Origin of the sequence: Neptunitalea chrysea (assembly GCF_027924145.1) — a bacterium.
In the GTDB taxonomy this organism is placed as follows: domain Bacteria; phylum Bacteroidota; class Bacteroidia; order Flavobacteriales; family Flavobacteriaceae; genus Neptunitalea; species Neptunitalea chrysea.
The window spans coordinates 57,672-173,014 of sequence record NZ_BRVP01000002.1 but is presented as its reverse complement, the minus strand read 5'-3'; the positions used below and the strand labels follow the sequence as shown (position 1 = coordinate 173,014).

General features: G+C 34.1%; 74 protein-coding genes (2 of these 74 cut by a window edge). 43 read left to right on the top strand and 31 right to left on the bottom strand.

Features of this window, described 5'->3' with window-relative positions; genetic code table 11:
* The 6 genes in view from NBRC110019_RS01765 to NBRC110019_RS01740 are tightly spaced (at most 16 nt apart) and all read right to left on the bottom strand, a layout consistent with a single transcriptional unit that may run on beyond the window.
* Positions 1–646: the start of a purple acid phosphatase family protein gene (locus NBRC110019_RS01765; RefSeq protein WP_281751721.1), read on the bottom strand. It extends 920 nt beyond the left edge of the window; only the first 646 of its 1,566 coding nucleotides appear in the window; it begins with the start codon at positions 644–646; its stop codon lies off the left edge, out of view.
* Positions 643–1,995, bottom strand: a complete 1,353-nt coding sequence (pbfA, locus tag NBRC110019_RS01760; RefSeq protein ID WP_281751719.1) for a (R)-1-hydroxy-2-aminoethylphosphonate ammonia-lyase — start codon at positions 1,993–1,995, stop codon at positions 643–645. Before pbfA ends, NBRC110019_RS01765 begins: the two co-directional genes overlap by 4 nt.
* A complete protein-coding gene (locus NBRC110019_RS01755) occupies positions 1,982–3,241 on the bottom strand; it encodes a ComEC/Rec2 family competence protein (protein WP_281751717.1) in 1,260 nt (419 codons plus the stop codon). Before NBRC110019_RS01755 ends, pbfA begins: the two co-directional genes overlap by 14 nt.
* A gap of 2 nt (positions 3,242–3,243) precedes the next feature.
* Positions 3,244–4,896 carry an alkaline phosphatase family protein gene (locus tag NBRC110019_RS01750; RefSeq protein WP_281751714.1) on the bottom strand — a complete coding sequence of 551 codons (1,653 nt, stop codon included), beginning with the start codon at positions 4,894–4,896 and terminating at the stop codon, positions 3,244–3,246.
* Between the two features lie 16 nt (positions 4,897–4,912).
* Positions 4,913–6,475 carry a SusD/RagB family nutrient-binding outer membrane lipoprotein gene (locus NBRC110019_RS01745; RefSeq protein WP_281751712.1) on the bottom strand — a complete coding sequence of 521 codons (1,563 nt, stop codon included), beginning with the start codon at positions 6,473–6,475 and terminating at the stop codon, positions 4,913–4,915.
* Between the two features lie 12 nt (positions 6,476–6,487).
* The gene (locus tag NBRC110019_RS01740; RefSeq protein ID WP_281751710.1) at positions 6,488–9,646 is read right to left on the bottom strand and encodes a SusC/RagA family TonB-linked outer membrane protein; all 3,159 of its coding nucleotides are present in this window, start codon (positions 9,644–9,646) and stop codon (positions 6,488–6,490) included.
* Between the two features lie 190 nt (positions 9,647–9,836).
* On the opposite strand from NBRC110019_RS01740, the gene NBRC110019_RS01735 reads away from it, so the two are divergent.
* The gene (locus NBRC110019_RS01735; protein WP_281751708.1) at positions 9,837–10,403 is read left to right on the top strand and encodes a helix-turn-helix domain-containing protein; all 567 of its coding nucleotides are present in this window, start codon (positions 9,837–9,839) and stop codon (positions 10,401–10,403) included.
* A gap of 80 nt (positions 10,404–10,483) precedes the next feature.
* Here the strand turns inward: NBRC110019_RS01735 and NBRC110019_RS01730 are convergent, their stop codons facing one another.
* The 4 genes from NBRC110019_RS01730 to NBRC110019_RS01715 all read right to left on the bottom strand — a co-directional run bounded on the left by NBRC110019_RS01730 (position 10,484) and on the right by NBRC110019_RS01715 (position 15,217).
* Positions 10,484–11,152, bottom strand: coding sequence for a phosphonatase-like hydrolase (locus NBRC110019_RS01730; protein WP_281751705.1), 669 nt, complete (start codon positions 11,150–11,152; stop codon positions 10,484–10,486).
* Positions 11,153–11,162: 10 nt separating this feature from the next.
* The gene (locus NBRC110019_RS01725; RefSeq protein WP_281751703.1) at positions 11,163–12,308 is read right to left on the bottom strand and encodes a TIGR03364 family FAD-dependent oxidoreductase; all 1,146 of its coding nucleotides are present in this window, start codon (positions 12,306–12,308) and stop codon (positions 11,163–11,165) included.
* A gap of 34 nt (positions 12,309–12,342) precedes the next feature.
* Positions 12,343–13,599 carry a DUF5690 family protein gene (locus NBRC110019_RS01720; RefSeq protein WP_281751701.1) on the bottom strand — a complete coding sequence of 419 codons (1,257 nt, stop codon included), beginning with the start codon at positions 13,597–13,599 and terminating at the stop codon, positions 12,343–12,345.
* Positions 13,600–13,876: 277 nt separating this feature from the next.
* Positions 13,877–15,217, bottom strand: a complete 1,341-nt coding sequence (locus tag NBRC110019_RS01715) for an AGE family epimerase/isomerase (protein ID WP_281751698.1) — start codon at positions 15,215–15,217, stop codon at positions 13,877–13,879.
* A gap of 169 nt (positions 15,218–15,386) precedes the next feature.
* On the opposite strand from NBRC110019_RS01715, the gene NBRC110019_RS01710 reads away from it, so the two are divergent.
* Together NBRC110019_RS01710 and NBRC110019_RS01705 are read left to right on the top strand one after the other, a co-directional pair.
* Positions 15,387–17,849: a glycoside hydrolase family 9 protein gene (locus NBRC110019_RS01710; protein ID WP_281751696.1), complete on the top strand. Its 2,463-nt coding sequence runs from the start codon at positions 15,387–15,389 to the stop codon at positions 17,847–17,849.
* A 20-nt stretch (positions 17,850–17,869) separates the two neighbouring features.
* A complete protein-coding gene (locus NBRC110019_RS01705; protein WP_281751694.1) occupies positions 17,870–18,856 on the top strand; it encodes a glycosyl hydrolase in 987 nt (328 codons plus the stop codon).
* Between the two features lie 81 nt (positions 18,857–18,937).
* On the opposite strand, the gene NBRC110019_RS01700 is transcribed toward NBRC110019_RS01705, so the two are convergent.
* The gene (locus tag NBRC110019_RS01700; RefSeq protein WP_281751692.1) at positions 18,938–19,783 is read right to left on the bottom strand and encodes a sialate O-acetylesterase; all 846 of its coding nucleotides are present in this window, start codon (positions 19,781–19,783) and stop codon (positions 18,938–18,940) included.
* A 146-nt stretch (positions 19,784–19,929) separates the two neighbouring features.
* On the bottom strand, positions 19,930–20,808 hold the full coding sequence (locus tag NBRC110019_RS01695) for an AraC family transcriptional regulator (protein WP_281751690.1): 879 nt from the start codon (positions 20,806–20,808) through the stop codon (positions 19,930–19,932).
* Between the two features lie 293 nt (positions 20,809–21,101).
* Here NBRC110019_RS01695 and NBRC110019_RS01690 point away from each other — a divergent pair, with 293 nt between their 5' ends.
* The 5 genes from NBRC110019_RS01690 to NBRC110019_RS01670 all read left to right on the top strand — a co-directional run bounded on the left by NBRC110019_RS01690 (position 21,102) and on the right by NBRC110019_RS01670 (position 27,735).
* Positions 21,102–22,106, top strand: a complete 1,005-nt coding sequence (locus tag NBRC110019_RS01690) for a glycoside hydrolase family 26 protein (RefSeq protein WP_281751689.1) — start codon at positions 21,102–21,104, stop codon at positions 22,104–22,106.
* Positions 22,107–22,112: 6 nt separating this feature from the next.
* The gene (locus NBRC110019_RS01685; RefSeq protein WP_281751687.1) at positions 22,113–23,936 is read left to right on the top strand and encodes a sodium:solute symporter family protein; all 1,824 of its coding nucleotides are present in this window, start codon (positions 22,113–22,115) and stop codon (positions 23,934–23,936) included.
* A gap of 42 nt (positions 23,937–23,978) precedes the next feature.
* Positions 23,979–25,151: a glycoside hydrolase family 130 protein gene (locus NBRC110019_RS01680; RefSeq protein WP_281751685.1), complete on the top strand. Its 1,173-nt coding sequence runs from the start codon at positions 23,979–23,981 to the stop codon at positions 25,149–25,151.
* 3 nt (positions 25,152–25,154) lie between these two features.
* On the top strand, positions 25,155–26,327 hold the full coding sequence (locus NBRC110019_RS01675; RefSeq protein ID WP_281751682.1) for an AGE family epimerase/isomerase: 1,173 nt from the start codon (positions 25,155–25,157) through the stop codon (positions 26,325–26,327).
* Between the two features lie 97 nt (positions 26,328–26,424).
* Entirely contained in the window at positions 26,425–27,735 is a 1,311-nt protein-coding gene (locus NBRC110019_RS01670; RefSeq protein ID WP_281751680.1) for a glycoside hydrolase 5 family protein, read from the top strand.
* A gap of 253 nt (positions 27,736–27,988) precedes the next feature.
* Here NBRC110019_RS01670 and NBRC110019_RS01665 read toward each other — a convergent pair whose 3' ends face one another.
* The 5 genes from NBRC110019_RS01665 to NBRC110019_RS01645 all read right to left on the bottom strand — a co-directional run bounded on the left by NBRC110019_RS01665 (position 27,989) and on the right by NBRC110019_RS01645 (position 36,030).
* Entirely contained in the window at positions 27,989–28,984 is a 996-nt protein-coding gene (locus tag NBRC110019_RS01665; RefSeq protein WP_281751677.1) for a glycoside hydrolase family 5 protein, read from the bottom strand.
* A 15-nt stretch (positions 28,985–28,999) separates the two neighbouring features.
* The gene (locus tag NBRC110019_RS01660; RefSeq protein ID WP_281751675.1) at positions 29,000–30,211 is read right to left on the bottom strand and encodes a glycoside hydrolase family 27 protein; all 1,212 of its coding nucleotides are present in this window, start codon (positions 30,209–30,211) and stop codon (positions 29,000–29,002) included.
* A 78-nt stretch (positions 30,212–30,289) separates the two neighbouring features.
* A complete protein-coding gene (locus tag NBRC110019_RS01655; RefSeq protein ID WP_281751673.1) occupies positions 30,290–31,324 on the bottom strand; it encodes an IPT/TIG domain-containing protein in 1,035 nt (344 codons plus the stop codon).
* A 36-nt stretch (positions 31,325–31,360) separates the two neighbouring features.
* Positions 31,361–32,893 carry a RagB/SusD family nutrient uptake outer membrane protein gene (locus NBRC110019_RS01650; protein WP_281751671.1) on the bottom strand — a complete coding sequence of 511 codons (1,533 nt, stop codon included), beginning with the start codon at positions 32,891–32,893 and terminating at the stop codon, positions 31,361–31,363.
* Positions 32,894–32,904: 11 nt separating this feature from the next.
* On the bottom strand, positions 32,905–36,030 hold the full coding sequence (locus NBRC110019_RS01645; protein ID WP_281751669.1) for a SusC/RagA family TonB-linked outer membrane protein: 3,126 nt from the start codon (positions 36,028–36,030) through the stop codon (positions 32,905–32,907).
* 391 nt (positions 36,031–36,421) lie between these two features.
* Here NBRC110019_RS01645 and NBRC110019_RS01640 point away from each other — a divergent pair, with 391 nt between their 5' ends.
* Genes NBRC110019_RS01640 through bglX form a run of 3 tightly spaced genes read left to right on the top strand, consistent with a single transcriptional unit; the run spans position 36,422 to position 41,211 of the window.
* Entirely contained in the window at positions 36,422–37,525 is a 1,104-nt protein-coding gene (locus tag NBRC110019_RS01640) for an SGNH/GDSL hydrolase family protein (protein ID WP_281751667.1), read from the top strand.
* A gap of 13 nt (positions 37,526–37,538) precedes the next feature.
* Entirely contained in the window at positions 37,539–38,915 is a 1,377-nt protein-coding gene (locus NBRC110019_RS01635) for a sialate O-acetylesterase (protein ID WP_281751664.1), read from the top strand.
* A 7-nt stretch (positions 38,916–38,922) separates the two neighbouring features.
* The gene (bglX, locus tag NBRC110019_RS01630; RefSeq protein WP_281751662.1) at positions 38,923–41,211 is read left to right on the top strand and encodes a beta-glucosidase BglX; all 2,289 of its coding nucleotides are present in this window, start codon (positions 38,923–38,925) and stop codon (positions 41,209–41,211) included.
* A gap of 23 nt (positions 41,212–41,234) precedes the next feature.
* Here bglX and hemG read toward each other — a convergent pair whose 3' ends face one another.
* Complete coding sequence (gene hemG, locus NBRC110019_RS01625; protein ID WP_281751660.1) at positions 41,235–41,795, bottom strand: menaquinone-dependent protoporphyrinogen IX dehydrogenase; 561 nt, start codon at positions 41,793–41,795, stop codon at positions 41,235–41,237.
* 254 nt (positions 41,796–42,049) lie between these two features.
* Between hemG and NBRC110019_RS01620 the strand changes: the two genes are divergently transcribed.
* Positions 42,050–43,924: a BamA/TamA family outer membrane protein gene (locus NBRC110019_RS01620; RefSeq protein ID WP_281751658.1), complete on the top strand. Its 1,875-nt coding sequence runs from the start codon at positions 42,050–42,052 to the stop codon at positions 43,922–43,924.
* A gap of 2 nt (positions 43,925–43,926) precedes the next feature.
* Here the strand turns inward: NBRC110019_RS01620 and NBRC110019_RS01615 are convergent, their stop codons facing one another.
* Together NBRC110019_RS01615 and meaB are read right to left on the bottom strand one after the other, a co-directional pair.
* Positions 43,927–45,054 (bottom strand): formylglycine-generating enzyme family protein, encoded by a 1,128-nt coding sequence (locus NBRC110019_RS01615; protein ID WP_281751656.1) that lies wholly within the window; start codon positions 45,052–45,054, stop codon positions 43,927–43,929.
* 11 nt (positions 45,055–45,065) lie between these two features.
* Positions 45,066–46,079 (bottom strand): methylmalonyl Co-A mutase-associated GTPase MeaB, encoded by a 1,014-nt coding sequence (gene meaB, locus NBRC110019_RS01610; protein WP_281751654.1) that lies wholly within the window; start codon positions 46,077–46,079, stop codon positions 45,066–45,068.
* 158 nt (positions 46,080–46,237) lie between these two features.
* On the opposite strand from meaB, the gene mce reads away from it, so the two are divergent.
* The 10 genes from mce to NBRC110019_RS01560 all read left to right on the top strand — a co-directional run bounded on the left by mce (position 46,238) and on the right by NBRC110019_RS01560 (position 58,677).
* Positions 46,238–46,645, top strand: coding sequence for a methylmalonyl-CoA epimerase (gene mce / locus NBRC110019_RS01605; protein ID WP_281751652.1), 408 nt, complete (start codon positions 46,238–46,240; stop codon positions 46,643–46,645).
* 44 nt (positions 46,646–46,689) lie between these two features.
* Positions 46,690–48,252: an acyl-CoA carboxylase subunit beta gene (locus tag NBRC110019_RS01600; RefSeq protein ID WP_281751649.1), complete on the top strand. Its 1,563-nt coding sequence runs from the start codon at positions 46,690–46,692 to the stop codon at positions 48,250–48,252.
* 11 nt (positions 48,253–48,263) lie between these two features.
* On the top strand, positions 48,264–48,620 hold the full coding sequence (locus NBRC110019_RS01595) for an OadG family transporter subunit (protein WP_281751647.1): 357 nt from the start codon (positions 48,264–48,266) through the stop codon (positions 48,618–48,620).
* Position 48,621: 1 nt separating this feature from the next.
* Positions 48,622–49,041, top strand: a complete 420-nt coding sequence (locus tag NBRC110019_RS01590; RefSeq protein WP_281751646.1) for a biotin/lipoyl-containing protein — start codon at positions 48,622–48,624, stop codon at positions 49,039–49,041.
* Between the two features lie 45 nt (positions 49,042–49,086).
* Positions 49,087–50,373: a sodium ion-translocating decarboxylase subunit beta gene (locus tag NBRC110019_RS01585; RefSeq protein WP_281751644.1), complete on the top strand. Its 1,287-nt coding sequence runs from the start codon at positions 49,087–49,089 to the stop codon at positions 50,371–50,373.
* Positions 50,374–50,389: 16 nt separating this feature from the next.
* Positions 50,390–51,700 (top strand): acetyl-CoA hydrolase/transferase family protein, encoded by a 1,311-nt coding sequence (locus NBRC110019_RS01580; RefSeq protein ID WP_281751642.1) that lies wholly within the window; start codon positions 50,390–50,392, stop codon positions 51,698–51,700.
* A gap of 35 nt (positions 51,701–51,735) precedes the next feature.
* Complete coding sequence (locus NBRC110019_RS01575) at positions 51,736–53,544, top strand: methylmalonyl-CoA mutase family protein (protein ID WP_281751640.1); 1,809 nt, start codon at positions 51,736–51,738, stop codon at positions 53,542–53,544.
* 20 nt (positions 53,545–53,564) lie between these two features.
* Positions 53,565–55,715 carry a methylmalonyl-CoA mutase gene (scpA, locus tag NBRC110019_RS01570; RefSeq protein ID WP_281751888.1) on the top strand — a complete coding sequence of 717 codons (2,151 nt, stop codon included), beginning with the start codon at positions 53,565–53,567 and terminating at the stop codon, positions 55,713–55,715.
* 221 nt (positions 55,716–55,936) lie between these two features.
* Positions 55,937–57,574: an FAD-dependent oxidoreductase gene (locus NBRC110019_RS01565; RefSeq protein ID WP_281751638.1), complete on the top strand. Its 1,638-nt coding sequence runs from the start codon at positions 55,937–55,939 to the stop codon at positions 57,572–57,574.
* A 317-nt stretch (positions 57,575–57,891) separates the two neighbouring features.
* On the top strand, positions 57,892–58,677 hold the full coding sequence (locus NBRC110019_RS01560) for a gluconate 5-dehydrogenase (RefSeq protein WP_281751637.1): 786 nt from the start codon (positions 57,892–57,894) through the stop codon (positions 58,675–58,677).
* Positions 58,678–59,214: 537 nt separating this feature from the next.
* Here NBRC110019_RS01560 and NBRC110019_RS01555 read toward each other — a convergent pair.
* The 4 genes from NBRC110019_RS01555 to NBRC110019_RS01540 form a co-directional block, all read right to left on the bottom strand.
* A complete protein-coding gene (locus NBRC110019_RS01555; protein WP_281751635.1) occupies positions 59,215–60,429 on the bottom strand; it encodes an AGE family epimerase/isomerase in 1,215 nt (404 codons plus the stop codon).
* A 27-nt stretch (positions 60,430–60,456) separates the two neighbouring features.
* Positions 60,457–61,704: a DUF2264 domain-containing protein gene (locus NBRC110019_RS01550; RefSeq protein ID WP_281751633.1), complete on the bottom strand. Its 1,248-nt coding sequence runs from the start codon at positions 61,702–61,704 to the stop codon at positions 60,457–60,459.
* A 230-nt stretch (positions 61,705–61,934) separates the two neighbouring features.
* Complete coding sequence (locus NBRC110019_RS01545) at positions 61,935–63,254, bottom strand: rhamnogalacturonidase (protein ID WP_281751630.1); 1,320 nt, start codon at positions 63,252–63,254, stop codon at positions 61,935–61,937.
* A 348-nt stretch (positions 63,255–63,602) separates the two neighbouring features.
* A complete protein-coding gene (locus NBRC110019_RS01540) occupies positions 63,603–66,422 on the bottom strand; it encodes a glycosyl hydrolase 115 family protein (protein WP_281751628.1) in 2,820 nt (939 codons plus the stop codon).
* A gap of 405 nt (positions 66,423–66,827) precedes the next feature.
* On the opposite strand from NBRC110019_RS01540, the gene NBRC110019_RS01535 reads away from it, so the two are divergent.
* From NBRC110019_RS01535 to NBRC110019_RS01525, 3 genes are all read left to right on the top strand, one after another.
* On the top strand, positions 66,828–69,911 hold the full coding sequence (locus NBRC110019_RS01535; RefSeq protein WP_281751626.1) for a SusC/RagA family TonB-linked outer membrane protein: 3,084 nt from the start codon (positions 66,828–66,830) through the stop codon (positions 69,909–69,911).
* Between the two features lie 20 nt (positions 69,912–69,931).
* Entirely contained in the window at positions 69,932–71,890 is a 1,959-nt protein-coding gene (locus NBRC110019_RS01530) for a RagB/SusD family nutrient uptake outer membrane protein (protein WP_281751624.1), read from the top strand.
* Between the two features lie 138 nt (positions 71,891–72,028).
* Positions 72,029–73,399: a glycoside hydrolase family 28 protein gene (locus tag NBRC110019_RS01525; RefSeq protein WP_281751622.1), complete on the top strand. Its 1,371-nt coding sequence runs from the start codon at positions 72,029–72,031 to the stop codon at positions 73,397–73,399.
* Positions 73,400–73,449: 50 nt separating this feature from the next.
* Here NBRC110019_RS01525 and NBRC110019_RS01520 read toward each other — a convergent pair whose 3' ends face one another.
* Complete coding sequence (locus tag NBRC110019_RS01520) at positions 73,450–74,499, bottom strand: GntR family transcriptional regulator (protein ID WP_281751620.1); 1,050 nt, start codon at positions 74,497–74,499, stop codon at positions 73,450–73,452.
* Positions 74,500–74,746: 247 nt separating this feature from the next.
* Between NBRC110019_RS01520 and NBRC110019_RS01515 the strand changes: the two genes are divergently transcribed.
* The 6 genes from NBRC110019_RS01515 (at position 74,747) to NBRC110019_RS01490 (ending at position 82,401) form a co-directional block, all read left to right on the top strand.
* On the top strand, positions 74,747–76,843 hold the full coding sequence (locus NBRC110019_RS01515) for a bifunctional aldolase/short-chain dehydrogenase (protein WP_281751601.1): 2,097 nt from the start codon (positions 74,747–74,749) through the stop codon (positions 76,841–76,843).
* A 172-nt stretch (positions 76,844–77,015) separates the two neighbouring features.
* The gene (locus NBRC110019_RS01510; RefSeq protein WP_281751617.1) at positions 77,016–78,296 is read left to right on the top strand and encodes a sugar isomerase; all 1,281 of its coding nucleotides are present in this window, start codon (positions 77,016–77,018) and stop codon (positions 78,294–78,296) included.
* Positions 78,297–78,306: 10 nt separating this feature from the next.
* Positions 78,307–79,713, top strand: a complete 1,407-nt coding sequence (locus NBRC110019_RS01505; protein ID WP_281751615.1) for an FGGY-family carbohydrate kinase — start codon at positions 78,307–78,309, stop codon at positions 79,711–79,713.
* Between the two features lie 3 nt (positions 79,714–79,716).
* Positions 79,717–80,463, top strand: a complete 747-nt coding sequence (locus NBRC110019_RS01500) for a (Fe-S)-binding protein (protein ID WP_281751612.1) — start codon at positions 79,717–79,719, stop codon at positions 80,461–80,463.
* Positions 80,460–81,827, top strand: coding sequence for a lactate utilization protein B (locus tag NBRC110019_RS01495; protein ID WP_281751610.1), 1,368 nt, complete (start codon positions 80,460–80,462; stop codon positions 81,825–81,827). Before NBRC110019_RS01500 ends, NBRC110019_RS01495 begins: the two co-directional genes overlap by 4 nt.
* Entirely contained in the window at positions 81,820–82,401 is a 582-nt protein-coding gene (locus tag NBRC110019_RS01490; RefSeq protein ID WP_281751607.1) for a LutC/YkgG family protein, read from the top strand. The genes NBRC110019_RS01495 and NBRC110019_RS01490 overlap by 8 nt, the downstream gene beginning before the upstream one ends.
* 98 nt (positions 82,402–82,499) lie before the next feature.
* Here the strand turns inward: NBRC110019_RS01490 and NBRC110019_RS01485 are convergent, their stop codons facing one another.
* Together NBRC110019_RS01485 and NBRC110019_RS01480 are read right to left on the bottom strand one after the other, a co-directional pair.
* Positions 82,500–83,624: a glycoside hydrolase family 88/105 protein gene (locus NBRC110019_RS01485; protein WP_281751605.1), complete on the bottom strand. Its 1,125-nt coding sequence runs from the start codon at positions 83,622–83,624 to the stop codon at positions 82,500–82,502.
* A 24-nt stretch (positions 83,625–83,648) separates the two neighbouring features.
* Positions 83,649–86,369 carry a glycosyl hydrolase gene (locus tag NBRC110019_RS01480; RefSeq protein ID WP_281751603.1) on the bottom strand — a complete coding sequence of 907 codons (2,721 nt, stop codon included), beginning with the start codon at positions 86,367–86,369 and terminating at the stop codon, positions 83,649–83,651.
* Between the two features lie 293 nt (positions 86,370–86,662).
* Between NBRC110019_RS01480 and NBRC110019_RS01475 the strand changes: the two genes are divergently transcribed.
* The 11 genes from NBRC110019_RS01475 to NBRC110019_RS01425 all read left to right on the top strand — a co-directional run bounded on the left by NBRC110019_RS01475 (position 86,663) and on the right by NBRC110019_RS01425 (position 107,613).
* Entirely contained in the window at positions 86,663–88,759 is a 2,097-nt protein-coding gene (locus NBRC110019_RS01475; protein ID WP_281751601.1) for a bifunctional aldolase/short-chain dehydrogenase, read from the top strand.
* Between the two features lie 150 nt (positions 88,760–88,909).
* Positions 88,910–90,337 (top strand): purine-cytosine permease family protein, encoded by a 1,428-nt coding sequence (locus NBRC110019_RS01470; protein ID WP_281751598.1) that lies wholly within the window; start codon positions 88,910–88,912, stop codon positions 90,335–90,337.
* A 28-nt stretch (positions 90,338–90,365) separates the two neighbouring features.
* A complete protein-coding gene (locus NBRC110019_RS01465) occupies positions 90,366–93,995 on the top strand; it encodes a DUF4450 domain-containing protein (RefSeq protein ID WP_281751596.1) in 3,630 nt (1,209 codons plus the stop codon).
* On the top strand, positions 93,995–96,121 hold the full coding sequence (locus NBRC110019_RS01460; protein WP_281751594.1) for a hypothetical protein: 2,127 nt from the start codon (positions 93,995–93,997) through the stop codon (positions 96,119–96,121). Before NBRC110019_RS01465 ends, NBRC110019_RS01460 begins: the two co-directional genes overlap by 1 nt.
* A gap of 18 nt (positions 96,122–96,139) precedes the next feature.
* Positions 96,140–96,454 carry an L-rhamnose mutarotase gene (rhaM, locus tag NBRC110019_RS01455; RefSeq protein ID WP_281751592.1) on the top strand — a complete coding sequence of 105 codons (315 nt, stop codon included), beginning with the start codon at positions 96,140–96,142 and terminating at the stop codon, positions 96,452–96,454.
* Positions 96,455–96,577: 123 nt separating this feature from the next.
* Positions 96,578–97,861: a rhamnogalacturonan acetylesterase gene (locus NBRC110019_RS01450; protein ID WP_281751590.1), complete on the top strand. Its 1,284-nt coding sequence runs from the start codon at positions 96,578–96,580 to the stop codon at positions 97,859–97,861.
* A gap of 6 nt (positions 97,862–97,867) precedes the next feature.
* The gene (locus NBRC110019_RS01445; RefSeq protein WP_281751588.1) at positions 97,868–100,717 is read left to right on the top strand and encodes a glycoside hydrolase family 2 protein; all 2,850 of its coding nucleotides are present in this window, start codon (positions 97,868–97,870) and stop codon (positions 100,715–100,717) included.
* A gap of 16 nt (positions 100,718–100,733) precedes the next feature.
* A complete protein-coding gene (locus NBRC110019_RS01440) occupies positions 100,734–102,578 on the top strand; it encodes a rhamnogalacturonan lyase (protein ID WP_281751586.1) in 1,845 nt (614 codons plus the stop codon).
* 44 nt (positions 102,579–102,622) lie between these two features.
* Positions 102,623–103,969: a glycoside hydrolase family 88/105 protein gene (locus NBRC110019_RS01435; RefSeq protein WP_281751584.1), complete on the top strand. Its 1,347-nt coding sequence runs from the start codon at positions 102,623–102,625 to the stop codon at positions 103,967–103,969.
* 14 nt (positions 103,970–103,983) lie between these two features.
* Complete coding sequence (locus NBRC110019_RS01430; RefSeq protein ID WP_281751582.1) at positions 103,984–105,528, top strand: rhamnogalacturonidase; 1,545 nt, start codon at positions 103,984–103,986, stop codon at positions 105,526–105,528.
* A gap of 6 nt (positions 105,529–105,534) precedes the next feature.
* Positions 105,535–107,613 (top strand): beta-galactosidase, encoded by a 2,079-nt coding sequence (locus tag NBRC110019_RS01425; RefSeq protein ID WP_281751580.1) that lies wholly within the window; start codon positions 105,535–105,537, stop codon positions 107,611–107,613.
* 22 nt (positions 107,614–107,635) lie between these two features.
* Here the strand turns inward: NBRC110019_RS01425 and NBRC110019_RS01420 are convergent, their stop codons facing one another.
* From NBRC110019_RS01420 to NBRC110019_RS01410, 3 genes are all read right to left on the bottom strand, one after another.
* The gene (locus tag NBRC110019_RS01420) at positions 107,636–109,033 is read right to left on the bottom strand and encodes a tetratricopeptide repeat protein (RefSeq protein ID WP_281751578.1); all 1,398 of its coding nucleotides are present in this window, start codon (positions 109,031–109,033) and stop codon (positions 107,636–107,638) included.
* A gap of 32 nt (positions 109,034–109,065) precedes the next feature.
* Entirely contained in the window at positions 109,066–110,637 is a 1,572-nt protein-coding gene (locus NBRC110019_RS01415; RefSeq protein WP_281751576.1) for a glycoside hydrolase, read from the bottom strand.
* Between the two features lie 84 nt (positions 110,638–110,721).
* Positions 110,722–112,233: a rhamnogalacturonan acetylesterase gene (locus NBRC110019_RS01410; protein ID WP_281751573.1), complete on the bottom strand. Its 1,512-nt coding sequence runs from the start codon at positions 112,231–112,233 to the stop codon at positions 110,722–110,724.
* Between the two features lie 389 nt (positions 112,234–112,622).
* Here NBRC110019_RS01410 and NBRC110019_RS01405 point away from each other — a divergent pair, with 389 nt between their 5' ends.
* Positions 112,623–114,113, top strand: coding sequence for an acyl-CoA dehydrogenase family protein (locus tag NBRC110019_RS01405; protein ID WP_281751571.1), 1,491 nt, complete (start codon positions 112,623–112,625; stop codon positions 114,111–114,113).
* Between the two features lie 53 nt (positions 114,114–114,166).
* Here NBRC110019_RS01405 and NBRC110019_RS01400 read toward each other — a convergent pair whose 3' ends face one another.
* Positions 114,167–115,343 carry the 3' portion of a PepSY domain-containing protein gene (locus NBRC110019_RS01400; protein ID WP_281751569.1) on the bottom strand. 1,022 nt of this gene lie beyond the right edge of the window, so the window shows 1,177 of its 2,199 coding nt (coding positions 1,023–2,199); its start codon lies off the right edge, out of view; its stop codon occupies positions 114,167–114,169.

Below are 115,343 nucleotides of genomic sequence, written 5' to 3'. Positions count from 1 at the left end.
CTGGTAAACTGAAGTATTTAAAATAAAATACTGAATTACGCTCATGATTTCCTAATACCGGATATACCGGAACCTGAGAACCTAAAGGTTGTATCGGTCTGAAAAAATCATGTTGCCATTGGTCATATTCACTTCCAGAGCTTACCAAATCACCGGGAATCATTACTAAGGCTAAATTATCAGGAACTCCACCTTCAAACTCATCTGAAAGATACGACAGAACCCCATCCTGAATGATCTCAGTAAATTTATTAGGATTACGTCTATCTATCTGCATATCGCTCATGGCTACAATGTTAAAAGCCTTATCATCAGATGCAAATGGAGGTGTTTTAAACGTATAAATATCTGAGACTAACGTACCTGTTTTAACCCTATAATAATAAGTTGTAAACTTCTGTAGCCCTTCTATAAGTACTTCATGTACACGTGCTTCGGTAAAATTGATATCGAATGCTTTACCCGATACTTTTTTACCCAATTTTTTGGTTACACCCCACTCTACAAAGCTCTCTTCTCCAAAATTAGTTTCCCACATAATTTTAATAGAATTAGGTGTAGCATCCTGTAAATAGGGCTTTACATAAAACTCCTGAGAATACCCGAATATACAGGTAAACAGTGCTAGAATAATTATTTTTTTCATACTAAATATATTTCGTTGATACTTTGTTCTACTATATTTATGGCTTTTACTAAATCTTCTCTTGAAATAGTTAAAGGAGGTGACAATTGTAGCACATTGCCAGAGGACACTTTAAAGCTAAGTCCTTTGCGTAAACAATTATACATTACTTTTTCAGCCTCATTAACTGCTTTTTCCTTGGTGATTCTGTCGGTAACTAACTCAATTCCCCATAGCAAACCCATACCACGGATATCTCCAATTAATTCATATTGTGTTTGTAATTGACGCAATCTTTCCTTTAAAAATAGTTCATCCTGTTGTACTTTCTCAAGTAAGTTCTCGCTTTCAATAATTTCGATAGTCGTTAATCCCGCAACCGACCCCAACGGACTCTTTTCATGAGTATAGTGCCCTAGTGAAATATCTCCGAAACGATTGTAATCATCTCTGGTTATAATAGCCGCCTGAGGAAATATGCCTCCTCCAAGTCCTTTTCCTAAACATAAAACATCCGGCTCAATACCATAATACTCAAAAGCAAACATTTTCCCTGTACGCCCTAAGCCTATCGGAATTTCATCCAAAATTAATACTACTCCATAAGCATCACATAATCTTCTAGCTTCCTTCCAAAATTCTTTAGACGGAATCTGAACATCTGTATTCCTGATAGTTTCAGCTATAAAGGCTCCTATTCCATTTTCTTTACTTAAAACATATTCTAAATGTTCTAGACATTTCTGCTCATTGTTCTCATAAATACCCCGATACGTAATCGGTGGTGGTATGCGTTCTACACCAGGCATCAACGGCCCCATATAATCTCTAAAAACAGATTCTCCTCCTACGCTAACCGCATCTAAATTGGCTCCATGAAATGAATCCCAAAATGATATTACTTTGAATTTTCCGGTAACTGCTCTTGCTAGCTTAACAGCCATACCAACAGCCGAACTCCCATTAGGAGTAAGTAGTACTCTATTTAAATCGGACGGTAATAAAGACGCCAACTTTTCGGCAAAATCAATAGCCTTCTCATTGGTATATCGTCTAGTAGAAAAGGTTAAATCATCTAACTGTCCTTTCAATCTTTCTACCAATAACGGATGGGCAAACCCTAATTGATGTACATTGTTTCCATGAAAATCTAAATACGATTTTCCTCTAGTATTTATAATAGATGATCCTTTTGCATTGCTTAACACATCCAAACAAGGAGTAGACATTGACTGATGTAAAAAATAACGTGCATCTTTATCTAACAATTCTTGTGTATTGGTATCTATCTCTGTTTGTTGCCAAGCTTTACGCGCTTCTGTAAAATTTACATCTCCCTCTGTTCGTTTGTGTATATTATCTGCACTCATACGGACCAAATTTTGCTTTTACTGTTCTTTTATTAGTGGTATCATCTAATACATAAATTTCATAAAAATTTCCGTTATCATAAACACGCACTACTATATGTCCTTCCTGACTCTTATAGTTATTCAATTTTTCTCCTATCACATCTTTGTTTGGTTGTAACATAACTGTTGCAAACATATCTCTATCTCCCGGATACAACTTTTTAGAACTAATTCTTCTAAAAACCTCTTCTCCCGGATGATCTGATGACCAGTTCTGTTGTATCCAAACTCTTGGTCTAACCGTTCTTACGTAATAGATATTTTGTGAATTTCTATTACCATGATGGTTTAAGGTAATCACATCTACAGGACCGATAACCGGAGCCATGAGCGATTCCATTGATGAAAAATCACTTTGCCCGTAAGCATCTACTCCACTAATATCTCCTCCTGTGAAGTAATCAAAATTACCATAAGTGATTTTAATACAGGTGCTTAAATCATTTTCACCGTGATATTCTCCCTGCTTATAGGTATCAAAATAATACTCTTTTTCACCTGTCCAAATAGCTCCATTTACAGCTATATTTCTAACATGAAAATTTGTATACTTTTTAGGTGATTTTACTAATTGTATCTGATCTAATTTACCTGGAATCAGCGTCTCATTTTTCAATCCATTTTTATCAGATTGATAATCAATAAACTTCCAATAATTGGTGAGTGTTTGCACCATATGATAGGTATCCTTCCTATACTTTCTTTGAACTATTGTATCCTTTAAATCAATCGGAAAGCTACTTCCCCTATCTATTAAAGTATGAATAGGTACTAAAGTACCAACCTCAGTAATCCCTGTTAACTGATAATCGCCCTTGTCTGATATTTTCCTTATACTATCTACCTCACCAAAATGATCATCATGATAATGTGTAATGATAGCATAGTCTATTTCTTTATTCACTTTCGGACTAAATTGCTTAATATAATCCACTATCCATTGAGGAGCCGTTTTTGACCTATTAGGTGTTAACGGTGCATTTCTGACGGAAAGCGTTCTAGGATGTGTTTCAGAAGTATCTCCAGCATCCACTAACATAGTTGTTCCATCGGGCAATATAAAATAGGCAGCATCTCCTCTACCTGTATTTATATGGTGTATTTCCAGTATTCCTTCTTCCCATTTAGGATATGTGTTTACCTGAGCCACAAGCAAATTCAGTCCAATTAGAGAAGTCAGAATCGTAATACATAATTTCTTCATAATTACAGTGCTAACATGGAAGTTGGTAATATTTGTCTAGTAAACTGACTATTTGCATAATACACATCCAACCAGCCATCTCCGCCTCCATTAAACCAATGCACATTTATGTTGTATGTACCCGGTTTTAAGTGAATTTTACCGCTTTTTTCTTTTATACCATGATCACCGTCGTTATTCACCACTTCTTTACCATCAATAAATAATTTACTCCCATCATCCGAACGTGTAGAAAAACGATAGTCATCTTCGTTATCAATTATTAGTTTAGAAGAAAATACTACAACAGTATTGCTTTTTATAGGCTCTGCTACCTCATCCGAGGTAAATTCAAAACAAGTACCAATTGCATCAGGTTCTAACCCCAAAACCGACGGTAGCTCTTTCAAATCTTTTAAATAAAATAACTTATAGCCAACAGGCTTCTTCTTCTTTTCTTCTCTAATTCTAAAATAAGCATCTGAAATAGAGCTAATTAATACTCCGTTCTTGAATATTCCTGCTTTAATTACCGTATTAGAAGAAACTTTAAATGGTTCAGTATAGATCCCTGATGTACTTTTAGGCATACTACCATCAATAGTAAAACGAATGATTCCTTCACTTGCTATACTTTCTATAGAAACAGTAGCTTCATTTACAAACAACCCTCCTGCTACTTTGCTTAAGACAGCTTCCGGCTTAATAATAGGTGCTGGTTGACGCTCTATAATAGCATAATCATCTGAAATCTCATTACCTTCAAAAGCCTCTAAAACAGGCTTACCTATGCAAGCTATAGGCAATTTCAATCCAAAACCATACGCCACTGTGGCTGCGTTATCATATTGATATACCGGATATTTAATATGGTATCCTTTTTTAACATGAGGTCCCCATAAAATAAAAGGAATTTCAATTTCAGCTAAAGAAGCTCCTCCATGACCTTTACCAATACCTCCATGATCTGAACTTACAATAACCAAAGTTTCTTTAGCCAGCTGAGAAGACTCTATAGTACTTATTAGCTTTCCTAACAATTCATCAGCCTTGGCTACAGATTCGTAATATTCTTTTGTTCCATGGCCAAATTCGTGTCCGGCATGGTCTACATGATCAAAATGTATAAATGTAAAATCTGGATTTTTATCTTTAATGTAAGCAGAAGCTAATGCTTCTGTTTCATCTTCAGAATCTCCGTTAATATCATAACTAACCGCGCTTTTCTCAAACAAACGTCCAAAACCATCCCAATGATAAATAGTTCCTATTTCAGCATTTGGGTTTGCTTTTCTGATATGACTAAAAATAGTTGGGAAAAGATACGGCTCATTCTGAACTACCGTAGGTAATACAAAATTATCTCGCTCCCAAGAATTTGATAGTATTCCGTGTTGCTCTGGGCCTGCTCCCATAATCATAGAAGCCCAGTTGGTACTAGAACTAGTTGGCAAAACTGCACGTGCCTGCATGGTAGAAGCACCTTCAGTTATAAGACGATCAAAGTTTGGAGTTTCTGCATGCTTTAATCCATCAGGACTCAATCCATCGAAACCTATAACCACAATATGTTTATAGGTAAATGAATTACTAGCTACCTCTTTTTGTAATTTATCTGAATGGCAAGACCATAGGAAAAATATTCCTATGGCCATTGCAAATTTTATATATTTCATTTCTTACTGTATACTCTTAGTTATTAGAAGAAACATCCCACCAAAGTCTGGTGTTAATATCATCGGCTCCCTGATTTTGAACAGCAGATTGATAGTTAGCATTGTTTGTAGATTTTACACTAGAAGGATATAAAAATCTAACAGGTACCTGACTGTTGTTACTAGCCGCAGGACCAGGAACTACTTCTGGTTGTCCTGTACGTCTCCAATCAGACCACGCTTCAAACCCTGTGTTATATAACGAAATCCATTTTTGAAGATAAATTTTGTTTAAAATCTCATCACTGGTTCCTGTTAAAGCTACACCGCCTTGAGTTAAATAGGTATCCATATCGGAAAGTGTTCCGTCTAAAAGATCTGATATTTGAGACCAGCCACCTACTTCAATTCTACTTTTGTAATATTCGAAAGATGCTTTAATACCAGTTTCATAATAAGTTTCTACATCGCCTGTAGAAATAAAATCACGTTGTCTAGCTTCTGCTAAGATAAACTGAACTTCAGAATAACTCATGATAATAGTTTGTGCTGCAGTTGCAGAAGCATCATCATCACAAGCGTCACAAGCAAATAAAATTCCAATTCTCGAGATATTGTTAGAACCACCGTTATAAGCAAGTGCATCTTCATCACTTAAACCATTAGGCTCTCCTACGTAGTAATCCCAATTATCTGAATACCAACCCTCATTAGCGTTAGATATTGGTTGTGCAAATACTACTAATCTTGTATCGTTTAAAGCTTTTAATCTTGTTTCTAAAGTTTGACTTAAGCGTAATTCATCAAAACTACCAGAACGAGTTTCGTATTTTGGTTGTGGATTTCCTGTATTCCATGTTACAGCAGCCATATCTTCATTACTTTCAAAAATAGGGTATTGAGTTGGATTACTCACAATGGTTTGAATAGCAGCAATAGAAGAAGAGTTACTAACATCTGTTAATCTCATTAATAAACGTAAACGTAATGAGTTAGCAAACTTTCTCCAAAGACTTACATCACCTCCATAAAGAATATCACCGTCAATATTACTAGCATTGGCTAAAATATCATTAGCATTCTCTAAATCGGCTAAGATTCCGGTATAGATATCACTCTGACTATCAAAAACAGGAGTAAAATTACCAGTAATTTGACCTAGAGTAGCCTCACTGTATGGAGCATCTCCATATGCATCTGTAATAATAGACATAATCCAAGACTTTAAAATAAGACCAACCCCATAGTACCCGGCCATTAATTCAGAATCTTGAGAAGCTTCTAAAATGTTATTAACATCTCTAAGAGCATCATATCCGGTTGAATATGGATCTCCTGATGGATCCCAAATATAACGGTCATCATCGGTAAACTGGTATCTTGCAGAATGTTGCATTACTAAGGCTCCGGTTCCCCAACCGTAATCTGCCCAATCGTTAGCAATAGAACGAATTACACCAGGTACTAATAATTCGGGTGTAGCACTCGTAGGATCATTAGGGTTTGTGTTAATTTCGGTAAAATCATCTTTACAACCTGCAATAGAAACCACCATTACAAGACTAAGTAGATTTCTTAAAAATTTATATGAATGTTTCATTTCGAAATTAGTTTAGAAATTAAAGTTTAAGTTGAAAGTAAATGAACGAACCCCTGGTAACGCCATGTTTTCAATACCTGGTTGTAATGTATTACCAGAAACAGAAAGGGTTTCAGGGTCAAAGTGTGGATTTTCTGTCCAAATGAATAAATTTCTACCAGTTACAGAAAATCTTACATTCTCTAAGAATATTTTTTCAGCAAATTTAGCTGGCAGTGTATATCCAATAGTTATTTCTCTTAATTTAGTATAAGAAGCATCATACTTAGCTGCTTCTACGTTATCTCTGTCGTAGTAACTATAGTTCCAGCTACGAGCACCAATGTTTACAGTGTTTTCTTGGTAAGAACCATTAGATTCTACAACACCATCACCAACAATACCAGTTTCTCTACCTACAAGAGTCTCTTTTAACTGACCAGATGTACTAGCAATGGTTTTTGTTCTAGACACAACAATACCACCTTCGCGAATATCAAATAAAACACTTAAGTCAAAGTTTTTGTACTTAAACTTATTTTGAATACCTAACATAAAATCTGGTGCATAATCACCTTGATATACTAGATCATCTGTCATTTCAGGTAAACCATCAGAATTATAAATGATTCTTCCGTAGTAAGGACTGCTCTTATCTTCTACTCTCTTAAATCCGTAACCATAGATAGCACTAACAGAACCACCTTCTCTAGCTTGGATATATGCTCCGTTTCTAGAAGTTAATGTATAATTAACTCCGTCAAGATCTTTTACTTCACTTTCGTTAGTTGAGAAATTAAAATTAGCATCCCAAGTAAACTTCTCTGTTTTAATTGGTTGAACTCCTAACATTAATTCAAAACCATGGTTTTTAACTTCACCTAAGTTAATGTAACGCTTGCTATAACCACTTGCTATATCAGCATCTACACTCATAATCTGATTTTCAGATAAGTTTTGATAGTAAGTAGCATCTACATATAATCTGTTATTAAAGAATCTAAGTTCTGTTCCAACCTCATAAGAAGTAGTCATTTCAGGTTTTAAATCTTGATTTAATAATACACTGTCCTGACTTAAAACGGTATATTCTCCAAAGGCAGTTTCCTTGTTATACGTAGTTAAACCACTATTATAAGCTCCCGTGTCGTTACCTACTTGTGCAGCTGCAAGTCTTAATTTTGCAAAAGAGAAAGCTTCTGGTAAATCAACCATTTGACTTACTACTAAACCTAAGTTAGCAGAAGGATAGAAATAAGAATCTGGTACTGTACTAGACCAGTCTTTTCTTCCTGTTAACTCTAAATAAATTTTGTTGTCATAAGAAAAACGACCAAATGCATATGCACTATTAATTCTTTTCTGAGTATCATCTTGAACTACAAATAAGTTACCTGCCTGTGCATTGTTGAATGAATATAATTCTGGTACAACAAGTTTATTTGCATACGTATAGCTATTATCTACTTTCTGATCCATACGGTTAGCACCAACAGATAAACTAACACCCCATTTTTCATTAAAAGTATTATCATACGTTAACAAGAAATCGGTATTTGCTTCCTGAAAATAAACATTAAGTTCTCCATAAAAACCTTCAGGGAAACGTTGTGTACTAAATGCTCTTTTCTTGGTACGTACATCTCTGTAAAAGTCTCTACCAGTTCTAAACATAAAACTTAAATGATCCGTGATATCATAATTCAAACTAATATTACCAAATACACGGTCTTTGTTCTGTGCATTCGTATTTTCGTATACATTAAAATATGGGTTATCATGGTAGTTATAGTTATAATTAAACTGTTGCGTACCCTCTAAACCTGGCTGCCAGTAATCTCTTAAACTTGCTGTATTAATCTGGCGACCATACCATGCCCATAAATACATAACGTTTTCTGTACCGTAACTTAAAGAAGGGCGGTTACCACTATCTTGTTTTATGTAGTTAATGTTAGAACTTAATTTAAGTTTATCTGTTAAATTAAGTCTACTTGTAATATTAACGTTGTTACGTTTTAAATCGGTATTGGGTACAATACCTGTTTGATTTAAATTACTATAAGACGCTCTAAAGCTTCCTAACTCACTAGACTTAGCAAATGAAATACTATTTATAGTAGTAACACCAGTCTCAAAGAAATCTTTGATGTTATCAGGATGTGATACCCATGGAGTTGGTGTAATATCAGCAGAACTAACATCTACGTCACCTCCTCTTGTGCCATCAGCTCTTGGAGAATCAAACTGAGCAATTGTATAACCAGCATCTAACTTAGGCCCCCAGCTTTCATCAACACCATCATTAGTTCCACCGTTACTACCATCAAGGAAAGAGAATTCCATGTTATTCCCTTGTCCGTATTCATTTTGCCATTCAGGCATGGTAGAAATAGTTTCTAACTGTACACTAGAACTAACACTAATTTTTAATTTTCCTTTTTTACCAGCACCACTCTTGGTAGTAATTACAATAGCACCGTTAGCTGCACGAGAACCATATAAAGCAGCAGCAGCAGGTCCTTTTAAGATATTGATGGACTCAATATTTTCAGGATTAATTTCCGCAGCACCATTACCGTAGTCAGTATCTTGAGTGCTAGAAGTATTCATCCCTCCTACATTATTACTAATAGGAGTACCATCAATAACAAATAAAGGAGAGTTGTTATTAATGTTTAACGAAGAGTTACCACGAATGGTAATACGTGAAGACCCCCCTAAACCACTTGGGCTATTAGTAATATTAACCCCGGCAACTTTACCAGATAAGCTATTTAAGAAGTTTGTTTCATGAGCTTCCTTCAAGCTCTCAGATTTTACCTCTTGAGAAGCATATCCTAATGCTTTTCTATCCTGCTTAAGACCCAAAGCAGTTACCACAACTTCGTCTAATTGAGCTGCATCCGGAACTAAAATAATCGTTGCTTTTTCCTTTCCTGTGATATCAAACTCATAAGTTTTATACCCAATATAGGTTACAACTAATATTTTATTATCTTCGGGCACTTGTATGGAGAAGTTACCATCAAAATCTGTAGTAACTCCAACAGAAGTACCTTTTACTACTACCGAAGCACCCGGTAATGGTATTTGGTTGTCATCATAGACAACACCAGTAAAAGTTGTTTGAGCAAAGCTGAAAACCGAAATAAATAAGGTGAAAATCAGCCAAAGTTTAATTTTGTTCATCGTATTAAAAGTTTACTTGTTGTTTACAAATATTAAATTTTGAGATAAACTAAACATATGGTAAAAATTAAGTTATCATATAAGAAACATTAAGATTATTAACTAAACGTTAACAAGTATCTTTTTTACAAATAGTAAAATTATAATTTTATAACATGACACATTTGAAAGTTACTTTTAGTAGAATATTATGAATAATTACCTGATTGGAATAGGAAAAAGAATAAAGGAAATCCGTAAAGAAAAAAGCAAGAATATTAGTGATATTGCAACGCTTGCAGAGGTGAGTAACGGATTGATTTCAAGAATAGAAAATGGTAGAACCATACCTTCTTTACCCGTTTTATTAAATATTATTAAAGCACTTGAAGTTGAAGTTACCGATTTTTTTAGTGGCATGCCCGAAACCAATGGTGATACTTTTATAGTATCTAGAGCTGGTGATAATAATGTTATTGAAAAAGAAGATGATGCTGTTGGCTTTAGTTACAAATATATTTTTGGTAAACAACTTTCCTCAATGGGATTTGAATCTGTGTTATTAGAAGTAGCACCCGGCTCTAAAAGAGACACCGTTGTAACCGATGCTTTTGAATATAAGTATATACTATCTGGTACTTGTTCCTATATTATAGGAGATTCTGAAGTAGAATTACAAGAAGGTGATGCCATATTTTTTGATGGACGTATACCTCATGTTCCTGTAAACAGAGGTGATACCCCTTCTAAAATGTTAGTGATGTATTTCTTTATATAAACACCTATACAAAAAAAAGGTTTTGCGGTTGCAAAACCTTTAGCTTAATTAACAAAAAACAACATTGAAAGTAAATAATTTTAAATAATTTCAAGTAATTCTTTTAAATCATTTATAATATAATTAGGGTTTGCTATGGCCAATTGTTCTTTAGTTTGTGCACCTGTAGTAATTCCAACTGTTGCCCCACAATTAGCATTTTTTCCTTCTTCTATGTCAATAGCAGAATCCCCTATTTTAATAACAGCTTCAGCATTTTCAATAGCTAATTTTTCCATCGCTAAAAAAATCATATCCCCGTGAGGTCTGCTTCTTTCTACATCACTAGCGGTTACTAATAAATCTATATCATTTCCAATCGCCCAGTTTAAACGGTCTAATAACAAGGTAGCCGTTTTCACATCGTACCCTGTATTAAGTACCACTTTTATATTTTTTCCTCTTAGTTTCTCAAAAATCTCTTTAGCACTATCAAACGCAAATACATCCATAGTCTTATAAGATGTTTCTAAGGTTTCTTTAAAATCCTTAAAAATTTCTGATGCTTTCGTGGTTTCTTCCCCTAAAAACACCAAAATATCTTTAATAGCTTGTAATTTTTCTTTTCCTGCTCCGTGTATCAACACTGTCTCTAATGCTACCGTATACCCATATTTAGTAATACTGTTAGCCAACGTTTTATAAACAATATTATCTTCATTAACTGTAGTCCCTGCCATATCAAAAACTACCATTTGAACTCCTTGCATTCTATATATTTTAATTTAATACTTCCTCTATTTGTTCTTTTGAATACCCTGCACTGCCTGTCATCCCCTTACCTCCTATAGCTGTAATTACCCTAATATCTTTAGAAACATCTTTATTAAAAATATCTTGAGTTTTACATTGAGAATACATTCCGTACCATCTGTAGGCTATATCGTAGTTTGGCAAATCGATAATTTTCTTAGCCTCTTCAATCATATATTCATTAATCTCTTCACTATTATCAAAACCAAGTTTAGCCTTATCTTTTATTCCACTATACATATGAGAATCTCCTAAAATTACAGATCCATCAGTAGCTTGTTTGAATAATATATGAACACCCCATTTTTTGTAAAGTGCATCAGCTGACTCTTTTGCTTTTATCTCTTTATAGGAAGGACATTCTGTAAACGACTCATATCGTTTGATTGTTAATCCGGTTAATATTGATCCTGGTAACACATACCCTTGTTGCGGTTTGGTTTGCATCATTTGTAATTTAGTTATTTCTATATCACTTACTGCAAACTGCTCTGGGTACAACAACTGAAACTCATCACCATTACAGATAAAAACCTTTTTAGCTTTTATCTTTTTACCACCAGCAACAAGCACTTCTACACCATCTGACAACTGTTCGCAATTTATAACAGTAGTATTAAAATGAATATCTACATTATACTCCGCAGTTAAATATTGATGTAACCTGTTTATCATTACCCTAGGTTCTACCGTAACTTCCTGAGGAAAAAACAAGCCTCCAACTGCATACTCCTGTTTTAAACCCGAATATTTCTCTAAACATTCATTTTTAGAAAGTTTAACAGAAGTATAGTCATTTGCTTTGTTTATTTCTGATAGCTCCTCTAGTAATTGCATTTCGTCTTCATTAGAAGCAATATATACGGTTCCATTATTACGAATAGAGATATTAAACAATTTTTGAATTTCTGCATAAATAGCCAAACTCTCTCTGCCGTATTGTTGCCATTTAATATTCATACCCGATGGCACCACCTGACCAAAATTGCGAACGGTTGCCCCATCTGGTCTACTATTTTTTTCTAAAATAGCAACATTATATCTTTTTTTTGCTGCGTGGTAAGCATGAAACGTTCCTAACGCTCCGGCTCCAACACATATAACATCAAACATTTTTTTGTTGATTAAGTTAGTTTCTAAAATCAGTTTATTCAGATAGTTCTCTGCTCGTTTTTCTATTAAAATAGATATAGGATATTATAATAACCACTAATCCCACCAACGACAACACATAACTTGAATTCACCACGAACTTAAACCATGATATTTCACTCTGAAAGAAGTTTTTATAAAATAACACCAATACACTTCCTAAATACCCAAAACTATCTGCTATATAAATTAAATACCCCGAATTTCCTTTTACAGAAAACGTAGCTATCATTCGATCAAAAAATATTCCGTTAAAAGGCACATAACATAAATACAACCCTAGTCCAAGTAAGGTCATCCATGTCCATGGGGCAATAGCATTCATCATATATAATATAGTGGAACCTCCTGTAGCAACCACCCCTACAAAAAGTAGAACATGATACCACATAAATGCCTTTCTATTTTCCTTTATAAATCCTAATAAACTTAAACTTCCCAACACTATCAAGGCAATTACAATTTCGGTAGTAGCATATACCGAAACATCTCCTTTATACCCAACTGCATCCCAAATTTCTCTAGAGAAATTATCTCTAAAATCTCTAAAAGCCGTTAACAGCGTATAGAAAAATACTAACACCACTAAGGGTAAAGCAAATAATTTAAACACCTTTTTACGATCTGCTTTGGTTATAGGTTCTCTTTTATGCCTAAGCCTTAAATCTTCTTCGGTAGGTTCCGGTAATTTTTGAAGTAAATATGCAAAAAGTACTAACGGAGGAAGAAAAAATAATCCGGTTACAAACGGCATCCAAAACTCAGAGACATCTAAATACTTCATTACAGCCATTCCTGCCGATTTTACAACTCCACTAGAAACAATAAAACTAGTACACAGCATTAAACCAAGAAATTCAGTAACCTTACGCCCTTCTAAATAAGAAAATACAATACCCCAAACGAGTCCTAATGGTAATCCATTAAGAAACATAAAAACAATATTGTACGGAGGTTTTATAAGTCCAAAAAATAGAAGGGCTATTTCTGCAAGGGCTATTAAACCTACCAAATAGAAAGCTCGTTTCTCCTTATTTAATTCCGCAATAAACTTAATACCTATAAATTTCGAGGTAACATAACCAATTACCTGTGCTATAATTAAAAGTATTTTGTAATCAATACTCCAAAAACTATAATCAGCAAAAGTTGCTACACTAAATGGCTTTCTAAAAGCGTACATACAAAAATAAGCTCCAAAAGAAGCTATAACTGCATGAAGTAAAAAAGTGATCTGACGTTTCTTATTCATTTTACAAATAGTAAAATTAAGCAGCAAATAAAGTGAAATATTTTACTATTTGTAAAAAATAGTACGTTATTTTAATATTAAATCGTAAAAAATCACACATTAAAGCCCCTCATAACATCGGAAATTATTATTGGGTAAACTATAAGATATGGTTTTTAAATATATAACGTAAAACACTATGAAACAATACTTTTCACCGAAAAATTAAAAAGTCATATGTAATTAAACATATGACTTTTTAATACTCTAAAATTATAGTTAACAATAACTACGTCAACTATTCATTTTTTAACAACATCTCTAACTGATGTTTACAGTTTATTAATGCTCTAAAATTATGATATGTGGTTTTCCATACGTGTCCTTTTAGCTCCTTTTTAACTTCCGGACGCACATCTGCCCCCCAAGAATACCAGCCTCCATATTTGGCATCCATCATATATTTTTGAGTATATTTCCATAAATTTTCAAATTTACTATAATAATTCATCGAATCATCCGGATACATTCTTGTCAATATTAATAAGGTATTTAATCCTTCTGCCTGTGCCCACCAGTTCTTTTCAAAATTGGTAATGGTTAGCTCTTTATCTCCTTTAAAATAGTATCCCCCTTCATAAAAACCTCCTTTATCAGTATCTAATCCGGTTTTTAATGAGTGATCCACCATTCTTTTTCCAATTTCCAACGTCTTTTCTGTATCTTCTCTACCAATAGCTTCAGAAGCCTCTAACATTAAGTAGGCTGTTTCTACATCGTGCCCAAAAGAAACATGATCTAAATAAAAATGCTTGTTTATCACTTCTTTACTCTCGTTTCTAAAACTCACTGGTTTCCAATCAGGAGTAAAAAATAGATCCATTGAATAATGGTCATTTATAATCGTATCTCTTATTATAAGTAGTAATTCATTTAATCTTTCTTTTACCAAATCATCTTTCCATACATTATAAAGCTCTGTAAAAGCTTCCATTAAATGTATAGAGCTATTCTGGTCTTTATAACCTGCATCTGATGTAGATGGAATATCCTCAGTTCTTACAATTGGGGTACCGTCAATTTGCATATGCTGAAAATATCCTTTATAGGTTTTGTCATGACTGTGTTCTTCAAGCCACATAAAAGTTTTTTTTGCCAATTCTAACACCTCTTCATCGTGAGATACCTCATAATAAGCTGCTAAAGCATAAATAGCAAATGCATTTCCATAGGCAGTTTTAGCTTCATAACTTTTTTTTATAGGTTTTCCTTGTTTGTTTACCCAAGTATGAAAACCACCATGTTTCTTATCCCACATTACATCTTTCAAAAATTCATATCCATGAGCCGCACAGGCTAAGTATTTTTCATCTCCATATTCTTTGTAAGCTTTAGAAGTAACCCAAACTTGTCTTGCTTGCGTCACAATCATTTTTTCTTTCGTATCTCCTAACTTAAAATCATAAGTGATATCTGTATAATAGCCTCCGTCTTCTTTATCCAATGCCAAAGGATACCATTTGTCAATAAGCCCTTCTTTTGCATCGTTATCAAACTGATCTATCAGCTTTTTAGAAACTTTTTGTGCCTGAACACTCACGGTGATAAGCACAGCAATTAGTAATGTATTGATCTTCATAATATTAATATTGTTTACTCAAAAACAGCTTGTATTTATTGAATAAATATAAAATATAACCCCTTAATTTTAATTATATATGAATAATACTTTGTTATATTGATCAAATAGTATTAACGTATATTTACGTCATACCCTAGTTTTATATCATAAATGAATAAATAGTATCATGAAAAACCTACTTTATATAGTTTTTTTGCTAGGTGCCATATGTAGTGCACAAAATGAGAATAAAAATTTTAAAATAAATAAACAGGAATACCTTGAAAATGAGGGTGTAAATGTAATGCTTGCCCATGACTTCTATCCAGAAGGTCACCAAGGTGGTGTGGGGATTATCCAAAATGGAATTCGTGTTGCAACCAACGGAGATTTACGGTTAGAACCTACTCCGGGGCAATGGCAACCAGTACCTAAAGTTGGAGAGCGTAGTGTAGATGCAACCAACCAAACTATTAATTTAAGAATGCAGTTTCCTGATTCTTCAAAAAACCGCACCGGTTTTAATCCGGTAGAATATCCTGATTTATTTTTGGCGTATACTTTAAAGATAAAACCAGAAGGCGAATCTTTTAAAATCATTGTAGATTTAGACAAACCGTTACCTAGCGAATGGGTTGGTAAAGTTGGTTTTAATTTAGAATTTTTCCCTGGTATATTATTCGGTAAGAGTTATTATATGGATAATGAGTTTGGCATATTCAACAGACAAGCCAATGGACCAGGATATTATAATGAGGATGGTGAATACAGAATGGAACCTATAGCTAGTGGTAAAAAATTAAGCATTGCACCTGAAATGCCTGCACAAAGTATTACCATTGAAAATTTAGGCAACGATCAACTTGAATTGTTAGATGGTAGAGCACAACACAATAATGGATGGTTTATTGTTCGTTCCTTAATTCCGGCAAATGCTACTAAAAATGCTATTGAATGGGTAGTAACACCTAATATGATTGAAGATTACATCTACAATCCGGTAGTTCAAATATCCCAAGTAGGTTATCACACAAAACAAGATAAAGTGGCTGTGATTGAAACGGATCCTAAAGATACTGAAGCTAAGGTTACTTTGCATAAAATAATGCCTGACGGAAGCACTAAAACAGTAGAAACTAAAACTCCAAAAACATGGGGTAGTTTTTTAAGATATGAGTATTATCAATATGATTTTTCACATATCACAGAGCCAGGAGTTTACTTTATTACCTACAAAAATTATAAAACATCTCCTTTTCAAATAAGTGAAAGCATCTACGACAGAAATGTATGGCAACCTACCTTAGAATATTTCTTGCCTGTACAAATGTGTCATATGAGAGTTAATAACCGATACAAAGTATGGCATGGTAGAGCACACCTTGATGATGCGCTTATGGCTCCTATCAATTACAATCATTTTGATGGATATATACAAGGAGATTCTACACTTACCTCTTTTAAACCAGGAGAACATGTACCGGGATTAGATGCCGGTGGTTGGCATGATGCTGGAGATTTTGACCTTCGTATAGAATCACAGGCAGAAACCGTTCAAGGGCTTGCCAGAATTTACGAATTATTTCAGGTTAACTATGATAACACTGCTATCGATCAAAACTCTAAAACAGTAGAAATGCTTACTCCTGATGGAAAAGCAGATATTTTACAACAGATTGAACATGGACTATTATCTATTGTTGGGGGATATGAATCTTTAGATAGGTTCTATCGTGGTATTATTGTACCAACTCAAAGACAATATGTATTATTAGGAGATCCTGCAAATCATAGTGATAATGAAACCTATGATGCTGCAACAGGTAAAAATATCTCTATGGGAGAAGATGGTGCTCCTGATGATCGCTGGGTATTTACAGAAGATAATCCAGAACGTGCAATGGAAGCTGCTGCTGCCTTAGCCACTGCATCCAGGGTTTTAAAAGGATATAATGATTCCTTAGCAGAAAAATGTTTAACAATTGCTACAAAAGAATGGGATCGTTATTCATTTGACCCTAACACGGCTCGTATAGAACTGGCTACAGAACTGTACCATACTACAAAAGATGAAAAATATTTAGACTACTTATTGGATCATAAAAAATACATCACACAAAATTTTACAAATATAGGATGGATTGTTGCTACTATTTATAATGACGTAGAAAATAGAAAATTTAAAAAATTCTTGTTAGAACCTGCTAAAGCATACGCTGACCAAGTTAAAGCTCAGGCAGAACAAACCCCTTATGGCGTACCATACGAACCAAATATTTGGGGTGCAGGTTGGGATATTCAAAATTTTGGAATGAAGCAATATTTTTACCATACTGCCTTCCCTGAGTATTTCCCTAAATCATATATGCTAAACGCTTTAAACTTTGTATTAGGTACGCACCCAGGGGTTAATACTGCTTCCTTTGTATCTGGTGTTGGTGCTCATTCATTAACGCAAGCGTACGGCATAAACCGTGGAGAACGTTCTTACATTCCTGGTGGTATAGGATCGGGAACAGCCCTTATACGCCCTAACCTACCTGAACTTCTTGAATGGCCGTATTTATGGCAACAAACTGAATATGTTTTAGGAGGTGGTACTACAGACTACTTATTTTTAGCAATAGCTGCAGGTCATTTATTAAACTAAAAAACTGACAGGAATACACCATGAGAATATTCACCTTTATATTGCTATTTGTAAGCATCAGTATACATGCTCAGTCTCCTGTGAACCCCGATGCGAGTGATGAAGCCAAGGCATTATTACACTATATTTCTAATTTAAACGGGCATATTTTATCTGGGCAACATAGCTATAATCATGATCCTGCCCAATATTATGATGTGGTTACCAACATAACAGGTAAAAAGCCTGCTATTTGGGGAGCCGATTTGTATTGGAGTGGTAATGAGAATCCGGGAGATAAAGTGGTTGAAGAAGCTATTAAAAAGCATAATGAGGGTGCTATTATAACCATTATGTGGCATGTTGGACGCCCTATGGACAACGCTCCTTTTGGCTGGAAGTCCAGTGTTCAAAACACCATTAATGATAAAGACTGGAAGGCTCTTACAACCCCAGGAACAGTACTCAACAAACGTTGGGAAGTTCAAGTAGACACTATTGCAAAATCTCTCAAAAAATTACAGAATAAGAAAATTGCTGTATTATGGAGACCGTATCATGAAATGAATGGTGTTTGGTTTTGGTGGGGTAATAAATCAGGAAAAGATGGATATGTTAAATTATGGAAAATGCTATACCATAGACTTACTGATGTTCATAAATTAAATAATCTCATTTGGGTTTGGAATGCTAATAGCCCAAGAGATATCCCTTATGATGAGGCATTTGCATACAACGATTATTACCCAGGTAAAAAGTATGTAGATATTTTAGCAACAGACGTTTATCACTTTGATTACGAACAAAAGGATTATGAGAGCTTGTTAAAATTAGCAGATGGTAAACCTATTGCCTTAGGAGAAGTAGGTCAATTACCTAAAGCTAATATTCTTGAAAAACAACCTAAATGGTCATGGTTTATGGTTTGGGCCAACTGGATTGAAACCGCAAATAACAAAGAAGGTATTTTAGAAGTTTATAATAGACCAAATACGTTGACAAAAGACAATATAAGCTTAAAAAAATAGACATTTACACCCATAATTATGTATAAAAAAACACCTGCTTAAACAGGTGTTTTTTTATATATTTTGTAAAAGGATTAGTAACTATGGTACCTGATAACCTAATATCTCAAGCATCTTGTACGCATACCTACTACCTAATAACCTATATCCTTCAGAATCGAAATGCGCATTATCCTGTGCTGTACAACCTTTAGAAGATATAATATAAGCATTCGGAATCACTTCCGGTAGGATATTTACAATAGGAATCATTGCATCGCAACAATTTACCTCAGTTTGCAACATTTCTCCAGCTAATATTGGTACAGAATCTGCTTCTAAAGACAAATCTTCTAGCATATCGTTGTATATTTTCTGCACATAAAAAGGCCATTGTATTTGTCCTGTATTCGTTTCTCCCTGATGCAATAAAATCCCTTTAACAACACCTTTCTTTTGAGCTAATTTAGCCATATCTATAAGACGTTTATAAGGATTCCATCCATAACCGGCAACCTTACTTTTAAACCAATCCTCTTTATAAGTTAAAGCATAGTGTTTATAAACATCCTTATCAAACAAACGAATATCGCATCCTCCAATAGCCACATTAATAATACCCACAGAAATACTATCAGGTAAATTTTCTATCATGGTTTTTCCAAAATAATCTGCTGGAGAAAGCTTGGTATCACATTGGCATGTTGGCGGTGTAGCATTATACCATTTACCCATCTCTCTGTTCAGATTAGGACAATCCATTGCTTCTAATAATTTAAATCTACTATTAGCAATGGTATCTACAGGTTCTATTGCTCCCTGCCCTTCCATATTAGACTGACCAAAACAAAGGAATATGTAAAAATTTGAATCTTGTGCATGTAGCTTAATTGTTACTAAGATAAATCCTATTAAAAGGATAAACTTTGTAGTTCTAAAAATTTTCATTGTTTAATTACTAGTTTTATTAATATTTCTGGATATAAATTTAGTAATCTATAAACCATTTCAATTGAATAAAATGCTCATTTCATTAACCAAATTTATCAACTTTTATGAGGTAATTTATACCTCATAAGCACCTTACAAAACCTTTAAAGTACTCTCTTAATACCTTCAAAAACGGCTTTATATTCCGTTGGTGTACAGTTCTTAAACTTCTTAAATACTCTATTGAAATTAGCAATATTATTAAAACCGCATTTATAAGCAATTTCTGAGATACTCTGATCTTTTTCTAACAACCACATAGCTGCATTGCTTATACGTACATCATTTAGGTAGTTTATAAACGTTTTTCCAGTTCTCTTTTTAATAAATCTGTTAAACGAGACACTACTCATATTTACAATTTCAGATACCTCTGCTAAAGTAATTTTCTTGTGAAAGTTTTTTTGGATATAATCATACACCTTTTTTATATTATCGCTGTTATCAAATTCATTTCTATTAACAGTATAGGTAGATAACAAACGTTGATTTCTAGAATTAGCCAAATCTTGTAATACAGAAACCATTTCTATAAAATAATCCATACCATCAAGTCTAGATACTTGAGATATTCTGGGATACAACTCGTTAGATATTTTTTTTGAAAACAAAATCCCATGAATAGAACGATCAAACATTTCTTTAATGGGCTTCATAATTCTACGATTCAATAATTCTTCGTTGAATAAATTATTATGAAACTGAATTGTAATCTCATGAATCTCTTTTTCTTTACACTCATGAGTTATCCAACCGTGATGTAAATTAGGACCAATAAGTACAAGTTCTACATCATCAATTTCTTCTAGAGAATCTCCTACTACCCTTCTAACACCTTTCCCATTTTTAACGAAATTAAGCTCGTATTCAGGATGAAAATGGATAGGAAAATCGAACTCCTTTTTTTTTCTATCAAAAACTAAAAAGCTATCTTCAACCGAAAGTGGAGTAATTTCTCTATGTACTTTTTTTAGTATATCCATTAGTATTTAAAGTTGTTATTTTATTTTAAATGTTTGACAAAATAATACAATCAAATTTTTCATGTGATAGGTATTTTTGTTTTTGTAAATAATAGAGACAACAAATTAGTATTTCAACAATATTTATAATGCAAAAATATAAACTTAATAAATTAATAAAAATAATATCGCAAAAAACAATTTTAGGTGTTTTTATCTTAGTCACATTTCTTACATCTTGTAAATCAATTTACACTGCGAACTATAAAAAACCCCAACTTGTTGACAAAAAGGTATCAACCCCTGTAAAATATTTGCATAAAGATCTTTTTCTTATTTCAGAAAAGGGTTTTGCTATTAGTCAACAAGATGCTACATCTTATGGAATCGGTTGGAAGTTTAAGGAAGATCCATCGCAAACGTTGTTAAAAAGTGATGTGCACGATGTAGTAAATGATTATCCAGCCGGATTCGGATTTGATATAGGTGGAATTGAATATGGTCATGATCAAAATCTAGATAGCGTACCATTTAGTGATATGAGAAAACTAATGGTAGAAGCCTACAAAGAAGGAGGTTTTGTAACTGTAAGTTGGCACTTAGGAAATCCTGTTACCGGAGGAAATTCATGGGACACCACACCTGCTATACCTCAGATATTAGAAGGAGGTGAATATCATGAAACTTACAAATTATGGGTAAAGCGAGTTGCAGATTTTTTTAAATCTGTTAACTACAACGATAAACCTATACCAATCATTTTTAGACCTTTTCATGAAATGAATGGTTCATGGTTTTGGTGGGGAGGTAATAACACTACGGCAATTGACTATATAAAGCTATGGAGAGAAACTGTAGAAATGCTAAGAGATGAATATGGTGTGCATAACCTTTTATATGTGTACTCTCCTAACAAATTAGCACCTGATGACGATTATTTAAAATATTACCCTGCAGATGCATATGTAGATATCCTTGGTATTGATATTTATGATTTTTACAATACTGAAGATTACGTTGAGGCTTTGAAACACGATCTTAAAATTGTAAAAGAAATTGCTGAACAGAAAAACAAACTGTATGCCTTTACCGAAACAGGTTTAGAAAAAGTAAACACAGAAGGTTGGTTTACAGAAGTACTATATCCCAATATAAAATACTCAGGAATTGCTTGGGTGTTATTCTGGAGAAATTATACCGTTAATCATTTTTATATGCCTTATAAAAAACAAAAACTAGAAAACGACTTAATAAAGTTTTCGAAGTTTCCGGAAACCTTATTCTTAAAAGACATTCAACAAATTAAAACAAAAAAATAAACAACAATGCTTAAAATATATGACATATTAATAATTCTTTTATACTTGGTTTCTACCCTAGCTATAGGACTGATTCTAAGAAAAAAAGCACAACAAAGTAAAGATGACTATTTACTAGGGGGTAAATCTATACCGTGGTACCTATTGGGACTTTCAAATGCCTCGGGGATGTTCGATATCTCTGGTACAATTTGGTTGGTAACCTTAATGTTTGTATACGGTATTAAAAGTGCCTGGATTCCTTGGTTATGGCCAGTTTTCAACCAAATATTCTTAATGGTTTATCTGTCTAAATGGTTAAGACGCTCAAATGTTACAACAGGTGCAGAATGGATTGGTACTCGCTTTGGTTTTGGTAAAGGAGCTAAACTATCTCACATCATCGTTGTAATCTTTGCGTTAGTAGTATGTTTAGCATATTTAGCTTATGGATTTATTGGACTTGGAAAATTTGTTGAAATTTTCATTCCATGGGAATCTGTGAGTCCTTACATTCCATTTACTGTGAGTCCTGAGCATGTACCTCATTTCTACGGTATTATATTTACTCTATTTGCAGTATTCTACTCTTTATTAGGGGGTATGTCTGGTATTGTATGGGCTGATGTTATTCAGTTTACCATTATGACAATTTCTGCATTAGTTATTGGATATTTAGGTTTTCAAGCGGTTGGAGCAAATAATTTAAATGTTCCTGATGGTTGGATGAGTCCTTTATTCGAATGGAAATTAGATTTGGATTGGTCTACAATCATTCCAGAAGTAAATCAAAAAATTAGAGAAGACGGATTTAGCCTATTTACGGTATTCTTTATGATGATGGTACTTAAGGGTATTTTAGTAAGTATTGCAGGTCCTGCTCCTACGTATGATATGCAAAAAATATTATCGACAAAATCACCGGCAGAAGCTTCTAAAATGAGCGGTTTTGTATCCGTTATTTTAATGCCTATTCGTTACTTAATGATTGCTGGGTTCGCTGCTTTAGCATTAATTTACTATGAAAAACTTGACTTATTAACACAAGCTGGTGAAGTAGACTTTGAATTAATACTTCCCGCTGCAATTAAACAATTTGTTCCTGTTGGACTACTTGGCTTATTATTAGCAGGGCTATTAGCTGCTTTTATGTCAACATTTGCAGGTACATTAAACGCTGCTCAGGCATACTTGGTGAACGATATTTATTTACGTTACAAAAAAGATGCTCCACACAAAGAAGTGAATTTAATGAATTATATATCAGGAATTTCTGTTGTTATAATTAGCATCATATTGGGGTTATATGTAGAGAATGTAAACTCTATCCTTCAATGGTTAGTATCTTCATTATACGGTAGTTATGTTGTTGCTAATATTTTAAAATGGCACTGGTGGAGATTTAACGGTGAAGGATTCTTTTGGGGTATGGTTACTGGTATCGTTTGTGCCATGGTAGTTCCTGAAATCTTCCCAGATGTTTTAGACCTATACTTATTCCCAATTATATTAGTAATCTCTGGTATCGGATGTATTGTTGGAACCTATTCTGCTCCTCCTACCGATACAGACGTTTTAAAATCATTCTATACAACAATCAAACCTTGGGGCTTCTGGAAGCCAATAGACAAATTGGTTAAAAATGAAAATTCTGAATTTAAAGGAAACGATGATTTCGGTTTAGATATGTTTAATGTATTTATTGGTATTGTAGCCCAAACGGCTTTGGTACTTATTCCTATGTACATCATTTTTAGACAATCAGCACCACTTTACATACTAGTTCCTATACTAATTGTTTGTTCTGTACTACTTAAAAAATTCTGGTGGAACAAACTAGAAACTAAATAATATAATTAATAATCAAACTATTAAATATAACATATTAAGGTTATGAATCAGAAACTTGAAAAACTATTTACCGCACATAATAACTTCATTACGGAGAAAAATGTGGCAATTGAAGAGAATAACGGTGTATATACCAGATATAAAAATCCTGCTGTAACTGCAAAACACATCCCTCTTGAATGGAGATATGATTTCAATGATGAAACAAATCCGTTAATGATGGAACGCATTGGTTTTAATGCTGCATTTAATGCCGGAGCCATAAAATGGAACGACAAATACGTTGTATGTGTAAGAGTTGAAGGAAATGATAGAAAGTCATTTTTTGCTATGGCAGAAAGTCCAAATGGAGTTGACAATTTCAAATTTTGGGAGAAACCATGTGTAATACCTCAAATAGAAGGTCAACCAGACACCAATGTATATGACATGCGTTTAATTAAACACGAAGACGGGTATATTTACGGAGTTTTTTGTACTGAAAGAAAAGATCCTAATGCTCCTGCTGGTGATACTAGTGCTGCTGTTGCTAACGCTGGTATTGTAAGAACTAAAGATTTAGTAAACTTTGAAAGGTTACCAGATTTAATTTCAAATGCAGGACAACAACGTAATGTTGTTTTACACCCTGAATTTGTTGATGGTAAATATGCATTATATACAAGACCACAAGACGGATTTATTGAAGTTGGTGGCGGAGGTGGTATTGGTTTAGGTTTTGTAAAAGACATGACCAATCCAATAGTTGAAGACGAAAGAATTATACAAAACAAAGTATACCATACCATTTACGAACTTAAAAATGGTCTAGGTCCTGCTCCTATTAAAACAGAAAAAGGATGGTTACAACTAGCTCATGGTGTTAGAAATACTGCGGCTGGTTTACGATATACTTTGTACATGTTTATGACCGATTTAAATGATATTAGTAAAGTAACCCACTTACCTGCAGGATACTTTATGGCTCCTGAGAACGAAGAAAGAGTTGGTGATGTATCTAACGTATTATTTGTAAACGGATGGATTGCAGATGAAGATGGTACTGTTTACATCTACTATGCTTCTTCTGATACTAGAACCCATGTAGCTACAACTACTATAGATAAATTAGTAGATTACGTTACTAATTCACCACAAGATACATTTATATCAGCAGGATCTGTACAAACTATTATTTCCTTGATCGATAAAAACAAATCGTACTTAGCACAATAAATTATGGGACCACTTAAAAATGATATGATTGAAGAGCTTCAGAATATATTAGACTACTGGAGCAAAAACATGATTGATGATACACATGGTGGTTTTATTGGGACTATTGATTTCAACGAAGAAAAAGATACCGAAGCTATTAAAGGTGCTGTCTTAAACGCCCGTATTTTATGGACGTTTTCGGCAGCATACCAAAGCACCAAAAACGAAGAGCATTATAAAATAGCACGTAGGGCATTTAACTATATTTATAATTACTTCTACGATGAAGAACGCGGAGGAATCTATTGGAGTGTAAACGCAGATGGATCACCAAATGATACTAAAAATCAAATATACGCGCTAGGATTTACTATATACGGATTAACAGAGTACTATAAAATTTCTAAAAAAGAAAGAGCATTAGTAATGGCTATTAATCTTTACAATAGTATCCAAAAACATAGTTTCGACAAAGAAAAGGGTGGTTATTTTGAAGCATACACTCAAGATTGGGAAGAAATTTCAGATATGCGTCTAAGTGAAAAAGACGCCAATGAAAAGAAAACCATGAATACACACCTACATATTGTTGAAGGTTTTGCAAACTTGTATAGTGTTTGGAAAAATGAAGAGTTGAAACATGTGATCGTAAATCTTTTACAAACGATTGATGATAAATTCATTGATAAGAAATCTTGGCATTTAAAGCTCTTCTTTGATGAAAACTGGGTTGAGAAACCAGATGTTATATCGTATGGTCACGATATTGAAGCAGCATGGCTATTACAATGGTGTGCTGAAGTTACTGAAGACGAAACATTAATTAATAACTTTAGAAAGTACGCCGTTGAAATTACCAAGGTTACTTATGAAGGTATTGATGAAGACGGAGGTTTATGGTACGAATATGATCCTCAGGAGAACCATCTTATAGCTGAAAAACACTGGTGGCCACAGGCAGAATTATGGATTGGTTTTATAAATACCTGGCAACTTACTAAAGACGATAAATATCTGACCGTAGTAAATAAAAACTGGGAATTTGTAAAACGATACCTCCTAGATAAAGAGCATGGAGAATGGTTTTGGGGAATTGATAAGAATTACAACAAAATACCCAAGGACAAAGCTGGGTTTTGGAAATGCCCTTACCACAATGCCAGAGCATGTATGGAACTAATTAACAGATTATAAAAAATAAGGGGAACAAATATATATTTGTCCTCTTATTTCTTTTTTAACCTAATGCGAAAACGTCTATTTATAAATCACTATATCTCAATCTATAATAATGCATTATTTCAAAAATATAATTTTAGCATTACTAAGCTTCTATTTAGTAAGCTGTGGATCAACAAAATCAATATCAAAAACTTCCGAAAATAACTCTTTTGTCACAGTTAAAGACGGTATTTTCTATAAAAACGGGAGTCCTTATCACTACATAGGCACCAACTATTGGTATGGAGCAATCTTGGCATCCGAAAAATATGGAAACCGCGAGCGTTTATCTAAAGAGCTAGATGAATTAAAAGAAAATGGGATGGTTAACCTACGTATTTTGTTTGGTGCAGAAGGCGGTGACCAAGACTATACAGTACGCCCTGCTTTACAATACGAACAAGGAAAGTACGATGATGCACTTTTTGAAGGACTCGATTATTTACTAGCTGAACTTGCAAAACGTGATATGACTGCCGTATTGTACCTTACAAACAACTGGGAATGGTCTGGTGGAATAGCTAAATACTTACAATGGAATGGCTACGGTGATGTTCCTAATCCTAACATTCCTCCTCATGATTGGCCGGAATTCATGGAGTTTACACCGCAATTCTATACATGTAAACCATGTCAAGAAGCATTTAGAAATCATATTAAATATTCATTAAAAAGAACCAACAGATATACACATACAAAGTATATCGAGGATCCAGCTATTATGGCGTGGCAAGTAGCTAATGAACCTCGCATCTTTACTGTTGAAAATGAAGCTAACTTTACCAAATGGATTAATGAGACTGTTGATTTAATTGATAGTTTAGATGCAAATCATTTAATATCTACAGGTTCTGAAGGAAAAGCAAGTTCTAACGATGATATTCTTGCCTACAAACGTTCACACAGTAACCCTAATATAGATTATCTAACCATGCATACATGGCCTAAAAATTGGGGCTGGTACCAGTTAGATAATGAAGAGAATGCAACGTTTTATGCTATTGATCAAGCTATAAAATATATTGATGAACATACCCAAATAGCACGAGAATTACATAAACCTATTGTACTTGAAGAATTTGGATTTCCTAGAGAGCAAGAGAGTTTAGATAAAAATGCATGCTTAGAATACAGAAATGTATTTTACACTGCTATCTTTAATAAACTGGAAAAAAGTATTAAAAACAATGAGCCATTTGTAGCACTTAATTTTTGGGGATATGGAGGTATTGGAGAAAATAATCCTGAAAATGGTAAGTGGAATCCTGGTGATGACTTTACAACAGACCCACCAATGGAACCACAAGGATTAAATTCTATCTTCTCAACCGATAAATCTACACTCTATCTTATTAAAATGTTTAATGGTAATATAGAATAATCACCAACTATTTAGCTTATATATTTACTGTATTATTTTTTGTTTGAAAAGGGGTTTTAAAACCCCTTTTTATTTATATATCTACTCCTGAAATAAATAGTTGTAAGCCCTATAATCATCTTTATAGTACAACCCCATACAAATACTTTATCCCAAATAAAAGAAAGCCTGTGAGTTTCCACACAGGCTTCTATTTAATACAGGTTCCTTAAAATTAAATGTTTAAAATTATAATAAACAACAAACAACTAACTTAGTTTTTATAACTTTTCATCTTCTTTTTAAAGTATTTACCCTGTCTACTAGGCGTGTATTTATCGTCTACATACATCTGTGGAGACCATTTTTTATCGAAAACCCAAATGAAATACGAGATATTTTTTTCGTCACAATAATCGGTAATTGCATCTCCATAGGTTTCATCTCCAATTACTGGAACATGAGCACCAGGTGCTGTTTCATCACAAAAACCAATTTCTGTAAGTACCACAGGATACCTTTCTTTCACATACCCCCAGTCTTCTGTCCATTTTGGTTCCCAAGGTTGTTCCCTTTTCATAGGGTACGGATGTGATACATAACCAATCCCCTCAGCTTCAATAGGATTGTATTTAACAGGTGTTAAATCATATGCCCAATTAAATCCTGCTACTAACGGAATACCCTCTCCTCCATTAGCTCTAACTATAGTTATAATCTCTTCGTTAATGGCTTTCCATTCTTCCCAAGTTATAGTACCAAATTTATGCGTATACATAGTAGGCTCGTTAAACAACTCATAGAATGCTACAGTTGTATTTTTACCATACCTTTCAGCCATTAATTTCCAAAATGCATACGTTTCTGGTAATGTAGTATAATACATTTCGTGAAGGTATAGTTGGTTTTTTAAATTACCAATACTATGCCAGTCTATAATAACGTACATATTGTATTTAGCAGCCCATGCTATTCCTTGATCTAATAATTTAAGGTATTCTTCTTTCCCTCTTCTTCTCCAAGCTTGAGGATGTACAGGAAAACGAACAGCTGTTGCTCCCCAATTACTTATTTCTTTAAAATAGTCTTCACCCCAAACACCATCAGTTTTCAATTTATCAGGATCACTGGTGTTAAGCCCTCTAAAAACAACAACTTTGCCCGATTCATTTACAAACTCGTTTCCTTTAACTTTAATACGATCTATTTTGGTTTGAGCCAACACAGTAAGGCTAAAGAAAACGGTAAGTACATTTATCACTAATTTCATTTTATTCATTGCTAATTATTCTTTAGTTAACGTAACCATTAATACATCATGAACACCAATAGTTGCTTTCATATTCTTTTTAGTTGTACCCAAATTTTTATGAGCAAATAAATCTCTAATTTTAAAAGTATTTTTAGAGACTTCCATAAAGTGCTGGCTTACATCGTCACCAATAGGATGTTTATTCCAATCAAAATCTATTTCTACAGGAGTATCGTTCTTATTTACATATGCAATAGCCCAACCATTATTCGCTAACGGTTTTGCCCAAATTTCTATATTGTTTTCATTAGTAAAACGAAATGCAGGAATTCCTAACGCATCTTTGTTTACAGCAATTACTTCTTTATTAGTAAGCGTTTTTAAGGTTTCCTTAGACATCGTTCTTACATCATTACCCATCATTAACGGAGATGTTAACATACTCCACATAGCAAAATGACTTCTATCTTCTGCATCTGTCATTCCATTACCTACCTCCATCATATCATAATCGTTCCAATGACCAGGCCCGGCTACTTCACGAATTTTCTCATTCTTACGCATTTCAATAATTTTCCAAATACCAGAAGAAGACCAAGAACCATGTCCCACTTCACAATCCCAACAATTAATGATATCTCCGGTAATTCTCCACATATGTCCAACATCTTTAGCCCATTTCCAAGGATCATTATCACCCCATTCACATATACTGAATAATACAGGTCTACCTGCTGTATAAAGGGCATCACGCATGGTTAAATACGACTCATTAGCATTTAATTCGTCAGTATCACACCAGTCATATTTTAAAAAGTCTACCCCCCAAGAAGCATACAAACGAGCATCTTGATATTGGTGTCCTCTACTTCCCGGATAACCAGCACAAGTTTTACCACCAGCACAATTATACAAACCAAACTTTAATCCTTTAGAGTGCACATAATCTACCAATGCTTTCATTCCACTAGGAAACTTTTCAGGATCAGCTACTAAATCTCCATTCTCATCTCGCTCCTTAGTCATCCATCCATCATCAAGAACGATATATTCATAACCAGCATCTTTAAGGCCTAATTCTACAAATTTATCCGCAACACCTTTAACTAATTCTTCATTTATATCAGTTTCAAAGGTGTTCCAGCTATTCCAACCCATAGGAGGGGTTAATGCCAAATTATCAAATTTCTGAGCCTGCATTATTACAGACATACATAAAAAAACGAGTACTAATACTTTTTTCATTGTTAAATTTTAAGCAAAAAACATCTATTACTTAAATAGATGTTTTTACGTGTATATAAATTAATTTTGTGTACAATTTTATAGGAAACCTAAATTATCTATATATAATGTGTTTCCACTACCACTGAATTCCTGTATAGCAAATGCCTGAATATCAGATACATTAAAATCAGCTAAACTAAATGTCAAAGTATACCATTGCCCAGCTGTTAACGACATCACTTGAACATTTGTTGAATAATCATAATTCATTGAAACTAATATATTTCCGTCAGATTCTGCATATACATCAAATTGTAATACCGAATAATCAGAAGCGTCAATTGAAGCTCCTCCATTTCCTACTTGAAATGCGCTCCAACCATTAATTTGAGTTTTAAGAGCATATGAACCTCCATTTACATGTTCAGTATTAGCGAAATCATTTGTTTCGCCCCAGCCACCGCTCCACCAGTCGCTATTTAATGCATCATCATAAATATAATATGAAAGTCCCCCAAAGAAATCTTCAGAAACGACAGATCCTGCAGATGTTGTTACTGTAATTTGTACTGGATCAACAATATCTGGCGCATTTACTACAATTTCCGTATCACTAAAGGAAACAATGGTAGCTTCTGCATCTCCAAAATAGACACTCTCTAAATTATTAAAAACTTCCCCAAAAATAGTAACCTCTACACCAGCAGACCCTACGTTAGGTGTAAATGATGTAATAGTTGGAGAAGGCTGTAAAACATCAAAACTATATTCAGCTTCTCCTCCATTGGTTATAATACGTATTGATTCTGGAGAATAATCGTATGGTGTACTTTCATCTATAGTTACAAAAATAACTTCATCAGTTACATAAGTAGGATTAAAATAAGTATCTACATCATTAAAATAAATATTCTGTACTCCAGAAAATCCTTTACCTCGTACAATGTACATATTTTGTTTGTATCCACTAACTACTGCAGAATCATTGGAAGCTAAACTAATACTATTAATCTCAGGATTAGTAAAATCATCATCGTCATTATTACATGAAGTAATAATAGTAGCCATACATGCAATAATGCATACAAGACTAAACTTTATTAGAATATTAAAAGATTTCATTTTTTTCATTTCTATTTGATTTTAAATCTACAAAACAAGATTAGATTAATTTGTAAAATCATAAGCTACCGCATCTTCTAATAATAAAGGATTAGATGCTGATTCATTAGCTGGTATTGGATACACCAAATCTTCAGCAGATGCAGTATAATATTGCGGATAATTCATATCTCCTCTGTTCTGATTACTTAATAATGTTAACAAATCACTTTCTGATAACAATCTCTGTAAATCAAACCAATATTCTCCTTCAAAAGCAAATTCTCTCCTTCTCTCTTGAAGAAGTATTTCATTTGTTAAATTTGGAAGATCTACAAGACCAGCACGTTCCCTAACCTGATTAAAATATGACAATGCAATAGCATCTGTAGTACTACCAGAACCAGCCATTGAAGCCTCTGAATAAATCAACAACAAATCTGCGTATCGCATAATATATGTGTTATTAGAAGTCATACCCCAGTTATCATATTCATCTTGACCACCTACAACATATTTTTTAATAGCAGAACCAGAAGTTGCCGCAGAAATATCATCTGGAACAGTAAATTGATCTCCATCAGATGTATATAAATTTTCATAAGTATATCCTGGAATCATCATATTTTCTATTTCTCTTTCATCTCCTGTAGGATAGATATCTAAGATATCCTGTGAAGGGCCAAAAACATTCCAATCTCCAATATTGCTTAAGCCATAGCCAGCAGCAGAATTAACAATGTTACTTTGGTTACCACTACCATAATCTGTAGATATACACCATTGTAATGAAAAAATAGATTCTTGATTATTGTCATTACTAGTCAAAAACAAATCTGCATAATTATCTAATAATTTAAATTCACCAGAACTAATTACTTCTCCTGCTAACGTTTTTGCTTCAGTATATTTCTCTTCTGTTAAATAAACTTTAGCCAACATAGCTTTAGCGCTTCCTACAGAAACTCTTGCATTATTGTCAAAATCAGCACCTCTAGTTTTTTCAGGCAAAAGACTTATAGCCATTTCTAAATCAGACTCAATAAACGTATAAATGTCTTCTTCAAAATTTTTATGAACCTGTGGAGCATAAATATAATCATATGCATTTTCGATAATAGGAACTTCTTTCCAAAATCTTACTAAATAAAAATAAGCAACAGCTCTTAGAAAATAGGCTTCCCCTTTCACACTGTTAATAACATCTTGACTAACACCTGCATCAACTTTTGAATCCAGATTATTGATAATTTCATTTGACTGAGCAACTACAGAATATAAACTTCCCCAAGTAGCCTCTAAATTTGAATTGGATGAAGTAACTGTGAATTGAACAAATGAAGTATGAGTATAATTGAACATATCACCCGATGCAATTTCCGTCATAACCCAATAAGGAGTATTAAACATTCCCCACCAAGGTTTAAAATACAACGGTGTAATTCTCGATTCAACCTGCTCATCTGTATAATAGAAATCGTCATCTGAGTAACTATCTTCTGGTGGACGCTCTAAAAAATCTTCACTACAAGAAGATACAAATAGTAAGAGCAAAAATGCTAAACTAAATTTATTGATTGTATAATTGAATAATTTCATCTTTTAATTTATTAAAATTCTATATTTAATCCCATAGTATACGTTCTAGGTGAAGGATAACGTCCGTTATCTATTCCCATTAACAACGCGTTCTGATTAATAGATCCTACCTCAGGGTCATATCCTTTATAATCCGTAAACGTATATAAATTCTGCACCCCACCGTATATTCTCAATCTTGTCATTTTGAATTTTGAGATTAAATCTGATGGGAAATTATATCCTAAGGTTACATTCTGTATTCTTAAATAAGAACCATCCTCAACAAATCTAGAAGATATTCTATTGTTATTATGATCTTCTAATTGTGGTCTTGGTAATGAAGCATCTGTATTATCTTCAGACCAAAAATCCTGTGCTTCAGAAAGCTGATTAATATAAAGATTTGAATTTCGTGTACCATACTTTCTTGTTAAGTTAAGTATATCATTCCCATAAGATCCTTGAAGAAATACTGATAACGTAAAACCTTTATAAGAAAAATTGTTAGTAAAACCATACGTAAACTTAGGGTGCGGATTTCCAATGTACGTGTAATCTTCTTCATTAACAATACCATCACCATTAACATCTTCATATTTAACATCTCCGATTTCTGGCGTTTCCCCGAAATAAGTACCTGCATTTGTAACTTCTTCCTGGCTTCTTAAAAGGCCATCCGCTTTTAATCCGTAAAACTGACCAATTGCTTGGCCTACTACTGAATTTGTAACCGTAATATCATTATAATTGATATCTCCAACAGTTTGAATTAAATTCAAATCTTCATTCATTTCGGTCAATTCATTTTTATACGTAGAAAATATCAATGTAGAATTCCACGAAAAATCTTCTGTCGATGCACCATAGTTTAAAGATAAATCCCATCCTGTATTTTTCATTTCTCCAACATTTACAGTAGGGTTACCCAAACCTCCTTCCCAGTTGTTATTACCAGTCAAATATTCAGGTAATGGAATTGTATACAAGAAATCTTTTGATACTTTGTTATACCATTCAACAGTTAGTTTTAATTTATTATTCAAAAATGCCATATCCAAGCCTATATTAGTTTGGTTCATTGACTCCCATTTTAGATCAGCATTCCCTAAATTAGAAACTAAAAATCCTACACCTGTATCAGTGGTAAAAGAATACAATGAAGAACCATATGCATACCCACCAATATTCTGATTCCCTGTTTGCCCATACCCTACTCTTAACTTAAGGTCACTAACCAATTTAACATCACTCATAAAAGATTCATTGGAAATTCTCCAAGAACCTGAAATACCAGGAAAGTACCCCCATCTATTTTCTTTTGAAAATTTTGAAGAACCATCAGCTCTATAAGTTGCAGTAAGGCTGTACTTGTTATTGAAATCATAAATTAAACGCCCAAAAAATGATACTAACGAAGAACTCCCCTTATAATCATTAGCTGTAGTTTCATCAGCTACATCTAATGCATGTATTTGATCGCTTACAAAACCATTCCCTTGAGAAATTACTCCTTGCCATGCAGATTCTGACGCTTCATGTCCTAATAATAAAGTAAAACTATGCTTATCAATTTTTTTATCAAAGGTGATCAAATTCTTTAAATTCCAGCTATACCAGCTTTGTCTTCTAACATTATATACCGCTTCTTCTGTACTTAAATACTCAGCTTCTGGTGTATATTTATCAAACTCACTAAATTCAGTATTACCTCCAAATTCAAATCTATATTTTAGACCTTTAATAATGTCAGCTTCTAAGTATGTATTACCAAAAAAGTTCTTTCTTACTAACTCAGTATCTACCGCCAACGCCATCGCTAACGGATTATTAAAGTTAATTCCTAAATTATTTTCTTCTTGAGCCTGGAAATCACCATCACCAGCATAAGCTGCTAAATCTGGTGCAGATAATATGGAATAATTAATAATTCCATTACTACTAGATCCAAAAACTAAATCTTCATTTGTAATAGCAACAGATAAATTAGTCCCTATTCTAAGCCAATCTTTTACTCTACTATCTAGGTTCGTTTTAAAAGTATAGCGTTTTAATCCAGAACCAATTAAAGTTCCCTCTTGTTTTAAATAACTCCCTGAAAGATAATACGAAAACATTTCTTTTCTTCCTGACAAAGAAATTTGGTGATTTTGAGTAACCCCTGTTCTAAAAAGCTCCTCTTGCCAATTTGTTCCCGCTCCTAAAAGTTCAGGATAAGTAAATTCAACTCTAGGCTCTAGCCCATATATTTCTGCTAAAGCATTCTGTTGAGACGCATACTGGCTTAAATTCATTACATCTAACAGTTTACTTTGTGTTTGAAAAGTTAAATAAGAATCATAAGTAATTTTACCAGACCCTTTTTTACCAGATTTTGTTGTTACAATAACAACACCATTTGCTCCACGAGAACCATAAATTGCGGTTGCAGAAGCGTCTTTCAAAACTACAACGCTTTCGATATCATTCGGATTTAAAGCCGCCAAAGGGTTTACAGTAGTATTTCCCTCACTAGTAAAATCAGAGCCAGCAATGGGACGCCCACTTGTTGCCGAATTACGAGCATCTCCAGAAATTGGGATACCATCTATAACATATAAAGGTTCATTACTACCTGTTAAGGAAGTTGCTCCACGTATTCTAACAGATACTGCGGCACCAGGTTTCCCTGAATCAGATGTTACAGACACCCCAGCAGCCTGTCCTTGAAGCATTTGATCTACAGTAACTTTTGGTTGCTCTTTAGTATTTTCTAAATCTACCACCGCAACAGCACTATTAACTTGTTCTCGTTTCTGAGAACCATACCCAATAACAACTACTTCATCAAGATTTTCAACATTTGGCTTTAATGTTACATCTATCTTTGTTTGCTCTCCAACCACTACTTCTTGAGAAGTAAAACCTATAAAACTAAAAACTAAGGTGGCTCCCTTTTTTACAGTAATAGAATAATTTCCATCAAAATCAGTAGTAATTCCATTATTTGTACCTTTTTCTAACACTGTCACACCCGGTAGGGTAACATTTGCTTCATCTTTTACCACACCTTCTACTGTTGTTTGTGAAAATGCGGTTGTACTAGAAAGAATAAAAAAAGAATATAATAAAAGGTATTTCCAACTTATATTCTTCCTTTCTAAAATAATCTTCATCATTATACTATACGGTTTACATAATTGTTTGTTAATAACTTAATTTTCAACATAAAAAAATAGATTATTGAAATATATCATGTTGTTTTTTGTCAATATCAAAATTATTGTTAATCCCTCCTAATGAGTAGTATTATTTTGTCATTTATTAATTCTATTTTCTCTTCATTTCACTTTTTCCTTATTTTTTTCCACATTTTATTCGTTTAAAATCAATTCAAAAAGTTAATAAAACGTGAAATAACCTAAAATTAACACTAGTAAAAATAAAAGTGTTAATCTCAGAATTAATGTTTTATTTTTGACATTTTCATATTATTAAATGGCATTTTAAATCAACAATATAAATTAGCATATAAGTAAATTTGTAGATATTATATAATTTAAACATAAAATGAAACCATTAAAGGGACTTATATACTTAATACTTGTGACTTTATTTCATGTAAACATACTTACAGCACAGACCAAAATTCATAAACCAACCAATGATACTTTTTTTACTTATAACGGTCGTATCAACTTAGAAAATGATGCTGTAGCCCTTATAGGATCTGCTTCTTCTACAACGTTTAAAGTGAAAGATAACTCTATCACTTTACATCTTACTACAGATGGTACTACTCCTTATAACTTTGTTGTGATTACAGTTAATGAAGAAAATCCTAAACGTTATAAAATACTAGCTGAACAAGACAATGAAATAGCTTTAAAGTTAAAGCGTAAGAAATCTAAAATTACTATCTATAAAGCTACTGAAGCTTCTATAGGTGATGTCTATTTTACAGGTGTAGATGCTAAAAAATTACTACCTGTAAAATCTAAAAAATATGATTACAAAATAGAATTTATTGGAAACTCCATAACCTGCGGAATGGATGCTGATACTAGAGAAATTCCTTGTGATACTGAAAATTGGTATGACCAGCATAACGCTTATTTCGCCTATGGTTCTACCCTTTCTAGAGCACTTAATGCCAAATATCTATTAAGTTCTGTTTCTGGTATTGGTATCTACAGAAACTGGAATGATGAGAATATTGAAGAGCCCATTATGCTTCAAGTGTATGATAACTTATACCTTAACTTGGAAAAGAAAAAACCATATGATTACAGTTTCAACCCAGACTTGATAAGTATTTGTCTCGGAACAAATGACTTATCCGATGGAGATGGAATAAAAGAAAGACTTCCGTTTAATGAGAAAAAATACATTGCCAATTACATTACATTGGTTACTAAGTTATATGAGCACAATCCTACCAGCAAAATTGTACTATTAAATAGTCCAATGGTATCTGGAGAAAAAAATGATGTATTAGTATCCTGCTTAACAGAAGTGAAAAATCACTTTGAAAAGGAAGATAGAAAAATTTATATAGTACTTATGCATGGTATTACCCCAAAAGGATGTTCTTTTCACCCAGCCATAGAGGAACATCAACAAATGGCTAATCAATTACTTCCTTCGTTTAAGAAAATCTTATCCGAAAAATAAAAATACCAGAAAAATGTTCAAAAAATTATCTGTTCTACTGCTTATAGTAGCCCCTTTATTATCTGTAAAGGCTAGTGTTACACTTCCTTCTGTTTTTTCAGATCATATGGTTTTACAACAAAAAACGGAAACCACATTTTGGGGGTGGTCAGAGCCTAGTGAAGAAATAACTATAGCTCCATCATGGACTACTGAAACTTTTAAAGTTACTGGTAGCAATTTAGCTACATGGAAAATTAACATTCCTACCCCTAAAGCAGGTGGTCCCTATACTATTACCTTTAAAGGATACAATGAAGTTACTATAACCGATGTATATATAGGAGAAGTATGGTTTTGTTCGGGTCAATCTAATATGGATATGTCGGCTGCATGGGGAATAGAAAATGGAGATAGTGAAGTAGCAAAAGCAAATTTCCCTGAAATTAGGTTCTTTAAAGTTCCAAAAATTACAGCAGATACACCACAAAATATCGTTCCAGCAAAATGGAATGCTTGTACCCCTGATGTAATGAAAAATAACAGTGCAGTTGCTTATTATTTTGCACGAAAATTACAAGAGAAACTAAATGTTCCAGTAGGGGTTATTGTTTCTGCCTGGGGAGGTACACCAGCCGAAATATGGATGCCATCAAAGGTTATAGAGCAGGATACGTTACTAACTTCTGAGGCCAATCGTTTAGAACCTACTCAATGGGGCCCTATAAAGCCTGGGAAATCATTTAATGCAATGGTAGCTCCATTAACAAATTATAATGTAGCTGGTTTTCTATGGTATCAAGGAGAAGCCAATGTTGGTTCTAACCATTATGACCATATCTTAACATCACTTATTAATTCTTGGAGAGCTTTGTGGAAATCAGAAACCTTACCCTTTTACTTTGTTCAAATTGCTCCCTATAATTATGAAGGGAGTACCGATGCAAGTGCTAAAATAAGAGATGCGCAACGCAAAGTAGCAAACACAGTGACAAATACGGCTATGGTAGTTATAAGTGATATCTCCTCAACCGATGATATTCATCCTAAAAACAAAAAATCAGTTGGAAATCGTTTAGCAAATATTGCGCTTAAAGACACCTATAAAACGTATAATGGTATCATATCTGGACCTGTATTTAAAGATTTCGAGGTAGAAAAAAACAAATTATTAGTTCACTTTTCAAATAATGATGGACTTTATTTTTCTAACAAAGAGAACTTATTTGAAATAGCAGGAAAAGATGGAATTTTTTATACTGCAAAAGCAACCATAAAGAATAATACTATTTACGTAAAATCAAAACAAGTAAAACATCCGGTAAACGTTAGATTTGCATGGGGAAATACCATACAATCTAATTTATTTAATAGCGCTAAATTACCGGCTTCATCTTTTTTAGCACAATAAAATAAATATGAGCAAATTTTTCTCTTTTTTTATAACCATTTTTATATTAACTACAATAAATTGTAAGGCACAACAGAAACAAAAAATGAATAAAGGCATTAAAAAATCAATAGCAGGAAAAGTAGATTCGCTACTAAATATTATGACCCTAGAAGAAAAAATTGGTCAGATGAATCAATATAATGGTTTCTGGGATGTTACAGGACCCTCTCCTAAAGGTGGTAACGCTGAAAAGAAATACGAAGATATTAAAAAAGGATTGGTTGGTTCTATGCTAACCGTTCGTGGTGTAGATCAGGTTCGTAGTGTACAAAAAATTGCCGTTGAAGATACACGTCTTGGTATTCCCTTAATTATTGGTTTTGATGTAATTCACGGTTATAAAACACTTAGTCCTATTCCTCTTGCAGAAGCTGCTAGTTGGGATTTAGACGCTATTGAAAAATCAGCTAGTGTTGCCGCTTCTGAGGCAGCTGCTTCTGGTATTAACTGGACCTTTGGTCCTAATGTAGATGTATCACGTGACCCAAGATGGGGACGTGTAATGGAAGGTGCTGGTGAAGATGCCTATTTAGGTAGTAAAATTGCCACTGCTAGAGTAAATGGTTTTCAAGGTGACGATTTATCAAAAGTGAATACCATAGCGGCTTGTGCTAAACACTTTGCCGGATACGGTTTTTCAGAATCTGGTAAAGAGTATAATACCGTATCTATAGATCGTAGTACACTTTACAATGTAGTACTTCCTCCTTTTAAAGCTGCGGTAGATGCCGATGTTAAAACTTTAATGAATTCATTTAATGAGTTAGATGGTATACCTGCTACAGGTAATAAATTTTTACAACGAGACATTTTAAAAGAAAAATGGGGATTTAATGGATTTGTCATTTCTGACTGGGCTTCCATTAAAGAAATGATTAGTTGGGGACATGCAAAAGATTTGAATCAAGCTGCGGAACTAGCGGTAGAAGCTGGTTGCGATATGGACATGGAATCATATGCCTATGTAGATGAATTGGTTAAACTTGTAAAAGAAGGGAAAGTAGATGAGAGGTTAATTGACGATGCAGTGAGAAGAATTCTAACTGTAAAGTACGAACTCGGATTATTTGACGATCCTTATAAATATTGTAATGAAGAGTTAGAAAAAACAGTTATTGGTAGCGATGAAAACAGAGCAGCTGTTTTAGACATGGCTAAAAAATCAATTGTATTACTGAAGAACGAAAACCAGCTTTTACCACTTCCTAAAGAAGGAAAAAAAATAGCTGTTATTGGTGGTTTAGCAGATGACAACAATAGTATTCTAGGTAGCTGGAGAATTGCATCTGACGATCATTCAGGAGTTTCTATTTTAGAAGGATTACAAAAATACACAGGTAACCAACTGCTCTATAAAAAAGGTGCCGATGTAACGATAGGGGAAACTGCTTTTACAGAAGAACTAACAATTAACACTACTGATACATCTGATTTTAAAGAAGCTATTTTGACTGCTAAAGATGCCGATATAGTTATTATGGTTTTAGGGGAGCACGGTTTCCAAACTGGAGAAGCTAGAAGTAGAACAGAACTTGGCTTACCAGGGGTACAACAAGAGCTTTTAGAAGCCGTTTATGGAGTGAATAAAAATATAGTTTTGGTACTTACCAACGGAAGACCATTAACCATTAATTGGGCTAGTGAACATATACCAACTATAGTAGAAGCTTGGCAATTAGGTACAGAGACTGGTAATGCTGTGGCTCAGGTATTATATGGAGATTACAATCCAAGCGGAAAGTTACCTATGACCTTCCCTAGAAATGTTGGTCAAATTCCTATTTACTATAACCAAAAACAAACAGGACGTCCTTTAAATTCTGAAAATAACGTATTCTGGTCACATTATAGTGACGTAGCCAATACCCCATTATATCCTTTTGGACATGGTTTAAGCTACACCAATTTTAAGTATAGTAATCTAAAAGTTAGTAAAACCAATTTTAAAACAGATGACATCATCGAAGTAACGTTTGATCTAACTAATACAGGCAAATTTTATGGAAAAGAGGTAGTACAATTATATATTAGAGACCTATTTGCTTCTGTTACACGTCCAATAAAAGAATTAAAAGGATTTGAACTAGTTGCACTTAATGCAGGTGAAACTAAAAAAATTACTTTAAAACTAACCAAAGCAGAGCTTGGATTTTATAATAACAATGGTGATTTTGTTATAGAGCCAGGAGATTTTAAAGTATTTGTAGGAGGAAGTTCCGAAACCACTCTAGAAACAGAAATTACACTTCATTAATTAAAAAAATTACCTTTACTCCCCTATAGATAAGATAGAATTGAAGTTCTAGAATCAACCAATAGAACTTCCAAGCGTTTTATAAAATCATCTACTCTGTTCCAATCAGTATACTCAAGGGGTCCATTCGTTTTAGTTGGACCCTTTGTTATTTTCATAATAATTTTAATCAACATTTTATCATAAAAGGGATACGAATCATAATCTAGTTTACCGGCAAAAACATCAATAATAGTAGGTTTCCAACCTATATTCTGTATAAACTTTTGAACATAAGGATTGCTATCAAATGTATTCTTATTTGATTTCCTAGCCACTAAATTAACTGAGAAAAAAGCCGTTTTTATTGTTTTTAAAAAAGATTGATTTTCAATAATAAAGCGATTCACTTTTTTAGCATGCTTACCATATCGTATACTAGCACCAATAACAACTAATTCATAATCGCTTAATCTATAGTTGCAATTGGTAATTTCAGTCATATCCACTACATAATCCTTACTTCTTAATTGTGCAGAAATTCTTTTACTAATTTTCAAGGTCTGACCATCTACAGAGGCATAAATTATAGCTATCTTTTTCATTCTTCAATCTTTAGATAATACTCTTCTAAAATTAACTTCCCATTAATATATATTTATTGAAGAAACCATTAAGTTGCAACGACAAATAGTATATAAAATGACATTTTTTATTAATACTAAATGTAGAAAAAGACTTCAGCTTAAAATATGATTTCTATCAAAAATTCGTTTATTAAACCATAGCTTTATCTATAAATTTATTTATACGTATCATTATTGATACAATTTGTAATCCTGAGAAAATTTTATAAATATTGAAAAATTTCATTGTTATAGGAATCCTTTTGTTTAGTTTATCTCTTTTTGCACAAAAAAAAGATTCACTAAAAACAAAACTACCTATACATGACAGTATTATAAAGTCAAAAAACACCCAACTCTATAAAAAACTTCAAGAAGAGTCAGGTAAAAGTAAATTCACGAATCTACTTCACAATGCTATTTTTCAACCTGTAAACCCAGCGTACAAAAACACTACTAATAAAATTATAGAACAACAATTAAATAGAAATTTTAAAGATTTTCAAGGCAAACAAATTCGAAATATAATTATTACATCCTTAGACCCATTTGGCTATAGCGAAAAAGACTCAACTAAAGTACCACAAAAAAAAATTGATAAAATAGGTAATGCCATACATTACAAGACTAAACGGTTTACTATTAAGAACCTTTTATTAATTAAAGAAAACGAATCCTTAGATTCTCTACTAATTTTAGAATCTGAACGCTTACTTCGTAGAAGAAATTATATAAGAAGAGCCTTTATAAAACCTCAATTAGTATCAGAAAACAATGAGTTGGTAGACTTGTATGTATACACTTTGGATAGCTGGAGTATTGTAGTAGATGGAGATTTATCTGCCGATAAGGGAAAACTAAGACTCAGAGAATTCAATTTTATGGGGTTAGGACATCGGGTTACACTAGCCTATAAACGTGGATTTAATGATATTATAGGAACAGGCTATACCATTGGTTATAGAGCTCCTAACGTATATAATACGTATATAAATGCAGAAGTATCTAGAGATGTAGATATTGATAACACGTATAAAAATACGTATAAAATAGACCGAAATTTTTATTCTCCATATGCCAGATGGGCAGGTAAAATTGGATTTGTTAGAAGATATGATCGTGAAGACCTATATTTAAGTACTAACGACACCGTTATTTATGAACCTGTGAGAAGAAATGAAATAGATGTATGGAGTGGATATGCAATACCTGTAGCTTATAAAAATGACGATACTCACCTTCCAACCAATTTAATTTTTGCAGCTCGTTATGCTGCACAAAAGTTTGTTGAAAAACCAGACAAAACAATTGACTCGGTTTCCTTTTTCACTAATCAAAATTTCTTTTTAGGATCGGTTGGAATACGATATGTAAACTACATTAGAGACCAATATATTTTTAGAAATGGAGATATTGAAGATGTAGCTTTAGGCTATAGTTATTTTATCCATTCAGGGTATCAACAAAATTCTACAAGTGGTAATTATTATGTAGGTGTAAGCGCTAGTTTTAATGATTATTTTAGTAAATTCGGTTATTTGGCAGGTACCATAGAATATGGTAGCTATTATAGTAATGGAGACCCTAGACAATCATTAGTACGACTACAAAGCACTTATTTTACGCCTGTTTTTTCAATTGGTAATTGGCACTTTAGGCAATTTGCAAAGCTTAACTCAATTATTGGTATAGCACGTAAAAATATTATTTTAGATAGAATAGATCTTAACGGTGAAAATGGGATTTATGGATTTGATAGCCCTCAAGTATATGGAACTAGAAAATTTGTTTTTAGTTTTAAAACACAATCCTATATTCCCTTTAATTGGTTAGGATTTCGTATGAGTCCTTATATAGATATTGATTTAGGATTTATTGGTTCTGAGCCTCATCCATTTTTTAAAAATGAAACCTACAGTAGATTTGGATTAGGTTTTCTAATAAGTAATGACTTCTTTGTTTTTGAAAACATAAAATTATCATTCTTCTATATTCCCAAAATGCCAGGTTACGAAGGAAGTGTATATAGATTTAAAGGTTCAAATGATAATCCATTTAACTTAGAAAATTACAATTATCAACCTCCTCATATTATCAAATATAAATAAATTTAAGGGATATTTGCTACACATCTAAAACCAGTATTTTCCAATCCAGTATCCGAAGAAGACATCATTCTTGAAGAAACCCTATAGCCTGAGCAATAAACCTCATTACACATAAAAGACCCGCCACGTGTTACTTTTAATATTGCATTTCGTTGTCTACTATCAAAACTTATTTGAGGTCCTTTCGGATTAATTTGCAAACTATCTTTTATTGTTAAATAATAATCACTTCTATAATTATCTGAGCACCATTCCCACACGTTGCCTGCCATATCATATAAACCAAAATTATTAGGAGTATAATATGCTGTAGGAGCTAATGTAGTGTAGCCATCAAATTTAGTATTATCATACGGAAACTTACCATCCCAAGTATTAGCCTTGGGTGTACCATCATAAGGTTCCTCATTTCCCCAAGGATAAATGGCATCTTCTAAATTTCCTCTTGCAGCATACTCCCACTCTGCCTCAGTTGGTAATCGTTTACCAGCCCAATTAGCGTAAGCATTGGCATCATCCCATGAAACTTGTACTACCGGATAATTTTCTTTCCCTTCAATTGAGCTATCAGGTCCCTGAGGATGCCTCCAATTGGCTCCGTTAGTCCATTTCCACCACCTTTCAGGAGTATTTAAAGAGACAGGCCCGTTAGTGCTTTTAAAAACTAGTGATGATGGTAGTAATAAACTATCTTCAGGCTTTGGAGTACCCTTAGGTAATTGTGCTTTTATCACCTTCCAATCAATTGTCCGCTCAGCAGTGGTTACATAACCGGTCTCCTCCACAAATTTGGTAAATTGGGCATTGGTAACTTCTGTTGTATCCATATAAAAAGAGGATATCTTTACAGTATGCCGAGGATATTCATTGGGCCTTCCTTTCGCATCAGAAGCGCCCATTAAAAAAACTCCTCCTTCAATTTTAATCATATTATCTAAAGAAGGAGCTTGTTTTCTATTTGAAATAACCAAACTATCAGATGATGAAAAACGCTTGGGTAACCCTGAATAACAACTGGTGTAAGTACTGTCTTTACATGTATTAGATGTAGTAGTATATGGCTTATTTGTTTTAGTCTGACAAGAAAATACAAATAACGTGCTTAAAACCAAGTATAACCTAAACACCATACTAAAATCTATTATTTATTAGCATCTGTTTTATGATACAATGCTAACAACTGTTTTGCTACAGTAATAGCAGGGGCTTTTTCATTAACAACTAGGTCTCTCATATTCTTCATTTCTTCCTTTACTTCCGGATGTTCATAGAAATCTGTTTCTAAATGATATTTAATCGTTTCTTCCATCCAGTTAAGATTCTGTTGCTTTCTGTTGTCTTCAAAGAAACCATTCTCCTTCAATTGTTGCTTGTAATCCGTAATAACTTTCCATATACCAGCCACACCATCGTTTGTTAAAGCAGAACAAGTTACAACGGTAGGTACCCAACCATTAGGGTTTGGAGGAAACATATGAAGTGCATTTTGATATTGCCTTTTGGCTAACTGTCCCTTTCTCATATTATCACCATCCACTTTATTTATGGCTATGGCATCGGCCATTTCCATAATCCCCCTTTTAATACCTTGCAGTTCATCCCCAGCATTATAAAGCATTAACAACAAGAAGAAATCTACCAATCCTTTAACCGATGTTTCACTCTGCCCTACTCCAACTGTTTCAATTATAATAACATCAAAACCAGCAGCTTCGCATAACAAAATAGTTTCGCGCGTTTTTGAATGAATTCCACCTAGCGTAGAGCCACTTGCAGAAGGCCTAACATATGCGTCTGGATCATTGGCAAGTAATTCCATTCGAGTTTTATCTCCAAGAATACTTCCTTTTGTGCGTTGACTAGAAGGGTCAATAGTAAGCACTGCAACCTTCTTACCGAGAGCCGTTAAATGTTTTCCAAAAGCCTCAATAAAAGTACTCTTCCCTACTCCCGGAACTCCTGTAATACCTATTCTTAGTGAGTTTCCGGCATATGGTATAATGGTATTTATTACCTCTTCAGCCAGTTCATTATCCTTAGTTAATTTACTTTCCACAAGGGTAATTGCTTGGCTTAAAATTACTCTATTCTTATCTAGTATACCATCAGTATACTCTTTGATTGTGAGCCTTTTGCTCTTGAATTTAACTTTCATGATGACAAAATTCCTTAATAAAACATGACATTAAACAGGTTTTTTTTGATTTTTTAGACCAAAATTTGAATAGATAAAAAAAACAATAATTAATTGACTAAAAAACACTAAGGTTAAATTCCTTTCGAAACTACAATAATTTTTCAAAATATCTAATTATGGATTTAAATTATATTGAACACATCGGTATTGCAGTTAAAAATATTGAAGAAGCAACTGCATATTACGAAAACGTTCTTGGACTTAAATGCTACTCTGTAGAAGAAGTGGCAGATCAAAAAGTAAAAACTGCTTTTTTTATGATCGGTCAAACTAAAATTGAGCTATTAGAAAGTACCTCTCCAGATGGACCTATTGGTCGTTATATAGAGAAAAAAGGTGAAGGTATCCATCACATCGCATTCGCTGTTAATAATTTAGAAAATCAATTAGCTGATGCGGCTAGTAAAAATGTTCAACTTATTGACAAAACTCCTAGAAAAGGAGCTGAAGGCTTACACATAGCATTTCTTCACCCTAAATCAACACATGGTGTACTTACCGAACTATGTGAAAAAAAAGAATAAAAATTAACATTTAACATATAACATAACATTATAAACACCATAATATGTCAGTTACAAGTATTAAAATTAAAGAACTCGTCGATAAACGAGAACAAGCAAGACTTGGTGGTGGACAAAAAAGAATTGATGCCCAGCACAACAAAGGTAAGCTTACTGCACGTGAGCGTATTGAGTATTTGCTTGATGATGACAGCTTTGAAGAGTATGATATGTTTGTTACACACAGATCACACTCTTTTGGTTTAGAAAAACAAAAGTATTATTCTGATGGGGTTGTAACCGGTAGAGGTACCATTGATGGTAGAGTCGTTTTTGTATTTAGTCAAGACTTTACTGTATTTGGAGGATCTTTATCTGAAACCTTTGCGAATAAAGTTTGTAAAATTCTAGATCAAGCTATGAAAGTAGGAGCTCCTGTGATTGGGTTAAATGACTCAGGCGGAGCCCGTATTCAGGAAGGTGTAAGATCATTGGCAGGATATGCCGAAATCTTCCAAAGAAACATTATGGCATCAGGAGTTATTCCACAAATATCAGCCATTTTTGGTCCTTGTGCTGGTGGTGCTGTATACTCTCCAGCGCTTACCGACTTTATTGCCATGACTGAAAATACTTCTTACATGTTTGTTACCGGACCTAAAGTGGTACAAACAGTTACAGGAGAAGTTATTTCTACCGAAAACCTTGGTGGTGCAAACATTCACGCTTCTAAATCAGGGGTATCTCACTTCCTTAGCAGTACAGAGGAAGAAGGATTACTATTAATACGTAAGTTAATGAGTTACCTACCACAAAATAACCTAGAAGATCCACCGGTAATTGAATGTTCTGACGCTATTGATAGGTTAGAAAATTCATTAAACGAAATTATACCAGAAAATCCTAACAAACCATACGATATTATAGACGTTATTTCTGCTACTACTGACTACGGTGAGTTCTTAGAAGTACAAAGAAATTATGCCAAGAATATTGTTATTGGTTTTGCCAGATATAACGGACGTCCTGTTGGTGTTGTAGCTAACCAACCAAAATACTTAGCAGGAGTTCTAGATATTGATGCCTCACGTAAAGCTGCCCGTTTTGTACGTTTTTGTGACGCATTTAATATTCCATTAGTAACCTTTGTAGATGTTCCAGGTTTCTTACCGGGTAGTAAACAAGAATATGGTGGTATTATTATCCACGGAGCTAAGTTACTTTATGCTTATGGTGAAGCTACTGTACCAAAAGTTACTATTACACTACGTAAATCTTACGGAGGAGCACATGATGTAATGAGCTGCAAACAATTAAGAGGTGACCTTAACTATGCATGGCCAACAGCAGAAATTGCAGTAATGGGTGCAAAAGGAGCAATTGAAGTATTAGAAGGTAAAGCCCTTGCTTCTATTGAAAGTCCTCAGGAAAAAGCAGAGTTTATAGAGAAAAAAGAAAATGAATATTCTGAAAAATTTGCGAACCCATACTTAGCAGCTAAATACGGATTTATTGACGATATCATAGAGCCAAGAAACTCTCGTTTTAGAATCATCAGAGCATTAGAATCCTTAGCTACTAAAAAAGAGGTGAATCCTCCTAAAAAACACTCAAATATACCTCTATAAACTAGTAAATTATGATGTTTTTAAATGCAAACATGGAAGAAGGGTTTGTCATTTTGCTAGTAGGAATGTTTATCGTTTTCCTAGCACTATTGGTACTGTTTTTATTGTTTACACTAATGCCAAAAGTATACGAAGCATTTGATAAAAAACCTAAAAAGCAAGTTCAGACAACCGCTGATTCCACTACAGAAACAACAGAGAGTTATACTTCTGGTGAACAAATTGCCGCTGTATCTACAGCTGTTTATTTATTTTTAGAAGAAGCACATGACCAAGAAAATGCCATTGTGACGATTAATTCTGTAGCCAAAAATTACTCCCCTTGGAGTAGTAAGATTTATGTAACTCATCGCTTTAATAATAAATAAGATGAAAAAATATAATTTAAATATAAACGGAAATAAATACAACGTTCATATAAAAGAAGCGGAAAAAAACACTATTAAAATGGAAGTTAATGGTACTACCTATGAGGTAGAACTAGAAAACGAAGTAAAAACTTCTAAAACTCCACGTCTTGTAAGATCAGAGGTTAAGCCCGCTCCTAAAGTAACTCAATTAAAAGCCACTTCATCGGCTCAAAAAATTACGGCTCCACTACCAGGAACCATCCTTAAAATATGTGTTAAGGAAGGTGATTCTGTTAAAACCGGAGATGACCTGATAATTTTAGAAGCAATGAAAATGGAAAACACCATTCAAGCAGAATCATCAGGTGTTATTAAATCGGTTCTTGTACAACCTAATGGTAGTGTACTTCAAGGTGACACTTTATTAGAAATTGGTTAATAAACCGTTAGCGTACATGATGACCGAATTTAAAAATTTAAGATTATGTTATTAAGTAAAAAAAGAACATACAATAAATTAGTGATTGGCTTCTTGTTATTTTTTATAACAGGATTCGCCATCGCTCAGGTAGCAAGCACCAATGTAATTACTGGTGCTGAAGGCTCCCTCATACAACAGGCTATAGACGGTATTGGAATTTTTCTAAGTTACACCGGGTTTGCCAATATTACTTTTGCGCATTTAATCATGATAGTTGTTGGTTTGTTTTTCATATTTCTGGCTGTGAATTATGATTATGAACCTTTACTTTTAATACCTATTGGAACAGGTATCCTTATTGGTAATATTCCGTTTGTAGCGGGTAACCAAATAGGTATCTACGAAACTGGTTCAGTATTAAACTATCTATATTTTGGTGTAGTAAAAGGTATATATCCACCATTGATATTCTTAGGAATTGGTGCTATGACAGACTTCTCTTCCCTACTCTCTAATCCAAAATTAATGCTTTTAGGAGCAGCTGCTCAAATAGGTGTTTTCTTAACGTTTATTGGTGCAATTGCTTTAGGGTTCTCTCTTCAAGAATCTGGAGCTATTGGTATTATTGGGGGTGCAGATGGTCCTACAGCTATCTTCCTATCTTCTAAACTAGCCAACGGGTTAAATGGTTCTCAAAACCTTATTGGTCCAATTGCTATTGCAGCCTATAGTTACATGGCATTGGTTCCGGTAATTCAACCTCCTATTATGAGACTCTTAACTAGCAAAAAAGAAAGAGTTATTAAAATGAAACCACCTAGAGTAGTTTCTAAAAAAGAGAAGTTGATATTCCCTATCATAGGTCTATTATTAACCACCTTTATTTCTCCTTCTGCTTTACCTTTATTAGGGATGCTATTCTTCGGAAACATTCTTAAAGAATCAGGACATACAGAACGTTTAGCAGAAACTGCAAGAACCAAACTTATTGACATCGTTACTATTTTATTAGGAGTTACCGTTGGGGCTTCAACACAAGCCGACGTATTCTTAACAGTGGATTCTATGAAAATATTTGGTTTAGGAGCTATCTCTTTTGTTATTGCAACTATTGGAGGGTTACTATTTGCTAAATTCATGAACCTATTCTTGAAGGGAGAAAATAAACTGAATCCGCTTATTGGTGCTGCTGGTGTATCTGCTGTGCCAGATAGTGCTCGTGTTGTACATGTAGAAGGATTAAAATACGATAAAAACAACTACTTGCTTATGCATGCTATGGCACCAAACGTATCAGGTGTTATTGGTAGTGCCGTTGCGGCAGGTATATTATTAAGCTTTTTAGGATAATAAAAAACTTAGAATTATGAGAAATTACAAAACAGCTGAAGAAGCCGTAAAATTAATAAAATCAGGAGACCGTGTGCTAGTACAAGCTGCGGCTGCCACTCCACAAACGTTACTTAAAGCAATGGTTGGCAGAGCCTCTGAACTAAGAGATGTAGAAATTGTTCATATTCATACCGAAGGATATATTGACTATACCCTTCCACAATATGCTGATAGCTTTAAAACAAGTTGCTTCTTTATGGGAGGTAACATTAGAAAAGCTGTTCAGGAAGGATATGCACAATACAACCCCGTTTTCTTAAGTGATATTCCTCACTTATTTAGAAGTGGTATTCTACCTATTGATGTTGCTTTAATTAATGTTTCACCACCAGATAAACACGGATACTGCTCTTTAGGAGTATCTGTAGATGTAATGATTGGTGGTTTAGAATCTGCCAAAATAGTTATTGCACAAATTAATCCTCATGTACCTCGTACTATGGGGGATGGTATTTTACATATCGATACATTTGATGCTTGTGTTGAAGTAGACGAACCATTATATGAACTTGTACCAGGAGCTCCTACAGATCAGGAACAACTTATAGGTAATCACATTGGTAATATGATTGAAGACGGATCTACTTTACAAATGGGTATTGGAGGTATTCCGAACGCAGTATTATCTTGTTTAACAAACCATAAAGACCTTGGCATTCACACCGAAATGTTCTCCGAAGGTATTTTACCTTTAATTGAAAAAGGTGTTGTTAACGGTTCTAAAAAGGCAGTTTTACCAAACAAAATAGTTTCTGGTTTTGCTATGGGATCTCGTAAATTATACGATTTCATGGATGATAACCCAGAAGTTTGGATGATGGATATTGCCTTTGTAAACGATACCGCAGTAATTCGTCAAAATCCAAAAGCAATTGCTATTAACTCGGCTATTGAGGTAGATATTACCGGACAAATTTGTGCCGATAGTATTGGTACCAGAATGTACTCAGGCGTTGGAGGGCAAATGGACTTTATGCGTGGTGCTGCATTATCTAAAGGAGGTAAAGCTATTTGTGCGCTACCCTCTATTACTCAAAAAGGAGTTTCTAAAATTGTACCTGTTCTTAAAACTGGTGCAGGGGTAGTAACTACAAGAGCTCACGTTCAGTATGTTGTTACTGAGTTTGGTGTAGCTGAACTTAAAGGTAAAAACCTAGCACAGCGTGCTAAAGCGTTAATTGATGTTGCTCACCCAGATGCTAGAGAAGAACTAGATCGTACAGCCCACGAACGTTTTGGTAATAGTTTCGTTTCATTTAATAACCTTGTTGTTGATTATAATTAACAACAAGGGAGTTATAATACTAATTTAAATCAATCATGGAAAAGGAACTTGATTTATTAAAAACTTTCCCACCGGTAAGTAAAGAAGAATGGAAACAAAAAGCCATTGTAGATCTTAAAGGTGCCGATTTTGACAGAAGACTTGTATGGAAAACCTATGAAGGAATTTCTGTACAACCATTTTATACACAAGAAGACACTGAAAACAAAGAACTTGCTTCTGATATTTTTGAGTATCAGAAATCAGGAGAACGTAATTGGACAAGCTATTTAGAAATAGAGGTAGTAGATGAAACCGAAGCTAATAAGCTTGCTCATAAAATGTTACACTTTGATGCTACAGGTATTTTATTTGAACTTAAAAATCCTGAGCAAACCAATTTAGAAGCCTTATTAAGTGGTTTAAATTTAGGCGAACTAAATATTTCGTTTAAAACTGAAAAACCAAACGCTACATTTTTAGAAAACTATTTTAATTATTGTTTATCTCAAAATGTAGGGCTCAATACTCTTAAAGGTTTTTATCAATCAGACGTTATTGAAGATTTTATTACCAATGGTACTCCTCTAGATTTTAAAGAGTTTGCTAAGGTAGTAGCAGTTGCATCAAAAGCACCAGAATTTTATGGAGTAACCATAAGGTCACATGCCTTTGCAGATAGTGGTGCTAATGCTACTCAGGAAATCGCTTTTGTTTTCAACAAATTGGTAGATTATATTACGCAGGTTACTGAAAAATCAGAACTTTCTGCAGCAGATGTATTAAATAATACATTATTTAATTTGGCTATTGGTGGTGACTATTTCTTTGAAATAAGTAAAATCAGAGCTATCAGATTGTTATATCAAACTATTGCAAGTTCTTACGGAGTAGAAAATACTAACGTTAAAATTCTTTCTTCAAGCGGACTTTGGACAAAATCTCTTTTTGATCCAAATGTGAACATGTTAAGAAACACAACGGAAGCTATGTCGGCACTACTTGGTGGTTGCGACGCCTTGTTAATTCAGCCACACAATAGCAGTTACCAGAAAGTAAGCGATTTTAGTCATAGAATAGCCTTAAACATCTCTAACCTATTAAAAAAGGAAGCCTACTTCGATAAAGTAGTAGATCCTGCTGCAGGTTCATACTATCTAGAAACACTTACTGAAAGTTTGGCTGAAAATGCACTTTCTTTGTTCAAAGAAGTTGAAGTTAAAAATGGTTTTGTAAAAGCTTTTGAAGAAGGCTTTATCACAGGCCTGATTAATAAGAGTAAAAATCAGAAAGAAAAAGATATTACTTCTAGAAAAAAAGTTTTTGTAGGAACTAATAAATATCCAAATCTAACTGAAAAAATTTCTGTGAAAGAAGTTGAGAAAGTCTCTAAAGATACTGCTCTTTTACATCCACAAAGAGCAACCAATGCTTTTGATACATTACGCCTTACAACGGTTAAACATTTTGAAAAAACAGGATTTATTCCAAAAGTATACTTAGCATGCTTTGGTAATTTGGCCATGAGAAAAGCCAGAGCCACCTTTGCTGCAGAATTCTTCGGCATTGCCGGATTTAATATACTTGGAGAATTCCTTTTTGACAATATTGAAGCTGCCGCCACTTCGGCTGCAGAAAGTGAGGGAGATATCATAGTAATGTGTGCATCTGACCCAGATTATGAAGCAAATGCAGAAACATTTGCAACTATCTTTAAAGAAAAAGCGCCCGGTAAAAAATTAGTTTTAGCCGGTTGGCCAGCAGAAATTGTTGAAAAATTACAAACTGCCGGAGTAGACTCTTTTGTACATGTAAAAATTAATGCCATAGAAGCATTAAGTGAGTATCAGAAAATGCTCTTTTAAACATCTAAAACTTTGCAATGATGAAAAGACCAGATTTCACCAACATAAATTATAAATCAGCTGTAAAAGAAGGGCCTAAAAAACCTACTACCAAAGACAAAGATGCATGGCTTACAGCAGAACAAATACCCGTAAAAGACTCGTTTAATAAAAGCGATATTGAAAATGCTGCACATCTTGGATATGCAGCAGGGTTACCTCCTTTCTTAAGAGGACCATATTCAACCATGTATGCAAGCCGTCCATGGACGATACGTCAATATGCCGGTTTCTCAACTGCTGAAGAATCCAATGCATTTTACAAACGTAATCTTGCAGCAGGTCAAAAAGGACTTTCTGTTGCATTTGACCTTCCAACTCACCGTGGATACGACTCAGATCACCCTAGAGTTGAAGGTGATGTAGGGAAAGCAGGGGTTGCTATTGACTCCATCTTAGATATGAAAGTTTTATTTGATGATATACCGTTAGATAAGATGTCTGTATCTATGACAATGAACGGGGCTGTTATTCCGGTAATGGCATTCTATATTTTAGCTGCTGAAGAGCAAGGAGTTTCTATGGACCAATTAAGTGGTACCATCCAGAATGACATCTTAAAAGAGTTTATGGTTAGAAATACGTATATCTACCCTCCTAAACCTTCGATGAAAATTATTGGAGACATCTTTAAATTCACCAGTAAAAATATGCCAAGGTTTAACTCTATTTCTATCTCTGGTTACCATATGCAAGAAGCAGGTGCTACCGCAGATATTGAGTTAGCATATACTTTAGCAGACGGACTTGAATACTTACGTACCGGTATAGAAGCAGGATTAACTATTGATGAGTTTGCCCCTCGTCTATCCTTCTTCTGGGCTGTAGGTATGAACCACTTTATGGAAATTGCTAAAATGCGCGCTGCTAGAGTACTTTGGGCTAAAATTGTAAAACAATTTAATCCTAAAAATCCAAAGTCAATGGCTTTAAGAACTCACTCACAAACCAGTGGATGGAGTTTAAGCGAAGCAGATCCTTATAACAACGTTGGTCGTACTTGTATTGAAGCCATGGCTGCTGCTTGTGGTCATACACAAAGTTTACACACCAACGCATTAGATGAAGCCATTGCACTACCAACAGACTTCTCTGCTCGTATTGCTAGAAATACCCAGTTATATCTGCAAGATGAAACTAACATGACAAAAGTGGTAGATCCATGGGCTGGTAGTTACTACGTAGAATATTTAACCAATGAGTTAATTGATAAAGCCTGGAAACACATTCAGGAAATCGAAGAACTTGGTGGTATGGCTAAAGCTATTGAAACAGGTTTACCTAAATTACGTATTGAAGAGGCTTCTGCAAGAAAACAAGCACGTATTGACTCTGGTAGAGATATTTTAGTAGGTGTTAACAAATACAAAATAAACGAAGAATCTGATATCGAAGTACTAGAGGTAGATAACACTGCCGTTAGAGTTAGTCAGGTAGCACGTTTACAAAAACTACGTGCAGAAAGAAACAATGAAGCCGTAAATGCAGCTTTAGAAGCCCTTACGGAATGTGCTAGAACAGGTGAAGGTAATTTATTAGAGTTAGCCGTTAAAGCAGCAAGAGAAAGAGCTTCATTAGGAGAGATTTCTGACGCCATGGAAAAACATTTTGGTAGACATAAAGCTATTGTTAAAACAATTTCAGGTGTGTATTCACAAGAAACAGGTAACGATGTTGAATTCCAAAAAGTAAGACAGTTAACAGATCAATTTGCTGAAGAAGTAGGTCGTAGACCTAGAGTTATGATTGCCAAAATGGGACAAGATGGTCATGACCGTGGTGCCAAGGTAATTGCTTCTTCTTATGCAGATATGGGATTTGATGTAGATATGGGTCCCTTATTCCAAACACCAGAAGAAGTAGCACGCCAGGCTGCCGAAAATGATGTGGATTTCGTAGGTGCTTCATCACTAGCAGGTGGTCACAAAACATTAATTCCTAAATTGGTAGAAGAACTTAAAAAACTTGGAAGAGAAGACATCTTGGTATTTGCCGGAGGTGTTATTCCACGTCAAGATTACCAATACTTATATGATAGAGGTATCTTTGAAGTATTTGGGCCAGGTTCTATTATACCAATCTGTGCACAAACCATGATGAAAAAATTAATGGTTACCGAAAACGAAAAATAGTCATCTAGTTTAGATTTAATACTTTTAACTAATTCGTTAATGAAATGATCTCGTAATTGCTTACGAGATCATTTTTTTTGCTAAAAAGTACCATTAACTGTAACTATTGTTACTATGGCAGCAGTACGTATTTAGTACCTTAGATGCAACTAATAAAATACATTAATAGGCCATATTACAAATGGTTTTAAAATATATGATGTAGTAATTTATAAACTGTTATGAGTACTAAAATAATCATTATCGGAGGGCTATCTGCCGGCCCCTCTGCAGCCGCTAAAGCAAGAAGAACTGATGAAAACGCTGAAATTATACTATTTGAAAAAACCGAACATATAAGTTACGCTACCTGTGGTATCCCCTACGCTATGTCGGGTAAGATAAAAACCAGAGACAAATTAATGGTAGTACAACCCGAATTACTTAAAAAAAGATTTGGTGTTGATCTACACTTAAATGAACCGGTAATAGACGTGGATACTAATGCACAATTGGTGTATACCAGAAATGGATCGTACAGTTATGACAAATTAATTGTAGCTACTGGCGGAAGTGCCTTCTTACCTCCTATTGAAAATGTTCAAAATTTTGAGAATTGGGCTTTTGCCAAAACCATTGAAGATTTTGACAAAATAATGAAAAGGGGAGTTATTGAAAACTCTGAACATATTACTATTGTTGGCGCTGGTTTAATTGGTTTGGAAACTGCTGAAAATCTTGTTCATGCAGGGAAAAAAGTGACCGTAATTGAATTGAGTACTCAGGTACTTGCCAATTGGAACATGAAATTTGCTCAAATGGCAGCCAATGAATTATTAAAAAACGGAATTGATTTAAAATTAGGAACTTCGGTGAAAGCTGTAGATCCGGCTACTCAGGAAATTCTATTAAGCAACGGTGAAAAATTCTTTACCGACTTTATGATGGTAAGTATTAGTGTAAAACCGAATACCGAAATGTTTGTATCTAAAGGAGCTAACAGTTTACCAAATGGTGCACTTATTGTAAATGAACGTATGGAAACTTCACTTCCTAACATTTATGCGGCAGGAGATTGTGCATCTATCCCTAATATGCTAACAGGAAATTACGGATGGTTCCCAATGGGTACACATTCTAACAAAGCCGGACGTGTTGCTGGTGCAAATGCCGCCGGTGCAAATGAAACATTTATGGGTGGATATGGTACTGCTATAATGAAATTGTTTGACTACACCATTGCAAGAACCGGATTGGGTAGTAAAGATTTAGATCGTAAAAATATCCCTTATAAATCATCTATGATTATTACTGGTACAACTCCCGGTTTCTATCCTGACCCTAAAGATATATTTTTAGAAATATACTACGATCCTGAAAAAGGAACGGTGTTGGGTGCTGAAATGATTGGTGAAAGTGGTGTTGACAAACGTGTAGATGTGCTTTCTACAGCTATTTATGCCAAGCTTACTATTCATGATTTACCCCGTTTAGATTTAGCCTATGCTCCTCCTTACTCTCCAGCGAAAGACCCTGTCGTGGTGGTTGGGTATGTTGCTGAAAATGGGAATAAAGGAAACTATGAAGAAGTAAATGTTACAGCAGCAAAAACGTTAATTAATGAAACCAAAGATTTAACCATATTAGATGTTAGAAACCCTGGTGAGCTACACAACAACGGTTCTATAGAAAGAGCTACCAACATTCCTTTAGACGATCTTAGAAACCGTTTAGATGAACTATCTAAAGATAAACCGATATTAGTATACTGTGCTAAAGGATTGAGAGGTTATTTGTCTTCTTTAATACTAGCGCAAAACGGGTTTAAAAATATTTACAATTTAGCTGGTGGATTTAATGCCTGGAAGAATATGTATTAACTAATACATTTTTCCTTTTTACAAACCCAAAGAGTTAGATACTCTTTGGGTTTATTTTTTAAAAACTTCTCATCTTACTGATATTCATCATATGAATTTGCAAAAAACTAACCTATTTTAAACCTCAGAAAAACAATCTATCATCCTTTAAAAGAATATAGTGTTTATTTAAAATAACAATCATATGATACTCTTTAAAAAATTAAATCTTCCTCCTTAAAAATATGCTTATAAAGTAAGTTCTCTGAATAAAGTTAACAGCATATCTGACAAACAAATAGCAAACATTATTTTTTAACGAACAATAAAATACAGATATGAATTTATTTAATTTAAAGGGAAAAACAGCTATTGTTACCGGTGGTACTCACGGTTTGGGAATGGCTATAGCTAACGGACTTGCAGAAGCAGGAGCCGAATTAATAATAACAGATATTTTTGAAGAAAAACTGGCGAATGCTATAGAACAATATACTAGTAAAGGTTTTAAAGCTACACCTTATCTATTTGATGTTACTAGTGAAAAAGAAGTAGAAGAAAATATAAATACCATTCTTGCAGCTCACGGAAAAATAGACATTCTGGTAAACAATGCTGGTATTATTATGCGTCAAATGGCTGTAGATATGGATGTAAACGATTTCAGAAAAGTTATTGATGTAGATTTAGTAGGTCCTTTTATTATGTCTAAATATGTTGCCAAAGACATGATTAAAAGAAAATCTGGTAAAATTATAAACATGTGCTCTATGATGAGCGAATTAGGAAGAGACAATGTAAGTGCCTATGCAGCCGCTAAAGGAGGTTTAAAAATGCTGACCAAAAACTTAGCAACAGAATGGGCCAGACACAATATTCAAGTAAATGGTATTGGCCCAGGATATTTTGCTACTGCACAAACAGAACCTATCCGTGTAGATGGTCATCCGTTTAATGAATTCATTATTAATAGAACACCAGAAGGTCGATGGGGAAATCCGGAAGATTTAGCAGGTACAGCCATTTACCTTGCATCAGATGCCAGCAACTTTGTAAACGGTCAGGTGGTCTACGTAGACGGTGGTATTCTAGCCACTATCGGAAAACCATCTAACGAAAAATAATTACATTCCATCATTTATCTATCCGTTAAAAAGAATCATTTTGATATTCATTAAAATGATTCTTTTCTCATTTCTAATAATCTTCATACCACCAAAACCATTGTAATAATAATTAAAGTACGTTTTATAGCTGTTGCTAATCAATTTTTTCAATTATTATTATGAAAAAAATAAGATTTTTTTCCTTTTCATAGTGTAGGCTTCTTATTCATTAGAAATTAAAAATCTGGAAAACAATTCAATCATTGCAGACTATACCAATAAAGAGATTAGAATGTGGAAAACCAATGCTACATTGTTAAGACCTAAATGGGGTATTTACCGTAGTTTAAAGGATAAAGAAAATCTAAAAGATGAAACACTGTTGTTTAATGACTTTTATATTAAAAAACTTTGATTTGATATAGCACATCATTTAACCCAAGTAATGAGATGTATGTTTCTCCTCAAACTTGGTTACCTACACCTGTACACATAACTTCCGCAAGTCTATTTTAGTTGTGTACAGGTTACGGTGACTTTTTAAATATATTAATGCTACACTTTATTTTTATAGCGTATCATCGCTTCTACCAAATAATAATCTCCATAAGTTAAAGGTGTATTTATCTCTGTATGATTAGGCATATTTCCAACACCATGCTTTAATAAAAAACCACCATTCTCACCTACCTTTGCAAGGTACTTAGGGCTTAGCAAATTCGTTAAAATAGTAGTTGCATTAGCCATATATTCCTTAGACTTTTCTTCATTAGAATAGCTACTTAACTCTATTAGAGCAGATGCTATTAACGAAGCTGCCGAAGAATCTCTCAATGCATTTGGTATATTAGGTGCATTAAAATCCCAATATGGAATTTTATCTTTCGGTAAATTAGGATGATGTAAAATATAGTCCGCAATGTGCTGTGCTTGCGCTAAGTACTTAGGGTTTTTAGTTGCTCTATACATTACAGTATAACCATACAATCCCCAACCTTGACCACGCGCCCACGAAGAGTCATCTGCAGCGCCTTGATTGGTAATTTGTGCTTTAACATCACCGGTATGTTCATCATAAATCACTTCATGATATGAACTATAATCAGGTCTAAAATGATGAGCCATTGTTATATTCCCATGATTTACAGCAATATCATAGTACTTCTGATCTCCACTATGTTCAGAAGCCCAAAATAGTAACTCTAAATTCATCATATTATCTATAATTACCACTAAATCATCATCACTAGCCTTATTCCATGGGGCACTATCCCAGGAACGAATGGCTTTTACAGTATCGTTATAACGTGTAGCTAACGATTTTGCACTATTCATTAAAATAGTCTCATAAGAAGCTTCTTTTTCAAATTGCTGTGCATTTCCAAAACTACAATACATCATAAATCCAAGATCATGTGTAGACGTATTAAACTCTTCTTTTTTAAGATCATTCAACGAACTTTTAATAGCCTCTTTTAGTATACTTGAAGGATATTCCTCGTTGATGTATAACATGGTTCCTGGATAAAATCCACTACACCACCAACCAGAATTACTTGTCTCAAAGGTATCTGAATCTTCATGATATGTTTTTGGAAATCTGCCAGATGTTACTTCTGTAGACATATACTCATATTGTGCTTTGGCCAATTGTAAGGTAGTGTCTATTGTTGTTTGTAACCCTGTCACATCATTTACTTCTTTTTTTTCCTGTTTATTATTACAAGAAATTATTGAAATTAATGCTACGCATAGGAATAGTTTTTTCATTCTATATTCTTTAGTTTGTTAAGTTTATTAATGACTTGGTGAATATGCATGATCTATAGTTGCCTTCCCTCCTGTCCATATCTTTTTTTGCGTCCAATCTTCAGCCTTTTCCTTCCAGAAAGGGGCATTTTCAGGTAACCCTAATACCAAAAAAGCAGTAGTGCATAAATACAAACTTCCTGTAGTAATATAAGGTTCAGCAATAGACCTTTGATGACCATAAAAACCAATGGTTAACCATCCATCATTGTCAAAAGTATCAGCTGGTTTTAATTGATTTGTAATAACTGTGTAAAGCGCCTCTCTAACTTGAGCAGGTTTTATAGTTTCAGGAAGTTTCTCTAATAACGCTATTTGAGATAACGATTGAAAAACCCCAAAACGATAAGCAAGTGATCTACCTATTGGAGGGTACGTACCGTCAGGAGCAATCAAACGTTCCTGAACCTCTGCATAACGTTGTGCTCGTTCTAAGAACACATAACTGTTGGTTATAAATTTGTCTTTATATCTATAATTTTGTAAAGCTAATTCCTCTTGCTTTAATACAGAGAGAATATCCAAGATCATAGGTTGTATCACATAGCTATTATAATAGTCCCAATGAAAATTTGGTCCGTCACCATACACTCCATCACCTAAGTACCATTCATCGTGCTTCATTAAAGCATATTCTATACGTACCAAATCTGCTTCTCCTCCAAACTTAAAAATAGCCGCTTCAATCATGGCACTAAAAAGCAACCAGTTCATATAAGGTGGTGACGTTTTTCTGGTTTTCTTTAATTCGGTTAAAACTCTCGCTTGGGTTATCTCATCCAAATTATCCCACAAACTATGTGGAGCCCTAATCAATGCTTCCGCAAAAAAAGCAGCATCCACTAGAGGCTGACCCTCTCCTGAAAAATTTAAATAATCATTAGCCTCAGGGTTTACCGCATTCGTTATTCCTTTCACCGCAAGAGTACTATATTTTTTTCTCAATTTTCCTTCTGATGTATTATCAGGTCCCAGTTCTAACCAAGGAGCTATTCCCGCTAAAGTTCTTCCAACCGCTTCTAAATGTATCACCTCTTCTCTACCTCCATAAGGATGATCTGCCTTTTCTACAGGCATATTTTTCCTTAAATTATCTTCAGCTAAATTATTAAGTACCGGAGCGCAGATTTTAAGTAAATCCTGTAAAAGCTCATTTCTTTTATTAGACGAGGTGATTTCTTGAGCATACATTGAAAACGTTATAGTTAATAAGAGAAAGGTTAGTCTGAATTTCATTGATACATCGATTACATTAGATTTATAACAAATTTAAAATTATACTGCTATAATAACTATTAATAACTAAGAAAAACTACTTAAAAAGTATCATCTATTCAGATAATTAATAGTACAAAAAATTCCAAGATATAAGGCATTTATATCTTGGAATTTCATTTTAATAATACACCTATATATCATTTCAGATAAATAGAATTATTAATAAATATGTTTCCCTTAATTTTTAACTAAAGTTTCTGGCTTATTTCTATATTCTTCTTTTTTAAATTCTTTATATTCTCCAAGTTCTCAATTAAACTATCCTCTACATTAATTTTCATATTGATAAAAGAAAAATCTTTAAGTTCAAACTGATCAGAGGCTTTAATATTAAAATCTATCTTACATTTAATATCAATATCTTTAAATGTAATATTATTAGCGTAAGACATTTTTATACCTTTCTCCCCTTTTAGGTTAAAAAACTGAGTCCATGGTTTTACTTCAATAATTTTCACTACCTCCCCGGTAATATCTTCTATCAAAATGTACTCATAGTGTTGCGGAGTATCAGGTCTCATTTTTAAGTTAAGTATGCGTGTTGCCGTATTAATATTACCTCTTCTAAAAATAATATTATAATTATGTATAGACTCACTACCACAGGTTAAGGCACTATGACAAAAACCATATGTATTATCTTCTATAATAATGTTTCTATTTTCTCCATTGTTCTCATCGGTATCCGCAAAGGGCCCTTTGCCTCCTTTTAGAGCAATGGCATCATCATTTACAGCCATATAACAATTCTTAACCAATACATTGGTGCATACATCAATATCTATGGCATCTGTACTAGGAGCTTTTACTGGTTTGTCCGGAGAAGTTATATGAAGATTTAATAATTTTACCCTATTACATTTATAATAATGAGTTGTCCAAAAAGGCGAGTTTTTCAATTTTACATTGCTTATTTGTACATCATTTGAATTTGAAATATAGACCAATCTAGGACGCATTTCATCTTTGTTAGTACATTTAGGGTTGAATTCTCTTCTTAACCAAAAAGCTTTCCAATAGCGTAACCCATTACCATCTATGGTACCTTCCCCTGTTAACGTAAAACCATTTACATGATCTGCATTTACTAAGGCTGGGAAATACTTTACACTCTCACCTTCTATTCGGGTCATTATTACAGGAAAATCACTGATATCATCCGAACCTTTTAGCACGGCTCCTTTCTCTAAATATAAATGAGTCTTAGCCTTAAAAAATAAAGCTCCGCTTAAAAATATTCCTTCCGGAACCACAATAACTCCACCTCCATTTTTGGCTGCCTCATCTATAACAGCCTGTATTTTATTGGTTTGTACTATAGTGCTATCATTTAAAACACCATAATCAGTTAGTTTATATTTTTCACCTAAAGTGTTTACATTAACTATTTTAAAGTCTCTAAACCAATCTGGAATTTTAGTTCCATCTGGAAACAAATCCTGAGCAGATGCACATAGAGAAATCAATAAAAAATATAATAGAGAAATCTTAAAAATTCTATTTTTCATAATTTATGTTGGTAATTTTAATAATACCCTATGAAATTAGTTATTACGAAGATAAGCGTTATCCTGTCCTATCCTGATATAAAAATAATAATCTTTTAGTTTAAGTCTACTACCTATCCAATTCATAATAACCTTCTGGTATCTTCAGAAACCCAATACTCATTTATGAGCGTTCCTAAACTTTCTTTTTTTGATGTAATGGTATAATAAACAGCATAACTAGTGGTTGTCCACCTATTGATATATGATGCGAAGTAACCACTTCGGTAGCTCCTGTTTGTTTAATTTCTTCTAAACTAATAGGATCACTCTGTCTAAACCAGCGTCAATTTTGACTAAACATCATAGCTATTTATTAAAAAAATTTGTTTCCTCTAATAAAGAATAAGGAGTGTCTGTATTTGACGTTTTTAAATAGATAAAATCTAGTGCTACCCCTTCATCAATCATATATATGTTTAATTGGTGTTTCCCTTTTGCTTTAATAGCCACCGGAACTTCTCGTATAGCAAGATTTCTTAGTACATTCTCTTTCCATTCATTACTACGACCATATGTTTCAAAATTCACAATTTGTACAGGCGTGTTATCCCATTGTACCCCTATTCTAACTTTATGGTGTTTTGTTAACGGATGAGTAGGTAATGCCGCAATAATAATTTTTGATGTATCTATTGTTTCCGTATAAAAGGTATACGATAATTTAGGATGATTTTGTTCTATGGAAATGCTATCTAAAGGAGACTTATTAAATGAACCGGCCTGAACAACCTTACCGCTATATCCCAATCCATCTAAAACATTCCAAGCTAATCCATTAGCAATAGTTGCATCTTTAAAGGATGAAGCATAAGCAACTGCGAATCCATTTTTCTCAAAAAAACATTCTTTACAATCTACATCTGAATATTCAGATTTTTTAATAGAAATAGGTATTTTCCTATCACCTAATCTTAGAATGAAACTATCCTTTTTTAAGATTGATTTATTAGTGATAGACCAATCTATTTCAAGCCAAATTCTCTCAGAATAATCTTTACGATTACTGTTGAGTACGCCACTTTTTTTAGATACTTTCAAATATCGAGGTACGTGTTTCAAACTCCAAGTAAGCTGTCCTTCGTTTTTGAGAAATACATCTATATAATAGGAGTCATTAAAACCTTTATAAAAAGTTGGCATTATCGTTCCTTCATTATGGTTTCCTTCTATTTGATATCCTCCAATATCGAAATCGCTGGCTTCTATTAAATCAATTGTTGGTTTTTGAAATACTGGTAGATTTCTAGGAGACATAGACATTATACCATTCCATTTACCATTAGAAATTTCAGTATTAAATTGGTTAGTTAAAGCTACTATACTGTCATAAGAGGCAATAGATTTATTTTTATAATGATACGCTTCTAACCTCCCAGCTTTATTGTATTTTTCTGCTAAATCACGATACAACTGTTTTTGATTCATAAACATAGCCCCTTTCACAGAATAGTGAACCATTTGAAAATATGCATCTTTTAAGTTATTGGGTATAATCTTAAAAAGGTTATCTGACCTACTAGCTAGCTGGTTATAGGCAGCCAATCTGTGTTGTACTTCATCTCCAAAATTATATGGATTATAAGCAGTCGCATTTACCTGAGTTGTTGGTTCTGTTTGGCTCCAACCCATATACTCTGGTTTTCTTTCATAGGCTAAATGATAATAGGTATCCTTTATTTTCGTAATCTCATCTCCTATTTTTTCTCCAAAAATCTTTTTGAAAAAATTACTTTGATGCTCTTTAGTATATCCATCTTCAAAAAATGACTTGGGATTATAAGCCATATCCATAAACAATTGAATATCATAGGCTGCTGGTTTTATATCTCCTACATTCAATATCCACATTTTTCGAGCGTTCATTTGATAAGCTTTTAGCATTTCTTCTGCTATCAAATAAGGAGGAGTTGTAGATAACCATAAATAATCATGTGGTCTGCCCCAATAAGAGATATGATAATATACACCAGCACCTCCAGCACGTTGTTGTTCTTCAAGGTCGCTTAGCCTTCTTATATACCCATAATTATCATCTGTCCAAACTATGGTTATATCCTCAGGAAGCTCAATTCCGTAATCATATAATTTTAATACTTCTTTATATACAGTAAAAGCCTGGGGTATATTAGCAATGGTATCGGTATGATATTTAGATAATAACATTCGCTGATCGCTAATAACACTATTTAAAACCTCTGCTCCTTCTTTTATGGTTTTAACTCCTTCCATCCCACTATCATGTATACCACGCATTCCCATGGTATATATCCCTTCTATATTTTGAGCTTGCTTTACACGCTGCTCCCAATAATTAAAAACGGTTTCTTTATTTGTCTTATAATCAAACCTCCCTAAAGAGCTATCCCATTCATCTACATTATTACGTAACATGGGCTCTGCATGAGAGCTTCCTATAAGAATATGGTATTGTTCTGCCATTTTAGGATTATCAGAATAATGAAAAAAAGCTTTTGTAGAAGGATGCATGGCAGGCCATATGGTATTAGCTTTTAAGCGTAATAAAAGTTCAAATATTTTTGCATACGTTTTAGGCCCAATATCTCCAGTTTCTTTTTCAAAAGTTTTGGCGGCCCATGGCTGCAAACCCCAATCTTCATCATTCAGAAATATGCCTCTATAAGTTATAGATGGTTCCTTAGAATAATAATCGGGTTGAATAATTGTGATAGAATCTTGTTTCTGAACAAGTACATCTGTCCACCAACACCATGGATTAATTCCTATTTCCTCCGATAATGAAAACACACCATAAGCAGTACCCCGAGTATCTGTACCAGCTATAATATAATTAGAAGCTCTTACACCCTTAAAATAGCTTTCCCGCTGTCTTATAAAATCGTTCTCTAATGTATCATTTAGAAAAAATTGAATAAATTCAGAATTTAAATTACCAATTAAAATACAGGTATCTAATGCTTTCTCCCCATTATATATACGTACATTAGGTTGAACACCTGTTGTTAAATTTATATCATCGGCTAACAAATAGGCCACAATAGAATCTAAAGAACTACCCTTATCATCATAAACGATGTTACAAACTGTCTTTCTTTTATAAAGTGAAAAGGTGGAATCATGGTTTTGAGCTTCTAAATAAAGGCTCACTCCAAATAAGAAAATTGAGAAAATACATTTTAGAGGAATGAAAGTCCTACTTCGAATAGTAATTGTTTTTGGATAAAAAAACATAGGTTAAACTGAATCAAAATTAATTTTTACACATAGGAAGTTGTATACGGTATAATAGCTATTACACCATCCTATTTTTTACTCTAACTTTTAAACTCTTTTTGTGATTCTATTACAAAGGTATTTCAAATCGTATAATAAGCATCCTGTGCTTTCATGTTAGTATAGATTCTTCAAAAAACGTATGGTAATCAATACTTTATTTTCAATCTATTTTTAAATGGAACTTACATGACAGGATGGAGCAGGATAGCGATATGTGAATGAAAAGTTAATTTCACTGCCGATTATTCATTTAATGCAACAATAAATTATAAACTTATGAAAAACGTAAACACCCATCCTATTTTGAGGGTACTTATACTGTTTCTTCTTTTAGTTCCTGTAGTCTCTTTTGCTCAGAGTAAAACAGTAACAGGAACAGTAGTAGACACAGATGACATTCCTGTACTTGGAGCCACTATTATGGTCAAAGGAGGCAACACTGGTACACAAACGGATTTTGATGGTAATTTCTCAATTGAAGTTGAGAGCGGTCAAACACTTGTAATATCATTTATTGGTATGGAAACACAAGAAATTTTAATCACTAACCAAACTACACTGTCTGTTACACTAGGTGTTAATAGTACAGAACTTGAAGAAGTAGTGGTAGTTGGTTATGGACAAACAAAAAGGTCTGATGTAACCGGTTCTATTGTTAGTTTGGGAGCCGATGAAATTGCCTCACGACCAGTAAATAACGCTATTCAAGCTATTCAAGGTAAAGCTGCGGGAGTTGACATTACAAGTCCTGAACGCCCTGGTACTGTAGGAAGTATTACCATTCGTGGTGTTCGTTCCTTAACAGCTTCAAATAGTCCTCTTTATGTTTTAGACGGAATTCCGTTAATCACTGGAGGTATCGACAACTTAAACCCTACAGATATTGAGTCTATCGATATCTTAAAGGATGCTTCTGCTACCGCTATTTATGGGTCTAGAGGTGCAAATGGTGTTGTTATTATTACCACTAAAAAGGGTAAAACGGGTAGATTCACTATTAATTTAAATTATTCTACAACGATTGAGGAAATTGTTAACAGAGCCGACATGATGAACGCTTCTGAATATATTACCTTCAGAAGATGGGCAAAACATTATGCAGATCCTGATACATACCCACGTGGAGATAACCCTAACGAAGATAACGACTACGACATTTTTCTAGGTTCCTCTGATCCGTACGCTTGGGCTAACATCTTAAAAGGATGGGAAGGCGGAACTTGGGATGGTTCTAAAGTAAAATCAACAGATTGGACAGACTATGTAACTCAAACGGGAATTACTAATCAATATACTGTTAATGTTAGTGGTGGTTCTGAAAAATTAAAAGCATTTGGTTCTATTGGTTATTTAGATAACAAAGGAACTATTGTTGGTCAACGATTTAAGCGCTATACCGGTAAAGTTAGTGTAGATGTTAAGCCTAAAGATTGGTTTTCTTTTGGAGGTACTATTAATGCGAGTTATGGTGTAATCGATTACGGTCAATCTACTTCTGGTAGAAACAGTTTAGTGAACACCACAGGATTGTATAATTCTGCAAGAGCAATTTTTGCTTATGCTGTGCCATACGATGATGACGGTAACAGAATTGAATTACCTGGTGGAGATGTTGCTGTGAAAACAGTTATAGATGAAGTAAAATATTCAACAGATGAACGAATTAATTTAAGAACCTTTGGTAGTTTCTATTCTCAAATAGATTTTGGAAAAATATTTCCAGTACTTAAAGGTTTAAAATACCGTATTAATTTTGGTCCGGATATCTCTGTAGCAAGAAATGGTTTATTTTTGGATGAAAATTCTGTAGTAAGATCAGGGTCTAATTATGCGTCGTTGTATAAAGGACAAACACTTTCTTATACGCTCGATAACCTGATTTTCTATAACAAAGTAGTTGGAAAACATGCTATAGATGTTACTTTACTACAAAGCCAAACAGAATACAGATCTGAAAACAGTAGCATGGCAGCAAGTAATATTCCTTATTCCGATCAGTTATGGAATGCTTTAACTAATAGTAATGTTACACTATCATCATGGGGTTCAGGATTAACTGAAAAGCAATTATTATCTTATATGGCTCGTATAAATTATACCTTTGATGACAAATATATTTTAACTACATCGGGCAGATATGATGGTGCCTCACAGCTAGCTGAAGGCAATAAATGGGCATTCTTCCCTAGTATGGCAGCCAGTTGGATTATCACTAAGGAAGATTTCTTTAAAAGTACAGAGTGGTTAAATCAATTAAAATTACGTGTTGGTGTAGGTGCAACTGGTAACTCTGCTATTGATCCTTATTCCACTAAAGGAGGATTAAATTCTTTATTTTATCCTAATGGATCTAACTTAATTGCTGGTACTACTACAGATACCAACTTGGCTAATCAGGATTTAACTTGGGAAAAAACAACACAGTTTAACTTTGGTATTGATTATTCCTTATTCAATTATAGAGTTACAGGGGGTATTGACTTGTATACCTCTACAACAAAAGATTTACTTCTTTTAAAAACAATCCCAACTGTTACTGGTTATGCAAATACATACGCAAACGTTGGAGAAACAAAAAGTAGTGGTATCGATCTAACCTTAAATACCACCAACATCTTAACCGATGATATTCAATGGGATACCACCATTAGTGCTTCGGTTCAGTCAAATGAAATTGTAGAGCTTTCTAATGGTACTCAAGACGATATCAACAATAATTGGTTTATTGGAGAACAATTAGGTGTTATTTATGGCTATCAAAATGATGGTTTATGGCAAGAATCTGATGCCGATGAAATGGCCTTATATAATGCCAACGGACATACATTCTCTGCCGGTATGACGAAACCTGTTGATCAGAATGGTGATAACCAAATTGATCCAAATAATGACCGTGTAATTATTGGTAATACCCTACCAAAATACATTTTGGGTGTCACAAATACCTTCAACTATAAGAACTTCGAATTATCTGTATTTCTGTATGGTCGATTTGATTACATTTATAATACGCGTGGAGAATCGCAAACCGGTAGATTTAATCAACGTAAAATTGATTATTATACAGAGAACAATACCAATGCAGAATATCAGAAACCAATATATACAGCTGGAACCGGAGACCCGTACGCAGTTGCATTGGGTTATAAAAGTGGTTCTTTCTTAAAAGTAAGAAACATTTCATTAGGGTATAATTTCCCTAAAACAATTACAGACAATCTTAATATTCAAAGTTTAAGATTATATGTTCAGGCTCAAAACCCTGGAATGATCTTTTCTAAAATCGACTGGATTGATTTAGATGTACGTAGCAGTACTTTTAACAGAGGTATTACTGCAGGTTTAAATATGGAATTTTAAAGAAATTAAATGCATATAAAATGATGAAATTTAATACACTATCAAAAAAATATATAAAGACATCGCTAGTGATTATGGCATTGTTCTTTATACAATCGTGCAACAAAGACTTTTTGGATGAGGAACTAACCACTTCCAGAAATACTGACTACTACCAAACAGAAGAGGGTATTTTATCTCTGTCAATTGCCGGATATTACAGAATACTTGCCTACCCTTTTAGGGGGGAAATGCAATTTGCTACAACAAATTATGGCACCGATGAATTTGTAATTGGCGGTGATGATTCCAATCGTCCTTGGAATGATTACTCTAATAGTTTGGCTTCTATTGTACCTTCTGTAAACTCTAATACAGTAAGTGCAGCAAGACAATGGGACTATTTTTATCTAGGCATTCATATCGCCAACCAAGTGATTCAATATGCCACGGCTATAGAATCTGACAATACAGAAGTAAAAGAAACGGCTCTTGGTGAAGGGTATTTCTTTAGAGGATTTAGCTATCTAAGATTGGTTAGACAATTTGGTGGTGTTCCACTAAAACTAAATGTAACTACTACAGTAGAAACTGAATTTAGCAGAGCTTCTGCGGAAGAAGTATATGCACAAGTAATTGCCGATTTAACAGAAGCATACAATTTGCTACCAAATTCAGGTAACCCAGCAAAAGTATCAAAAGATGCAGCGGCTCACTACTTAGCTAAAGCATATCTTTCAAGAGCTAGTGAAATTAACGATTCATGGAACGGTAGTACCAAACAAGACGACCTTAACATGGTAAAAACATTATGTGATGAAGTTATTGCAAATCACCCTTTAGCTACTAATTTTGGTGAACTATGGGATTATACAGAACCTGATGGCGCCAATGAATTTTTAGATGAAATTATATTATCTGCTCAATTTACCGGTGATCTTTCTGCATCGGGAAAAAACTTTAGTCATGTGATTTTTACAGCTAGGTACGATGACATGCCATATATGAAAAGAGATTTAACTGGTATGAGACCCTATAGTAGATTAGCGCCTTCTTATTTTACTTATGAAGCCTATGATGTAGTGAATGACTCAAGAATTTGGAAAACCTTCAGAACTAAGCATAGAGTTAACAATGGTTCGGGTATCTATGAGAATGGGGATTTAGGAATTATGTATGTAGTTAATGATAAAAACGACACCTACTACAGCGATACCAAAACTAATGATCAAATAGTTTATAGTGAAACTGGAAAAACCATACCTACTGTATATGTAGCTCATGCAACAGATGGGAACTCTTTATTAGATGAACCTCGTTTTCCTTCATTAACGAAACATTTTGATGGAGCAAGAATTTCGGTTAATGATACGCGTGGATTCCGCGATGAGATTTTAGCACGTTCTGGAGAAACTTATTTAATGGCTGCAGAAGCCGAAATTCGTCTTGCTAATCTAGGATCTGGTTCTTATTCAAATGCGTTAACGTACATAAATACTGTTAGAGAAAGAGCCGCTTTTAAAACTGGTGAAGTACGTAATGCCTATACTGATGGCGCTGCTGCATATGTGGTATCTGATTTAAATCAGGATCCTGATTTAAATTCATTTATGACAGAAAATGCATACTATGAGTCAACTCATATTGCCGAAACTACTGATGCTACAAGTTTAACGGTAACAGATATTAGCAACCTTCCAACAGAAGATGAAGATATCATTGCTACATTAGGATATGGTGGAGACTATGAAAGAATGTTATGTTTTGTGCTCAACGAACGTACTAGAGAACTTTGTGGCGAATTCCATAGATGGGAAGATTTAGCCAGAACCAAAACACTTGTAGAGCGCGTTCAGGCATATAATCCTTCTGCCGCTTCAAACATTCAAGAATATCATTTATTAAGACCAATACCTCAGTCTTTCTTAGATGCTATTACCGCTAACGGAACTGCATTAACGGCAGCTGAAAAAGAGGCTATCCAAAATCCTGGATATTAAAAAATAATAATTAAATTGATTAACTTAAGTAACGACACTTTACAACTGAGTAAGGTGTCGTTCTTTTTATCAGGATGCAACAGGACACAAATCAATAACAATATTGATAGCTTTATTTCAAATTCAAATTTGCTACTTATGACACGCCCTATACTAGTGTTTTTGTTAGTCATTACTTGCTTTTATTCTTGTAAAGACACCACTCATAAAAATGAAATTACCCTAAAAACTCAAACCGTTGAAGCACCTTTTGGCAAAATTTCCATAATATCTCCAGATTTCAGTGCTTGTAAAACATATTCGATTACAGATTTCGGTGCTATTGAAAATAACAAAGAAAAAACTTCTGAAGCCCTACAAAAAGCAATAACAACGGCTGCTTCTGAAAATGGAGGTACAATATTAATTCCCAAAGGAAAATGGCTAACCGGAAAATTGCATTTAAAAAGTAATATCAACTTGCATCTTGAAGAGGGTGCCGTTTTAGAATTTTCTACTGATCCTAATGATTATTTACCTTCTGTTCATACTACCTGGGAAGGAATGGAATGCTATAACTACTCTCCTCTTATCTATGCTAAAGACTGCAAAAATGTAGCCATTACAGGCAATGGTACATTAACAGCACAAATGGATACTTGGAAAATGTGGTTCAGTAGACCTCCGGCTCATATGAATAGTTTAAAAAGACTATATACATTGGCTTCTAAAAATATACCTGTAGAGGAAAGACAAATGGTGAACGATACTGCACATCTTCGCCCACAATTTATTCAGTTTAACCGATGTGAAAATATATTATTAGAAGGTGTTTCAATAAAAAATAGTCCTTTTTGGGTTATTCATCCGTACATGTCTAAAAATGTGACCATCAGAAATGTAAACGTAGTTGCTCACGGACATAACAATGATGGTGTAGATCCTGAAATGAGTCAAAATGTACTTATTGAAGATTGTATTTTTGATCAGGGAGATGATGCAATTGCCATTAAATCTGGACGGAATCAGGATGCATGGCGATTAAACATGCCTACTAAAAATGTAATTGTTAGAAATTGTACTGTTAAAAACGGACACCAATTAGTAGCTATAGGAAGTGAACTCTCAGGCGGAGTGGAAAATGTATTTGTTGATAATTGTAACGTAGTTGAAGGAGCTAAATTAAATCACTTACTTTTTATTAAAACAAACGAGCGAAGAGGTGGTTTTGTTAAAAATATGTATGTTCAAAATGTAAGTAGTGGCCATATAGATGCTGGTATCCTAGGTATTGAAACTGATGTTCTATACCAGTGGAGAGATTTAGTCCCAACATATGAAAAACGACTTACCCCAATATCAGATATTTACCTATCTAATATTACTGCTACAGATGTTAAATTCATTTCTAGAATCTTGGCTCAAGAAGAACTACCTGTAAAACATATTCATCTAAAAAATGTAACTGCCAATACCATAAATGAATCGCCTTATATTCATGAGAATGTACTACATTTTAAAAATGAATAAGCATTAAGAGCTATAAGTAAACAAGGGACAGTTATTCTGTCCCTTGTTTACTATAATGAGTTTCGTTCTATATACTTAAATACATTTTTAACGCGTTCTTTTTTATTCTTCATAACCATATAAGCTGCAGATTCTCCCATAGCTTTAAAATCTGTACTAATAACAGTAATACCCAACAAATCTTTTAAAGGAGTGTCGTTGTAAGAAATAATACCAATGTTCTTCCCAAGTTCCAAATTATCAGCTTTTCTAATTTGTCTTACTAGGTTAACCAAATCTCTTTCTTGAATAGTGATGTATAAATCTTTTTCTGGAAGATCCATATCGTCATATATTTCATCTAACACCTCAAAATCAAACTTTTGCTCTACACAAAATTGTTTAAATCCATGTAAAATTCTTTTTGGATAAGGATTTACAGACTTTGTAGGATATACCAATATAATTTTATTGTAACGTTTAATACGTTCAAGTCCTTCTTTTAAAGCCTCATAGATATCTTGTTGAAAATCTTGATATATACTCCCATAATCCCCTTTTATATCAGGTTTTGCATTATCAAGAATAATCAATTTATCTTTTGGTATTTGTTCTATTATATCTATAACGCTGTCAGTAAAACTAACATGATTTAGATTTTTATCTCTAAAATGAGGCATAATAACATAATTATCGTATCCTCCTAAATTCTTCTCTAAAGAACGTATAAACAAAGATTCTTCACAATGATAGATATACAAATTAACATGACCATTTACTCCTATAGCATTTACAAAAGAATTATAAATAAGCATTTTGTAAACACTAGGCTTATTTATCATAAAGAAAACGCTTTTTTTAGAAATCAAATCGGTTTTGGTAGTATAGTATCCCTTTCCTTTTACCGATACAATAACTTGCTGCTCCTTTAAACGCTTATAAGCTTTTTCAACTGTATCTCTAGACAGTAATAAATGTTCACTCAATTCATTGATAGAAGGTATCTTCTCTCCTATCTTTAATTTTCCCTTTCCGATATCGTCTATCACAGAATCTACGATCTGCTTATACTTAGGCACACGGGAATCCTCATTAATTATAATGTCTAATGTAGATGACATAAGAAATTGCTAAATTTTGAAAAATCAGTACTCAGTTTGGTTATTTATGAGTAAATATAACCAAATAATAAAAATATGAATGTAAAAAGTAAATATTCTTCCCTTATATCGAAAACACACAGTACACTACAGGATAGTCTAGCTAGCCTTAAAATTTATATTTGAGTACACTACTTCTAAGAAGAGCTTAGAAGATTCAATTCTCGTTTCGAGAACAAATTAATAAAAGCTACACACTAAATTTAAAATGGAAAAAACGTTTCAATATGTAGATTATCTGTGGGATGAACAAAAAGCAGCATCGATGGCAGATGATCAAGTGGCTCTGTTTCTATATAGGTCTAACATCCTTGGGGCCGACTTAAGAATTACTAACTATGGCGGAGGAAACACAAGTTGTAAAACCATCGAAAAAGATCCCCTAACTAATAAAGATGTGGAAGTAATGTGGGTCAAAGGTTCAGGGGGAGATATTGGTACCCTGAACAGAAAAGGTATTGCAGGTCTTTATACTGAACGGCTTAGAAATCTCAAAAACGTATATAAAGGGATTCAAGATGAAGACCGTATGGTAGGCCTATTCAATCATTGTATTTACGATTTAGACAGTAAAGCACCTTCTATTGATACGCCACTACACGGACTATTACCATTTAAACATATTGATCATTTACATCCAGATGCACTGATTGCTATTGCTGCAGCTAAAGACAGTAAGCAAATTACAAAAGAAATATGGGGGGATTCAATGGGATGGGTGCCTTGGCAACGTCCAGGATTTGATTTAGGACTACAACTTGAAAAATGCCTCAAGGAGAATCCCGATATTAGAGGAATTGTTTTAGGAAGCCACGGCTTATTTACATGGGGAGACACCTCTTACCAATGCTATATGAATAGTCTTGAAGTCATTGAAATGGCGTCGGAATATATCAATCAAAAAATTAAACAAAACGGACGCGTTTTTGGGGGACAAAAAATACAAGCATTACCCAAAGAAAATAGATGTGAAAAAGCAGCAGAAATTATGCCACTACTTAGAGGTCTCGCTTCTTCTGAAAAGGCCATGATTGGTCACTTTACAGATAGTGATACCGTATTACAATATATTAACAGTAACGATTTGGAGAAACTCGCTCCAATGGGTACCTCTTGTCCAGATCATTTCCTGCGTACTAAAATTAAACCACTCATTCTTAATCTTTCTAAAGATGAAAAAATAGCGGATTCAAAAGCCGTTTTAGAGAAACTAAATCCAGCTTTTGAAAAATACAGACAAGAGTATGCAGATTATTATGAAAATTGTAAACATGACAATAGTCCTGCTATAAGAGACCCTAATCCTGTTATTATTATATATCCAGGTGTAGGGATGTTTGCATTTGCGAAAAACAAACAAACAGCAAGAGTGGCAAGTGAGTTCTATATAAATGCCATTAATGTTATGAGAGGTGCAGAGGCTATTTCTGAGTATACTGCACTTCCTAGACAGGAAGCATTTGATATTGAATATTGGCTATTAGAAGAAGCCAAACTACAGCGTATGCCTGCTGAAAAACCTTTATCTAGAAAAGTCGCGCTGGTTACAGGGGCAACAGGAGGAATTGGTAAAGCTATTGCCGATAAATTTATTGAACAAGGAGCAAATGTAATCATTACTGATATTAGTGAACAAAGCATACAAAAAGCATTAAAATCATATCAAAAGGATGATGCTACAGCAGTCGTATGTGATGTTACTTCTAAAGATCATATTGAATCCGCTTTTAAAAAAGCATGTCTCACATTTGGGGGAGTTGATATTATTGTACACTCCGCAGGACTCGCAATTTCGAAGCCTTTGGAAGATACTACGGATAATGACTGGGATATTTTACAAAATGTTCTGGTAAAAGGTCAGTTTATGCTAGCGCAAAAAGGTATCGAAATTATGAGAAAACAAAAAATGGGGGGGGATATTGTTAACATTGCAAGTAAAAACGGACTCGTTGCAGGACCTAATAATATTGCATATGGTACCGCTAAAGCTGCTCAACAACATATGAGTAGACTCATGGCTGCTGAACTTGGAAAAGACCATATTAGAGTAAACACAGTAAACCCAGATGGGGTAATTGTAGGTAGTAAAATTTGGGAAGGTGCTTGGGCTAAAGGAAGAGCAGAAGCATATGGGATTGATGTAAAGGACCTACCAGCTCATTACGCTAAAAGAAACTTATTAAATGAAATTATTTTACCTGAGGATATTGCTAATGGAGTCTACGTTTGTGTAGCTATACTTAATAAAAGTACAGGCAATACCATTAATGTAGACGGGGGAATGGCAAATGCATTTGTAAGATAAATTTTGGATTGGTATGCAGCGGGGTTGCTGATGTACTTCCCTGCTGCTTTATTCAATAATTAATATTTTACACAAAAAAAGTTATAAAATTACTACGTAGTAAGTATTTTATATTTCGAATAATTAATGTAATTTTTAAGAAAATTCGCTATTAACAATAACTAACTAAAAGATGAAACTAAATATAGATCAATTAACTGATTTTAATTCTAATAAGAAAGATTTAGTAAACAACGAAAACGATTTCTTGCGTACTGAATTTTCAAAAAAAAATGTATCCGTAGACGCCATTATCCAAAAATTGGCTGATTTTCAAGTAGCTATTCCAAGTTGGGCTTTAGGAGCCGGAGGAACACGTTTTGGTCGATTCTCATATGGAGGGGAACCTGCTTCTTTAGAACAAAAATTAGAAGATATAGGTCTCATCCATGCTTTAACTAAAACTGCAGGAGCTGTGTCATTACACATCCCCTGGGATATTCCTGAAGATGTTAATGCTATTAAAGATATAGCCTTAGATAATGGTATCATCTTTGATGCCATGAATTCTAATACATTTCAAGATCAAACTGACGCAACTGAATCGTACAAATTTGGATCCCTAAACAGTATGAATGAAGCCTCTAGACAATATGCTATTGAGCACAACAAAGAGGTTATTAAAATTGGGGAACAATTAGGCTCTAAAAGTTTAACCGTTTGGCTAGCAGATGGAGCAAATTTCCCAGGACAAATTAACTTTCAAAAAGCACTATTGAATACTGAAGATAGTTTAAAAGATATTTATAGTGCTATGCCCGATGATTGGAAACTTTTTATAGAATATAAACCTTACGAACCTAACTTTTACAGTACTACTATACAAGACTGGGGAACCTCTTTTATGTTAGCCAATGCATGTGGAGAAAGAGCCTATACCTTAGTAGATTTAGGCCATCATTTGCCCAATACAAACATTGAACAAATTGTAGCCACGCTTATGCTAAAAGGAAAACTAGGTGGTTTTCATTTTAATGATAGTAAATACGGCGACGATGATTTAACCGTAGGTTCTATAAAACCTTATAACCTGTTTTTAATTTTCAATGAGCTCGTATATGGTATGGAGCATAATAAAAATAACCCATACCCAGCATGGATGATTGATGCCAGCCATAATATTAAAGATCCATTAGAAGATTTAATTCAATCATTAGAAGCAATTATGATAGCCTATGCACAAGCATTACTTGTTGATAGAAACGCGTTGGAAGTGGCACAACTGGAAAATGATACCGTAATGTGTCAGGAAATTTTACAAGATGCTTACAGAACTGATGTACGCTCATTAATTAAAGCCGCAAGAATACAATCGAATGCAGTTGTTGACCCACTTTTGGCATATAGAACCTTTAAAATTAGAAAACAACTCATTACCGAAAGAGGAACTAAAGTAATGGCTACAGGTTTATAAAATTTACGATATGGGTAAAAAGAAAGTAACTGCTGTTTTTGATATTGGTAAAACCAATAAAAAGTTCTTTTTGTTTGATAAAAACTATCAGGAAATTTTTAGAGAATATACTAATTTACCACTTACGGTTGATGAGGATGGTTACGAAACTGAAGACTTAGAACAGTTAGAGCTATGGATGAAAAAGACGTTTCATCAGATACTCGAAAGTGAAAAATATGAAGTAAAAGCGATTAATTTTTCAACCTATGGTGCCAGCTTTGTTCATATTGATCATGAAGGGAAAGCTTTAACTCCTCTTTATAATTATACGAAAACAATTGAAAAAGAAATCACTGATGAATTCTATGAAAAGTATGGCGGAGAATTAAAAATTGCGAGAGAAACAGCTTCTCCACAATCAGGCATGTTAAATTCTGGAATGCAATTGTATTGGATTAAGAAAAAATATCCTGAAACCTTTGATAAGATTAAGTATAGTCTTCACTTACCACAATACTTGTCGTTTATGTTTACTAGTATACCAGTGAGTGAATATACCTCGATTGGTTGTCATACCAATTTATGGAACTATGATAAAAACGATTATCACGATTGGGTATATGAAGAAAGGATTAGTAGAAAGCTTGCCCCTATAGTTCCTACAGGAGCTTCTATAAATACTTCCTATTTTGGTAAAAAAATAAAAATTGGAGTGGGTATACATGATAGCTCTTCTGCCCTATTACCTTATATCTTAAGTAAGAAGAAACCTTTTCTGTTACTGTCTACTGGTACCTGGAGTATTTCATTAAATCCTTTTAATGAAGAAAGTTTAACAGATGTAGACATAGAGAATAACTGTCTTAATTACATGAGAGTAGATGGCAACAGAGTAAAAGCTTCTCGCTTTTTCATGGGGAATGAATACCGTACCCAAATAGAAAAGCTAGGTCACTATTATAATAAAGATTATGGCTATCATAGAACTGTAAAATTTGATCAGGATTTATACTTAAAACTCATAGAAAAACCATCCATCTATTTCAAGTTTGAAGGGATCAGGTTACAACGTAAAAAACTTGAAAACACAAAATTAGAAGGCTTTAAAACCTTTGAGGAAGCTTATCATCAACTTATGATAGAGTTAATGGAATTACAAATACATACAATTTCAAATGCTATTGGTAATTCTAAAATAGGAACTATTTATATTGATGGCGGCTTTACAGATAATGATGTATTTATGAAACTAATGTCGCATCATTTTAGTAGTTATAAGGTCTTAAGTACGCAATCACCTTTGGGTTCTGCATTAGGTGCAGCAATGATAATTTCTAACAAAGAAATAGACGGCACCTTCTTAAAAGAAAATTATAGAATGAAACAATTGGTGCCATTAATTTTAAAGTCGCCTCATAACATACAAAATATCTAGTATATGAACTATACTGTCGGATTATTTATACCCTGTTATATAGATCAGTTTTTTCCAGAAGTTGGAAAAGCGACCTTAGAATTATTAGAAAAAAATGGCTGTAAGGTTATATACCCAGAAGAACAGACATGTTGCGGTCAACCTATGGCTAATACAGGTATGGAAGAAGTAGGTAAAAAAATATACCAATCTATGGGCGAATTGTTTAAAGGTTGTGATTACATAGTTGGCCCCTCTCCTAGTTGTGTGTACCATATCACCAAACATTATGATGTTGTGGAACAAACACCAGAAATAAAGCATTTAAGAGCGCATACTTATGATCTGGTAGAGTTTTTATATGATATTTTACATATCGAAAAACTAGAGGTCAGTTTTCCATATCGTGTTGGTTTACACAAAGGATGTCATGGATTAAGAGGGATGCAACTGGACAACCCCTCTGAATTAATGAAGGATATTCCTTCTAAATGGGGACATGTTTTAGGTTTGGTTAAGGATATCCAAATGACCGAACTTACCCGTACCGATGAATGCTGCGGTTTTGGAGGAACCTTTGCTGTTGCTGAAGAAGCGGTATCTACCAAAATGGGCAGAGACAGAATAGCAGATCATGTAAACAACAATGTAGAAGTAATTACATCAGGAGATATGTCATGTCTAATGCATTTAAAAGGAATCATAGACCGCCAAAAAAGCAACTTAAAAGTAATGCATATTGCTAATATTTTAAACGGAGATCATATATGAGTATTCATGCCAAAAAAGCAAGCGATTTTATAAGCAATGAAGAACGTACCAACTGGCATGATGGAGCACTTTGGCATGTACGTAACAAACGTGATATCAGTGCTTCTAAAATACCTGAATGGGAATTACTCCGTAGCACTGCTTCACAAATTAAAGAAAATGTACTAAGCAATTTAGACAACTATCTTATTCAATTTGAAGAAGAAGCTAAAAAGAATGGAGTTCATGTACATTGGGCTGCTAATGACGATGAACATAACTCTATAGTTTCCGCTATACTGAATAAACATAACGCAAAAAAAGTAGTTAAAAGTAAATCGATGTTAACTGAAGAATGCGGACTTAATCATTTTTTAGAAGACCAAGGAATTGAAATTATTGATACCGATTTAGGGGAGCGTATTATTCAATTACGGGACGAACCACCTAGTCATATTGTACTGCCAGCTATACACATTAAAAAGGAAGAAGTGGGTGAATTATTTCATGCAAAATTAGGTACTGAAAAAGGAAATGCTGATCCTACTTATTTAACAAGAGCTGCACGTACTCATTTAAATCATAAGTTTTTTGAGGCAGACGCTGCTATTACCGGCGTTAATTTTGCTATTGCCGAAACAGGTGGTATTGTTATTTGTACCAATGAAGGTAATGCAGATATGGGGTGCCATTCTGCACCCGTACATATTCATTGTATGGGACTTGAAAAACTTCTTCCAAAAGCCGAACATTTAGGCGTATTTATACGATTATTGGCTCGAAGTGCCACAGGTCAACCTTCTACAATTTATACATCTCATTATCATAAACCAGAGTCCGGTAAAGAAATGCACATTGTTATTGTAGACAATGGTCGTAGTGAACAATTGGGAAAAGAAGATTTTAGAAATAGCTTAAAATGTATTCGTTGTGGAGCTTGTATGAACACGTGTCCAATCTATCGTCGTAGTGGTGGACATAGTTATCATGCAACCATACCTGGTCCAATTGGAGCTATTTTACAGCCCAACAGAAACCTACAAGAGTATAGTGATTTACCTTTTGCTTCTACACTTTGTGGATCGTGTAGCGATGTATGCCCTGTGAAAATAAACATTCATGAACAGTTGTATAAATGGCGTCAGGAAATTTATAAACACAACGAATTACCTAAAAGTAAAATTATTCCTTTAAAGGTTACTACAAATATACTTGCTTCATCAACCATGTATAATATAATGGGGAAACTAGCACGTACATCCTTAAAATTATTACCTGATTTTTTACTTTATAACAAGCTAAATACTTGGGGGAAAAATCGTGAATTACCAGCTCCTCCGAAAGAATCTTTTAAGGAATGGTATAAAAAAAATAAACATGAGTAGTAGAGAACATATTTTAAGTAGAATTAAAAAACATAAACCACAATTGATTGAATTACCTGATTTATCTGTATTCGCTCACGAAATCAATACTGAAAAATTGGTCAATGATTTTATCAATACTTCTACTACCAATGCAAGTACTGTGGTTAATATGATTGGGCAAAGTATAAATTTCGACACTTATATTCCTTTATTTATCGCTGAAAATTTCGGTGATAACGCAATCACTTATACCCCTTTAAATTCATCAAATAAGGAGATATTAGATTTTAAATCGAATCATATAGATGTTTTTGTAACCCAACCACAAATAGCAGTGGCAGAGAATGGCTGTATGTGGATTCATGACAAACAAATGCAACAACGAATTGCTGCTTTTGCTAGTGAACATACATTATTTATAGTAGACCATAAAACCATTGTTCCTACGATGCATCAGGCTTATAAAGCTCTCCAAATTAACGCTCATGGATACGGCGTTTTTATAGCAGGGCCTTCAAAAACTGCTGATATTGAACAATCTCTTGTAATTGGAGCACAAGGAGCTGTTAGTAATACTGTTATTTTAGTTTAATTATATAAAGAGAGGCTTTACACAAAATTGTAAAGCCTCCCAATGAAAAATTAATTAAATAACTGAATAATTAACATTACAATATAGTGATATATTCTTTATAAACGGTACACTTCACTTCCTGCCATTAAAAAACATCCTAATCCATAATCCTCAAAATCAGGAATTTTATCATACGATAAAGGTTGACCATCTTTAGGTTCCTTTCCGGTAGATTGTACATAACCAAGAAATCCATCTTTGTGTAAACAATCTGTAACCATTGCATTCCATGCTTTCCAAATTATAGGTTCATAAATCTCTCTATCTAATAATCCATTATTTACCCCATAAGCCATTCCGTAAACAAAAAGCGCCGTTCCGCTTAATTCTTTACCTCCAAAATGGTCTTTATCATGCAAACTAACGTTCCACAGACCATCTTTGCGTTGCACTTTCTTAAGTGCTTCTGCCATAGCTATTAAATCTTCTTCGTATTGCTTTCTATGCGGTGCATCTTCAGGTATAATAGTTAGTACTCGTACAAGAGCACCAATTACCCAACCATTTCCTCTACTCCAATAACAGTCTTCACCATTAGGTTCAGTATATGGAGTATCAAAATCTGCATCTCTCCACCATAACCCATCCTCAGGATTATACAATCCATGCGTACCATGCTCGTTACGAGTAAACATATACATCTCATACATTTTCTCAAAATAAGCTGGATTATTTTCCAATACCCCCATCATTGCCATAGCAGGCATCCCCATTTGTATGGCATCAATCCACGACCAATCATCATTTTCGGGTGTATATAAAAATTTACCCAACATGGCTCTTGTATTTTTCAATTTCTCAGGAGTAGGTTCTAATTTATACAGTTCAATATAAGTTTGTGCAGCACAATAGTCGTCTGCATTTCTATTGGTATTACCATATCTAAATCCCCAATTGTGAAAATTGGCCCAGTCATACGCATACTTATAATAAGCTTCAAATGGATAAATTTTATACAATTCCATTAATCCCTCATAATAGACTGCTCTAGTCCAAATGTTACTGGCTCTTTCTTTATTGGTGATAATAGTTCTACCTACATCAGGCCATTTTTTCATAAAATATTTATTCGCCAACATCATATCCGTCAATACTTTTTTACGACGTTGTTCCACATCTACCTGACTATATGTTGCATTAGCAAACAGTATACAAGCTAGTATAAAGAGCACTCTTCTCATTCTTAATTTATTTAAATTGATATTTTACTTTGTTATTTCCACTTTTAAAGGAATCAATTTTACAGGGCCTAATAAACCGGAAGGTGTAGGTTGCCAAACCGTAGCGTCAAACTTTTTATAGTCTTTGGTCACCATATTAATCTCATGAAATATTTTCCATTCCTCTCCACTTTTTTCTAAAGCTCGTAAGCGATTAGCGGGTAAATTAGTTACATCTATTTTAATGGTATTTCCTTTTTCTTTAAGCGCCCCTATGTATATCTTATAAGGGTTTGCCCATGCACAACCTAGGTACCTACCATTAATCCAAACCTTTGCACTTTCTCTAACATCACCTAAATCTAACATCCATGAAATACCTTCAGCAGGCTTATCAAATGTGGCAGTATAGCTAACAGTACCCGAAAAGGCTTCTGCTTCAGCATTTAATATAGTCCAAGAAGCAAGGGTATCTATTGTAGCATTAGAAGGTAATGTTGGTCCACCTTTCACAAAATCAAGTAGCCAGCTTGTTTCTAGATCGTAAGCCAATCCATCTTCAACGGAATCAAAATAGTTCCAGCTAGAAATATCTTCCTTTGTTGATGCAACAAAAACAGTTTCTCCAGACGGTAGAGACACCCGTACTTTATTATGTCCGTCTTTACTCCAAACTTTAGCTTTACCATTTCTGCCAGTAAGAGGATCTATTAACTGAATAACACTCCCTGCTATATCCAATGATAAATAGGTATCTATTTTATGATCTGTATGATTCACTAGAAAATAGATTTTGTTTCCGTCTTTATCTATTCTACTCACATATTTCAATCCGGTAGCTATCAGACTCTCATTGTGTATACCTATAATATCTAATGCATTATACAAATCTTCAGAAGTGTGAATTTTCATTTTCTTAATTAAATTCAAAAACTCCTCATTTTGTTGTTTATAATTTAAATAGCCCGGCACTCCCTCTGGAATCCCTTTAAAAATGATATGTGCCCCTTCTCTCTTTAAATTTAATAAATGCTCAAGCGTATTTAATGGCATATAAGTACACTCCGGAATTATAATACAATCATAGGCTCCACCCGGCACCATTACTTTTCCATTCTTCACCTTTGCTTGCTGTATAAAACTATCTGAAATAAAATCTGTACTGTAACCCCTCTCTATTAATGAAGTAGCCGTATCATAAAAATCAGTTCCATAAAGCCAATCTTTTAAACTATGAATTGGAAATTGCACCATTAAATCGGCTTTCAAAGGTTGTTGCCAAATATCATAGATTGGCCAATACAGTAACGTTTCTCTAACTGCCGTTCCCTCCTGTAAAAATTCCTGACAATTCTTTATATAAGAAAACAGTGAAGGAGCATCTTCCCAAATAGTATTATTGTAATTGAAATTAACAGAAGCATAAAACTTCCAACCAGGCCATTTTGCTCGTTCAGGAGAATAGGTACTCCCATGTAAAAAAGTATGATTTATGCCATTCAAAAACAACTCCTCTACCTCTGGTTTACACTGAGAAAGAGCCGTTTTAAAATGCTCTCTCAACCACGTAAAGGTTTCAGAGCTTACTAAATTCTTCCCTGAAATATGTGCCGCCGAAGAAGAGAACTTAAGCATTACAAGATCGGCATCTCCTTGTCTTATATTTTCAGCATCTCTTCTTAAACCTTTAATATCAAAAGGCATAGAACCAAATGTTTCACACTCAGGAATATCTGCTGCTGCATAATAGTCAATTAAATTCCCAGGAGAGCCATGTGCTTGCAATCTTGTTATTAAATCATGATTATGTGCCCATAACGTCCAGGTACTATCAAAATCTTTAAGTAAATCTGAAATTGTTTCTCTGTAATCTGACTTAATTCTATTTCCTATTTCTGTAGAGGTAGTATCTAGTAAATGAGGCAAAAAAGGTTTTATATCATAGCCTCTTCGCTGTTCAAATTCAGTAAAAAAATCAGGTGTAAAATCGGTTCCATAGACCTCATAGCTATCATTAAAAACAGCTCTTAATTTTCCATTTAATTTTGAAAACGCCGTATCAAAAGGTTGTACATAATGCCTGAATGCTTTAGTACTATAATGATCTAAAGTATATCCTTCTCCCCCAGGTGCTGCTCTTTTAACTTTTTGCCCGGTTTTACCTGTAAACACTGCATAAATGGTAGCATCTGATTTTCTGGCCTTCCAATTAATCATATGGTTTTCCTCTAATTGATTGGTTATATCCTGATACTTCCCGTTTTTATCAAATGCCAATACATATGATAAGCTTGCTCCCTTTTTTTCTTTAGGATTCATAACGGTTATGGTGTCTTTAAATCGTTCTCCTTTATTTACAGTATAAGTCTGTACAATTAGTTTAGTAGCGGCATCTTTTGTGGTAACCTGCGATCCTCCATAAGGCCATCCGGTTCCAAGGGTCATATCTACCCGCATGTCTAAACTATCGGCAACCTCTAATGTATATGATACTATTTGTAAATATTCTTTTGATAGAAATTTTAAATAGTTTGATTCTTCGCCTTTTACACCATATATTGGGGTTATCTCTACACCACCAATACCAGCTTTTTGTAAGGCTATTAAATTGTATTTAATTCCAGTAGAATCTACAGCATTTCCCATCCACCACCAACGTGCCCATGGCTTTACTGTTTCTGAATGCTGTTGAGCATTCCCTAATGCACTAAATAATAAAAGGAGTGAACAAATTATTGTAAATCCTCCTCTATTCTTTTTAATCATAATTAAACTTATTTAAACGAACAACAACGTTTTCGTTGAAAACTAAAGTAAATCAATATAAAAACGGACCTATCCTGTTCTATCCTGAGTCAAATTTTACAAATCTATAATTCTATTTTTTTTATTCATTAAGCGTAATTCTTATAAAATAAGATAAATAAGAGATTTTCCTACTAAAAAATTTCATTTAAAAATAAGACTTTCTTATGAAAACAGTACAGCACAGGATACCAAACCTTATGGTTAGTTATACTTTTAAATATCAAAATTTATAAATATCAAGCTTCGTAAAAATGGAAAAAACGTTTCAATATGTAGATTATCTGTGGGATGAACAAAAAGCAGCATCGATGGCAGATGATCAAGTGGCTCTGTTTCTATATAGGTCTAACATCCTTGGGGCCGACTTAAGAATTACTAACTATGGCGGAGGAAACACAAGTTGTAAAACCATCGAAAAAGATCCCCTAACTAATAAAGATGTGGAAGTAATGTGGGTCAAAGGTTCAGGGGGAGATATTGGTACCCTGAACAGAAAAGGTATTGCAGGTCTTTATACTGAACGGCTTAGAAATCTCAAAAACGTATATAAAGGGATTCAAGATGAAGACCGTATGGTAGGCCTATTCAATCATTGTATTTACGATTTAGACAGTAAAGCACCTTCTATTGATACGCCACTACACGGACTATTACCATTTAAACATATTGATCATTTACATCCAGATGCACTGATTGCTATTGCTGCAGCTAAAGACAGTAAGCAAATTACAAAAGAAATATGGGGGGATTCAATGGGATGGGTGCCTTGGCAACGTCCAGGATTTGATTTAGGACTACAACTTGAAAAATGCCTCAAGGAGAATCCCGATATTAGAGGAATTGTTTTAGGAAGCCACGGCTTATTTACATGGGGAGACACCTCTTACCAATGCTATATGAATAGTCTTGAAGTCATTGAAATGGCGTCGGAATATATCAATCAAAAAATTAAACAAAACGGACGCGTTTTTGGGGGACAAAAAATACAAGCATTACCCAAAGAAAATAGATGTGAAAAAGCAGCAGAAATTATGCCACTACTTAGAGGTCTCGCTTCTTCTGAAAAGGCCATGATTGGTCACTTTACAGATAGTGATACCGTATTACAATATATTAACAGTAACGATTTGGAGAAACTCGCTCCAATGGGTACCTCTTGTCCAGATCATTTCCTGCGTACTAAAATTAAACCACTCATTCTTAATCTTTCTAAAGATGAAAAAATAGCGGATTCAAAAGCCGTTTTAGAGAAACTAAATCCAGCTTTTGAAAAATACAGACAAGAGTATGCAGATTATTATGAAAATTGTAAACATGACAATAGTCCTGCTATAAGAGACCCTAATCCTGTTATTATTATATATCCAGGTGTAGGGATGTTTGCATTTGCGAAAAACAAACAAACAGCAAGAGTGGCAAGTGAGTTCTATATAAATGCCATTAATGTTATGAGAGGTGCAGAGGCTATTTCTGAGTATACTGCACTTCCTAGACAGGAAGCATTTGATATTGAATATTGGCTATTAGAAGAAGCCAAACTACAGCGTATGCCTGCTGAAAAACCTTTATCTAGAAAAGTCGCGCTGGTTACAGGGGCAACAGGAGGAATTGGTAAAGCTATTGCCGATAAATTTATTGAACAAGGAGCAAATGTAATCATTACTGATATTAGTGAACAAAGCATACAAAAAGCATTAAAATCATATCAAAAGGATGATGCTACAGCAGTCGTATGTGATGTTACTTCTAAAGATCATATTGAATCCGCTTTTAAAAAAGCATGTCTCACATTTGGGGGAGTTGATATTATTGTACACTCCGCAGGACTCGCAATTTCGAAGCCTTTGGAAGATACTACGGATAATGACTGGGATATTTTACAAAATGTTCTGGTAAAAGGTCAGTTTATGCTAGCGCAAAAAGGTATCGAAATTATGAGAAAACAAAAAATGGGGGGGGATATTGTTAACATTGCAAGTAAAAACGGACTCGTTGCAGGACCTAATAATATTGCATATGGTACCGCTAAAGCTGCTCAACAACATATGAGTAGACTCATGGCTGCTGAACTTGGAAAAGACCATATTAGAGTAAACACAGTAAACCCAGATGGGGTAATTGTAGGTAGTAAAATTTGGGAAGGTGCTTGGGCTAAAGGAAGAGCAGAAGCATATGGGATTGATGTAAAGGACCTACCAGCTCATTACGCTAAAAGAAACTTATTAAATGAAATTATTTTACCTGAGGATATTGCTAATGGAGTCTACGTTTGTGTAGCTATACTTAATAAAAGTACAGGCAATACCATTAATGTAGACGGGGGAATGGCAAATGCATTTGTAAGATAAATTATAAAAACTGGTAGAGTATATTACCATATCTACCAGTTTTTATTTATTTTAGGAATATTATTACTACTAATTATATATCAAAATTAATGACACGAAAACGTTTTCATTAATTCCAAATTTAAATCCAACTAAATAATGTTATCAAATATGAGTCAAACCCCTCTGGAAGAAGAAATAATTACAGCAGAAGTATCTGGAGAATTTGAAAGAGAACAAGTTCCGGCCTCCCACCTAAAGGACTGGAAAAGCTTTTTGGGTATGTATGCAGGAGAGCATGCCGCAGGTACCGAATTTGTCATTGGCCCTTTATTTTTAACTACCGGAGTTAGTGCTTTTGACTTAATAATAGGACTCTTATTAGGAAACCTGATGGCAGTACTCAGCTGGCGATTTCTAACGGCAGAAATTGGAACCAAATTTAGATACACTTTATACTATCATTTAGAAAAAATTTGTGGGAGAAAATTGGTTACGTTATACAATTTAGCCAATGGTATTTTATTCTGTTTTTTAGCAGGTGCTATGGTTACGGTATCTGCTACAGCAGTGGGTATTCCTTTTAATATGGAGATGCCTAAATTAACAGATACCTACCCTAACAGTGCTACTTGGGTAATTATTGTATTAGCTTTAGGAGTTGTTATTTCAATCATTGCGGCTAAAGGGTATAGTATGGTTGCCAAAGCTGCCAACTGGATGTCTCCTGTTATTGTACTAGCCTTTATTGCTTGTGGTGTTGTATCACTTACAAAATTAAACGTAAGCTCCTTCTCTGATTTTTGGAATATTTGGGGAAATGGATCTGAACCTTTTCCCGGGCAAATAAAATATACTTTTTGGCATGTATTTTTATGGTCTTGGTTTGCCAATGCAGCTATGCACATTGGTATGTCAGATCTAACTGTATTCCGTTTTGCTAAAAAGCCAAGAGCTGGCTGGACAACCGCAGCCGGTATTTATATAGGGCATTATATTGCATGGATTGCTGCTGCTTTACTATATGCAGTATACCTAAAATCTCCAGAAGCTCAAGGCATGCTTGCCAATGGAGAAGCCCCTACCGTAGCACCAGGACCTTTAGCTTACAATGCTATTGGTGTTTTTGGTATTATTGCCGTTATATTAGCCGGGTGGACAACTGCAAATCCAACAATCTATAGAGCCGGACTAGCCTTTCAGGCAATCATTCCAAAGGTTTCTACCTTTTGGGTAACTATTATAGCAGGAACCGTGGCTACTATTGCCGGGCTATTCCCTGCGTTTGCAATGAAATTATTAGGATTTGTTTCACTATACGGATTCATTTTAGCGCCCGTGGGTGCTATTATAGTATTTGAATATTTCTTCGGGAAAAAATTTGGTATTCAAGCATTTTATGCTGAAAAGTCGGGTACTAAATTTAATCAAGCTGTTTTCTGGGCATGGATATTAAGCTTTGGTATATTCTATTATATATCAATTCAGTTTAATGTGTTCTTGTCTTTTGTAACCTTACCCGCATGGTTATTATGTGGTGTTTTATATCTTGTTTTTAGCAAAATTGTTCAAGTTAAACACAACAAAAAAAACCTATAAAACTTTTCTACTAACTAGTATTATTGATATGTGTGTTGTTATAAAAATGTTATGTATTGGCTACCTAATTTTAGGTAGTCAATTTATTTGGGGGCAAAACGATTCTGTATATCATGGCAAACAAAGAGCACTTCATTATACTCCTGAGGGTAAAAGTTTTGTATTAAAAAATGGGCATCAAAAATTTAATCGTGCTCTGTATGGAACCAATACAGGGTTTCGAGTGGAAACCGGAGATCTCCCAGAATTTGCCTTATACATGCCTGGTATGGGTGGTAATTTTCAACTTGGAATTATAAAAGGTAATAAAAGTAAATGGCTAACAGAAGTAGACAGTATTAAAACCCTATATACTCCGGGGTATATGACGTATACCATAAAAGATAGTTTACTAAATAATGGAGAAATAAATATTAAGGTAGTTGCATCTTATAATTCTGAAGGAATGTTGCTTCAACTAAAAACTATGAATCTACCCGATAATCTTAAATTGATATGGATATATGGAGGTGCCACAGGTAAAAAATTTCACAGAGATGGAGATATTGGTGCCGATCCTGAATCTGTTTTTTATTTGCAACCAAAGTATTGTAAAAATAATACGTATAAATTTGATAAAAACAGCTTTACCCTTACTTATGGGTGGAGTACTAAACATCCACAAAACAACAAAGTACTTACGGGAAGTTTTCCCAATTCTAAAGTAAATATTAAAGAAGCTAAACATCTTTCTTCTCCTAGTAACTTATTGGAAAATACAGTGACCAATGCTCCTATAATTACTGGAATTCTAACACCAGAGATACAAAAAAATACATACTTCTGGAAAATTGAAAACAGCACCGAAACATACAATCAAATTACCCTTAAAGATGATTTTGAAAAATCAGTAGCTCACGCCAATACTATAGCTTCCCAAGTAACCGTCAATACACCTAATAAATATATAAATACCTTAGGCGGAGCGCTTTCCACTGCAGCAGATGCCATTTGGGAAGATCCCGCTTATTTGCATGGAGCAGTAGCATGGCGTATGTACTTAAATGCGTGGAGAGGGGCTTATGTTGCCGATGTACTAGGCTGGCATGATAGAGCCAAAAAGCATTTTACGGGGTATGCTAATTCTCAAGTGCTTACTCCTAACGAAGGTCCGATTATCCCCGATACCACTAGATACTCTTCGCGACAAGTAGAAAAAATTGGTACCGCCCTATTTACCGAAGGTTATATTAGCCGAAGACCTAATAATAATACTGTTGCACATCATTATGACATGAATCTGGTCTTTTTTGACCAATTATTAACACATGTTAAATGGACAGGAGATACTATTTTTTTAAAAGAAATGTGGCCTACATTAAAAAGACATCTAGCATGGGAAAAACGAAATTTTGATAGCGATAATGATGGATTATATGATGCATACGCTACTATCTGGGCCAGTGATGCCTTACAATATAGTGGTGGAAAAGTAACGTACACATCGGCATACAATTATAGAGCTAATATAATGGCAGCTCAATTTTTAAAAATTTTAAATGAAAATCCATCTTATTATGAGCGGGAAGCCTTAAAAATTAAGACAGCTTTAGACCAACAACTATGGGTACCTGAAAAAGGGATCTATGCTGAATACAAAGATATACTAGGGAATCAGTTATCACATGATACTCCAGGAATATGGACTATTTATCATACCATAGATGAAGGTATTGCCAATGATTTTAAGAATTATCAATTGCTTAACTATGTGACTAACTCAATTCCGCACATCCCAATAAATGCAGAAGGATTCTCTACAACTGATTTATTTTTGGTAGCTACATCTAACTGGCAACCTTATACATGGTCTGTGAATAATGTGGCATTGGCAGAAAACCTGAATATGGCTTTAGCCTACTGGCAAGGAAACAACACTGAAACTGCTTATAAGCTTTGGGAAAGTGCACTCACAGAAAGCATGTATATGAGTGCATCTCCGGGAGGTTTTGAACAACTATCCCTTTATGATGCTATGAGAGGAGAATTGTATCGTGACTTTGCTGACCCGATTGGGGTTGCAGGAAGAACATTGATAGAAGGACTCTTTGGTATAAAACCTGATGCCTTAAAAAATATACTTGCAATAACACCTGGGTTTCCTAATACATGGCCTTATGCTTCCCTTGCTACTCCTGATATTTCAATAAAAATGGAGAAAGCTACGTGGAGTGATTATTATGAGATTACTCCAAAGTTCGACAAATCTATGAAACTTTCATTTGCTGTTGATGCTCGATACGATGCTATTAAAAATGTTACTATTAATGGAGAACAAGTTTCTTATCAAGTCTTGGAGAAAATTGGACAACCAAAAATACGTATTGAATCTTCATATGCTCCAACTTATAAAATTACTATTAATTGGAAAGGAAATCCACTTGAAAAAATAACACTTACCGACACATTTAGTAATGCCAATTTTAAAATTTCTAAATCTGAAGTTACCTACTTAGAGTTGTATGATCCGCAACAGTGGTTGCTTTCCTATTCATTAAACAAACATGAATTATCTGGAAAAATTGCTGATAAAACGGGAGATGCGCTATTCTTTGTAAAGGTTAAACAAAACCAAGTAACATGGTGGATTCCTATTACATTCAAAGTTAGCGAGGAAATAGAACGTAATTTCATCGCAGATAATAACACGTATTTCTTAGAAACAACTAACAATACCAACCAACAGCTAAAAGCTAAGATTAATATAAATAATATTTCCTTAGACTCTAAATATCTTCTTCTCCCTCCAAAGGAAACGGTAAACATACCAATAGAAAAAGGGTTTTTACATACAGGTAGAAATCAATTTACGTTTCAATTTGAGTCGCAAAAGAATATCCCTATTTTTTATCAGGACTGGAATATCCCAACCAAAGATGATGGCTTTTTTGACACTATTGATCTTTCGAAAACCTATAACGCACAAGTACAAAACATATTTAGAAACCAATATTTTAGTCCGCGCCCAACCACACCCACTCTTCAATTACCTACTACAGGCGTTGGAAATTGGTGTTACCCTACAATTGCTGATGATATAGATATAAACCCAACCGGATTAAAGAAGAGTGCAAATACTAATGGAATTATCTTGAGTCCACAAGGTATCCCATTTAAAATTGAAACACGTGAAAATACCAACGATATTGTTTTTGCTTCCCAATGGGATACATATCCTAATGCGGTGGAAATTCAGCTTAGCGGAAAAGCTTCCCATGCTTATTTTATACTTGCAGGATCTACCAATCCCATGCAAACACGCATGACAAATGGTATCATTGAAATTGCATACACCGATGGAACCAACGACAGTCTTGCTTTAAAAAATCCTGAGAACTGGTGGCCTATTGAACAAGATTATTTTATAGATGGATATGCTTTTACAACCAACGCCCCAAAACCGAAAAGGGTTTACTTTAAAACCGGAAATATAACCGATACATTTTCTAATTATAGAGATATTCATGGGTTTACCAAATACGGTATTGATGGTGGAGCTGGAATCCTATTAGATATACCATTACATCCAAATAAAACATTAGATCATTTCACTATAAAATCAGTAGTCAATGATGTTGTTATAGGATTAATGAGTTTAACCTTAAAACGAACGAAATAATGATAAAAAAATCTATCTACTTCATACTATTAACCTGTATTTCTTTCTGTTCTTATGCACAGCAGAAGATCAACCGAAAGGCTCTGGTAACCAGACACAATGTGCTACTTACCACTGTTGATACACTAGGTTCTTTATCTGTTGGTAACGGTGCATTTGCTTATACAACAGATGTTACTGGAATGCAATCGTTTCCTCTTTATTATAAGGAGGGTGTCCCTCTGGGAACTGAATCGGAATGGGGTTGGGATACACATCCGAATACCGAGAATTATACGTATGAGGAAACTTTAATGGAATATCAACAATACGGTAGAGATATTACCTATTCTGTTCAATCTGCGAAAGACGCACGCCGTAAAGGAGCTATTGAATATTTTAGAGCCAATCCGCATCGCATCCAATTAGGAAATGTAGGCATGGAACTTTATAAGAAAGATGGTTCAAAAGCTACCATTTCTGATATATCACAAATCAATCAAGAACTAAATCTTTGGACAGGAGTCATTAAAAGTGAATTTACCTTAGAAGGTGTTCCCGTAACTGTGTATACAGCATGCCATCAAGAAAAAGACATGCTTGGTTTTAAAGTAGAATCAAAACTATTAGACACTAAGCAACTAAAGTTCTTTGTACATATCCCCCATCCTACTGCCGGATGGTCAGATTTTGGAACTTTTACGAAAAAAAACAGTTCCTATATCGCAACGGTAACCGAAAAAAACAATACCGCTACCATCAATAGACAATTAGATTCATTACGCTATGCAATTACTTTAGCGTGGGATACACAAGCTACTATGGTGAATAAAGGAAACAATTATTTTCAATTGCAACCCAATACAAAAAGAAACTTTTCTTTCACTTGTAATTTTAACTCACAAAAAAATGATACCATAGCAACGTTTAAAGATATAACAACCAGTAGTAAAGATGGTTGGGAATCTTTTTGGAAATCTGGAGCTGCTATAGATTTTACAGGAAGCACCGATCCTAGAGCCCATGAATTGGAACGCCGAATTATTCTTTCTCTATATTTAACCAAATTACAATGTTCTGGTACCATTCCACCACAAGAAACCGGTTTAACCTTTAATAGTTGGTATGGTAAAGAACATTTGGAAATGCACTGGTGGCATGGTGTACATTTTGCGCTTTGGGGACGACCTGAATTGTTAGAAAGAAGTTTACCATGGTACCAACAAGTAACTAACAAAGCTAAAAAAAGAGCTCAAAGACAAGGGTTTGAAGGGGTTAGATGGCAAAAAATGACAGGCCCTTACGGAAATGAAAGTCCGTCATCTATAGGTTCTTTCTTGATTTGGCAACAACCTCATTTTATAACATTTGCAGAATTAATGTATAAGGCAGAACCTTCAAAAGAAACTTTATTGCGCTACCAAAAAGAAGTATTTGCTACTGCCGATTTTATGGTATCATTTGCTCATTATAATTCGTCAAAGGACAGATATGAACTAGGTCCGGGTGTAATACCAGCGCAAGAACGATTTAAAGCTATGGATACCTATAATCCAACCTATGAGCTGGCTTATTGGAATTGGGCTTTAACTACCGCTATAGAATGGAAAAAAAGATTGGGCATAGAAACTCCCAAAAAATGGCAAGAAGTACTTTCTAAGCTTTCCAAATTACCCATACAAGATAACGTTTATTTAGCAACTGAAAACGCGACCGATTCCTATACCAACCCTGAGTATAAGACCGATCATCCTTCAGTTTTAGGAACCTTTGGGATGCTACCAGAAACACCTCTCTTAGATAAAAACATTATGAACAACACCTTTAATCTCATTTGGGATACTTGGACTTGGGAAGACACTTGGGGATGGGATTTCCCAATGACTGCCATGACAGCTGCTCGATTAGGGAAACCTGATAAAGCTGTTGATGCACTCTTTATGAATGTTCAAACCAATACCTATTTAGCCAACGGACATAATTATCAGGAAGACCGTTTGCCTATATATTTACCCGGAAATGGAGGATTACTAACAGCCGTTGCTATGATGTGTGCCGGTTGGGACGGCTGTACTGAAAAAAATCCTGGATTTCCCAAAGATGGTAGCTGGGTAATAAAATGGGAGGGATTACAACCTATGTTTTAATAATTAAAATTAATCTCTATGAAAACAATTGCTTTTAAAATGAAATTAAAGTCGGGATACGAACAAGAATATAAAAAAAGACATGATGAAATATGGCCAGAGTTAGCAACCCTTTTACATGCTGCCGGAATTAGTGATTATTCTATTTTTCTTGACGAAGAAACGAATGTACTATTTGCCATACAAAAGGTTACTGATAACAACACTGTAAACGATTTGCCAAATCATCCTATTATGAAAAAATGGTGGGATTATATGTGTGATATTATGGAAGTAAATCCTGATAATTCCCCTATAGCACTATCACTTAAGGAAGTATTCTATATGAAATAACCATTAGAAATGATATTGGTTCTGTCAGAACAGCACAGGATACCTATTTTTGTAAATACCGTTATTTTTAGAACAACTAAAAATTAAGCCCCAAATTGTGAGGCATACTCAACATACATTCTAATGACACCAAATAGTAAGGCAAGTATTGTCACATTTTTCATATGCGTAACCGCATTTTCTCAAACGTTTTCATTTAACCCAAACGGCGAGTCATCCGAATATACGATTAGTAAACCAATCACTTATTTAGCTACTGGTAGCTATGGATTTGATTTCAATACCGCCCGTAATGTCACTTTTAATAAAGAAGGATTTACCATAGCTAAATCGACCTATTTCTCAGTAGCGTTACCCGAAGGTAACTATACAATTACAGCTATTTTAAAAGGAGTAAAAAAACCTTGTAATACCACAATAAAAGCAGAATCCAGAGAGTTAATTATTGCCAATCAATATGTTGCAATAGGAAAAAGCCTAGAGGTTACTTTTAATGTCCATGTATACCATACAACTATACGAGATACTAATGAAGAAGTGATTTTAAAAGATCGTGAAGTTCCTAAAATGGACTGGGATAAAAAATTAACCTTGGAGTTTTTGGGTTCAACAACCGTAAGTGAAATTAAAATAACGCCAGCACACAAACTAACTACCATTTATTTAGCAGGTGATTCTACAGTAACCAATCAGGATGTAGAACCCTGGGCTTCCTGGGGACAATTTCTCCCGGCATATGTTAACCACAAAGCAGTGGTGGCAAACTATGCATTTTCAGGTGCTACATTACAATCTTTTAAAAATATGAGACGCCTTGAAAAAATAGCTTCTCAAATAAAAAAAGGAGATTACTTATTAATTGAGTTTGGCCATAATGACGAAAAAATAAAAGGAGAAGGTAACGGAGCTTATGGATTATATACAAATACGCTAAAAGAATACATAGCAATTGCAAGAGAAAAAGGTGCCATCCCTATTTTGGTAACGCCCACACAAAGACGTTTCTTTAAAGATAATAAGCTGGTAGAAACTCATGGTGACTTCCCAGATGCTATGAGAAAAGTAGCATTGACTTTAGATGTTCCACTTATAGATGTTACCCAACTCACCACCTTAATGTATGAGTCTTGGGGAGACAGCCACTCCAGAAATGCCTTTGTTCAATATCCTGCAAATACATTTCCCGGACAAGATTTTAATTTGGAAGACAATACCCATTTCAATGGTTTTGGCGCCAATGAAATTGCTTTAGCAGTCATAAATGATATTAAAAAACAAAAAGTAAAACTAGGGAAATACCTTAAAAAGAATATTCCCGTATATGATGCAAATCATCCTAACACCATCTCTGTATGGAATGTACCACCTAGTCCTAGATATGATAATACCAAACCTTACGGAAACTAACCAATTATGAAATTAAAACAAGTATTGCTTCTTTTTACTTTAGGTCTTGCTCAAAGCTTATTGGCACAAGAAACCACCACCATAATGCTATCAGGAACCGATTTTGAACATCCTGTGACCTGGGATTTTAAAGTAACCGATGGTCAACATAGTAATGAATGGTCCACCATTAATGTACCATCTCAATGGGAAACAGAAAGTTTTGGAACCTATACCTATGGCAGATGGTATCGTGAATTAAACCAAAAAGAACCTAGTAAAGAAGAAGGATTCTATACATATAAATTTAGTGTTCCTACTAATTATAAAAACCAAAAAGTAATTATCCATTTTGGTGGGGCTATGACTGATACGGAAGTAAAAATAAATGGCAAACTAGCCGGTCCTATTCATCAAGGTGGATTTTACGAATTTAGTTATGACATTACTCCTTTAATCAGTTACAAAAAAGAAAACCTCTTAGAAGTACATGTTTGGAAGCATTCGGCTAATGCCTCCGTAAACAATGCAGAACGTAAAGCAGACTGGTGGTTATTTGGAGGTATCTACAGACCTGTATGGTTAAGCATATTACCTGAAAGCCATATAGCCCATATAGCTATAGATGCTAAAATGAACGGTACCTTAGAAGCTGATATTGATCTTAAAAAGATTCCTAAAAACACTTCTATAGTTGCTACTTTAGAGCCAGATGGTGATACCAATGAAACTTTTGAAAAAGTCACTATTAAAGCAAATAAAGGAACTTCTAAACAGCATCTTAAAACTACCTGGAATAAGGTAAAGCCATGGTCTCCTGAAACTCCTAATTTGTATTGGTTACATCTGAGTCTAGTGAAAAATGGTGAGGTATTACATACTATTAAAAAACGAATTGGATTCCGAACCTTAGAATTTAAAAAACGAGATGGTATCTATGTTAATGGAACCAAAATTTTAATGAAAGGGATTAACCGCCATACCTTTTGGCCAGAGTCTGGTAGAAGTACCAGTAAACGTATTAGTATTCTGGATGTAAATCTTATAAAAGATATGAACATGAATGCAGTACGCGGTCATTACCCTCCCGATACTCATTTTCTGGAAGCCTGTGATTCATTGGGTCTTTTTGTTTTAGATGAGCTTGCCGGATGGCAAAATGGCTATGATACTCCATTAGGTACAAAACTAATTAAAGAAATGGTAGAAAGAGATGTAAACCATCCATCTGTCATTATATGGGATCAAGGAAATGAAGGAGGCTGGAATTTAGAATTGGACGATGAATTTGCTAAATACGATCCACAAAACAGAATTGTGATTCACCCTTGGGCTGATTTCAACGGATGGGATGCACACCACTACCCTACCTACCAAACAGGAGTTCACCGTTTTGGAAGTGGAGAAAATGTATTTTTCCCTACCGAATTTATGCATGGCACCTATGATAATGGTATTGGTGCAGGGTTAAAAGACTTCTGGGCACATTACAAAGAAAGTCCACTATTTGCCGGAGGATTTATATGGGTGTTTAGTGATGAAGCGGTTAAAAGAAGTGATTGGATAGGACCACAACAATACGATTCAAAAGGAAACTTAGCTCCGGATGGAGCCCTAGGACCACATAGAGAAAAAGAAGGTAGTTTCTACACTATAAAAGAAGTTTGGTCCCCCATACAAATAGCTCCTTTACAAATAACAGAGAGCTTTAAAGGTACTATATACATAACGAATGAGTATTTATACACCAACCTGAATACATGCACCTTTACCTATAAAATACAGAAAGCTAATGAACATACTTTTTATAGTAAGGCTGAAATAACCTCCTTGCATCAAGGTACTGTTATGCTACCAAGCATTGAACCCGGTGAAACACGAAAAGTGGACATTCCTTTTGACGTTACTGATTTTAATGGAGATTGGTTGGAATTAACCGCAACAGACAGTTATGGACGTGAAATTTATACGTGGACATGGAAAATTCATCATGCTGATTATTATGCTCATAAATTTATGTTGGCAACTAAAAATAGGAATAGAGCCACTGTTACAGAGAATGAAAAAGACGTTACCTTAAACGGAGCCGATATCAAAATAACATTAGACAAATCTACCGGAAGAATAATCTCAATTTATAACAAAGAAAAATTGATTCCGTTTGCAGACGGGCCTACACCTATAGGTATGAAAGCTGAAGTAAAAAGTTTTAAAACTTCTACGACAGATAGTACTGCAACCTGTTTGGTTTCTTATAGTGGAGGTATTAAAAAAATTAAATGGGTTATGTACAACGATGGCCGTTTATACATGAAAGCCCTGATGCTAAAAGATGCTGGAAGAACCAATGGTTTTGACGGTGCCTTTTTTGAAGGAGCCATTGATAAATTCGGACTTAGTTTTACATTCCAAGAAGAAGGAGTCACCGGATTTAAGTGGTTTGGTAAAGGCCCCTACCATGTATGGAAAAACAGATTAGACGGTGTAGAATACAATATTTGGTATAAAGACTATAACAATACCATTACAGGAGAAAGTTTTGAAAACTTGATATACCCAGAATTTAAGGGGTACCACGCCAACTTTATTGCAGGAGAGTTAAAGGGAACTAATCCTTTGCGTTTGTTTAGTGAATCAGATCAGTTATTCTTACGACTGTTTACACCAGATACTCCTAAAAACAGTATTAGTAAATGCTTCCCACAGCCTAAATTTCCTGAAGGTAATTTATCTTTTATGTATGAAATACCTGGAATGAGAGCTTTTAAACCACTAGATCAGCAAGGCTCCTCTAGTCAACCAACCAACATTCGAATCAAAAGTGGAGACGATGGAATCACCATGAAATTATGGTTTGATTTCCGTTCAATTAATTAACAACAGTAAATATGCTATGAAATTTATAAAACAACTTTTTACACTATATACTGTATGTTGTTCTTGTACCATACTCTTGGCACAAGAACAAAAAGAACAGTTAGACAGAGGCATTGTGGTGATTCAAACAAGTGATCATGATGCCTTTGTAAGTTGGCGTTCTTTTAAAAAAGATAAAGAAACACTTGGCTTCAATGTGTATCGTACGTCAAACAACGAAAACGTTGTAAAACTGAATTCAGCACCTATCACTCAAAAAACATGGTTTATAGATAACACGATACAAGATACTGTAGATTATACATATACTATAAGAAGTGTTCAACACCAGAAGGAGACTCAAGAAGAAGGAACATTTACCATTCATACTGAAAGTACTCCAAAACCTTACTTCTCTATCCCCTTACAAACACCTAAAGGCTATACACCAAACGATGCTGCTGTGGCCGACTTAGATGGAGACGGACAACTAGAGATTGTATTGCATCAAACCGGAATAGGACATGACAATTCACATAGAGGATTAACCGACCCTCCTATTTTTCAAGCATATGAAATGGATGGTACCTTATTATGGCAAATCAATTTAGGGAAAAACATACGAGAAGGCGCTCATTATACTCAATTTCTTGTTTATGATTTTGATGGTGATGGCAAAGCCGAAATGGTATGCAAAACCGCTGATGGTACAAAAGATGGTATGGGAAATAGTATTGGAAATGCTACCAAAGACTGGAGAGATACCAGCCCTAACTCTGATACCTACGGAAAAATTATAACAGGTCCTGAATACTTAACTGTATTTAGTGGAGTCAACGGAGAAGCATTAGCCACCATAGACTATATACCTCCTAGAGGTAATATTGGTACTTGGGGTGGTCGTGGTGGAAATGGTAAAAACGACCACGATGGTAATAGAGTAGACAGATTCACTGCGGGAGTTGCTTTTTTAGATGGTAAACATCCAAGTTTTATTATGTGCAGAGGCTATTATGGTCGGTCTGTATTAGCCGCCTTTGATTTTAAAAATAATCAGATTACCTCAAGATGGGTATTTGATTCTGAAAATAGAGAACATCCCTATTCCGGTATGGGAAATCATGGCTTGTCTGTTGCCGATGTAGACAATGACGATAAAGACGAAATTATATTTGGTGCAATGACTATAGACGATGATGGTACCGGCTTATACAGTACAGGCTACAGACATGGAGACGCCTTACACGTAGGTGATTTAAATCCGGATATAGACGGGCTTGAAATTTTTAATATTCACGAAATTGAAGAAGCCACCACTGGTCCTGGTGTTACCTTATACAAAGCTAAAAATGGAAAATTACTATTTAAGTCTTCCCCAAACAAAGATGTAGGTCGTGGCGTTTGTGGCAATATAGACACCACCAGAAAAGGAGCTCAAATGTGGTGGAGTGACGATCCTGATTTGTACGATATTAAAGGAAATGTAATAGGTAAAGCACCAAAGGAAAAGAACTTTCTGATTTGGTGGGACGGAGACCCTACCAGAGAAATATTAGACCGTAACTATATTTTAAAATACAATCATGGCATTTTATTACAAGCCGATGGTGCTGTATCTAACAACGGAACAAAAGCCACTCCCGTTTTATCTGGTGATATCTTAGGGGACTGGCGAGAAGAACTTATTCTTAGAAGTGAAGATAATACAGAGTTAAGGGTTTATTGCACTACTTACCCCACTGATATTAAACTTCCCACTTTACTACAAGACAGACAATATCGTTTAAGTCTAGTTTGGCAAAATGTAGGGTATAATCAGCCTCCACATCCTAGTTTTTATTTGGGTACAGATATGAATTTAGAAGGTTTTTACAATCAATAAAAGGATATAGCTTCAACAATTACTAATTCAGAATTTAGAACACTATGAAATCAAGAATAATTATATACGTAGGCTTTTTAGCATTAGGTAGCCTACAATGTAGCTTCGCTCAAAAAGTTAACGACGCTACTACCCCGCTTCACTTGTTACAACCTGATTATCCTGTACCGTATGAAGCACCCAAAGTAAATGATATAGAAAAAGTACTTACCAATATCTATACCTATTTAGAGGCTACCACGCCAATGGTGCTTATTGATAAAACTACCAGAAAAGAACTTAAAAATAATACGAAAGTAGATGCCGCTACCATAATGAAACCGGGAGATTTTAGATTAACTAGCTATGAATGGGGCGTTACCTATGCAGGGATGCTATTGTCTACTACTGCTACTAACAATCCTGTTTATCTAAAATATACCACTAAGCGACTTGACTTTTTGGTAGCATCTTTGGAAGCCTTTGAAAAATTCGAAGCTAAAAATCGGGATACAAACTATTCATTATACCATTCAGTACACCCGCATGCCTTAGATGATTGTGGAGCTATTTGTGCTGCCATGATTAAAACTGCTAAAGAAACGGGCACTAAAAAGTATGACCATTTTATCCATGTGTATATTGATTATATCTCTAACAAACAATTTCGTCTACCGGATGGAACATTAGCCAGAAATCGTCCGCAACCTAATTCACTTTGGTTAGATGATTTGTTTATGAGCATTCCCGCTTTGGCTCAAATGGGAAGTTACACAGGGGAAACCAAGTATTATAACGATGCCATAAAGCAAATTCTACAATTTAGCGAACGTATGTTTAATACGGAAAAAGGGCTTTATATGCACGGTTGGATACAAGGAATGGAAGAACATCCACAATTTCATTGGGCACGAGCCAACGGATGGGCTGTTATGGCAATGGTAGAATTGTTGGAAGTATTACCTGAAAATCATTCTGGAAGAGAAGAAGTACTTCAGCTACTAAAACAACATATCCGAGGTTTAGCCAACTATCAGGATGGAACAGGCTTTTGGCACCAATTAATCGACAGAAATGACACCTATTTAGAAACCTCAGCAACCGCAATATATACCTATGCAATTACAAAGGCAATTAATAAAGGCTATGTAGATCCTAAAGTATACGGCCCTGTTGTTAGTTTAGCATGGAATGCCATAACAACCAAAGTTTTAAAAAACGGCCAAATAGAAGGTACCTGTGTAGGTACCGGTATGGGCTTTGATCCTGCGTTTTATTATTATCGTCCGGTAAATGTGTATGCAGCTCATGGTTATGGACCTGTTTTACTAGCAGGAGCTGAGATGATTAGATTGGTTAATAACCATAAAGTTGCCATTAACGATAGTTCTTTACAGTTTTATGATGAATAGTAACTAATATCATAATGAAATTAAAACTTGTTATCCTTTTTGTTTGTTCAAGTCTCGCTATAAGCTTGGCAAAGGCTTCTACATGTACGGTTTTTTACAATGTAAAAGACTACGGCGCTTATGGTAACGGAATCTATTTAGATACTGATGCTATAAATAAAGTCATTGAAACCGCTGCCAAAAATGGTGGAGGAACAGTGGTGTTTCCAGCTGGGAATTATCTATGTTTTAGCATTCACTTAAAAAGTTATGTTACGCTTCACTTAGAAAGCGGAGCTACCATTATAGCTGCTAATATGAAGGAACATGATGGTCAATATGATGATCCTGAAGCTAACCTGTGGGGTGATGAATTTCAATATCAAGATTTTGGACATAGTCATTTTAGAAATAGTTTAATTTGGGGAGAAAACCTGACCAACATAGGTATTACAGGTAGTGGACGTATTTATGGTAAAGGTTTGGAACGTTGGGGAAAAAGGGAACACGGACTCGCCAATAAAACCATTAGTTTAAAGCTTTGTAAAAACGTATGCTTACGAGATTTTTCAATACTTCATGGAGGTCATTTCGGAATTTTAGCAACAGGTGTCAACAATCTTACCATAGATAACGTGACCATTGATACCAACAGAGATGCCATAGACATAGATGGCTGCAGGTTTGTACACATTAGCAACTGTTCACTCAATAGTCCGAATGACGATGCCTTGGTACTTAAAAGTTCCTATGCATTGGGGTATCCTTTAGCTACCGAGAATATTACCATAACCAATTGTGCTGTATATGGTTTTGATGAAGGTACTTTTTTAGATGGTACTTATCAAACCACACAAAAACAGGCTCCTGATAAAGGCGTAGTAACCGGACGCATAAAATTAGGAACCGAATCTAACGGGAGTTTTAAAAATATCACTATTAGTAACTGTACCTTTGAACATTGCAGAGGATTGGCATTAGAAACGGTAGATGGCGCTACCTTAGAAGATATTACTATAAGTAATATTATTATGAAGGATATTTTAAATGCTCCCTTGTTCTTTCGATTGGGTAGCAGAATGCGTGGCCCTAATGATTTACAAATGGGTACGTTTAAACGAATATTAATCAACAATGTTAGTATAACTTGTAATAGTACAGAACACAGTAGTATGCTTATGGGAATCTCTAACCATTATGTAGAAGATATTATGCTAAGTAATATATGGATAAGTATGAAAGGAAATGGAACCAAACAAATGGCTAAGATTAAGGTGCCTGAACTAGAGGAAGGTTATCCTGATCCACAAGAATTTGGAACCATGCCTGCATCCGGATTTTATATTCGACATGCCAAAAACATTTCTATGGATAACATTCATATCACCTATGAACATCCTGATGAACGTCCTATATTTTATATTGAGGATGTAAGCAATATTTCATTAGACAATATTTATCTCCCAATAAGTACTAAGGAAAATCAATTTGTTCTAAAAAATGTACAGAAATTCTCAAATTATAGGGTAACTAACCTAAAAGATAGCTACCTTGAAAACATCTCGATTACTAAATTTTAACGACCAATGAAAAAGCCATTCTTTCTGTTTATCTACTGCTTTATATTCTCTTTATTATCCCATTCACAAGACTTAGAAAAGAGTTTCCCAGATAAGGAATTAACCACGGTTGGTGCCTATTATTACCCAGAACATTGGGATGAAAAACAATGGGACAGAGATCTGAAAAAGATGGCCGACATGGGATTTGAGTTCACGCACTTTGCAGAATTTGCTTGGGCACAACTAGAACCCAAAGAAGGAGTCTATGATTTTACATGGTTAGATAAGGCGGTTGCTATAGCTGATAAATACGGTTTAAAAGTAGTTATGTGTACCTCTACCGCTACTCCTCCGGTTTGGTTGACTCGTAAACACCCCGAAATACTTGTAACCAATGAAGATGGAACAAAATTAGATCATGGATCTAGGCAGCATGCTTCTTTTTCTAACAACTATTATAGAGCTTATTCGCAAAAAATGATTGCAGCATTAGCAAAGCATTATGGAAACGACAAACGTATTATCGGATGGCAATTAGATAATGAACCGAGATCTACGATAGATTACGGGTTAGATGCTCAACAACGGTTTAGAGATTGGCTTCAAAAAAAATATACTACCATAGATGCTCTTAATAAAGCTTGGGGAACCAACTTTTGGAGTGGTACATACACAAATTTTAATCAAATTAACCTTCCAAAAAGTTCGCAATGGGGAATGAATCTTTACCAACGTTTAGATCATAGTAGATTTGGAGATGAAGAAACATCCTCTTTTTTAGATGAACAAGCAAAAACCATAAAAACCTATGCCAACAGAAATCAATGGATTACCACTAACTACATTCCCATGTATGATGCTCGTTTTATTGGTAACAGTAAAGAGCTAGACTTTATTTCTTATACCCGATATATGGTATACGGAGAATTTGAAGGTATTGGCGATAAAGGATATCGGGTAAGTGAATACTCAAGAATAGCCATGTCAAACGATTATTTTCGGCCACTCTCTCCTATTTATGGAGTTATGGAATTACAACCCGGACAAGTAAACTGGGGATCTATAAATCCGCAACCGTTGCCCGGAGCTGTTAGATTATGGTTATGGCATGTATTTGTAGGAGGTAGTAAATTCACCTGCACCTATCGTTTTAGAGCTCCTATCTATGGATTTGAGCAATACCATTACGGTATTGTAGGTACAGACGGTGTAACTCCTACTTCAGGAGGGTTGGAGTATCAGCAATTTATAGAAGAAATTGATTTACTAAGAAACGAAGTAAAAGGAACAAAATTACCAGAAGCATATAACGAAAGAAAAACTGCTATTCTTTACGAACCCGATAATACCGTAGCTATAAACCAAAACAAGCAAACTAAACTTTGGAATACACAAGCACATGTTTTAAAGTATTACAAAGCCTTGAAAGGATTTGGAGCTCCCGTTGATTTTATTCGCGACAGTACGGATTTTGAAGATTACAAAGTAATTGTAATTCCGGCCTATCAACAAATGAGCCTATCGTTAATAGATAAACTTACTTCCTATGTTAAAAAGGGAGGTACTATAGTAATGACATGCAGAACTGGACATCAGGATGAAAAAGGACATTTATGGGAAGCTAAACATGCTGAACCCATTTATAATTTAATTGGTAGTGAAATTGCTTTTTATGATTTACCTATGCCTCAGGGTATAGATAATATCATCATGGATAATAAAACCTATGAATGGAAAAGCTGGGGCGATATTTTAAAACCCTATAAAACCACTGAAAAATGGGCTACATACGCTAACGACTTTTATGAAGGTGAAACAGCAATTACCTATAATAAACTAGGCAAAGGCGCTGTAGTGTATGTTGGAGCTGATAGCACCACTGGAGTACTAGAAAAAGAAGTTTTAAAAAAGGTATATAACCGTTTAAATATTGCTATTGCAGATTATCCTGAAGGAGTAATTGTAGAATATAGAGATGGATTTGGTATTGCACTTAACTATTCTGACAAACCTTACACTATGAAAATACCTGAAAAATCAAAAATTCTTATTGGAACTATAGAGATACCTACAGCTGGTGTTTTAGTTTGGAAAGTAGATTAAAAAATCAGGATATCCTGATTTTTTATAACCAATCTAACTTATATTTTCTATTTATCTTTTTGTATATTTTTTTAGGAATCAACAACTTATAATCGAACTCGTATGAATCAGAAACTTTAAAAAGTATTTGAGTTTTCTTAGCCTCTTTAGAAGCAGCAAACATATACTTAATAGCTTCTCCTTCTTCTCCACTAATATTTTTAGCTTCCATATAAGATTCGTAAAACTTATCATACTCCCCTAATCCAAAATGAGCCATACTTTTCATTAAGGTAGTTATAGCCTTTGTTTGATATGAAAAATCAGCTACATCTAATATCATTTGTGAATACCTAACTACATTTTCAAAATCGCTTTTTTTAAAGGACAAGTATAACTTTAAAAAGTAACTTTCATCTGGACTAGATGATTGTAATAATTCGTCAACTACTTTTTCACTCTCATCATATAATTCCACCATGAAGTAAGAACTGCTTAATTTTCTTTTGATATCAGTTCTTACATCCTCCATGAGATCCTCACACTTCAAAGCCTCATCTGCATACGCTATAACCTCACCATACCTTTGTAGGCTATGAAGTGCATTTGTCATAATATAATTAACTTTTGCATCACAAGGATACTTTGCTACTAAGGGGCTCACATCTGCAAGCGCTTTTTCATACAATTCTAAAGTTACATATGCCATTCCTCTATATAACTTTAACTTATCGGTATCAGGATACTCATTAATAAGTTTATTACAAAAATGAGCTATTAAATCAGATCTGCCATCATCAACATAATACATTATAAGGTCTTGAGCATATACTAGCTTATTGTTCCTATTCGTCTCATTTTCAATTGCCATTTTCATGATAGAATAGGCATCGCTTATTCTATCATTTTTTCTAAGTTGTTCACAAAAATAGCTAAGCTTGTCATGGTCTACATCAATAGCAAGACCCTCTTTAAAATATGAAATACTCTTGTCTACCTCATTCATCTTAAAACTGAAGTCAGACAAATCATAATAAATTAAAGCTCCATCAGTATGTTTGTTTACATACTCTTGTAGAATTTGAATAGCCTTTTCATGTTCTTTATTAAGAAAATATGCAGCGCCCTTTAAATGTGTATACAATAACTTTGAGTCAGCCTTATAAGGAGCTTTATCGATGATTGAAATACACTCCTTGTACTTAGACTCTCCTAAATATGCGGTTGCTTTTAGAAGAAAATAGGAATCTTTATTAGGATTTGCAGTGATAAGTGTATCTATCATTTTATGAGCATCAGAATACTTCCCTTCACCTATCAATCTTTCATATTGTATAGATATAAGACTATCAACATCTTGTTGTGCAATAGCAGTTTGAACAACAGATACCGAAAAAATAAACAGTAAATTATAAAATAATGACCTATACTTAAAACTCATAAATAATATTTACACAAAAAAGAAAATAATAGCTAGTTATTAATTTCAAATATAAATGTTGAAATTGAATTTGGTGCTAGACCAAATTTATTTCTTAAACCAGAAATATCTTCCCTCTCCAAATTTTTATTTTCACTAGTAACATAAACGTTTGAAGGCTTATAAATAGTATTTAACCCATTAAAATCTATAGCAACTTTTTCTAATGTCGGATTTGTAATCACAATAACTACTTGATTATTGTTAGGTGATTTATATCCTGAAACTAAGATCCCATTATTAATACTCTCAATAGCCACAGATATTCTCTTATATCCTGGTCGTATAAATCGACTATAGTTTCCAAAACTCCACAACATTTTACTTTCATAAAAATTACCGTCTACCTCATTTTTATCTATATATATAAGTCCATCTTTATAGTTATAAGGAGATATAGCTAGCCACCAGTGCCATGCGGAAGCATTAGCTGTGGTTAGGTCATAATGAATTACCTTCGATAAATAGAGTGCCGACCTTATTCCTAAGTCCCTTCCATTTCCGTCAATCTCTCCTGCATTATCTCCAAGAATACAATATTCAGACATCCAATAATTCAAATTTTTATGGGTAATTAATTTTGTATGTAATTGCGCTCTTAAATCCTTTAATGTTGTCTGGGGTGATGTGGTAAAATAACTATGTCCTGAAATTGTTTTACTTAGATGACTTAAATCTCCCAAATAATGTTTAGAGCCCTTATCAAAAAAGTCGTTGATTTGATTGCTCCTTCCAGGCTTATTACCCACTTCAAACAAGTAATTTATTTGCCCTGCCTCGGCTATATCTATTTTGGTGTTAATATTCCTTTGTTCAAATGCCATATTAAGTAGTGTTGTCAATTTTGCAATATCGCTATTATAAAATGGTGTCCCTTCTTGTCCGCCATCAGACCAATCCCATTGAGGCTCATTTATCGGACTAATATAATCAGCATGTAATCCAATGGCATCCATACCTTCCACTACATTTGCCAGATAGTTAGCAAAATCTGGTAATTTTTCTTCCGTAATATTACACACGCCGCCATCGTTTGCATAGGCTTTTCCATTTAGAGTAAAATTTACAGGAGGACTATTAGCAAAAAGCAATAACTGCTCTACTCCTCTACTTTTAGCAGCATTGGCAAACCACAACTGTCCTTGTTGTTTTGTAAAATCGTAAGTACCATCAGGTAACAAAAAAGATTCTGCTCTTCTCCATACATTTCCAATACCGCTAGCATTTCCCTGAAAAGTACTTCCTGCTCCAATATTAAAACGCCAAAGCGATAAGCCTATTCCCTTCGGATTTCCTATTTCATCAACATCGGTACTAAATAATAAATCGGCTATTGCATTTTTCTTGACCTCTGGCCAATTACCGACAAACTGACAAGACCATGCGTCAGATGCTCCGAAATTTTCAATCGTTTGATATTCTTTAGTAGCGTTTATTTCTATTAATAAGGTTTTCTCAGTATTAACAGAGCTATTAACAGTTTTACCTGTACTTGAACATGAACTAAAAAATACGAAAAGAAATACCATATTTAAAGTCCACAACAGTTGTCTTAATTTCATCATTGAAAGTTATATAATTTAACTAATAAATAGTATGTACCATCTATTAAAAAAAGAAAAATATAACCTATGTATAGACATTTTAAATTACTCTTCTTTTGGTAAGTATATATAATCTCTTAGTTTAGATTTCTTTATCTGCTTTAAACTCTTAGCAACTACCAGAGCATTCAACTCTGCTCCTTTAAAATTAGTATGCGTATGATCTTTAGGAAAAAATGTACTTACCCCTTGAACTCCTAATTCTTCATAAACTTTAGCTATAGAATCGTTTATATCAATAAATAACGTCTCTGTATGTTTCGCTACATTTTTAGCCCAACCAGCATAATCATCACTATTTCGTTCAATCAATTCATCATGCCAAATATTCCTTGGTACCATACTCAAAACTATTGGTGTAGCACCTTTAGCCCTAGCCTCTTCAACATATTTAGTCATATACCAACCAAAGGTATGTACCACTTCTGTACTATCATTTCCAAAATCTACCAGCTGCGTTTTCTCTCCCATACCTTTTATTGATCCTCTATATTTTGGTGTATCAATATGGCCTCCATCATTATGGCCAAACTGAATTAAAACGTAATCACCTTCCTGTAGCGAATCTAATACCGCCTTCCATAATCCTTCACCTCTAAAGGTTCTACTGCTACGCCCTCCTCTTGCTTTATTATGAATAACTACTCTGGTAGTATCAAAAAACATGGTTAACTTAATACCCCATCCTGCTATACTATCATTTCCATTATTTGCAACCGTGGAATCACCAATTAAATAAACATGTTTTTTAGCAGGTAAATGAGTTTTAGGATGCTCTATAATATAATTATTTATAGAATTACTCGAGTTAACTAATTCCTTTATAATTAGAGAAGCTGCTAAAAGTGCGCCTCTCGCAGAAGTATGTGTATGATCTCGCTCGTAAAAATAATTTCCTGTTATTTTATCTTCTCCAAGTACATTCATAAAATCAACCATTTCATGATTTAAATTAATAAAAGTAACTCCTTCCTCTTCTGCTATTTGTTTAGACCAACCACCATAAGAATCATCATTATAGTTAACTTTATCCTCATTCCATACATTTCTTGGTATAGGAGACATAATTATAGGTATTGCACCTTTTTCTTTAGCATCTTTTATCATCTTTCTTACATACCAACCATAGCTATGAACTATCTCATGTGCCCCGGTAAGCATATTATCTATTTCTTGGGTCTCTTCTCCTATTCCCTTAATGGTACCACGAGCCCTAAAATCATCGTTTACTGGTCCATTATCATTATGACCAAACTGAATTAAAACATAATCACCCTCTTTTAGTTTTTCATATACCGGTTGCCATAATCCCTTTGATTGAAAAGTTCTACTACTAGTTCCTCCTAGGGCATGATTTTCTATATGTAGTTGAGTAGAGTCTATAAACTGATTTAAAAAATCACCCCACCCCCAAAGTCCTCCATCACCTTTACCGCTACCATTTTTAACAGTAGAGTCTCCAACAATATATATAGTAGGTTTTTCATTCTTTTTTTGAGAACAACTTAAAAGACAAAAAGTTAAACTTAAGACAAGTAAATATTGTATGTATTTCATAGTGAGATTTTATTAAAAAGTTTTTTCCCTAAAAAAAACTTTCATACTAAATTATGAAATGAAAGTAAGTTTAGACTAACTAATATTCATCATGTACTTACCTGTACTTATTATTTTTTAAGATTTTTTGTATATTCTATACAAAAAATAGGAATTAGACGTAAATTTTGTCCATAGATTACAATTAATACAAATTTATTTGAGGCTTTGCTAAAAATATTCATCAAACAAGTGTATTTTTTAAAAAGAATATCAGACCTTTACCCCTTAAATTTAATTAAAAGCGTTTAATTAAAACTTAGACAGGTTTAAAAGAATACGGATACAAGTTTTAAAATTTCAGTAAAAATTTACTGGAAGTGAAATAAATTATATTAACGACCCCTATTATGAAAGAAAACTTTGATGAATTCATAACGAGATTTCGAGAACGATTACACAATTTGTTCCATAACGAAGAGGATATTAATGCATTAAGTCTTTCAAGAGGATTACCTGAAAAGGTATGGAAAGAAATTATGGATTTAAAACCACTTTCTGTGGCTGTGCCTGAGAACTATAATGGAAGAGGTCTTGAAGTTAAAGAGTGTCTAAGCGTATTATCTGCCGCATCTTATGAATCACTTCCGTTATCATTAACCTTTGGAATTAATATTGCATTATTTCTAGAGCCTTTTGCAAAGTACGGTAATGATGAAATGAAAACAGCTGTTTTTGATCGTTTCATGAACCATGGTGCTATGGGAGGTTTAATGATTACTGAACCCGACTATGGTAGCGATGCCTTAAATATGCAAACCAATTTTGTTGAAACTGAAAACAGTTATAATTTAAAAGGGCAGAAACATTGGCAAGGACTTACTGGTATGGCCGACTATTGGTTGGTTGCTGCAAGAAGAAAAAATGAAAAAGGTGAACTTGCCAGAGATATTGACTTCTTTGTTACTAACGATAACGATTCAAGTCAAAAAATTCATGTTGATAACTACTTCAACAACCTAGGATTATATATGATTCCTTACGGATTAAATAAAATTGATCTTAGTGTACCTCACAATCAAAAATTACAACAGCCTAGAACCGGAATTAAAATGATGCTTGATATTTTACATCGAAGCAGACTTCAATTTCCAGGTATGGGTATGGGCTTTATTAAGCGTATGTTAGATGAAGCGCTAGAGCATTGTAATTCTCGAATTGTTGGTGGACAAAAATTATTTAATCTAGATTCTGTTCGTTATCAAATTTCAAGAATTCAGGCTTCTTATAGCATATGCTCCGGAATGTGTGCCAGAAGCTCTTCTATGAGTGGTATAGATCAGGAACTTAGTGGAAAAGGTCTTGAAGCTAATAGTATGAAAGCTTTGGTAACTGACCTAATGCAAGAAGCTGCTCAGATTTGCGTGCAATTATCTGGTTCTAGTGGGTATAAACTAGATCATATTGCTGGTAGAGGTATTGTAGACAGCAGACCTTTCCAAATTTTTGAAGGATCTAACGAAATGCTTTATACACAAATTGCTGAAGCAGTAACTAAGCAAATGAAGCGTATTAAAGAAACTAAAGTTTTTAAAGCATTATGCGATATGGATAGAACAAACCGTATTGCTCCTATGCTTAAAAAGCAGCTTGATTTTCATTTACCTGAAAATTTAGTGCAAAGACAAATGGTTGTGCTTGGTAAAGTGGTAGCCCGTATGGTTAGTTTACAATACGTAAACGAAATGGCAGATAAAGGTTTTAGAACAGATTTATTTGATAACTGTTTTAAACACATGTCTATGGATATTAGTAGATTGTTAGCTGACTTTACTGAATATAATAATGCTGAACCTATTGTAGAATACAATGAAAATTCTAATTGGATTAACTTTATTTAATGTATTAATCCATATTTGATAAATTAAAAAAGCAGCTCAATTGAGCTGCTTTTTTAATAACAATCCATTCGTAATTGGTTTTTATTTTGATAGTAGGATAATGGCTTATGTGTTTGTTGTAAACATATTTGTTGAAGCAATTCCATCACCTCCTTTTGCATTACCACCGAACCGCATATCATGATAACTCCTTTATTAGTTAACGTTTCGGTTATAAGTGCTACATACTGTTTTAGAACATCCTGAACATATTGTTTCTTATCTCCTTGTCTTGAATATGCCGGAATAAATTCATTAAGGTGATTACTCTTTAAAGTTGTCTCAATATATTCTGAATACAATCCATAAGATTGATTAGTTCGAGCTCCCCAAAATAAATGAATTGGTACTTTGGTTCTATTAGTTTCAATCATTCCTAAAAATGGAGCAATACCAGTTCCCGTAGCAATCATTATTACTTTTTTAGCATTAGACGGAAAATGAAATTTTTTATTATTTACTTTAGATGCTTTTATTACCATCCCAACAGATAACTCATACAAATAGTTAGAACACTTACCATATTCATGTAATTTCACGCTCAATCTAACTGCATTACGTTTCGTAATTCCTATAGAATATAAACGATCATGATCTTCAGTTGAAGGTGCTATAGAAAGTAAATCACCCGAAACACTTTTATCTGAATAACATGGTTCTAATTCTATTATAAAAGAATTGCTTTCAGTCTCTAAATCAGATTTAGAGATTACTTCATAACAAACGCTCTTTGCTTTTTTAATAGGTAGTATTCTTCTATATAAAGGAAGTTCAATACCTGATACTTTAGTATATTGTAACACCCATTGGTTAAACGATTCAACAGACTGATTGTTAATGGTATGAAGAGGTAACAACATACTTACCTTGGCATCATTTTCCAAAACCTTTTCTACATCAAAAGCAAATTTACAGTAATCAGGATACGCTAATGATCCAAAACCAACAATCGCAAATTCAAAATCACTCTGTGCAGTATCAAGATACTTTTGTATAAACTTACTAGCATTAGCAGGCGGTTCACCAACTCCATAACTGGAAGTAAACACTATTAGTTGTTTCATAGAAGAGAAAGCCTTATAATCATTCATCTGAGCTACATAAGCCTTTACCCCATTACGTATTAACTCATTTTGCAGCCAAACAGTAAAAGTAATTGTGCCACCGGTTTCAGAACCTACTAAAATAATG

Coding starts and splice junctions, on each gene's coding strand:
- NBRC110019_RS01595 (WP_281751647.1), top strand. CDS start 48,264: ATGATGTTTTTAAATGCAAACATGGAAGAAGGGTTTGTCATTTTGCTA.
- NBRC110019_RS01655 (WP_281751673.1), bottom strand. CDS start 31,324: ATGAAAAAAATGAAATCTTTTAATATTCTAATAAAGTTTAGTCTTGTA.
- NBRC110019_RS01510 (WP_281751617.1), top strand. CDS start 77,016: ATGAAACTAAATATAGATCAATTAACTGATTTTAATTCTAATAAGAAA.
- NBRC110019_RS01730 (WP_281751705.1), bottom strand. CDS start 11,152: ATGCAAGGAGTTCAAATGGTAGTTTTTGATATGGCAGGGACTACAGTT.
- NBRC110019_RS01725 (WP_281751703.1), bottom strand. CDS start 12,308: ATGTTTGATGTTATATGTGTTGGAGCCGGAGCGTTAGGAACGTTTCAT.
- NBRC110019_RS01545 (WP_281751630.1), bottom strand. CDS start 63,254: ATGAAAAATAGAATTTTTAAGATTTCTCTATTATATTTTTTATTGATT.
- NBRC110019_RS01480 (WP_281751603.1), bottom strand. CDS start 86,369: ATGATTAAAAAGAATAGAGGAGGATTTACAATAATTTGTTCACTCCTT.
- NBRC110019_RS01740 (WP_281751710.1), bottom strand. CDS start 9,646: ATGAACAAAATTAAACTTTGGCTGATTTTCACCTTATTTATTTCGGTT.
- NBRC110019_RS01700 (WP_281751692.1), bottom strand. CDS start 19,783: ATGAAAATTTTTAGAACTACAAAGTTTATCCTTTTAATAGGATTTATC.
- NBRC110019_RS01445 (WP_281751588.1), top strand. CDS start 97,868: ATGAAATTAAAACAAGTATTGCTTCTTTTTACTTTAGGTCTTGCTCAA.
- NBRC110019_RS01410 (WP_281751573.1), bottom strand. CDS start 112,233: ATGAAATACATACAATATTTACTTGTCTTAAGTTTAACTTTTTGTCTT.
- NBRC110019_RS01575 (WP_281751640.1), top strand. CDS start 51,736: ATGGAAAAGGAACTTGATTTATTAAAAACTTTCCCACCGGTAAGTAAA.
- hemG (WP_281751660.1), bottom strand. CDS start 41,795: ATGAAAAAGATAGCTATAATTTATGCCTCTGTAGATGGTCAGACCTTG.
- NBRC110019_RS01550 (WP_281751633.1), bottom strand. CDS start 61,704: ATGAAATTCAGACTAACCTTTCTCTTATTAACTATAACGTTTTCAATG.
- NBRC110019_RS01530 (WP_281751624.1), top strand. CDS start 69,932: ATGATGAAATTTAATACACTATCAAAAAAATATATAAAGACATCGCTA.
- NBRC110019_RS01750 (WP_281751714.1), bottom strand. CDS start 4,896: ATGAAATATATAAAATTTGCAATGGCCATAGGAATATTTTTCCTATGG.
- NBRC110019_RS01600 (WP_281751649.1), top strand. CDS start 46,690: ATGTCAGTTACAAGTATTAAAATTAAAGAACTCGTCGATAAACGAGAA.
- pbfA (WP_281751719.1), bottom strand. CDS start 1,995: ATGAGTGCAGATAATATACACAAACGAACAGAGGGAGATGTAAATTTT.
- NBRC110019_RS01745 (WP_281751712.1), bottom strand. CDS start 6,475: ATGAAACATTCATATAAATTTTTAAGAAATCTACTTAGTCTTGTAATG.
- NBRC110019_RS01430 (WP_281751582.1), top strand. CDS start 103,984: ATGAAATTAAAACTTGTTATCCTTTTTGTTTGTTCAAGTCTCGCTATA.
- NBRC110019_RS01615 (WP_281751656.1), bottom strand. CDS start 45,054: ATGGTGTTTAGGTTATACTTGGTTTTAAGCACGTTATTTGTATTTTCT.
- NBRC110019_RS01465 (WP_281751596.1), top strand. CDS start 90,366: ATGTGTGTTGTTATAAAAATGTTATGTATTGGCTACCTAATTTTAGGT.
- NBRC110019_RS01405 (WP_281751571.1), top strand. CDS start 112,623: ATGAAAGAAAACTTTGATGAATTCATAACGAGATTTCGAGAACGATTA.
- NBRC110019_RS01650 (WP_281751671.1), bottom strand. CDS start 32,893: ATGAAATTATTCAATTATACAATCAATAAATTTAGTTTAGCATTTTTG.
- NBRC110019_RS01565 (WP_281751638.1), top strand. CDS start 55,937: ATGAGTACTAAAATAATCATTATCGGAGGGCTATCTGCCGGCCCCTCT.
- NBRC110019_RS01535 (WP_281751626.1), top strand. CDS start 66,828: ATGAAAAACGTAAACACCCATCCTATTTTGAGGGTACTTATACTGTTT.
- NBRC110019_RS01560 (WP_281751637.1), top strand. CDS start 57,892: ATGAATTTATTTAATTTAAAGGGAAAAACAGCTATTGTTACCGGTGGT.
- NBRC110019_RS01485 (WP_281751605.1), bottom strand. CDS start 83,624: ATGAGAAGAGTGCTCTTTATACTAGCTTGTATACTGTTTGCTAATGCA.
- NBRC110019_RS01670 (WP_281751680.1), top strand. CDS start 26,425: ATGCATTATTTCAAAAATATAATTTTAGCATTACTAAGCTTCTATTTA.
- NBRC110019_RS01460 (WP_281751594.1), top strand. CDS start 93,995: ATGATAAAAAAATCTATCTACTTCATACTATTAACCTGTATTTCTTTC.
- mce (WP_281751652.1), top strand. CDS start 46,238: ATGGATTTAAATTATATTGAACACATCGGTATTGCAGTTAAAAATATT.
- NBRC110019_RS01450 (WP_281751590.1), top strand. CDS start 96,578: ATGACACCAAATAGTAAGGCAAGTATTGTCACATTTTTCATATGCGTA.
- NBRC110019_RS01500 (WP_281751612.1), top strand. CDS start 79,717: ATGAACTATACTGTCGGATTATTTATACCCTGTTATATAGATCAGTTT.
- NBRC110019_RS01435 (WP_281751584.1), top strand. CDS start 102,623: ATGAAATCAAGAATAATTATATACGTAGGCTTTTTAGCATTAGGTAGC.
- NBRC110019_RS01520 (WP_281751620.1), bottom strand. CDS start 74,499: ATGTCATCTACATTAGACATTATAATTAATGAGGATTCCCGTGTGCCT.
- NBRC110019_RS01680 (WP_281751685.1), top strand. CDS start 23,979: ATGAATCAGAAACTTGAAAAACTATTTACCGCACATAATAACTTCATT.
- NBRC110019_RS01505 (WP_281751615.1), top strand. CDS start 78,307: ATGGGTAAAAAGAAAGTAACTGCTGTTTTTGATATTGGTAAAACCAAT.
- NBRC110019_RS01475 (WP_281751601.1), top strand. CDS start 86,663: ATGGAAAAAACGTTTCAATATGTAGATTATCTGTGGGATGAACAAAAA.
- NBRC110019_RS01695 (WP_281751690.1), bottom strand. CDS start 20,808: ATGGATATACTAAAAAAAGTACATAGAGAAATTACTCCACTTTCGGTT.
- NBRC110019_RS01705 (WP_281751694.1), top strand. CDS start 17,870: ATGAGAATATTCACCTTTATATTGCTATTTGTAAGCATCAGTATACAT.
- NBRC110019_RS01425 (WP_281751580.1), top strand. CDS start 105,535: ATGAAAAAGCCATTCTTTCTGTTTATCTACTGCTTTATATTCTCTTTA.
- NBRC110019_RS01715 (WP_281751698.1), bottom strand. CDS start 15,217: ATGAAGATCAATACATTACTAATTGCTGTGCTTATCACCGTGAGTGTT.
- NBRC110019_RS01635 (WP_281751664.1), top strand. CDS start 37,539: ATGTTCAAAAAATTATCTGTTCTACTGCTTATAGTAGCCCCTTTATTA.
- NBRC110019_RS01440 (WP_281751586.1), top strand. CDS start 100,734: ATGAAATTTATAAAACAACTTTTTACACTATATACTGTATGTTGTTCT.
- NBRC110019_RS01640 (WP_281751667.1), top strand. CDS start 36,422: ATGAAACCATTAAAGGGACTTATATACTTAATACTTGTGACTTTATTT.
- NBRC110019_RS01675 (WP_281751682.1), top strand. CDS start 25,155: ATGGGACCACTTAAAAATGATATGATTGAAGAGCTTCAGAATATATTA.
- NBRC110019_RS01420 (WP_281751578.1), bottom strand. CDS start 109,033: ATGAGTTTTAAGTATAGGTCATTATTTTATAATTTACTGTTTATTTTT.
- NBRC110019_RS01735 (WP_281751708.1), top strand. CDS start 9,837: ATGAATAATTACCTGATTGGAATAGGAAAAAGAATAAAGGAAATCCGT.
- NBRC110019_RS01525 (WP_281751622.1), top strand. CDS start 72,029: ATGACACGCCCTATACTAGTGTTTTTGTTAGTCATTACTTGCTTTTAT.
- NBRC110019_RS01415 (WP_281751576.1), bottom strand. CDS start 110,637: ATGATGAAATTAAGACAACTGTTGTGGACTTTAAATATGGTATTTCTT.
- NBRC110019_RS01470 (WP_281751598.1), top strand. CDS start 88,910: ATGAGTCAAACCCCTCTGGAAGAAGAAATAATTACAGCAGAAGTATCT.
- meaB (WP_281751654.1), bottom strand. CDS start 46,079: ATGAAAGTTAAATTCAAGAGCAAAAGGCTCACAATCAAAGAGTATACT.
- scpA (WP_281751888.1), top strand. CDS start 53,565: ATGAAAAGACCAGATTTCACCAACATAAATTATAAATCAGCTGTAAAA.
- NBRC110019_RS01585 (WP_281751644.1), top strand. CDS start 49,087: ATGTTATTAAGTAAAAAAAGAACATACAATAAATTAGTGATTGGCTTC.
- NBRC110019_RS01515 (WP_281751601.1), top strand. CDS start 74,747: ATGGAAAAAACGTTTCAATATGTAGATTATCTGTGGGATGAACAAAAA.
- NBRC110019_RS01665 (WP_281751677.1), bottom strand. CDS start 28,984: ATGAAATTAGTGATAAATGTACTTACCGTTTTCTTTAGCCTTACTGTG.
- NBRC110019_RS01490 (WP_281751607.1), top strand. CDS start 81,820: ATGAGTAGTAGAGAACATATTTTAAGTAGAATTAAAAAACATAAACCA.
- NBRC110019_RS01755 (WP_281751717.1), bottom strand. CDS start 3,241: ATGAAGAAATTATGTATTACGATTCTGACTTCTCTAATTGGACTGAAT.
- NBRC110019_RS01645 (WP_281751669.1), bottom strand. CDS start 36,030: ATGATGAAGATTATTTTAGAAAGGAAGAATATAAGTTGGAAATACCTT.
- rhaM (WP_281751592.1), top strand. CDS start 96,140: ATGAAAACAATTGCTTTTAAAATGAAATTAAAGTCGGGATACGAACAA.
- NBRC110019_RS01710 (WP_281751696.1), top strand. CDS start 15,387: ATGAAAAACCTACTTTATATAGTTTTTTTGCTAGGTGCCATATGTAGT.
- NBRC110019_RS01590 (WP_281751646.1), top strand. CDS start 48,622: ATGAAAAAATATAATTTAAATATAAACGGAAATAAATACAACGTTCAT.
- NBRC110019_RS01685 (WP_281751687.1), top strand. CDS start 22,113: ATGCTTAAAATATATGACATATTAATAATTCTTTTATACTTGGTTTCT.
- NBRC110019_RS01495 (WP_281751610.1), top strand. CDS start 80,460: ATGAGTATTCATGCCAAAAAAGCAAGCGATTTTATAAGCAATGAAGAA.
- NBRC110019_RS01720 (WP_281751701.1), bottom strand. CDS start 13,599: ATGAATAAGAAACGTCAGATCACTTTTTTACTTCATGCAGTTATAGCT.
- NBRC110019_RS01580 (WP_281751642.1), top strand. CDS start 50,390: ATGAGAAATTACAAAACAGCTGAAGAAGCCGTAAAATTAATAAAATCA.
- bglX (WP_281751662.1), top strand. CDS start 38,923: ATGAGCAAATTTTTCTCTTTTTTTATAACCATTTTTATATTAACTACA.
- NBRC110019_RS01555 (WP_281751635.1), bottom strand. CDS start 60,429: ATGAAAAAACTATTCCTATGCGTAGCATTAATTTCAATAATTTCTTGT.
- NBRC110019_RS01660 (WP_281751675.1), bottom strand. CDS start 30,211: ATGAAAAAAGTATTAGTACTCGTTTTTTTATGTATGTCTGTAATAATG.